Raw genomic sequence first — 113,879 nt, 5'->3', positions numbered from 1 at the left:
GCATCGACGGCGCATGCGCCGCGAGCCGACGAGCGGTGTCGGCGTCGATCGGCCCGTAGCCCTCGAATTCGGCGGGCTCGTCGTCGAGGCCGAGCAGGGTCAGCACCGGCACGGTCACGTTGATGCGCGGCTGCACCGCGCCGGTGGCGGCGGCAGCGTGGCGCGTGCGGTCGTCGTCGACGAGGACGCCGCCGAGCAGCAGGTCGGCCGCGAGATCGGCGGCGCGTTGCGCGGCAGTGCGGGAATCGTCGGATGCCTCGCGCGCGGCCAGCACGTCGAGCCGGTGATCGATGGCGCGGGCCCGCTCAGCCTCGATGAACTGGCTCAGCCGCGCCATGCCGTCGGGTGGGGGATCGACGCAGACCCGCCGATCGGCCGAGGCCGAGCGCGCCGGTCGGCGAGGGGTTCGGGGTGCATGCGGTCGCGCACGCGCCGCATGCGTCGGCGCACCTCGGCGTTCGTCGGCACGCAGCCGCGAGCCACCGCATCAGCTGCGGCATCGATCGCGACTTGCTCGACCGCGTCGGCGACCTCGGCCGGCGCGTCGCGCGTGAGCTCGAGCACCGACCGCGCCTGCGTGAGCGCGAGATCGCCTGCCTCGAGGGCGCCGAGCGTTGCGCTGCGCGGCCCGGTCAGGCGGTGCGCCTCGGCGACCAGCCGTGACACTGATGCCTCGTGCTGGCCGAGCGTCGTCGCGAGTTCGGCGACGAACGAGCGAGTCGCCATGTCGCGCTGACTCGCCGTGCTCGAATCGGTGATGCCCTCGACCTCGGCCGCGAGATCGCGCGCTCGCTGGATGCGACGGTACTGGTCGGCCTGGAGTCGGCGCATCATGCTCTCGAACACGGCGATCGCCTCGAGCTCGAACGCGAGCGCAGCATGCGGCGGGAGCTCGAGGACGGCTGGCATAGGCCCATCCAACCAGCACCCACCGACACTCGCAGCGCGCATTCGCAGCGCACGAAACCGCCGGTCACACGGCATTACCGCACGGTGTGACCCGATACTCCCGCGGCGCTACTTCAGCTGCCCGCGGATCTCACCCGGCTGGTTGTTCGCGTTGTGCACGTTGACGTAGTACGCCTTCGGATCCGCCTCGATGGCAGCGAGCACCATCGGGTTGGCCGTCGTGCACGTGTCGACTTCGAAGCTCGTCGCGTTGACCACGGTGAGCGGCACCACCACGGGTCCCGCGACATTGCGCGGCGCCACGTGGATGTGCGCGGCCGTCGCCGGCGACGACAAGCCGTCGACCTCGAGCGTGTAGCAGAGCTCGTTGCCGTCGATCTCGTAACTGAACGAGCCGTGCGCGCCGAAGTTGTTCGGCGCGGGTGCCTCCTGTCCGCCGTTCAGCGGGATTGCGCCGGCGGCGTTCGCGGCGCCGGTGCCCGCGAAGGTGAACGCGGCGGCCGCGGCGATGGCGATGGCGGCGGTGCGGGTGCGGTGGGTCGTGTTCATGAGTTGTGCTCACTTCCTCGATTCACCCCGCACGCTATCGCGACCCTGCGCAGACCTCAAGAGTGTCTCAGCCGGGATCAGGACTCGACGGATGCCCCGTGCTCGCGCAGCCACTCGAGCAGCACGGTCGCGTGGTTGACCTGTTCGTCGCGCGCACCGAAGAGCAGGGTCACCCGTTCGTGCTCGGTGCCGAGGTCGAGCAGCGAGCGCGCGGCCTCGCCCGCATCGAGTTCGTCGCGGTAGCGCGACGCGAACTCGTCGAACCGCTCGCGATGGTGGTGCCATTCGGTGCGCAGTTCGGGGGAGGGGGCGACGTCTTTCGCCCACAGGTCGAGCTCGGCGCGTTGTTTGCTGACGCCGCGCGGCCAGAGCCGGTCGACGAGCACGCGGAAGCCGTCAGTCGCCTCGGCCGCGTCGTACACCCGCTTCAGCGTGAACCCCATGCCGCCGGCCTCAGCTCCTGCGCCCGCGACGGAGGCCGACCACGACGAGCACGATCCCCGCGAGCGCGATGATCGGCCCGAGGATCGCCCACAGCGCGGACCCCGTCATCGCGCTGCCGCCGATGACCCCGAGGCCCTGGAACATGAAGATCACGCCCATCAGGGTGACGATGGCGCCGATCGTGATGAGGACGGGCTTGCTCATGCGGGCAGCATTGCGCACCCGCAGCCTCACCGCAAGGCACCTTCGATTCCGTTCCGGCGAAGTGCACCGTGACCACTGCACAGCACCTCATGCGTGCGATCGTGCTCGACCGCTATGGCAGGCCCGAGCGGGTCTTCGTACCCTGACGGCGATGCCGACGCTACGCGGCCTCGCCCAGGGCGGCCGCCCGCTCGGCGACGATCCGGTGCACGGCCGCCCGGCCCGCGCGGTTGGCGCCGACGGTCGACTGCGACGGCCCGTATCCGATGAGGAACAGCCGCGGTTCGTCGAGCGAGCGCGAGTCGGCGACACGGAACCCGCCGGCGGGCGTCCGCAGCTTCAACGGGGCGAGGTGGTCGACCGCCGGCCGGAACCCGGTCGCCCAGAGGATGACGTCGGCCGCGAGGAGTGTTCCGTCGGGCATGCGCACGCCGTCCTCCTCGATCGACGTGAACATCGGATGTCGCACCAGCACGCCGCGCGCGTGCGCCGCGCGGGCCCAGGGTGTCCAGTGCATGCCGGTCACCGAGATCACGCTGCCCGGAGGGAGGCCCCGACGCACGCGCGCCTCGACACCGGCGATCGCCGCGCTGCGCGCCGCGAGGTCGAAGTCCGCCTCATCGATCCACTGCGGTTCGCGTCGCGTCATCCAGAACGTCTCGGCGACGTGCGAGATCTCGTCGAGCAGTTGCACGGCGGAGACGCCGGCGCCGACGATGACGACCCGCTTTCCAGCGAATTCGTCGACCGTCGCGTAGTCGGCGACGTGCAGCTGACGACCGCGGAAGCGATCGATGCCGGGGTAGTAGGGGCGGAACGGGCGGGTCCAGGTGCCGGTCGCGTTGATCACGTAACGGGCTGCCCATGTTCCGCGGTCGGTCTCGATGAGCAGGCGCCCGTCCGACGCGTCGTCGGCGCGCCGCACCGCGCGCACGTCGACCGGGCGTTGCACGTCGAGCGAGAAGCGCTCCTCATGCTCGGCGAAGTAGGGCGGCAGGATGTCGCGGCTCGCCGCTCCGGGATCGGCAGGCGGCACGGGGAGGCCCGGCAGGTCGTGGATGCCGTTCACGGTCGCCATGCGCAGCGACGCCCAACGGTGCTGCCAGGCGCCGCCCGCCGCAGCATTGGCGTCGAGCACGACGAAGGTGTCGTGGCCGTTCGCCTCACGCGTGACCGGCACGAAGCCGCGCCGCTGCAGGTGGTACCCGGCAGACAACCCCGCCTGCCCTGCGCCGATCACGGCGACATCGACGAGGATCGCATTCATATGCATGAAAACGATTCGACGCGAACGGGTATTCCGACGGGGCCGTCAGCCACGCGACATCCGCTCTGGTAGAGTATTGAGGTTGCCGTCACGACGGCCGCGCATAAAGAGAGCCCAGGCAGAAGGCCTCGGGCAGCGCGCAACGAGAGAAAGGGGATCCCATCTATGGCACTCGAAGCAGACGTCAAGAAGGCGATCATCGAAGAGTACGCGACGCACCCCGGTGACACTGGATCCCCCGAGGTCCAGATCGCGCTGCTCACCAAGCGCATCAAGGACCTCACCGAGCACCTGAAGGAGCACAAGCACGACCACCACTCGCGTCGTGGCCTGCTGCTCCTCGTCGGTCAGCGTCGTCGTCTGCTCGGCTACCTCGCCGACGTCGACATCACGCGCTACCGCTCGCTCATCGAGCGTCTCGGGCTGCGCCGCTAAGCGTCGCCTGTGCCGCATTCGAGCGGCGACGCGGCTCTCGAAGACACCGCGAACTTCTTGCGAAGGCCCCCACCGCGTGCACTGCACGCGGGCGGGGGCCTTCGTCATTCTCAGGCGGTGCGCGCCCGATAGGCCCGCACGGCCATGCGGTTGCCGCAGCGCGTGCTGCAGAACCGGCGTGAGGCGTTCTTCGACATGTCGACGTAGAGGCTCTCGCAGTCGTCGGCATCGCACACGCGCAAGCGCTCCATCTCGTCGGCGCGGATGACGTCGACGAACGCCATCGCCGCCTCGACGAGCAGGCGTCGGGCGAGTGGCGCGTCCTGTGCTGTCGCGTGGATGTGCCAGTCGAGGTCGTCGTGGCGAACGAGGCGGGGGAGCGCCCTCGCGTCCTCGAGCAGCTCGTTCACGACATCGACGGCGTCGTCACGGTCGAGCAGCCAGAGGGCGCGCAGCCGGGTGCGCGCGCTGCGCACCTCGGCGAGCTCGCGGTCGTCGCCGTCGCGTCTGCCCGAGAACCTCCATGCGTCGAGCAGGGCGGTCAGCTGGGCGGGCGTCGACAGTTCGTCATCGCCCGAATCGGATGCCTCGGGCACCGTGTCGGCGAGTGCCGCGGCGAACCCGAGCGAGGCTTCGGTGTCATTGGTGAAAATCATTTGACTCCTGACAGGCGTGCGGAGTAATGTAACCAGCATAACGCGATTCGGTCATGACATGGGCTGAGCATCGCGGCACACCCTCACAGAACACCCGCCTCATCAAGGAGCGCCCGATGCGTGGATCGCGTGGCATCGTCGGAATCGTGCTCGGGCTCGCGTCGGGCCTGGCGTTCGGTGCTGGCGGCGCGGTCGTCAAGCCGTTGCTCGAGGCCGGCTGGTCACCGGGGGCGGCGGTGTTCCTGCGAGTCTCGGTCGCCGCGCTGGTCCTGCTCGTACCGGGTCTCATGGCGCTGCGGTTCGACCTGCGCCCGCTCTGGCGCGCGAAGTGGACGGTGCTCGTCTACTCGGTCATCGCCGTCGCGGGCGTGCAGCTCGCGTTCTACGCCTCGATCGCGCGCATCCCGGTCAGCACCGCGCTGCTCATCGAGTACCTCGCGCCGGTGGCCCTCGTCGCGTTCGCCTGGGCGCGCACCCGCCGGGCACCCCAGCTGGTCGTGCTCGCCGGCTCCGTCGTCGCGATCGCCGGCCTCGTGCTCGTCATCGGTCCCGCAGGGGGCGCCATCGATCCGCTCGGCATCGTGCTCGCGGGCGTCGCCATGCTCGGCGTCGCGGTCTATTACGTGCTCGGCGCGCGCGACGACCAGGGAGTACCGCCCATCGCGCTGGCGGCCTCGGGCGTCTTCATCGGGGCCATCGTGCTCGGCCTCACCGGGCTCACCGGGCTCGTGCCCTTCGAGTTCGTGCTCACCGATATGCCGTACCTCGGCGGCACGGCCCCGTGGTGGGTGCTCGTGCTCACGGTCGGCGCCGTCTCGACGGCGTTCGCGTACGTCGCGGGCATCCAGGCGATCCGCTTGCTCGGCACCCGGCTCGCCTCGTTCCTCGGCCTCTCGGAGGTCGTCTTCGCGGGAGTCGTCGCGTGGGTGCTGCTCGGCGAGGCGATCGGTCCGATGCAGCTGCTCGGCGGTGTGCTCATCCTCGGCGGCATCGTGCTCGTGCGCTTCGAGCGTCCCGCCGCAGAACCCGTGCCCCTCGAGATCGACCTCGTTCCCGTGACCGCGGGCCACGGGACATCCGCTCGCCCTTCCGACGCATCGTAGACTCGCGCCATGCGATTCGGCGTCGTCATCCTGCCCCAGTACGACTGGCCCGAAGCGGCCGCTCGGTGGCGACGTGCCGAAGAGCTCGGCTTCGACCATGCCTGGACGTACGATCACCTCTCGTGGCGCGGACTCGCGGGTGAGCGCTGGCACGCGACCGTGCCGACGCTCACGGCCGCGGCCACGGTGACGAGTCGCATCGGGCTCGGCACGTTCGTCGCGTCGCCGAACTATCGGCACCCGGTGCCGTTCGCGAAGGACATCGCGACCGTCGACCAGATCTCGGGCGGGCGCGTGCTCCTCGGCCTCGGGTCAGGTGGCACGGGATTCGACGCGTACGTGCTCGGCCAGCCCCAGCTGACGCCGCGCGAGCGTTTCGCTCGCTTCGCCGAGTTCGCCGAGGGGCTCGACGTGCTGTTGCGATTCGAAGGGGCTGCCGTGGGGGAGGCATCCGGTCTCTCGTTCGAAGGCGAGTGGTACACGGCGACCGGCGCGCGCATGGTCGGCGAGCCCGCGCAGCGCCCGCGCATGCCGCTGCACCTCGCCGCGAACGGGCCGAAGGCGCTCGAGCTCGCGGTGCGCATCGGCGACGGTTGGGTGACGACGGGCGGCGAACACGACGACGATGCGGCGTGGTGGCGCAGCGCCGCCGACCTCATCCACCGGCTCGACGATGCCTGCATGGCGGCCGGCCGCGAGCCGTCGACGATCGCCCGCACACTCTCGCTCGACGCCGAGGCGCGCTACAGCCTCGCCGATGTCGGGGCGTTCGAAGATGCGGTCGGTCGTGCCGCAGAGCTCGGCTACACCGACGTCGTCTCGCACTGGCCCCGCGAGCACGGGCTCTACGCCGGCGACGAGTCCGTGCTCGACGAGGTGGCCGCACGACTGCCCGCGCTGCGCGCGATAGCCTGATCCTCGTGCCCGCGCCCCGATCGAAGTCGTTGTTCGCCTGGGAGCCGTCCCCGTTCATCGTCGTCGGGGTGCTGCTGCTGGTGACGTCGATCGTGCGCCCCGACGCACCCCCGTGGGTGTTGTGGCCGTTCGTCGCGGTGCTCGTGGCCGCCGTCGTGTGGCTCGTCGTCTCGCTCATGCGCGGCCGCGGGACGAATCCCGACCAGTGGGGCGACCTGGCGACGCTCGAGGGCCTCGAACTCGTCGATGCGCTGCGCGTCGAGCGCGGTGTGCGCGCCGTGGCACCCGTGGCCGACGTGCATCGACATCAACCCGCGATCGAGCTCGCACTGCTGCACGGCGGCACCGAGCAGCCCGCCGTGCTCGTGCCCCGCGCCCGTCGCTGGCTGTCGCGAAGGTACCGTGTCGGCGTACAGCTCGTCGGCGACTCGCACCCCCGGCACGCGGGCTTCCTCGAGGAGGCGGCTGAAGGGCCGTGGCGCGACGCACTCGACGCGATGCGCCAGCGGGATCGATACGTGAGGGTTCCCGCGCTCATCGTGGGAACGGCGCGCCCGTACAAGGTCGAGCTCGACCTCAGCGGACTCGAGCACGCGCTGGGGGAGAAGCCCCGGCGCTGAGGGCAGCGTGTGCCGCCTGAGGGGGTCAGGCGGTGGGCTCGGCAGCTTCGGCGGCCTCGGCCTCGCGGCGCGCGAGATCGGCGCGCACCTGGTTCATGTCGAGCGCGCGCACCTGCGAGATGAGGTCGTCGAGCACCGGGCGCGGGAGCGCACCGGCCTGGGCGAACACGCCGATGCCGTCCTTGAACGCCATGATCGTGGGGATCGATGTGATGTTCATCGCCGCCGCGAGCTGCTGCTGCGCCTCGGTGTCGACCTTCGCGAACGTCAGGTCGGGGTTCGCCTCGGACGCGGCCTCGTAATTCGGCGCGAACTGCAGGCAGGGTCCGCACCAGCTCGCCCAGAAATCGACGAAGACGGTGCCCCCTTCGAGGATGGTCTTCTCGAAATCTTCAAGGGTGAGCGCGACGGTTGCCATGCGTCCAGCCTAAGCGCAGCCGCTGGGCGCCCGCCCGGTGTTCGCTGGGAGCGACCCCGGCGGCGGTATGGTGAGGTCGTGGCGGCATTCGACGGGGTGCTCGGCGCATTCCGGCGTCGACCCGAGACCTCCGATTCGGCCGGCTCGGTCGAATCGATCGATCAGGCCGCGCTCGACGACGCCCGCGCGCTCGACGAGGCCATTCCCGATCTCGATTGGCGGCGACTGCCGCCGGGCACCGAGCGCAGCTGGTTCGATGCGCCGAGCGGGCGCCTCGCGCGCATCGCGTTGGGTCCGGTCGACGGGCAACGCATCGTCCTGATCCCGGGCGCGACCGGCTCGAAGGAGGACTTCGTGCTCATGCTCCCGCTGTTCGCCTCAGCGGGATACCGAGTCGAATCGTACGACCTCGCCGGCCAGTACGAGTCGGCCGACGCCGGTCCGTGGAACCTCGACCCGCCGCGCACCCAGTACGACGAACGGCTCTTCCTCGACGACCTGCTCGCCGTGCTCGACGACGGCGCCGGCCGCGCCCATGTGCTGGGCTACAGCTTCGCGGGCACGCTGGCCGAGCTCGCCCTGCTCGAACGACCCGACCGCTTCGCGACCCTGACCCTGTTGAGCGCCCCGCCCGAGCCCGGGCAGGCCTTCCGCGGCATCAAGCGCATCGGCCCGCTGAGTTCGGTCACGACCCCCCGGGTCGGCGCCGGACTCATGCTCTGGGGCATCCGGAACAACCTGAACAAGGTGCCGCCCGGACGCATCGCGTTCGTGCGCGAGCGCTTCGCGCTCACCCGGCGTGAAAGCGTCGACGACATCATCGGTCTCATGATGCGCACCCCCGACGTGCGCGCCGACCTCGAGGCCTCACCCGTGCCGAAGCTCGTCGCGGTCGGCGAACACGACCTGTGGCCGAGCGACCTGCACGAGCGTTTCGCGCGCGAGATCGGCGCTCGCTACGCCAGGTATCGCACGGGGCACAGCCCGTGCGAGACCGCACCGCACCAGCTCGTGCGCGACATGATGGCGCTCTTCGACGAGGCCGAGGGTCGGCAGTAGCGCGAGCGGCCGAGTCGTGCCGCGCAAGCAGCGCCCGGTCAGGCGGGCAGCGGATCCTCGCCGTCGACCTCGACGGCGGCGTCGAGTTCGTCTGCCCCGACCCAGCGCTCACTCGCACGCTTCGCATGCCGGTGCGCCGCGCGGCGCTCGAGCGGAGGCCACGCCCGGAACTCGATCGCGAGCGTGTGGAACGCGATGCGCACGCGACGCCAGAGCCCCTCGAGGCTGTCGAAGGGGCGTGCAGAGACACCGACGAGCAGTCGCTCGTCACGGACGACGGTCATGCCGGGCTGGATCCACCACGACAGGTCGAGGTCGTCGTGTACGTCGCCGCGATCGCGACGCACGACGTCGCGGAGCTCGAGCCACGCGTCGCGTCGCATCGCGTAGTTCGACCCGAACACCGGCGGGTGCCCGAGCAGGGCACCGATCACGGTGAAGTAGCCGCCGATGTAGACGGTGCGGGCGATCCAGCGAATGAGGCCGTTGGCCCCGTAGAAGGCGCCCGAACCCGTGACGATCGTCGGTCGGTCGGGTCGCGACATCCGATGCTCGACCTCGGCGAGCCACCCCGGACTCGGCACCGAATCGGCGTCGAGGCGGGCGAGCAGGTCGCCGGATGCCGCGTCGAAGCCGGCTGCGGTCGCGGGCCAGATGCCACGCAGGGGCTCGGTGACGAGTCGCACGCCGGCGGCGCGCGCCACGTCGGCAGTGGCATCGGTCGACCCGTTGTCGACGATGATGATCTCGTCGGCCGGGCGGGTCTGCGCAGCGAGCGCCTCGAGGCAGGCCGCGACATAACCCGCATCGTTGTAGCTCGGCACGACGACCGAAATGGTGACCATCAGCGCGAGTCTAGCCATCGCCACCCGGCATCGCGCACGATTGCTGCGCATGCCGTGGAGTTTCACGCAAGGGCTTCTCTTGCGCGATCGATGCACCTATGCTCTCCCTCAATGTGGCGCCCGAAGGTGGGCGCCGAGTGAAAGGAAGACGATGAAGTCATCTGCCACACTTACCAAGCGCGCCAAGGCGGTGGGAGTCGCTACCGCGACGATCGCGGCCCTGGCGCTGGTGCCGACCGGGACGGCGATCGCCGCACCGTCGGCGCAGGGTTGCGAGAACCGCAACAACACCACGATCGCGAGTCTTCTCGAGTGCGTCGACGCCGACGGTGCGATGGAGCACCTCGAGGCGTTCCAGGAGATCGCCGACGAGAACGGCGGCAGTCGCGCCGCGGGCCTTCCCGGCTACGAGGCCAGTGTCGACTACGTCGTCGACACGCTCGAGGCAGCGGGTTGGAACGTCTCGATCGACGAGTTCGACTTCACCTTCGTCGGTGCGTCGACTCTGCAGCAGCTGACCCCGGTGAACGCGTCGTACCCGACCGGGCCGTTCACCGGCAGCGGGCCGGGCGACGTGACGGCGAGCGTCACACCCATCGACGTGCAGCTCACCACGCCGAACGCGAACACCAGCGGCTGCGATGCGGCGGACTTCGCCGGATTCCCCGCCGGCAACATCGCACTCATCCAGCGTGGATCCTGCACGTTCGCGCAGAAGGCGTTGAACGCTGAGGCGGCAGGCGCTGCCGGCGTGATCATCTTCAACGCGGGTGACGACACCACCGCCGCCCGCAACGATCTCATCGTCGGCACGCTCGGCGGTTCGAACGTCGTCGGCATTCCGGTGGTCGGTGCGAGCTTCCAGCAGGGCGTCGCGCTCGCGGCTGCCGGCTCGACGGCTCGCGTCTTCGTTCCGGCGCCCGAACAGCGCCCGCAGAAGAACGTCATCGCGGAGCTGCCCGGCAAGAACACCGACAACGTCGTGATGGCGGGCGCGCACCTCGACTCGGTGCAGGCAGGCCCGGGCATCAACGACAACGGCAGCGGATCCGCTTCCCTGCTCGAGCTCGCCCAGAACCTGTCGAAGCTCAAGCCGGAGAACACCGTGCGTCTCGCATGGTGGGGCGCCGAGGAAGCCGGCCTGCTCGGATCGCAGGCATACGTCGACGGCCTGTCGCAGGCTGAGAAGGACCGCATCGCGCTGTACCTGAACTTCGACATGGTCGCCTCGCCGAACTACATGTTCATGATCTACGACGGTGATGAGTCGGGCTTCCCGGCCCCGGTCACGGTCCCCGACGGTTCGGTCGAGATCGAGAAGCTCTTCGAGAGCTACTTCACGAGCGTGGGCGAGCCCTACGACGACGCCGAGTTCAGCGGTCGCAGCGACTACGAGGCCTTCATCCTCGAGGGCATTCCGGCCGGTGGCCTGTTCACGGGCGCCGAGGTCATCAAGAGCGCCGAGCAGCAGGCGATCTGGGGTGGTGTCGCGGGTGAATCCTTCGACCAGTGCTACCACCAGGCGTGCGATGACATCGACAACGTCGACGAGCACGCGCTCGACGTGAACATCGACGCGATCGCGCTCACGGTGCTCGCCTACTCCTACTCCACGGAGTCGGTGAACGGCGTGGTCGGCAAGAACGTGCCGGGCGGCCTGAAGCTGCCGGCGCCGGCCGGCCCCGAGGGCACCGTCGGCAGCGGCGGCGGCCACTCGCACGGCGACGAGGACTGAGTCCGAGTCGACGCGCGGTAACGCGGGCGGGGGTGCCGGGAACGGCACCCCCGCCTTCGTGTGAGCCCACCGCACTCGTGGGAATAGTCTGGGCGGGTCATCCGTTCTCCAAATTTGCATGCAAACGCATGGAGCGAGTTCACGGGCCCAGGAGGGCGAAATGCAGTTCGGAATCTTCACCGTCACCGACATCACCCAAGACCCGACGACCGGTCGCACCCCTAGCGAGCACGAGCGCATCAAGGGCACCCTGGCCGTCGCGAAGCACGCCGAGGAGGTGGGGCTCGACGTCTTCGCCCTCGGTGAGCACCACAACCCGCCGTTCTGGTCGTCGTCGCCCACGACGACGCTCGCGTACATCGCCGCGCAGACCTCGACCCTCCAGCTCTCCACGGCGACCACGCTCATCACCACGAACGACCCCGTGAAGCTCGCCGAGGACTACGCGATGCTGCAGCACGTGTCCGACGGCCGTGTCGACCTCATGCTCGGCCGCGGCAACACCGGCCCGGTCTACCCCTGGTTCGGCCAGGACATCCGACAGGGCCTGCCCCTCGCCCTCGAGAACTACGAGCTGCTGCACCGCCTGTGGCGTGAAGACGTCGTGGACTGGTCGGGCAAGTTCCGCACCCCCCTGCAGGGGTTCACGGCCACCCCGCGTCCCCTCGATGACGTGCCGCCGTTCGTCTGGCACGGCTCGATCCGCACGCCCGAGGTCGCCGACCAGGCCGCCTTCTACGGCGACGGGTTCTTCGCGAACCACATCTTCTGGCCCGCGTCGCACACCCAGCGCATGATCGCTCTCTACCGGCAGCGCTTCGAGCACCACGGCCACGGCACCGCCGCGCAGGCGATCGTCGGACTGGGCGGCCAGGTCTTCATGCGCAAGAACTCGCAGGACGCCGTCAACGAGTTCCGCCCGTACTTCGACAACGCCCCGGTGTACGGCCACGGCCCGAGCCTCGAGGACTTCACGCAGCAGACGCCCCTCACCGTCGGCAGCCCGCAGGAGGTCATCGACAAGACCCTCGGATTCCGCGACTACGTCGGCGACTACCAGCGCCAGCTCTGGCTCATCGACCACGCCGGCCTGCCGCTGAAGACGGTGCTCGAGCAGCTCGACCTGCTGGGTGAAGAGGTCGTTCCGGTGCTTCGCAAGGAGTTCGCGAAGGACCGTCCGGTCGAGGTCCCGGATGCCCCGACCCACGCGTCGCTCGTCACTGCGAAGTACGGCGACCAGGCGCCGCGCCAGGCCACGCCGAACGCGAACCGAGGCGACAACCTGACCCTCGGGTCGCCCTACCAGGACACGGCAGCGGTCGAGGCCTCACAGCGCTCGTCGAACCGTCAGGCGGGCTCCGCCTTCGGCGCCGCGGCCACCCGCAAGGAGTTCGTGCGATGACCGCCAAGCGCATCGTCATCATCTCGGCCGGCCTCAGCACGCCGAGTTCCACTCGCCAGCTCGCCGACCGGCTGACGGCCGACGCGGCGTCGATCCTGCGCGAGCGCGGCGTCGATGTCGAGGCCCAGGTCTTCGAACTGCGCGACCTCGCGCACGACATCACCAACCACCTCCTCATGGGCTTCGCACCCCCGAAGCTGCAGGAGGTGCTCGATGCGGTGTCGACGGCAGACGGACTCATCGCGGTGACGCCGATCTTCTCGACGAGCTACGCCGGCCTGTTCAAGTCGTTCATCGACGTCGTCGACCCCCAGGCGCTGACCGACCTGCCGGTGCTCATCGGGGCGACGGGCGGCACCCCACGCCACTCGCTCGCGATCGACTACGCGATCCGGCCGCTCTTCACGTACCTGCATGCGATCCCGGTCACGACCGGCGTGTTCGCCGCGACGAGCGACTGGGGCGATGGCGGCGACGGCGTGCGCTCGCTGCCCGACCGCATCTTCCGCGGAGCGAAGGAGTTCGCCGAACTCGTCGAGCGCACCGACCGTTCCGACCTCGTCTCGGATCCGTTCGCGCTCGACCGCCCGATCGGTCACCTCGTCGGCGGTCTCACGGGGGAGTAGGCGCAGACGGTGGATGTCGCGGCGATCCGATCGCCGCGACATCAGTCGTCTTCGCCGGAATGTCTCCACGGACGACCTGCTCCGTGACGACGCGACACGGGTGAGTGATCGGTCGGCGTCAATCCCTGCCCCGCCCGTGCTCGCCACTGCCCTGGAGCACGTCATCGAACGTGGCGTGGTGGGAAGGGGGTACCTGCTCCGGGGCTGCACCGTGCTGATTCGACGTGTCGGCTCCGCGGCGCTGCTTCGGGGCCGCCGTACGGCGCTCGAAGCGCTGCTGCCGGGCAGCCGTGTTCCCCTCGCGGCGCTGCTGCCGGGCAGCCGTGTTCCGCTCGCGGCGCTGCTGACGGGCAGCCGTGTTGCGCTTGCGGCGGTCATGCCGGGCTCCGCCTCGGCGTGCGCGGCGATTCTTGCGGGCACTCGCACGCACGGTGCGCCGGTGAGAGCGCGTCGGAACGGGTCGGCGGGTATCGGGCCAGTCCTGATCGAGGACCGAGTCATTCGGCCCGTCGTGCTCACCCGTCTGGCGGCCGCGCCACCACGGCGCCCACCAGAGGGCCGTGCCGCCCGCCCATCCGACGAGGAGCAGGTCGGCGACCTGAGCGGTCACCGGCGCCGACGTCATGAATGCGAATGCGACGATCGCCGACGCCAGCCCCGTGGCTGCGCCAGTCCAGGCGATCGGCGCAGCGCTCCGCAGGGGGTCGCGAGTGAGTCCTCCGACCAACGTGGCGGCGATCGCAGCGCCGATCAGGGTGGCGCCGAGCACGTGGCCGACAAAGGCCGACCAGCCCAGCGTGCTCGTCAAACTGAGCTGCTCGTGGTCGAGCGAGGCGATCGGCATGGTCAGGAGCAACGTGATCAAGATCGCGCCGACCGCGCCGGCACCAGCGAGCGCGATCGGCCGCCCGGATCGCGCCGCGAGCGAGATCGGAACGGTCTGGAGGGCGTGTGCGGCAGCCTCGCCGACGGTGAGGAACGCGATGAGGGCGACCCAGTAGAGCACCTCATCCATGCCGTACGACACCACGATCGCGACGAGTGCCGCCAGGATGAGTGCGGTGGCGGCGATCAGTGCCACCCGGCCCTTCCGTGCTCGCCACTCGGCCCATGCGATCACGTCTCGAGCCCACGGCCGAGTGGTGGTGTGCGCAAGGACTTGGTAGTCGTGACGACGCTTGGACCGCGCCGCAGCCGCGATGCGCACGACGATGAATGCCACGGCGGCGGCCGTCACGACATAGGCGATGACGGTCGTGTCATCGGTCTTCTGCAACTCCGGCAACAGCGAACTCCTAGGCCACACGGTCAACGCGGTGGCCGCCAGGAGGCCGGCGAGCAGGATCAGGCGCGGCATCGAGATGAACGCCGGCAGCAGCACGGCGATCGGGCGAAGCAGCCAGTGCAGGAACCGCTTCGGGGACGTCATTCGCTCACCGTGGGTGAGGGCACTCGAGGCTGCGCGCAGCGTGCGTGAGAAGATCGCGACGCGATACGAGTCCGACAGTGCATCGAATCCCTGGGTGCCGCGCACGAATCGCTCGCGCGTCGCCTGCGGCGGTGCGGCGCCGCGTCGGGCCGGAAGGCTGAGCAGGGTGAGCCGTCGTTCGGTCGTGTCGCCGGCCTCGAGCTCGGCCGCGGCGGCCGTGGGGGCCTCGGCCAGTTGCGCGAGGAGTTCGTCATGGACTCGCTCGAGCATGCGGGCTGCTCCCGATCCGGCGTCGGGCACCGCACGGCGGTTGCGGGCATCGGACGATGACGTTGCTTCGGGTGCAGCAGGGAGGGAGGAGAAGAACTCGACGATTCCCGAACCGGCGTCGAGTCGGCCCCACCACCAATCATTGAGGCGCCAGTCGCGGCTCAGGAATCCGGCAATGTTCGCCGCTCTCAGGCCGGCGAGCTTCGCGGTGGAGCGCAGGTTCTGCTCGTCGAGCAGGTTGCCGACGGTGACGGCGTCGAGTTCCCGTGCCCGACGGGCGAGCGCTGAACGATAGCCTCGCAGCAACTGATCCTCCATGAGGCGCCGGTACTCCAGCGGGTGCGCCGGCTGCACGTCGGAACCGATGCGGTGGAAGCGCACCGACGAGATCGGTTGGGGGATGCCGCTGCCGCCGAACAGCAGCGGCAGCTGGCGTGCCGTGAGCGGATGTCCAGCGGTGCTTGTGAGTCGCGACCACGGAGTGCGCAACCAGCGCTTCGCCGCGTCGGTGTCGCGGATGGCGTCCGACGCCCGCAGCAGCCAGTCGACGATGTCGTCGAGCTCGCCCCACGCGCGGTCGTGGTTGTCGCCACCGCGTGCGTCGGCGGCCATCCAGAACGCGACGACCGCGTCGGCGTCGCCGGGCCTCAGGGTCCCGCCGGCGGCCGGTGCGTTCATGCGCTCCTTCGCGATCTCGAGCGTCGCGAGTATCGCGGCATCGCGAGAGAGGGTCGCATCACGGATGACCCGGCTGAGCTTGCGCCGAACGCGCGCGCGGGGCGAGCGCTTCGGCAGCGGGCGGGTCGTCGGGTCGTCGCGGTGCACCGGATTCCGTCGGTCGTCATCGCCGATCGGCGCGGGCGCGAGCCACGCGTCGAAGTTCGCATCGAACTCTTTCAGCACGTGCTCCTGGAAGGCGGTCTGCTCGATCGCCCGGATCCAGCTGAGTACCGCCATGCTCGCGTCGACCATCGCCTGGCGCCCACTCGCCGTCGCTCGGCGATCGGTGCGGGGTCCGCTCCGGCCCGATGAGCCCTTCGATGCCGGATCATGCAATCGATCTGCTGCATCACGGAACGCGGTTTCGACGTGCACGATGCTGAGCCGGTCAAGCGCGACCAGCTCGGGTCGCTGCTCGAGATCGGTGCCGAGCATCCACTCACCGGGGTGCAGGAGCGGCGGGGCGAGCAGTTCGAAGTCGCTCGCGGCTCGGTAGCCGGCGTACGCGAGAGCCGCGTTCGCCTCCGCATCGGAGTCGAGCGAGTCGCCGTTGATGCGGTCGGCGAGGAGCTCGTTCCGCGCCTTCGCGACGCTGGTCGTCGCGCGCACCAGGTCGACCTCCTCGATCTCTTCGTCCCGGGACTCCCTGGCGCTTCGCTTGCGAAGGGCGGCGACGATCGTGCTCATCACACGCGAGCCGACGTCGTCGCGCACCGTGGCCGAGTCGGGACGGAATGCGGGCTCGGCGCCGGCGTTCGGTGTACGCAGCAGCGTCGGACGGCTGGATGCGTAGGCCGTCGGACGCCGGAAGAGCGCCGCGGTTTCCTTCGGCGACGGGTCGAGGTAGAGGATGGCCCGGTTGCTGTGCTCGTCGGCGGGCATGTTCCGGACCGCATTCAGGGCGCGATCGATCGGGATGTTGTCGAGGAGGCCGCCGTCGGCGACCCGGAACGGGTGCGTTGCGGCATCCTCTCGATGCGCGTTGAACACCATGCGCATGTCGGGGGCGTCGAGCGCCTCGGAGGCGTCTCGAGGCTGAGCCCACCCGTGCGCACTCGCGAGGGCCTCGCGGCCCGAGTAGATCAACGCCGGCTCGAATATGAACGGGAAGGACGACGTCGAGCGCGCCGCGTACGCGATGCGTGCGATGTCGGCGAGATCGTGGGCATCGAGGGGATCCGTGAAACGGGGCGGCACGCCGCGGTCGGGGAGCGGATCGCGTCCGCCGACGAACCGGAACTGTGCCCGCCCTTCGGCCGTGGTGCGGTCGCTCGAATCGACCGCGTCGAGCAGCGTGGCCGAGAGATCGACGACGACCTGGTCGCACCGCAGCGGGCTCACCGGGTCACGGCCCTCGATGATCCTGAGGATCTCGTGCGAGAGCTGTGGCCAGAAGTATCCGTCGCCGCGCATCACCGCATCGAACCGGCTCGGCTCTCCCGTCTGCAGCAGCCCCCAGGCGGAGCCCGCCCGCAGCCAGGTGTCGAGCATCGTGTCGAAGCCGACTCCCGCGCGCTGCGCGACGGCGTACAGCACCCCGTTGAGGCCGCCCGCGCTCGCGCCGGCGAGCACGTCGAATTCAACGCGATCGTACCCGCGCGATCTGAGCAGTTGGGCATACACCGCTGCCCGGCGTGCGAGGTTTGGGTCCGCGCCGCCTTTGAGGCGCTCCTCGTCGTCGGTCTTGTGGAGCAGGATGGCACGGCAACGGCCGTCGTCGTCGAAAAGGCGGATGCGTCGGAGGATGTCGAGTTCGGCGACCGCTCCGCCGATCCATACCGCGAGGCTCAGGCCGCCCTTCATCGCGAGCGCGATGCGGAGTGTGCGCCGATGCCACGGTTGCAACTTCGCGACGCGGGTGGGCAGGAGCCCGGATTTCGTCGCGCTGCCGTCGGGGCGGAGGTCGTGGAACTGCGCGCGGGGTGGCGTACGACCCCCGCCGATCGGTGCTGATTCCTCAGCTGATCGACCTTCGAGATCAAGTTCGACGAATCCGACATCCGAGCGCTGCCCGCTCATATCTGCTCCCCGCACGTTGAACATGAGAGATCATCAGCAAGAATCTACGCCAAACCGTCGCTGCAGCGTCAGTGGTGGCCCCGAATCTGCTCAGGGGGACCGACCCGCGATGAGCCGATCGACGAGCAGCCCGAGCCCGAGGGCGACCGGGATCGAGACGGCGATGCCGTCGACCCACGATCCTTCCACGCGACCGTTCTAGCCCGTCCACGTGAACGGATGGGGTCGCGCGAGTGTCGCGCGCTGCGGTCACATGCCGGGAATCGCCGCCATCTCGTGGATCGCAATCGTGCCGATCTTGAGGTGCGGGTGTCCGGTCATGATCGCGGCGGCGGCGTCGGCGTCGGCGGCCTCCACGATCGAGTACCCGGCGACCGTCGTCGACGAGGTCGAGGCGCCGCCGCTCGTCACCATTCGGACTTCGCCCAAGGGCGTCCCGAGGTCGACCACGGCATCGCCCGCTGCGCCGGCCCAGTCCATCCAGGCCTGCATCTCCGCCTGACCGTCGGCCTCGGATTGCTGCATCTGCTGCTCCGCGCTCACATCGGCGTGGTAGAGCACGAGGTACTTCGCCATCTGCGCATTCCCTTCGTCGCGCGAACGCGGACTCGGAACGCCGGTCGCATCGAGCACGTCCGCGTGCGCCTCACGGTACGCGCGCTCGAGTGAGATGGGAAGATGCGGGTGCGTCGACCCGAGGGGGTGCCGCGAGCGCAACTGAGAAAAACTCACCAACGGCGGCGGATCGCGGGCAACGAGAGTAGCCTCGAGACAGCGGCCGAACCGGCATCGATCGCACTCTCGAGCGGCGGCCGCGCGTCTTCACCGGCCCTCGAGCGAACCCGAGCACACGACGACGGTGGGGAGGTCTGGGAGGCCCTCCCCACCGCCTCCGATGAGCGAGGTCAGTCGAGCACGAAGCTGACCTCGAGCACCACGGACCAGGCCGTGATCTTCCCCTCGGTCGCCTCGACCTTCTGCTCCTTGACCCACGCGCCGCTCACGTGGCGCAGTGTCTGTGCGGCACGCTCGATGCCGATCGCGACGGCGTCCTCGAAGCTCTTCTCCGACCGGACGGTGATGGTGGTGACCCGGGCGACGGATGACATGGTGTTCCTCCTCGAACTGGCGGATCTGCTGGCGGACGTGCGTCCACGCCCCATCATGCGCCCTTCTGGACGCGAGCGCGAGGGTTGACGGGTGGAAGCCGCAGGCTGTCCCTTCGGGGCGACTCGGCGAACGGCTTCCGACGACTCGGTGAACCCTCGGCGCATCGGGGCCGTTTCTGCGGGATCGGCGGATCGCGCACCCCACCCTTGAAGCGTGAAGGTCGTCCTCCTCGCAGAATCGTTCCTCCCGCACATGAACGGCGTGACGCACTCACTGCTGCAGGTGGTGCGCCACCTCGAACGGCGCGGCCACGACGCGCTCGTGGTCGCACCGCGATCCGGCCCGATCGACCAGACCCTCTACGGCGCCGAGCCCGTGCTCCTCCCGTCGGTGCCGTTGCCGAGCTATCCCGATGTGCGGGTGACGTTGGCGAGCACGCACCGGCTCGCCACGATCCTGCGCGCACACGACGCCGACGTCGTGCATCTCGCATCGCCCTTCGTGCTCGGCTGGCGCGGCGTGCTGGCCGCCGACGCGGTCGGCATCCCGTCTGTCGCGGTCTACCAGACCGACATCCCCTCCTATGCCGAGCGCTACGGCATCCCCGGTGCCGCACCAGCGCTGACCCGTCACCTCGGAAAGCTGCACCGCCGCGCCGACCTCACCCTCGCGCCATCGACCTCGGCGCTGGAGCGCCTCGAATCGCTCGGCGTCGACCGTCTGGCCCTGTGGCGTCGCGGCGTCGACACCGAACGGTTCGCGCCGACGCGGCGCAGCGAGCAGTGGCGCCGCGAGGTCGCGCCGAACGGCGAGATCGTGGTCGGCTACGTCGGTCGGCTCGCCCCCGAGAAGCAGGTCGAGGACCTGCGGGCGATCGCGGACCTCCCCGGTGTTCGCCTCGTCATCGTCGGCGACGGACCCGACCGACCGGCGCTCGAACGACTCCTGCCCCGTGCGCACTTCGCCGGATTCCTCGGCGGCGACGACCTCGCGCGTGCGATGGCGAGCTTCGACGTGTTCGTGCACCCCGGTGAGAGCGAGACGTTCTGCCAGACCATCCAGGAGGCGATGGCGAGCGGGGTTCCCGTGGTCGCCACGGGTGCGGGCGGCCCCCTCGACCTCGTGCGCTCGAGCCGCGACGGCTGGCTCTACCGCCCGGGCGACCTCGCTGAGCTGCGGAGTCGCGTGCTCGATCTCACGGGAGACGACGCGAAGCGACGTGCCTTCTCGGAGCGTGCCCGCGAGGCGGTCGCAGGCCGCGGATGGGACCGCCTCGGCGACGAGCTCATCGAGCACTACGAAGCGGTCGCCGGGCTGCGTCGCGAGACCCGCGTAGAGCGGGTCGGCCGGGTGCGCCGCGGCCGCGACGCCGTCTCACGACCGACGACGAACGAACGAGCGCCGGATGTCCCGACATCCGCCCCCATCGCAGCGCCGCGCTGGCGGCGCTACGTCGCCGTCGGCGACTCGCTCACCGAGGGGCTGTGCGACACGTCGCGCGTCCCCGCGGGGGAGTACCGTGGCTGGGCCGACCGGCTGGCCATGCTGCTCGCGCTCACGAGTCCCGCGGCCGAGCAGGTCGGCTACGCCAACCTCGCCGTGCGCAGTCGCAGGGTGGACGACGCCGTCACGGTGCAGGTGCCCCGGGCGGTCGAGCTCGGGGCCGACCTCGTGACGGTGCTGATCGGCGCGAACGATCTCGTGGGTCGTCGTGACGATCCCGAAACGCTCGCCGACCGGCTCGACGCCGCGGTGCGGCAGCTGCGGGCGACCGGCTGCGACGTGCTGCTCGTGACGCCGTTCGTGCCGCGTCGGCCGGCCACCCGGCTCTTCGCCGCGCGTTTCGCCCGCTTCAACACGCGGCTGCGCGTGCTCGCCGCCGAGACCGGCTCGATGTTGCTCGACGTCGGTGCGATGCCGGAGCTCGTCGCACACGACCGATGGGCCGAGGATCGCGTGCACCTGAACTCAGCCGGTCACCGTGGTCTCGCGTATGCGGCGGCGCGGGTGCTCGGCGTGCCCGACGCGCAGGAGCTCGGGGCGCTCGAGCGTGCGGTGCACTCCGTGGAACAGGTCGACGACGTCACCGAGGATCGCGCGGTCGGCGACCTCGTGTGGCTGCGTCGCCACGCGGCGCCGTGGATCGTGCGCCGCCTGCAGGGTCGGACCGCCGGTGACGGCCGCGTCGCGAAGCGCCCCGAACTGCTTCCGATCGCCGTGGCGGCACCGTCGCCGCATCCGACGCCGGTCGGGCGTGCACGGCGGCTCGGTCCGACGCGCCGCTGAGCGACTCAGCCGCTCTTGCGGCGGAACTCGCGCTTGTGGTCGACCGGTCCGTGCGTGCCCTGGGCGCCGGAGCTCCCGTCGAGATGCGACTCGCCCTCACGCTGCTTCGAGGCCTTGTTCTTGCGCTCGAGTGCCTCGCGGAACTTCCGCTTCGTCTCGTCGGACGGGCCGGTCGTCTGGTCTTCGTCGGACGTCATGGGGTCGAGTCTTGCACGGATGCCGCTGCCGCGTCGTGCGGCGCGGTGCGCAGGGGTGCGTCGCTGATGGGACATCCGCTGTTCACGGCCGGAAAACAGGCCCTCTGCTAGCATTGTGGAGGTTGCCCGATGGGCAGTCACTGGAGCCCGCCTGAAAACCGGGCCCACATGGAGCAGGCCGGCAGGAAGCTGGTCCCCTGTGGTGGATCACCGACTCGATCGGTGGACTTCTACTGGTGGCCAGCGTGAACGCAAGCTCTTGCGGTTCGTAATGCCTGTTCCTGCTCCTCTGTATGAGTCGTGCCCACACGGGGTGCGACGGTAAACAAAGGAGACGACCTCTTGGAAGGTCCTGAAATCACGTTCGCCGAAACCGTCATCGACAACGGCAAGTTCGGCACGCGAACCATCCGCTTCGAGACCGGACGCCTCGCCCAGCAGGCGCAGGGTTCGGCCGCCGCATACATCGACGACGAGACGATGCTGCTCTCGGCGACGTCGGTGTCGAAGCAGCCGAAGGAGCACTTCGACTTCTTCCCGCTCACGATCGACGTCGAAGAGCGCATGTACGCCGCGGGCCGCATCCCCGGCTCGTTCTTCCGTCGCGAGGGCCGCCCCTCGACCGAGGCGATCCTCACCTGCCGCCTGATCGACCGCCCCCTGCGCCCCTCGTTCGTCGAGGGCCTCCGCAACGAGGTGCAGGTCGTCGTCACGGTGCTCGCCATCGAGCCCGACGAGCTCTACGACGTGCTCGCGATCAACGCGGCATCGCTCTCGACCCAGCTCTCGGGCCTGCCGTTCTCGGGCCCCGTCGCCGGCGTGCGCGTCGCGCTCATCGAGGGTCAGTGGGTCGCCTTCCCGAAGCACACCCAGCTCGAGGACGCCGTGTTCAGCATGGTCGTCGCCGGCCGCGTCGTGACCGAGGCCGACGGCTCGCAGGACGTCGCGATCATGATGATCGAGGCCGAGGCCACCGACAACGCGTGGAACCTCATCCAGGCGGGCGCCGTCAAGCCCGATGAGACCGTCATCGCGCAGGGCATCGAGGCCTCGAAGCCGTTCATCAAGCAGCTCGTCGAGGCGCAGGAGCAGGTCGCGAAGACCGCTGCGAAGCCGACCGCCGAGTACCCGACGTTCCCCCCGTACCAGGCAGAGACCTACGATGTCGTCGCAGGCCTCGCCTACGACGAGCTCAAGGGCATCTACCAGATCGCCGAGAAGGTCGCCCGCCAGGACGCCGACGACGCGCTCAAGTCGCGGGTCAAGGAGCAGGTCGCCGCCAAGGTCGAGGCGGGCGAGCTGCCCGAGTCGGCGAACGCCGAGGTGTCGGCCGCCTACAAGTCGGTCACGAAGCTCGTCGTGCGCTCTCGCGTGCTCGAAGAGGGTGTGCGCATCGACGGCCGCGGCCTCGCCGACATCCGTCCGCTCGACGCCGAGGTGCAGGTCGTGCCCCGCGTGCACGGCTCGGCCATCTTCCAGCGCGGCGAGACCCAGATCCTGGGTGTCACCACGCTGAACATGCTGAAGCTCGAGCAGCAGATCGACTCGCTGAGCCCGGTCACCAAGAAGCGCTACATGCACAACTACAACTTCCCGCCCTACTCGACCGGTGAGACCGGCCGCGTCGGGTCGCCGAAGCGTCGCGAGATCGGGCACGGCGCGCTCGCCGAGCGCGCGCTCGTGCCGGTGCTGCCCACGCGCGAGGAGTTCCCCTACGCGATCCGCCAGGTGTCCGAGGCGCTCGGCTCGAACGGCTCGACGTCGATGGGCTCCGTCTGCGCGTCGACCCTGTCGCTGCTCAACGCGGGTGTGCCGCTGCGCGCACCCGTCGCGGGCATCGCGATGGGCCTCATCTCCGACACGGTGAACGGTGAGACCCGCTACGCGGCGCTCACCGACATCCTCGGTGCCGAAGACGCCCTCGGCGACATGGACTTCAAGGTCGCCGGCACGAGCGAGTTCGTCACCGCGATCCAGCTCGACACCAAGCTCGACGGCATCCCCGCCTCGGTGCTGGCCGGTGCGCTGACCCAGGCGAAGGACGCCCGCACGACGATCCTCGCGGTGCTCAACGCCGCGATCGACGGCCCCGACGAGATGGCGCCGACCGCGCCCCGCGTCATCAGCGTGCAGATCCCCGTCGACAAGATCGGCGAGCTGATCGGCCCGAAGGGCAAGACGATCAACGCCATCCAAGACGAGACCGGCGCCGACATCTCGATCGAGGAGGACGGCACCGTCTACATCGGCGCGACCGACGGCCCCTCGGCCGAGGCCGCTCGTGCCCAGGTGAACGCGATCGCCAACCCGACCAACCCCGAAGTCGGCGAGCAGTTCCTCGGCACGGTCGTGAAGATCGCCGCCTTCGGCGCGTTCATCTCGCTGCTGCCCGGCAAGGACGGCCTGCTGCACATCAGCGAGGTGCGCAAGCTCGCCGGCGGCAAGCGCGTCGAGAACGTCGAAGACGTGCTCGGCGTCGGCCAGAAGATCCTCGTCGAGATCACGAAGATCGACGACCGCGGCAAGCTCTCGCTCGCCCCGGTGCTGGCCGAGGAGGCCGACACCAACGGCCGCGAGACCACGGCCACGCACGCCGAGGCTCCTGCCGAAGGCGCTGACGTCGAGGTCTGAACCGAAATAGCGTGACCAGCGGATGCCCCGCCCGAGCTTCGGGCGGGGCATCCGTCGTTCTGCTCGCGACCTTCGACTACCGCTCGAGCAGCGGCAGCAGCCGATAGGGGATGAGCTCGCCCATGGCGAGCGACGTCTCGGTGCGTTCGACGCCCTCGATCGCGAGGATCTCGCGGTCGATGCGGAACAGGTCGTGCGCGTCGCGGCACACGAGCCGCACGAGCAGGTCGATCGAGCCCGTGATGCCGTGCGCCTGGATGACCTCGGGGATGCGGGCGATCTCGTCGACCACCTCGGCGAGCACCCGCTGGCGCACGTGCACCGACACGTAGGCCTCGAGCGGGTAGCCGAGCGGCGCCGGGTCGATGCTGCGTTCGAACGAGAGGAACGCACCGGATGTCTCGAGCCGGGCCAATCGCGCCTGCACGGTGTTGCGCGACAGCCCAAGACGTTCGGCGAGCGCGACCACGGTCGCCCGCGGGTCGCGGGCGAGGGCTGCGAGCAGGGCTCGGTCGACGGTGTCGTAACCGCTCATAACGCCACACGATAGCACGACGATGGGTCCCAAAACTGGGCAACATGCTCAACGCACACGAGCCTGCTTGAGCTGTGTGACACATCGACGTACCCTCGAAGTATCCGGCAGAGTCGCCGGGCGCGGGCAGCCCACAAGGCACACCGCCGAAAGCGAGGATCGACGATGACCCCATCCGACCGAGACGCCACCGGGCTCCTGACCCGGCCCGAGCCCTTCGTGCAGCTCGTCACCCCCACGGGAGAGCGCCGCGCGAACGCCGAGTTCGATCCGTGGATCGCCGACATCGACCTGGCCGCCATCGGCCGCCTCTACCGCGACATGTCGATCGTGCGCCGCATCGACTCCGAGGCCACCGCGCTGCAGCGCCAGGGCGAGCTCGGCCTGTGGCCGCCGCTCGCCGGTCAAGAGGCCGCGCAGATCGGATCGGCTCGCGCCCTGCGCGACGACGACTTCGTCTTCTCGAGCTACCGCGAGCACGCCGTCGCGTGGTGCCGCGGCGTGCAGCCCGCCGAGATGCTGAGCGTGTGGCGCGGCACCGCGGCCTCCGGATGGAACCCGTTCGAGCACAACATGGCAGTGCCGCAGATCATCATCGGCGCGCAGTCCCTGCACGCCACCGGGTACGCCATGGGCCTCGCCTGGGAGGGCTCCGACGCCGCATCGATCTCGTACTTCGGCGACGGTGCCACGAGCGAGGGCGACGTGAACGAGGCGCTCGTCTTCGCGGCGAGCTTCGACGCGCCCGTCGTGTTCTTCTGCCAGAACAACCAGTGGGCGATCTCCGAGCCGGTCGGCCTCCAGTCCAAGCAGCCGCTCGCCCGCCGTGCCGACGGCTTCGGCATGCCGGGTATCCGCGTCGACGGCAACGACGTGCTCGCGGTGCTCGCGGCGACCCGCATCGCGCTCGACCGTGCGCGTCGCGGCGACGGCCCGACGTTCATCGAGGCCGTGACCTATCGCCTCGGCCCCCACACGACGGCTGACGACCCCAAGCGCTACCGCACCGACGACGAGATCGCCGAGTGGCGCGAGCGCGACCCGCTCACACGCGTGCTCGCCCTGCTCGAGGCCTCGGGCGTCGACTCCGCCGGCCTCGAACGCGAGGTCACCGCGGACGCCGACCTCGCGGCCGCAGAGCTGCGCGCATCGATCACGACGCTCGCCGACCCCGAGCCGCTCACGGTCTTCGACCACGTGTACGCCGAGCCGAACACCCACCTCGCGCGACAGCGCGACCACTACACGCGCTATCTCGCGATGTTCGACGAGCCGGGTGCCGGGGCATCCGACCGCACCGAAGGAACCACCCGATGACGACCCTGACTCTCGCGAAAGCACTCAACGCCGGCCTTCGACGCGCCCTCGCCGACGACGACAGGGTCGTGCTCATGGGCGAGGACATCGGCACGCTCGGCGGCGTGTTCCGCGTCACCGACGGGCTGAAGGCCGAGTTCGGCGCGCATCGCGTCGTCGACACGCCGCTGTCCGAGGCCGGCATCGTCGGCACCGCCGTCGGGCTCGCCTACCGCGGGTTCCGACCGGTCATCGAGATCCAGTTCGACGGCTTCATCTACCCGGGCTTCGACCAGATCGTCGCCCAGGTCGCCAAGCTGCACTACCGCTCGCGCGGCAACGTGCGCATGCCGATCACGATCCGCGTGCCGTTCGGCGGCGGCATCGGTGCGGCCGAGCACCACTCCGAGTCGCCCGAGGCGTACTTCGCGCACACCGCCGGCCTGCGCGTCGTGGCGTGCTCGAACCCCGCCGACGCCTACATGATGGTGCGCCAGGCGATCGCGAGCGACGACCCCGTGCTCTTCTTCGAGCCCAAGCGCCGCTACCACGTCAAAGGCGAGGTCGACGAGTCCGCGAGCCTCGCCGACGCACCGCCGATGGGCGTCGCGACGACGGTGGCGACCGGCCGCGACGTCACCCTCGTCACGTATGGTGCGCTCGTGCAGACCGCGCGCGACGCGGCGCTCGCCGCGGCCGAAGACGGCATCTCGATCGAGGTCATCGACCTGCGCTCGCTCGCACCGGTCGACTACGCGACGGTCGCGGCTTCGGTGCGCCGTACCGGACGCCTCGTCATCACGCACGAGGCGGGCCAGCAGGGCGGTGTCGGCGCCGAGCTCGCCGCGTCGATCACCGAACGCTGCTTCGAGTACCTCGAGGCCGCACCCGTGCGCGTCACCGGACACGACATCCCCTACCCGCCCGCGAAGCTCGAACGCCATCACCTGCCCGACCTCGACCGCATCCTCGACGGGGTCGACCGCGTGATGGGTCGCCCGAACTCGCTGAGCGGGGTGGAGGCATGAGCACGATGATCCGCGAGTTCCCCCTGCCCGACCTCGGTGAGGGCCTCACCGAGAGCGAGATCGTCGCCTGGCGCGTGGCCGTCGGCGACCGCGTCGAGCTCAACCAGATCATCGCCGACGTCGAGACCGCGAAAGCCGTCGTCGAGTTGCCGTCGCCCTACGCCGGCGTCATCACGGCACTCCACGCCGCCGAGGGCGAGACCATCGACGTCGGCGCGCCGCTGTTCTCCTGCGACACGGGCGAGCCGGTGGCCGAATCGGATGCCCCTGCCGCGCCCGCCGCGTCGGCCGGGCCCGCGACGTCATCCACGACACCAGCCGCCGCACCGACCGAACCTGATGAGCCGGCAGCCGCCGCGAGCGCCGCGACTGCGGAGTCCCTCGCGCCGGAAGACGACGCGGCCGATGCGGCACCGGGGCCGAACCTCGTCGGCTACGGCGCCGCCGCGGAGAGCGGGCCGAAGCGGCGTGCTCGCGGCGGGCTGCGCTCGGCGCCGGTGGCCACGGTGTCCGCCGAGACCGCCCCGTCGCCGGTCGCGGCCCACGACGCGACCGTCACCGAGGTCGAACCGCTCGCCGAACGACCGCGTTCGACTCCGCCGGTGCGCAAGCTCGCCCGTGACCTCGGCGTCGACCTCGAGGCCGTCACCGGCACGGGGGAGCGGGGGCTGATCACCCGCGAGGACGTCGAGGCCGCGGCATCCGCTTCGACGTCGCCCGCGCGCGTCTCGCCGCCCTCGGAGTCCGTCGACGAGTTCCTGCCCGACTCGATGCGCACGGCCGATCTCGCTGGCCGGCAGCAGGCGCCTGCAGAGACGCGCATCCCGATCCGCGGCGTGCGCAAGCACACCGCGGCGGCGATGGTGCGCAGCGCCTTCACCGCGCCGCACGTCACCGAGTTCCTGACGGTCGACGTCACGGCGACGATGCAGCTGCTGCGCAGCATCCGCGACGACCGCGCCTTCGCGGGACACAAGGTCACGCCGCTCGCCGTCGTCGCGAAGGCGCTGTGCATCGCCGCACGCCGTACGCCCGACGTGAACGCCCGATGGGATGAGGACGCACAGGAGATCATCCAGTTCGCCGGCGTGAACCTCGGCATCGCCGCGGCGACCGAACGCGGCCTCGTCGTGCCGAACATCAAGGGCGCCGAGACGATGACCCTCGTCGAGCTCGCCGACGCGATCACCGCGCTCGCCGACACGGCGCGGGCAGGCCGCACGCAACCCGCCGACCTCACCGGCGGCACGATCTCGATCACGAACATCGGCGTCTTCGGCATCGACGCGGGCACCCCGATCCTGAACCCGGGCGAGGCGGCGATCCTCGCCATGGGCGCCGTGCGACGTCAGCCGTGGGAGCACCAGGGCGAGATCGCGCTGCGCGAGCTCATGACGCTGAGCCTGTCGTTCGACCACCGCCTGGTCGACGGTGCGCAGGGTTCGCGGTTCCTCGCCGACATCGGCTCGATCCTCCGCGAGCCCGGCATCGCCCTCACCATGGCGTGACGCGGCACGCCTCGAGTCGCCCGGCCGTTGGCGGATCGGCGCGACTCGAGGGTGTGGCGAGGGTCGATCGGCGAGAGGATGTGTCCATGGACGGACGCAGCATCCTCTTGCCCGCCGACACCGCCGACGACCTCGCCGGTACGGCCTTCATCCACGTCGACGACCAGCTGGTCGGCACCTATACGACCGACGACTTCGCGAGCGCCGTGCGGTTGCTCGATGCGGTCGCGGTCGCCGCCGACGAGCTCGACCACCATCCCGAGGTGCACCTCGGCTGGGGGCACATCGAGTTCGAACTCTGGTCGCACGACGTCGGCGGCGTGACCAGGCGAGACCTCGCGCTCGCGCGGCGCATCGGCGAGCTCGCGACCGAGCAGGCCGCGCGCCCGGGCAACTGACTCCGCGGCGCAACGCCGCGCACGCGGCATCCGCCGTCGTCACGCGAGCGTGTAGATGCGCTCCTCGATCTCGGTGCCCCGCGCATTGGCGAAGCTCACCTCGGTGCCGACGAGCGTGAAGCCGAGCTTCTCGAGCACGGCGATGGAGCCGGCGTTGTCGGCCGCCACTCGCGCACGCACCGGCCGCTCGTCGCGTGCATCGAGGAAGAGCCTCATGGCGCGGGTCGCGATGCCCTCGCCCCAGTGTGCCCGATCGACCCAGTACGTGATCTCGGGGGTGCCCTCGTCGACCCAGCGGGCGACGCTGCCCACGATGTCGCCGTCGGCCCTGATGGTGCGGGCGTCGACGCCCGCGTCGGCGAGCAGGCGATGCCAGTGGGCGTCGAACATCGCCCGGTCGGTGGGATCGGGCGGCGTGAACGCGGCCATGTGCACGGCCACGTCGTCCTGTTCGATCAGGAACAGTGCGTCGAGATCGCCCGCGCGGATCGCGCGCAGGGTCACGACATGAGGCTTGCCCATGCCATCTCCTCCAGGATGCCGCGGACGACGCCGTCGGCGGGTCTGCGCCCAGGGATGCGGGCGCTGTGCGGAGTGGAGTTCAAGAGTCCGAAGGCCGCGTGTGCCCGGACCCTGAGCTCCTGCTCGGCCCGATCGGGCCGGAGTCGCGAGAGGGTGTCGACCCAGTGTTCGACGTACTGGCGCTGCATGAGCCGCACGTCGTGCCTCGTGCCGGCGTCGAGCTGTTCGAGCTCGCGATCCTGCACGAGGATGACGTCGGCTTCGGCGAGGGCGAAGTCGACGTGGAAGGCGATGAGCGAGCGAAGGGCGGATGTCGCGTCGGGGGTCGTGCCGATGACGCGCTCGGCGCCGCTGAGCAGGGTCGAGCTGGCGTCGGAGAGGATGGCGGCGAGCACCGCGGACTTGCCGGGGAAGTGCCGGTAGACCGCGGGACCCGACACGCCTGCCGCGGCGCCCAGGTCTTCGATCGTGACGCCCGCGTAGCCCCGCTCGGCGAACATGGTCGCCGCGGACTCGAGAATCGCGGCGCGGCGATCGGCCTTCTGGCGCCCGCGCTCGGTGAGCGTGGGAACGCCGTCGGCGTCATGGGCGTTGAGTGCGCTTGCCATGTCGGTGCTTGCTCGCTAACATCGTGAATCGAGTTAGTGAACACTAACCGAAATCACGCGCCGACCACAAGTGGGAGCGCGCCGTCGACGCAGACAGGCGGGGCAGATGTCCATCCTCCACTCGAACCTCGATCCCGCGAGCGACGCGGCGCAGGCGAATGTCGCCGGTCACGCCGAACTCGTCACCGAGCTGCGCACGAGGCTCGCCGCCGCGGCGCTCGGCGGGCCCGAGGCATCCCGCGACCGCCACGTCGCACGCGGCAAGCTGCTGCCGCGCGACCGGGTCGCGCGCCTGCTCGACGAGGGCAGTCCGTTCCTCGAGGTCGCCCCGCTCGCCGCCGAAGGTCTCTACGGGGGAGATTCCCCGGGCGCCGGCATCATCACGGGCATCGGACTCGTGCACGGGCGCGCCGTCATGGTCGTCTGCAACGACGCGACCGTCAAGGGCGGCACGTACTACCCGATGACCGTCAAGAAGCACCTGCGCGCGCAGGAGGTCGCGAAGGAGCAGCGTCTGCCCTGCGTGTACCTGGTCGACTCGGGCGGCGCGTTCCTGCCGCTGCAAGACGAGGTGTTCCCCGACCGCGAGCACTTCGGCCGCATCTTCTTCAACCAGGCGCAGCTCTCGTCGATGCGCATCCCGCAGCTCGCGGCCGTGCTCGGCTCGTGCACCGCGGGCGGCGCCTACGTCCCAGCGATGAGCGATGAATCCGTCATCGTGCGCAACCAGGGCACGATCTTCCTCGGCGGCCCGCCCCTCGTGAAAGCGGCGATCGGCGAGGTCGTCACCCCCGAGGAGCTCGGCGGCGGCGAGCTGCACTCACGGGTGTCGGGGGTCACCGACCACCTCGCCGACGACGACGAGCACGCCCTCGAGCTCGTGCGCGACATGGTCGCGACCCTGCCCGAGCCCGCGCCGCGCGCGTGGACCGTGCGCGAACCCCGTCCGCCGGCCGTCGACCCCGCAGACCTCACGGCCGCCGTGCCCGTCGACGTGCAGCAGCCCTACGACGTGCGCGAGGTCATCGCTCGGCTCGTCGACGGCAGCGAGTTCGGCGAGTTCAAGCCCGACTACGGCGACACGCTCGTCACCGGCTTCGCCCACATCGACGGGCACCCCGTCGGCATCGTCGCGAACAACGGCGTGCTGTTCAGCGAGTCCGCCATGAAGGGCGCGCACTTCATCGAGCTGTGCGACCAGCGGGGCATCCCGCTCGTGTTCCTGCAGAACATCTCGGGCTTCATGGTCGGCCGCGACGCCGAGGCGGGCGGCATCGCCAAGCACGGCGCGAAGATGGTCACCGCCGTCGCCACGACGCGCGTGCCAAAGCTCACCGTCGTCATCGGCGGATCGTTCGGCGCCGGCAACTACTCGATGTGCGGCCGGGCGTACTCGCCGCGGTTCCTCTGGATGTGGCCGAACGCGCGCATCTCGGTGATGGGCGGCGAGCAGGCGGCGTCGGTGCTCGCGACGGTCAAGCGCGACCAGCTCGCGGTCAAGGGCGAGGAGTGGTCGGCCGAGGCCGAGCAGGCGTTCAAGCAGCCGATCCGCGCCCAGTACGACGATCAGGGCAGCCCGTACCATTCGACCGCGCGGCTCTGGGACGACGGGATCATCGACCCCGCCGACACGCGCACGGTGCTCGCCCTCGCGCTCGAGCTCGCGAGCCGCACGCCGCTGCCCGAGCCCGCGTTCGGCCTCTTCCGCATGTAGGCGACCGCCTCACCCACTCGACCGAGAGTGCAGTCGACGCCGCGAAAGGGGCGCCGACTGCACTCTCGGCGCGGCCTTGCCGCGCGAGTTCACGAGTCGGATGCCGCAGCCGCGCGGGTGACTTCGCGCACGGCCTCGGCGACCCCGCGGTTCCACGGTGTGCCGTGACCGGGCAGCACCCACGCGGCCTCAAGCCCCTCGAGCCGGCCGAGCGAAGCGAGCGCCCCGGCGGGGTCGTCGGTGAACGGTGCCGGCTGCGGGCCCGCTGCGCCCGTGAGCACGTGGCGCGTCGTGAGCGCGTCGCCGACGAACACCGCGTCGGCGGCGGGCACGTGGATGGCGATGCTGCCGGGGGAGTGGCCGGGCATTCCGATGATGCGCGGCGCCCCCGGCAGGTCGAGCACGTCGCCGTCGCGCACGGTGACGACATCGCCGAGGTGCGTCGTGCGCACGCCGCCGTGCGTGAGCGCGTACCAGAGGAACCTCGCGGTCGCGCCGAGCTTCATGCGGCCCCATTCGGGCTTGGTCGACTCCTCACCGCGAGCGCGTGCCGCGTCGGCCTCGTGCACGTACACGGGAACGCCGTGGTCGCGGCGCAGGCGCTCGGCGAACCCGATGTGGTCGGTGTCGCCGTGGGTGAGCACCACGCCTCGGACGTCGTCGATCGAGCGGCCCATCGCGGTCAGCTCGGCGGTGAGCTCGCGCCACTGCCCGGCGAGGCCCGCGTCGATGAGCGTGATGCCGTCGGGGGTGTCGACCAGGTACACGGCGACGAGGTCGTTGCCGATTCGGTGCAGGGATGGGCCGAGTCGCATGGATGTTCCGCCTTCGTCGATCTGGGTGGGTATGATGGCTAATATACATAGCCATCATGGCTACGGTCAATAGCCAGCACGAGATCGAACCGGGGGACCCATGCCGACACCTGACCGCACCTCACTCGACGAGATCGTCGCCGCGGGCCGTGCACTGCTCGAGTCCGAGGGTCTGGCGGGCCTCACGATGCAGGCCGTCGCCACGCGCGTGGGCGTGAGGGCGCCCTCGCTCTACAAGCGCGTGCGCAACCGGGCCGAGCTCGTCACGCGGGTCGCCGAGGCGACCGCCCGTGAACTCGGGGAGCGCCTCGACGCCGCGGCGACCGGTGCGCCCGATGGGCCCGCGCGACTCATGGTGCTCGCGCGCACGTTCCGTGGGTTCGCGCACGAGCGTCCCGCGGCATTCGGCCTGTTGTTCACGCCGGGCAGCGACCTCGCGATCGACCCCGACGTGCTCAGGGGGGCGAGCGCGTCGATGCTCGCGGTCGCGGCCGAGTTGTCCGGCCCCGATCACGCGCTCGACGCCGCCCGCACACTGACGGCCTGGGCGAACGGGTTCGTCAGCATGGAGCTGGCAGGCGCGTTCCGCCTCGGCGGCGATGTCGAGCGCGCATTCGAGTACGGCGTCCATCGGCTCGCCGATGCGCTCGCCACAGGTTCGCCCTGAGCTTCCTCAGCCGACCGCTTGTGGTTTCAGTTAATCGCCACTAACATGATTTCCAGTTAGTGCGCGCTAACTGTGTGGGCGCGCGAGCGGCAGAGAGGCGCGAATGGTCACGCTCACGAGCACATCCGATCCCGCGTCCACGACCGGCAGCGTCGACCAGCCCGAGCGCCCGTTCTCGAGGGTGCTCGTCGCCAACCGCGGCGAGATCGCGGTGCGGGTCATCCGCACGCTGCGCCGCCTCGGCATCCACTCGATCGCCGTGTACTCCGACGCCGACGCCGACGCCCCGCACGTGCTCCTCGCCGACGAGGCCGTGCGCATCGGCCCGGCGCCCGCGACCGAGAGTTATCTCGATCCCGCGCGCATCGTCGAGGCGGCACGCGCCACCGGCGCACAGGCGGTGCATCCCGGGTACGGGTTCCTCTCCGAGCACGCGGGCTTCGCCCGCGCCTGCCGTCAGGCGGGCATCGTCTTCGTCGGTCCCGGCGACGAGGCCCTCGACGTGATGGGCGACAAGATCCGGGCCAAACTCCATGTCGCGGCATCCGGCGTGCCGATCGTGCCCGGAATCGCCGACCCCACGCTCGACGACGCCGCGCTCATCGCCGCCGCCGACTCGGTCGGGTTCCCGTTGCTCGTCAAGCCCTCTGCGGGCGGCGGCGGCAAGGGCATGCAGGTCGTGCGCGAAGCCGGCGAACTCGCCGCGGCGCTCGCCACCGCACGTCGCGTGGCCAGTGCCGCGTTCGGCGACGACACGCTGCTGCTCGAACGCCTCATCGAACGCCCCCGCCACATCGAGGTGCAGGTCCTCGCCGACGCGGCGGGCACCGTCGTCCACCTCGGCGAACGCGAGTGCTCGTTGCAGCGGCGTCACCAGAAGGTCATCGAAGAGGCGCCCTCGCCGCTGCTCGACGCGTCGACGCGCGAGCGCATCGGCATCGCGGCCTGCGACGCGGCCCGCAGCGTCGGCTACCTCGGTGCCGGCACGGTCGAGTTCCTCGTGTCGGATGTCGCCCCCGACGAGTTCTTCTTCATCGAGATGAACACCAGGCTCCAGGTCGAGCACCCCGTGACCGAGCTCGTGACGGGCGTCGACCTCGTCGAGCAGCAGCTCCGCATCGCCGCGGGCGAACCGCTCGCGTTCGCGCAGGACGAGGTGCGGCTCGAGGGTCACGCCGTCGAGGCGCGGGTGTATGCCGAGACGCCGCATCGCGGCTTCCTCCCGTCGACGGGCCCGGTGCTCGCCTGGCGGGCGCCCGAGGGCGAGGGCGTGCGGGTCGACGCCGGGATCCGCGAGGGCCAGCAGATCACCGCCTACTACGACCCGATGATCGCCAAGGTGATCTCGTACGGCTCCGATCGTGCACAGGCGCTCGAGCGGCTCGACGCGGCCCTCGCCGAAACGGTCGTGCTCGGGGTCGACACCAACATCGCCTTCCTGCGCCGGCTGCTCGCCGAACCGGGGGTGCAATCGGGTGACCTCGACACCGGCCTCATCGACCGCATGCCCGAGGGTCACGTCGCCGAGCCGGTGCCCGCGCTCATCGATGCGGCGGCACGCCGGTTCGCGCGCGATGACGCCGACGAGCGGCTCGCGGTTCTTGCCGGCGGACCCGCGGCCTGGCAGTCGGCGACGGGTTGGCGCCCGGGAGGCGTGCACGCGACCGAGGTGCTGCTCGCCCCACGCGACCACCCGCACGAGGTGCGCACGGTCGCCGCAGCTCCCGACGGATCGGCACCCGACGACCTCGCCGATGCGGTGATCCGCGTCGACGACGACGGCGCCGTGTGGGTGCACCAGGGCGGCGCCGCGGCCGCCTTCGTGCGCATCGACCGTCGAACCCACGCCGAGCGCCGACGCGCCGCGACCGAACGCGGCGGGCTCGCCGCCGACCCCGACCTGCGCGCGCCGATGCCCGGAACCGTCACCGCCGTGTTCGCCGAGAACGGCGACACCGTCGAGGCGGGCGACGCCATCGTCGCGATCGAGGCGATGAAGATGGAGCACCGCGTCATCGCAGCACTCGACGGCACGGTTCGGCTCGCCGTCGCCGTGGGCGACCTCGTCGGTCGCGACCAGGCGGTCGCGCGCATCGAGCCCCACCCCGCGGCATCCGACCCCTCCGACGGCCCTCACGAGGGCGCCGTCGCGAACGCATCCGACCAGGAATGAGGAGCACCATGCACGACCTGAGCACCGAGGAACAGCAGCTGTACGACATGGTGTGCGAGTTCGCCGACACCGTCGTCGCCCCGCAATCGTACGAGGCCGACCGCACCCACACGCTCTCGATGGACGTCGTCGCGCAGATGGGCGAGCTCGGGCTCTTCGGCCTGCCGTTCCCCGAAGAGCACGGCGGCCAGGGCGGCGACTACATGGCCCTGTGCCTCGCGATCGAGGCCCTCGCCCGTGTCGACCAGTCGATCGCGATCACCCTCGAGGCGGCCGTCGGCCTGGGCGCGATGCCGATCTACCGGCACGGCACCGACGAGCAGAAGGCCGAGCACCTGCCCGACCTGGTCGCCGGGCGCGCGCTCGCCGGGTTCGGCCTCACGGAGTCCGAGGCCGGATCCGATGCCGGCGCGACCCGCACGACCGCAGTGCTCGACGGCGACGAGTGGGTCATCAACGGCTCGAAGCAGTTCATCACCAACTCAGGCACGCCGATCACGAAGTTCGTCACGGTCACGGCGGTCACCGGTGAGCGTGAACGCCCCGACGGCTCGGTCTCGAAGGAGCTCTCGACGATCATCGTGCCGAACGCCACTCCCGGCTTCACGGTGGCGCCGGGCTACGACAAGTCGGGCTGGCGCGCCTCCGACACCCACCCGCTCACCTTCGACGACGTCCGCGTGCCGGCCGCGAACCTGCTCGGCGAACGAGGCCGCGGCTTCGCCAACTTCCTGCGCACGCTCGACGAGGGCCGCATCGCGATCGCCGCACTTGCGACGGGTGTCGCGCAGGGCTGCCTCGACGAGGCGCTCAGCTACGCCAAGACGCGCAATGTCTTCGGCGTGCCGATCGCGTCGCACCAGTACGTCGCCTTCACCATCGCCCAGATGCAGGCGCGCGTCTACACCGCGCGCCTCGCCTGGCACGACGCGGCCCGCCGGGTCGATGCGGGCCTCCCGTTCAAGAAGGAGGCCGCGATGGCGAAGCTCGTCTCGAGCGACGCCGCCATGCTCAACTCCCGCGACGCCACCCAGATCTTCGGCGGCATGGGCTTCATGAACGAGAGTCTCGTCGCGAGGCACTACCGTGACTCGAAGATCCTCGAGATCGGCGAGGGCACGAACGAGGTGCAGCTCATGGTCATCGCACGCGAGCTGGGCATCGGCTAGGAGGTTCACCATGACGGATGCGCCGAGTGAACAGACGCCGATGCGCGAGATCGTGGAGCGCGGGCTCTGGTACGAGGAGTTCGAGCAGGGTGTGCGCTATCTGCACCGGCCGGGCCGCACCGTCACCGAGGCCGACAACGTGCTCTTCACGACGCTCACCATGAACCCGCAGCCGCTTCACCTCGACGCGGCATGGTCGGCCGGGCAGCCGTTCGGAGAGCCGCTCGTGAATTCCCTCTTCACCCTGTCGACCCTCGTCGGCCAGTCGGTGAGCCAGCTCACGCGGGGCACCCTCGTGGCGAACCTCGGGTTCGGTGCCGTGGCGTTCCCGCACCCGGTGTTCGTCGGCGACACGCTGTACGGGGAGAGCGTCGTCGAGTCGAAGCGCGAGTCCGCATCGCGTCCGGGTCAGGGCGTCGTGGTGCTCGCGCACACGGCGCGCAACCAGGACGGCGTCGTCGTCGCGACCGCGTCGCGAACGATGCTCGTCTGGCTGCGCGAGGCGGGCGAGCGGCAGGCGGCAGCCGGCGAGGAGACGAGCGGATGACCCACCCCGCGTTCCGCTTCGGCCCCGCGTTGCTCTTCTGCCCCGCGGATCGGCCCGACCGGTTCGCGAAGGCCGCCGGCCGCGCCGATGCCGTGATCCTCGACCTCGAAGACGCGGTCGCCGAGGACGCGAAGCACGCCGCGCGCATCGCGCTGCTCACCACGACGATCGACCCCGAGCGGGTGATCGTGCGCGTCAACCCGGCCGACAGCCCGCACCACGAGGCCGATCTCGCGGCGCTCGCCGAGACGCCGTACCGCACGGTGATGCTCGCGAAGTGCGAGGGCACGGCCGATCTCGTCGGGCTCGTCGACTACGAGGTGATCGCCCTCTGCGAGACCGCGCGCGGCGTGCTCGCCGCGGCCGAGGTCGCCGACCTCCCGAACGTCTCGGCGCTCATGTGGGGTGCCGAGGATCTCGTCGCGTCGCTCGGCGGTTCATCGAGCCGGTTCGGCGACGGGCGGTATCGCGACGTCGCGAGGCACGCCCGGTCCCAGGTGCGCCTCGCGACGGCCGCGAACGGCATCGCGGCGATCGACGCGGTGCACCTCGACATCGGCGACCTCGACGGTCTGCGTGCCGAGGTCGACGACGCCGCGGCGCTCGGGTTCGCCGCGACCGCGTGCATACACCCGTCGCAGGTCGCGGTCGTGCGCGAGGGGTACCGTCCCGATCCCGAACGCCTCGCGTGGGCCCTCGCTGTGCTCGAGGCGGCGGCGACCGAGGCCGGCGTGTTCACGTTCCGCGGTGAGATGGTCGACGCCCCGGTGCTGCGCCAGGCAGAGGCGCTCGTGCGCCGCGCGGGGTGACGCAGGTCGCGACATCCGCTCGCCTCACCGCGCGATTCGGCGCGTGAACCCGCCTGCCGAAACGATTCGGTAACAGTTCACCCGAAGTTCGGGGGTTCGGCGCAGCACGGCGTCGAACCGCGCATATCCTCGATATCCAAATCCTGGGGAGGAGGAGCAGAGTGGCTCGACGACACAGCATGCAGGGGCATGCGGCGAGCGTTGCGGGGGCGACGTACACGCAACGAGGGCGCGCGACGACGCCGGGCCCACTCGACGACGAAGTCGAGATCGACGCGGCCGACACCGCCGAACACCGCATCGAGACGATCACGTCGAACCCGCTTTCCGGTCCGATCACGGTGCCGCAGCGCGTCACGATCGGCGACACCGGCCTCTCAGGGCACCCTCTCGCGCTCGGCGGCTCGACCTTCGGCTGGACCGTCGACGCCGAAGCGGCGTTCGCCGTGCTCGACCGGTACGCCGGCACCGGCGGTGCGATCCTCGACACCGCAGACAGCTTCGCCGCGGGGCGCAGCGAGTCCATCATCGGGCAGTGGATGGCTTCGCGCGGCACTCGCGACCGCATGGTCGTCTCGACGAGGGTCGGCCGCCACCCCGAGCACCGCGCGCTCGGCGCCGTCGACCTGGTCTCCGCCGTGGACGACTCGCTGCGCCGTCTCGGCATCGATCGCATCGACCTGTTGTGCTTCCACGACGACGACGTCGAGGTTCCCCTCGAAGAACGCCTCGGCGCGGTCGACGCGCTCATCGCCGCCGGCAAGGTGCGCGCCATCGGCGCCTCCGACTTCTCACCCGAACGGCTCATCGAGGCACGCGTGCTCGCCGCGAACGGACTGCCTCGCTTCGAAGCGCTCACGACGAGGTACAACCTCCTCGATCGGCGACCGTTCGAGGGTGCCCCCGAACTCGTCGCGCACGCGCAAGGGCTCTCGGTACTGCCGTACTTCGCGCTCGCGAACGGGTTCCTCGCCGGCGGCGTGCGCCGCCGCTCCGACGCCAGGCACGACGCCCGCGGGGCCCGGCAGGCCGCACACCTCGGTCGACGCGGTCACCGCGTGCTCGCCGCGCTCGACGCCGTCGCATTCGCCCACGGCGTGCAGCCCGCCACGATCGCCCTCGCCTGGCTGCTCGCGAAGCCCACGGTGGCGGCACCCGTCGTGAGCGCGACGCGGCCCGAGCAGGTCGAGGCGCTCATGGCCGCTGCCGATGTCGAGCTGCAGCGCTCCGAACTCGTCGAGCTCGACCGCGCCTCCGCCTGACGCCCCGATGAACGACTCGCCGTGCGGCGGGGCGCCGCGCCGATCGGGGGCGAACCTCGCCCGCACCGGGCGGGTGGCATAGGCTGGGCGGGATGAACGGCGCCGTCGACCTCCCACTCGGCCTGTCCGAGCTCTCGTTCGAGGCCACCGGCGGAGCCCGGGTACGGCGAAGCATCCTCCCCTCGGGCGTGCGCGTGCTGAGCGAGCAGGTGCCGGGCAGCCGGAGCGCCACGATCGGGTTCTGGGTCGCGGTCGGCTCGAGAGACGAGCAGGGGGCCGACGCCGCCCACCCCGCGAGCTACGGGTCCACGCACTTCCTCGAGCACCTGCTGTTCAAGGGCACCACGAGCCGGACGGCCCTCGACATCGCGATCTCGTTCGACTCCGTCGGCGGCGAGCACAACGCGCTCACCGCCAAGGAGTACACCTGCTACTACGCCAAGGTGCAGGATCGCGACCTGCCGATGGCCGTGGCCGTGCTCGCCGACATGTTCACCTCGTCGCTCCTCGACCCCGACGAGTTCGAGAACGAGCGCGGGGTCATCCTCGAAGAGCTCTCGATGGCCGGCGACGACCCCGCCGATGTCGCGAACGAACGGTTCTTCGAGGCCGTTCTCGGCGAGCACCCCCTCGGCCGGCCCATCGGCGGCAACCCCGACACCATCCGCGCGGCGACCCGTTCCGCTGTGGCCGAGCACTACCGCGCCAACTACCGCCCGCAAGACCTCGTCGTGAGCATCGCCGGTGCGGTCGACCACGACGCGCTCATCGTCGAGCTCGAGCGCGCGCTCGGCACGGCCGGGTGGGACCTCTCGGTCGGCGCGGCCCCCGTCGAGCGCCGGTCGGCGCTCGCGGCGAACCTCGCGGCGGGGCATCCGCTCACCGTCGTCGAACGGCCCACCGAGCAGGTGAACCTGCTGCTCGGCGTGCCGGGTCTCGTGGCGACCGACGACCGCCGCTCGACGATGAGCATGCTCAACGCGATCTTCGGCTCGGGCATGTCGTCACGGCTGTTCCAGCAGGTCCGCGAGCGCCGCGGCCTCGCCTACGCCGTGTACTCGTTCGCGCCCGCCTACTCCGATGCGGGACTCTTCGGCATGTACGCGGGATGCGCGCCGGCGAAGGCGGGCACGGTCGCCGAGCTCATGCGCGACGAACTCGAGCGGCTCGCGAGCGACGGCGTCACCGCCGACGAACTGCGCCGCGCGGCAGGTCAGCTCGCGGGCGCGTCGGCGCTCGCCCTCGAAGACTCCGACACCCGCATGTCACGGCTCGGCCGTGCCGAACTGACCCTCGGCGAATTCGCCGATCTCGATGAGGCCCTGCGGCGCATCGCACTCGTCACGGTCGACGACGTGCAGGCGCTCGCGGCCGACCTCGTCGCCCGTCCGTTCTCGCTCGTCGCCGTCGGGGCGACCGACGAGGCGGCCCTCACCCGCGCGGTCGACCGCATCGCGCCGAGCATCGACGTCGCGTGAGCGACCCGACACGAGTACAGGAATCGAATCCCAGTGGCCCACCATCTCTACCTCGTCCGACACGGCGAGCAGATCGACGCCGAGCACGGCATGCCCGACGGGCCGCTCTCGCCGCGCGGCCGCCGGCAGGCCGAGCTCCTCGCGGAGCGGCTCGGCGGCATCCCGTTCGACCACGCCTGGCACTCGCCGTTGCAGCGCGCCGCCGAGACGGCCGAGATCATCGCCGCGAAGATGCCGGCACTGAACCCCGAGCCGTCGGCGCTGTTGTTCGACTGCATCCCGTCGGGTCCGGCACCCGAGACGCCGAAGGTGTACGACCCGTTCTTCGGCTCCGTCACCGATGAGGAGATCGAGGCCGGCAGCGCGCAGATGGCCGATGCCGTCGACGAGTTCCTGCGCTCGCACCGCGAAGACCGGCACGAGCTGCTCATCACCCACAACTTCGTGATCGCGTGGTTCGTGCGCGAGGTGCTCGGCGCGCCCGACTGGCGTTGGGTCTCGATCAACCAGGCCAACTGCGGCCTCACCGTGCTCACGCAGAAACCGGGGCGACCCTGGAGCCTCGTCGTGCACAACGACCTCGCGCACCTGCCGCCCGAGCTGCGCACCGGCCTGCCCGAGCCCTTCGCGATCTGACGGCGCTACACGCGCTTGCCGTACCAGTTCGTCGCGTTCGGGTTGTCGTTGTAAGGCTCGATCGGCGCATACCCCGCCGACCGGTAGAGCCCGCCGGCGGCCTCGAGGCTCGCGTTCGTGTCGAGCACGAGTTCCTGCGCGCCCAACCCGACCGCACGACGCTCGAGCTCGTCGAGCAGGCGACGCCCGCCGCCCTGCCCCCGGGCCTCGGGGGCGAGCCACAGGTGCTTCACCTCGAACCGCGCTTCGAGCGCCTCGGGGCGCTGCGGGATGCGCCGCACACCGCCGCACCCGACCGGCTCGCCGTCATCGTTCTCGACCACGAGGAACACGCCTGCAGGGGGAGTGAACTGCTCGGCTCTCGGCGACGTCGGGCGGTAACGACCCTGTTCGACCGGAAAGCCGGCTGCGCGCTCGGCGAAGTACGCGTCGAGCAGCGCGTGGGCATCGGGATCGGTCACGTCGGCCGGGCGGAAACGCAGCATGCGATCAGACTACGACGGCGTCGCGAGCCCGCTCGGCGACATCCGAACGGTCGGATGCCCCTTGCTAGGGTGAAGGCGTGACGAAACGGGTCGCCGTGGCCGGGGCCACCGGCAAGATGGGGCAGTTGGCACTTCGACTCATCGACGAGTCCGACGACCTCGAACTGCACGCCGCGCTCGACTCGCGGTCGAGTCTCGACGAGATGCTCGGTGCCGATGTCGCCTTCGACGTCACCCACCCCGGCGCGAGTGCGGCCATCGTCGAGTTCGCCGCCGGTGCGGGCATCCCCATCGTGGTCGGCACGTCGGGCTGGTCGAGCGATCGCATCGCCGAGATCGTGCAGTTCGTGCGCGGTCACGACGACGCCGGCGCGGTGGTCTTCGTGCCGAACTTCTCGATCGGCAGCGTGCTCGCGTCGTCGTTCGCCGCGCTCGCCGCCCCGTACTTCGACTCGATCGAGATCGTCGAGGCCCACCACGCCGGCAAGGTCGACTCGCCGTCGGGCACCGCCGTGCGCACCGCCGAGCTCATCGGCGAAGGTCGCGGCGCCGCCGGGCCGGTCGCCGCGCCGCACGCCGACCAGCGCGCACGCGGGCAGCTCGTGTCGGGCATCCCCGTGCACAGCCTGCGTATGTCGGGAGTGCTCGCCGAGCAGCGCGTCATCCTCGGCGGCGACGGCGAGACACTCACCTTCACGCACTCGACACTGTCGCCGAGTTCGTACGAGGCCGGCATCCTGCTCGCCCTGCGACGCGCGACCGAGGTATCGGGCGTCACCGTCGGCCTCGACGCGCTGCTCGATCTCGGGCTGCCGGGCACCGCTCGATGAGCACGAAGACCGGCGCGCTCATCATGGCGGCGCTGCTCGTCGTCTACGTGGTGCTCGTGGGCTGGCGTGCGGTGCAGTTCATGGGCACGGGGGAGCCGATCGCGATCGCGATCGGCATCGCACTCATCGTGCTGCCGATCGTCGCAGGGTGGGCGCTCTGGCGGGAGCTCGCATTCGGTATCCGCTCGCAGGCGCTCGTGAAACGGCTCGAGCAAGAGGGCGGGCTCGACCTCGGGTTGCCGTTGCGGCCCAGCGGCCGACCTGAGCGGGCCGCGGCCGACGCCGCCTTCGACGGGTTCCGGGCCGAGACCGAGGCCGCACCCGACTCGTGGCGGGCATGGCTGCGGCTCGGCCTGGCATACGACGCGGCCGGTGATCGTCGACGCGCACGGCAGGCTGTGAGACGCGCCATCGAACTCGATCGCGCGCAGCGCTGAGTCGTCTCGCGCCGGGGCGGCGGCGCCGATCGCAGCGCTATCGACCGAGCATCGCGTCGAGCGCCGTCTCGACGGTCGCATGCTCGAAGCGATAGCCGTCGTCGATGAGGCGCTGGGGCCGCACCTTCTGACTCGAGAGCAGCAGCTCCTCGGCAGCCTGACCGAGCACGAGCCCGAGCAGCTTCTCTGAAACGCTGAAGACGTGGGGCCGGCGCATGCGCTCGGCCATCGCCGTCATGACACGGTCGGCGGTCGCGGGTGTGGGGCCCGCGAGATTGACCGGTCCCGACACGTCGGAGTCGAGCAGGTGAGCGATCGCACCGACCTCGTCGGCGAGGGCGATCCACGGCCAGTGCTGCCCGCCCGTGCCCAGCCGAGCCGACACACCGAGCCTCGTGAACGCGGCAACTCGCTTCAGGCTCCCGCCGTGGCTGTGGCCATGGCCGTGGCCGACGACGATGCCGCTGCGCACAGTCACCGTGCGGGTCTCGTCGGGCGCGAGACGTGCGGCCGCCTCCCACTTCTCGACGACCCCCGCGAGGAACCCGGTGCCGGCGCTGGAGTACTCGGTGATCAGCTCGCCCGGACGGTCGCCGTAGTACCCGACCGCCGACGCGCTGATGAAGGTCGAGGGAGGCCGCCGCGCCTTGCGCATCGCGTCGGCGAGCGTGCGCGTCGTGCTGACGCGCGAGTCGAGGATCTCGCGGCGGTAACCCTTGGTCCAGGGAATGCGCGCGAGTGATGCGCCGGCGAGATTCACGACCGCGTCGACTCGGTCCATCAGGGTGAAGTCGATGATGCCCGCGGCCGGCGACCACGACGCCTCATCGGGCGACAGCGCGCGTCGCCGCACGAGTCGCACGACATCGTGTCCGCCGGCGGTGAGGTGGTCGACCAGCTCGGCGCCGATGAATCCGGATGCCCCGGCGACGAGCACTCTCATCGGTCAGGCGAGTTCGGCTTCGATCGTGATCGGGATCGCGAGGGCCTTCGAGATGGGGCAGTTGTCCTTCGCGTCGTCGGCGAACGCCTCGAACTCCGCTTCGGTGATTCCGGGGACGCGCGCGCTCACGAGCAGGTGGCTGCCGAGCACGCCCTTGCCCGCCTCGAACGTCACCGCGGCAGTGGTCTGGATGCTCTCGGCCGGATTGCCCGCCTGTGCGAGCGCGAGTGAGAGCGCCATCGAGAAGCACGACGAGTGCGCCGCGGCGAGCAGCTCCTCGGGGTTCGTCATGTTCGCAACGCCCTCGGAGCGACCCTCCCAGGTCACCTGGAAGGTGGCGAGCCCCGACGAGTCGAGGTTGACATCGCCGGACCCTTCGAAGAGCGTGCCCCTCCAGATGGTGGTCGATTCACTCGTGAGCGCCATGGGATCCTCCACTTCGAGACGGGCTCCCAGCCTAGCCGGGGGCGGATGTCCCGGGCGTCAGGTGGCGGAGATGACTCGCGCACGCACCAGCAGCAGGTACATCCAGCAGCCGAGGCAGAAGCCGAAGGCCGCATTGAGGAACGCGGCGAAGAACGCGATGCCCGCGGCGATCGGCACGGCCGACGGCACGCCGAGCACGCCGAGCAGGACGCCAGCGAGGCCCACTGCGAAGCCGACGCCCTGGGCGAAGGTCGGCGGGCGCGGGTCCTCGAGTTCGGCCGGCGGCGCGAGCCGTGGACGCACGAGCTTCGCGAAGAGGAGGCCGTAGGGGTGCCGTCGGATGCCCGCGAACGCGCCCCACGCGAAGAGCGCGGTGGCGGCGACGAGCAGCCAGAACGCCGCGGCCCACGCGCCGGCGACGCCGAGTACGACGGTGACGAGCAGGAGGACGGCGGTGATGCCCGCGCCGAAGCGGGGACCGCGCGGGTCGATCCCGGGCGCTCCCGTGCCGGCGCCGACCTGCTGCTCAGTGCTGGGTTCCGACATGATGCCTCCCGAGGATCTCATCGAGTTCGGCGCGCACCGCGTGCGCGTGCGGAGCTCCGCTGAACCGGGCTCGCACGATGCCGTCGGCGTCGAGGAGCAGGGTCGTCGGCGTCTGCGTGACATCGAACCTGCGTGCGAGGTCGGCGCGCCGGGTCAGGTCGATCTCGACGTGCCGGGTCCCGTGCGCGTCGCCCGCGATCGAGTGGAGCAGCCGCGCCGTCGCGGGGCACTTGGCGCAGAACTCCGTCGAGAACTGCACGATGGTCGCCGCGTCGCCGAAGGTGACGGGACCGAGCTCGGCGGAGCGCACGCGTTCACCCGATCCGGCATGCGCGCGGCCCTGGCGCGACTGCCAGAGCAACCCCGTCGCCGTCGCCGCCGCGACGAGCACGGCGCCGACCGCGAGCGCTGCCAGCCAGTCCATGGATCAGAGCGTAGGCTCGCCGACGGCGGGCGTCGCGAGTGTGACGGACGATGACGGGCGTGGGACATCCGCAGCCCCCCTCGACGGCGTTAGCCTTGATTCGATGTCCGAGACGATTCCCACCCCGTACGAAGACCTGCTGCGCGACGTGCTCGAGCACGGGGCCGTCAAGGGCGATCGCACCGGCACGGGCACGCGCAGCGTGTTCGGGCGGCAGCTGCGGTTCGACCTGTCCGAGGGCTTCCCGCTCATCACGACGAAGCGCGTGCACTTCAGGTCGATCGCCTACGAGTTGCTGTGGTTCCTGCAGGGCTCGTCGAATGTGGGCTGGCTGCGCCAGCACGGCGTCACGATCTGGGACGAGTGGGCCGACGCCTCGGGCGAACTCGGCCCCGTCTACGGCGTGCAGTGGCGTTCCTGGCCGACGCCGTCGGGCGAGGTCATCGACCAGATCGCCGATGTGGTCGAGCAGATCCGCGTGAACCCCGACTCGCGTCGGCTCATCGTCTCGGCGTGGAACCCCGCCGACATCCCCGACATGGCGCTCGCGCCATGCCACGCGCTCTTCCAGTTCTACGTCGCCGACGGCAGGCTCTCGTGCCAGCTGTACCAGCGCAGCGCCGACCTGTTCCTCGGCGTCCCGTTCAACATCGCCTCCTACGCACTGCTCACGCACATGGTCGCGGCGCAGACCGGGCTCGAGGTCGGCGACTTCGTGTGGACGGGCGGCGACTGCCACATCTACGACAACCACGTCGATCAGGTGCGCGAGCAGCTCTCACGCGACCCCTACCCGGCGCCGACCCTGCGGTTCGCCCGCACGCCCGAGTCGATCTTCGACTACGAGTACGACGACTTCGTCGTCGAGGGGTACCAGCACCACCCGGCGATCCGCGCCGCCGTCGCGGTGTGAGCCACGTGAACACCGATGCCTCGCCGCAGTCCGAAGGCGCCGCCGCGCCCCGCATCGGCCTGATCTGGGCCGAAGCGCACGGCGGCGTGATCGGTGCTGGCGGCGCGATGCCCTGGCACGTCCCAGAAGACCTCGCGCATTTCAAGCAGGCGACGCTCGGCAGTCCCGTGGTGATGGGCCGCAAGACCTGGGAGTCGCTGCCGCCGCGGTTCCGCCCGCTGCCCGGGCGTACGAACGTCGTCGTCAGCCGCAACCCCGAGTGGGCGGCCGAGGGCGCCGTGCGCGTGGGCTCGATCGACGACGCACTGGCGCTGGCAGGGTCATCCGACCCCGAATGGATCTGGGTGATCGGCGGGGCCGAGCTCTTCACTCGCGTCATCGACCGAGCTGATCGAATCGAGGTCACCGAACTCGATCTCGCGGTCGACGGCGACACCTTCGCTCCTTCGATCGACCTCAGCTGGCGACTCGCCGGTTCCGATCCCGAGGTCGGGGCGCATGCCTCTCGCAGCGGCATCGGATACCGCTTCCGCACCTACACCCGCGACTGACGCCTCGGACGGAGGCGCCCACTTCGGGCCGCACCTCCTCGCACGCATCCGAAATGTCGGACGAGGTGCGCGACACGCTGTGCACCAGGGCGTCTCGTCGGCGTGTCCTGCGAAGCCTCCGACATTTCGGAGGAATGACCCCGCGATTCCGTCCGCGAACCCAGTGGGCGACTCCTCCTCCCCATCGGAACAACCACGATCGAACGTCCACCGTTGCCGCGGTGCGCGGTCACGACGGGGCGCCGGGTGGCACGGTTGGCGGGTGCATGCCGCCATCCGCAATGCGTTCAACGGGCGATCGATTGCGCGCACGAGCGACCTGCTCGGCGCTGGGGTGGGCCAGCACGACATTCGCATCGCGTCGCGTGGGGCGGCGATCGTGCGCGTGCGGCAGGGCGTGTGGGCGTTGCCGGGTGCACCATCGCCCGTGGTCGTTGCGGCCGCGCACGGCGGCATGCCGGCGTGCGTGTCGGCCGCGCGGATGCTGGGACTCTGGGTGCTCGACGAGAGCGATGCGGTGCATGTGGCGGTCGGCGCGAAGGATCGCGTGCACGTCCATCCGGGCTGCCGATGCCGCACGCATCGCGTCGCGCGATGCGAGCTCGGCCGGCGCACGGGCATCGTGACGATGCTCGTGCAGGTGTATCGCTGCGGCGGGGCCGAGAGCTTCTTCGTGACGCTCGAGTCCGCGCTTCGCCAGCGGCGGCTCACCCCGATCATGCTTGAACGGCTCAGCGCCCGCCTTCCGGCATCGGCACGGTGGATGCTCGGGTTCGCGCGCGAGGACGCTGACAGCGGTCTCGAGTCGCTCTTGCGATTCCGTTTGCGCGAGCACGGCATCGACCTCGTCTCGCAGGTCGTGATCGGTGGGGTCGGCCGGGTCGACTTCGTGCTCGGCGACCGGCTGATCCTCGAGGTCGACGGCAAGCCGAACCACGATGCGCCGCCCAAGCGACACAGGGATCTCGTGCGGGACGCGATCGCCGCCGGCCTCGGGTACTCGACGCTCAGGTTCGATTACGCCCTGATCGTGCACGATTGGCCGACCGTCCTGGCGGCTGTTCTGACGACGATCGACCGAGGCGTGCACCTGAATCGCTGAACCTGCGTGGGCGGCCTCCGGAATGTCGGATGTCCCGTCGGCCACGCCGGAGCGCCTGGCACACCGCGCGGCGTGTCGCCGAGGCATCCGACATTCCGGAGCAGCGCGGTCTGCGCGGTTGACGCGGCCCGCGCGGTCGCCGACGGTGTGGGCCACGCGGAGCGGGAGGCAACCGATACGCTGGTGGGCGTGACTCAAGAGAACCCCTTCGGACAAGTGCTCGTCGCGCTCGTCACGCCGATGACGGCTGACGGCGAGGTCGATTGGCCGGGGGTCGAGAAGCACATCGACGACGTCATCACGGCGGGTGCCGACGGCATCGTCGTCACCGGCACCACGGGTGAGACCTCGACCCTGACCGACCCCGAGAAGATCCGACTGGTCGAGGTCGGCAAAGACGTCGCCGCAGGCCGCGCGAAGATCATCACCGGTGGCGGCTCGAACGAGACGGCACACGCGATCGAGCTCTACAAGCACTCCGAACAGGTCGGTGCCGACGGCATCATGATCGTGACGCCGTATTACAACAAGCCGACGCAGGCGGGCATCCTCACGCATTTCCGGCTCGTCGCCGACGCGACCGACCTGCCCGTCATCCTCTACGACATCCCGGGTCGCACGGGCGTGCCGATCAAGTACGAGACGATCCTGCGCCTCGCGAAGCACCCGAACATCCTGGCGATCAAGGACGCGAAGGGCGACTTCTCCGAGGTCAGCCGGGTGCTCAACCAGACCGACCTCATGTACTTCTCGGGCGACGACGCGAACGTGCTCCCGCACCTGTCGATCGGGGCCACGGGCCTCATCGGCGTCACGGCGAACATCGCCCCGGCCCCGTACCGCACGATCGTCGACGCCGTGAACCGCGGCGACCTCGCGACCGCGACCGCCGAGCACCAGCGGCTCGAACCGCTCGTGCGCGCCGTGATGACGCATGTCCCGGGCACGGTCGCGGCGAAGTACATCCTTCACGGCCTCGGCCGCATCTCCAGCCCGCGCGTGCGACTGCCGCTCGTCGGCCCCGAGGAGTGGGAGGCGGCGCTCATCGAAGACGAGATCGACCTCGTGCAGGGCATCCCCGGGGTCGACTTCCATCGGTTCCGCCCGGACCGCAACGCCGCCGCCGGCGGCGCCCTGCCGAAGGTCGCCGGCACCACACGCTGAGCTCGAGCGGCCGACGGCCTGGCGGCCGCCCGCGACAGCGAAGACCACGAGACATCCGCGACGCCCGGTCGTCGCACCGAACTGAACACCGCGAACAGAAGGAGGACTTCATGTCCGACGTCGTCATCGACCCTGCCCCGATCGAGGCCGGAACCCTGCGCATCATCCCCATCGGCGGCCTTGGCGAAGTGGGCCGCAACATGACGAGCTTCGAGATCGACGGCAAGATCCTCATCGTCGACTGCGGCGTGCTGTTCCCCGAGGAGCACCAGCCCGGCGTCGACCTGATCCTGCCCGACTTCGGATTCTTGCGCGACCGGCTCGACGACATCGTCGGAGTGGTCCTGACACACGGGCACGAGGACCACATCGGCTCGGTGCCGTACCTCCTGAAGCTTCGCGGCGACATCCCGCTGATCGGTTCGCAGCTCACGCTCGCTCTCGTCGAGGCGAAGCTGAAGGAGCACCGCATCCAGCCCTACAGCCTCACGGTGAAAGAGGGCCAGCATGAGCGGCTCGGCCCCTTCGGCCTGGAGTTCGTGGCCGTCAACCACTCGATCCCCGACGCACTCGCCGTGGCCATCAAGACCGACGCGGGCACGGTGCTCGCCACCGGCGACTTCAAGATGGACCAACTGCCCCTCGACGGACGGCTCACCGACCTGCGCGAGTTCGCGCGTCTCGGCGAGGCGGGCGTCGACCTGTTCATGGTCGATTCGACGAACGCGGATGTCCCGGGCTTCACCCCGCTCGAGAAGGACATCGGCCCCGTGCTCGACCAGGTGATCTCGCGGGCCACGAACAAGGTCGTCGTGGCCAGCTTCTCGAGCCACGTGCATCGCGTGCAGCAGGTGCTCCACGCCGCCCACGCGAACGGGCGGCGAGTCGCCCTGCTCGGCCGCTCGATGGTGCGCAACATGACCATCGCGGCCGATCTCGGCTACCTCCAGGTGCCCGAGGGCGTGCTCGTCGACTACAAGAAGGCGGGCGACATCCCCGACGATCGCATCGTCTACATGTCGACCGGTTCGCAGGGCGAGCCCATGGCGGTGCTGAGCCGCATGGCGAACCGCGACCACCAGATCGAGATCGGCGAGGGCGACACGGTCATCCTCGCGTCGAGCCTGATCCCGGGCAACGAGAACGCCGTGTACCGCGTCATCGACGGGCTCACGAAGCTCGGCGCGAACGTGGTGCACAAGGGCAATGCGAAGGTGCATGTGTCAGGCCACGCGGCGGCAGGTGAGCTGCTCTACTGCTACAACATCCTGAAACCGAAGAACGTGCTGCCGATCCACGGCGAATACCGTCATCTCTTCGCCAACGCGAAGCTCGCCCAGGAAACGGGCATCCCCGAGCGCAACACGTTCATCGGCGAGAACGGCACGGTGTACGACCTCCGCGACGGCGAGGTGCGCGTGGTCGGCCAGCTCGACCTCGGATTCGTCTACGTCGACGGCTCCACGGTCGGCGAGATCACCGATGCCGACCTGAAGGATCGCCGCATCCTGGGCGAGGAGGGCTTCATCTCGGTCATCGTCGTGGTCGACGCCTCGACCGGCCGCGTCATCTCCGGCCCCGAGATCCACGCGCGCGGCTTCGCCGAAGACGACGCCGTGTTCGAGGACGTGAAGCCGAAGATCATCGCAGCGCTGGCCGATGCCGCGCACAACGGCGTTCGCGACTCGCACGCGCTCTCGCAACTCGTGCGGCGCACGCTCGGCACGTGGGTGAACCGTCGCCTGCGTCGTCGCCCGATGCTCGTTCCGCTCGTCATCGAGGCGTGAGGCCGAGCCGGGCGCGGGCTACCCCGCGCTCGCTCCGGCGGATGGATCAGGGAAGCCCCCGATTCGTCCCCGATGAGGCTTCCGGAGACTGGTCTCCGGTCTCTATGGTTGAGCGAGCCCGACACCCTTCCCTCCGTCGGGCGACCCGAACGAAGGAGCGCAGTGGGCGTCTGGCGGAAATGGATCTTCCCGAGCATCCGGATCGTGCTGGCGGCGGTGATCGCCGTCGCGCTTGCGAAGCTGGCGTTCTTCCCCGACCGCGCTGAGGATCCGCAGACGGCATACCCGACGGGAACGGTCGAGGAGGCGACGACACCCGTCGCGCGAGGCTCGATCGCGAACGACGTCGTGCTCACGGGCACCGTCAATGCCGATACCGCGGTGTCGGTCAAGGCGACGGGCAACGGCACGGTCGACGAGGTGTTCGCGAAGGTCGGCCAACAGGTGCAGGCCGGCGACAAGCTGTTCGACATCAAGGTCGTCGACCAGCCCGAGCCGATCACCACGACCGGTCCCGAAGGTGCGCCCGTCATTACCCCGCCCGAGCCCGGCCACCACTTCGAGAAGGTGTTCGCACCCGCCTCGGGTGTGCTCTCGTCGCTCGATGTGCTCCCCGGGCAGCCGATCACCGTCGGCCAGGTCTCGGGTAAGGTCGCGCCGCCGACCTTCAACGTCACGGCCTCGATCGCGCCCGCACTCCAGTACCGGTTGAAGCAGCAGCCGAGTGAGGCGCAGGTCGAGATCAGCGGCGGACCCGCGCCGTTCGCATGCACCGGTCTCGCGATCACGACGCCGCTGAACGGCGCGGGCGAGGGCGACGGCAACGGCGACGGCGCCGCAGGGGCCGGTGCGGGTACCGGCGGTGCGGCGACGGTGACCTGCCGTGTTCCCGCCGAGGTCCGCGTCTTCGCGGGTCTCGCGGCTCAGGTGACGATCGCAGCGGGCGCCGCGGAGAACGTGCTCATCGTTCCCACGACGGCAGTGGAGGGCGGAGCCGAGACGGGTCTCGTGTGGCTCGTCGATGCCGACGGTGCACACCGTGAACAGCCCGTGAAGCTGGGGCTCACCGACGGCTCGCAGGTCGAGATCGTGGAGGGCCTCGCCGAGGGCGACACCGTGCTGCAGTTCGTGCCCGGCGCGCCGGCGGTTCCCGAGGCCGCCTGCACGACCGGGCCCGACGGCGCGACCGTCTGCATGGAGGGCAAGTGAGCGTTCTCCTCGAGGCGCGCGACGTGACGCGCACGGTCGACGTGATCGATGGTGAGCCCCTCACGATCCTGGCGGGGGTCGACCTCGCGGTCGCGGAAGGCGACCGCGTCTCGATCGTCGGCCGCTCGGGTTCGGGCAAGTCGACGCTGCTCAACGTGCTGGGGCTGCTCGATGCGCCGACGTCGGGCGAGCTCACGTTCCTCGGGCGCGATGCGCGCAGGCTCCGCGGTGCCGCACGCGACCGTCTTCGCGGCGGCGAGATCGGCTTCGTCTTCCAGCAGTTCAACCTGCTCCCGGGGCGCACTGCGCTCGAGAACGTCGCCACCCCGTTGTACTACGACGCCGGTCGCGCATTCTGGCAGCGGGAGAAGATCGCGCGGGAGATGCTCGAGCGCGTCGGGCTGGGCGAGCGCGTCGCACAGCTGCCCTCGCGGCTGTCGGGCGGTGAGCAGCAGCGTGTGGCGATCGCGCGCGCCCTCGTGCGCCGGCCCCGGCTGATCCTCGCCGACGAACCGACCGGCGCGCTCGACCTCGCGACGGGGCAGACCGTGATGGAGCTGATGGAGGAGGTCGCCGGCGAGACGGGCGCCGCGCTCGTGACCATCACGCACGACCCCGCGATCGCGCAGCGAGCGTCGCGTCACCTGCGGCTCGAGGCCGGGCGCCTCATCGCCGACGAGCCGCGCGAGTACGGCGGCGCCGACGCGGCCGACGCGGCCGACGACCCGGCGCACGCTGAGCTCGTCGACGGGGCCGCGGCGTGAGGGGGCTCGGCAAGTTCCTCACCGGGATCGCCTCGTCGCTCGCCGAGGCCTGGGAGGAGCTGCGGATCCACAAGGGTCGAGTGCTGCTCTCACTCGTCGGTGTGGCCGTCGCCGTCTGCGCCCTCACCACGGTCGTCGGCGCGGGGGCGATGGCAGAGCAACTCTCTCGGGAGGTGAGCGAGCGCCAGAGCGGCCGACCGGCGTCGATCACGTTCTCGGCCTACATGCAGAGCCCGACCGGGCAGATCGACGCCGCCGCGGTCGACGCGGCATGGACTGAATCGCTCGCCCGTCACGAGGTCGCCTTCGCGAGCCGCGTGACCTGGGCGAGCGCGAACGTGCAGTACGCCGACGGGGTTTCGCCCGCCAACCTGCAGCTCATCGACGTGCCGTACGGCGAGATGCACCGCGTGCAGATCGTCGACGGTGCGTGGTTCACCGACCGTGACGCCCGGCGTCTCGCTCCCGCCGTGATCGTGAACGAGGTGGTCTGGGATCGGCTCGGGCGCCCGCCGATGGCGACGCATCCGACGCTCGAGCTCGCCGATTCGGGTGTGAGCGCGGTGATCATCGGGGTCTCGCGTGCGATGAGCGAGTACGACGGCGAGAGTGCCTATGTGCTGAACGATGCGTTCCCAGCGCTCGGCGTCGTCGTCGATCCGATGATGATGAGTTCGCCGAGCTACGAGATGTGGGTGCCCGAGGAGCACGCCGACGGACTCATGCAGGCGATCTCCGAGGAGGTGCGTGCCGCGCTCGGCGAGGGCTCGGGGTTCGACGGCTGGCGGGGCGACTACGGCGCCTGGCCCGAGGATCCCTTTCTGGCGACGAAGCTCGTCGTGGCGGGGGTGGCCGTCGTGATCCTCGTGCTCGGCGCGCTCAGCCTCGTGAACATCACGCTCGTCACGGTGCGAACCCGCATCCGCGAGATCGGCATCCGACGCACCTTCGGCGCGACCGGCGGGCGCGTGTTCTTCGCGGTGATGCTCGAGAGCGTCGTGGGCACGTTCGTCGCCGGCATCGTCGGCGTCGGCGTGTCGATCGCACTCGTGCGCAGCCCCCTCCCGGCGATGCTCATCGGCTCCTCGCCCGATGACATGCCCGGCTTCCCGGTCGAGGCGGCCGTCGTCGGCATCCTGGCCGCGACGGTCGTCGGCGCACTCGCGGGGCTCCTGCCCGCGCTGACGGCGGTGCGGGTGAAGGTGATCGATGCGATCCGATTCTGATTGCGCGACGATCCGCTTCCGAGCGGGAAACACGGACGTAACACCTCGGTCGTAGCATCCGCGCATGGCGGCGTTCGGCATCCGATCCGCCGTCCCCGACGACGGCGCGTTCCTCGCGGACATGGTCGTGGAGGCGGCGAACTGGCGGGCGGGTGCGACCCGTCCCCGGCCGGTCGTGCTCGCCGACCCCGTGTACCGCGGCTACATCGCCGGATGGCAGCGCCCCGCCGACCGCGGCGTCGTCGCGGTCGACGGCGATGGCCGCCCGGTGGCTGCGGCGTGGTACCGACTGTTCGGCGCCGATGCCGCAGCACACGGATTCGTCGCCGCGGGTGTACCCGAGCTCATCATCGGCGTGCGGCCGCTCTGGCGTGCGCAGGGCGTCGGTCGCGCGCTGCTGCGGTCGCTCGTGGAGGGGGCGCGGAGCGCGGGCTTCGCCCGGCTGACGCTGAGCGTCGAGCACGGCAACTTCGCCGAGGCGCTCTACCGCTCCGAGTCCTTCGTGGTCGTCGAGTCCCGAGGGGGCCGGGACACGATGGTCCGTACCCTGCGCTGACCCTGCGTCCGACCGATCGGATGACCCTCCGCCGGGTCATCCGATCCGCAGACACTCGCCCGTTGATACGGGGCGGAGTCGGGGGTCGGCCGTAACGTGGGGAGCATGGCTACGAGCACCAGGTCGAACGGGCGCGCCTCGGGCACCCCGTCGCGCAGCTCGAGCTCGCGTACGGCACCCACCAAGAAGCTGCCGGCGACGGCCAAGGCGTCCGCGGCGTCGAAGAAGGCGGCGTCCGCGCCGGCCGGGCCGAACCTCTTCGTCCGCGCCTGGATGGGCCTCGCGCACCTGACGGGGGGTGCGGCGCGCGCACTCGGTCCCGAGACGCTCGCGAAGGAGGAACGTCGCGACGGACTGCCCTTCTTCATCGTGCTGCTCGCGATCGCGGGTGCCGTCGTCGAGTGGTTCTTCATCAACGATCCGATCGCGCAGACGCTCGACGCGTGGACGTTCGGCATGCTCTTCGGCCGGGTCGCGTTCGCACTTCCCGTGGTCATGCTCGTCTTCGCCGTCTGGCTGTTCCGGCACCCGAGTTCGGTGCACGACAACACTCGCATCGGCATCGGACTCGGCCTGCTCCTGCTCACCGTGTCGGCGCTCTGCCACCTCTTCGGCGGTCAGCCCGAGCCGCGCGAGGGCATGGCGGTGCTCGCTCGCGCCGGCGGCATCCTGGGCTGGATGCTCGCGCAGCCGCTCATCCTGCTCATCACGTCGGTCGGGGCGACGATCGTCGTCATCCTGCTCGCGGCGCTCTCGCTGCTCATCATGACGAAGACGCCGCCGAACCGCATTCCGTCACGGTTCCGCGAGCTCTACGCCTGGCTGTTCGGAGCTCCCGACGAGGCCGAAGCACCCGCCGACACCCCGGCGAAGCCCTCGCGCCGCGAGCGCAAGAAGGCCGTGCAGGCAGAGCTCGACGGCATCGACGACCTCGGCGACGAGCCCGAGCACACCGGCCTGCTGCCGTGGTGGCGACGCAACGACTCCAACCGCGAAGAAGACCCGGCATTCGAGGCCCCGGGCGCCGACGGCATCACCGAGGTGTTCGGTCCCGGATCGGCCGCGGGGAGCTTCGAGTCCCCGCTCGAAGGAGTGGGCGGCCCCGCCTCCTATGGCACCGAGGTGCTCGGCGATCTCGAGCGAGCCGAGTCGGCGCTGGCGCACTTCACCGGCGACGTCCCACGCGGCGGCACGGGCCTTCGCGGCGACGAAGGCGGCCAGACCACGGCCCTGCCGATGTTCGACGGGCTCGATGACGGCGCATCTGCCGCGTCGACCACGGGCGACGGCGGGCTCGGCGGCATCGACGGCGGCGAGGCATCCCTTCGACAGGCTCAGGACGGCGCCGAACCCGAACGCCCGTACTCGCTGCCGGCGGCATCGACGCTCGCCGCCGGCGCGCCCGCGAAGTCGCGTTCGCAGGCGAACGACGACGTGGTGCGCCAGATCACCGGGGTGCTCGACCAGTTCGGCGTCGACGCGAAGGTCACGGGGTTCTCGCGCGGGCCGACGGTCACGCAGTACGAGATCGAGCTCGGCCCCGGGGTGAAGGTCGAGCGGGTCACGGCGCTCTCGAAGAACCTCGCCTACGCCGTCGCGTCGAACGAGGTGCGCATCCTCTCGCCGATCCCGGGCAAGAGCGCCATCGGCGTGGAGATCCCGAACGCCGACCGCGAGACGGTGACCCTCGGCGACGTGCTGCGCTCGGGTGCGGCGGTCAACGCGTCGCATCCCATGACGATCGGCGTCGGAAAAGACGTCGGCGGGGGGCACGTCGTGGCCAACCTCGCGAAGATGCCCCACCTGCTGGTGGCGGGCTCGACCGGCTCGGGCAAGTCGAGCTTCGTGAACTCGATGATCACGTCGCTGCTCATGCGAGCGAAGCCCGCCGACGTGCGCATGGTGCTCATCGACCCGAAGCGCGTCGAACTCGCACCCTACGCCGGAGTACCGCACCTCATCACGCCCATCATCACGAACCCCAAGAAAGCGGCCGAGGCGCTGCAGTGGGTCGTGAAGGAGATGGACATGCGCTACGACGACCTCGCGTCGTTCGGCTTCCGTCACATCGACGATTTCAACAAGGCCGTCGTGGGCGACGAGATCGTGCTGCCGGCCGGTTCCGAGCGCAAGCTCAAGCCGTACCCGTACCTGCTCGTCGTCGTCGACGAGCTCGCCGACCTCATGATGGTGGCTCCGCGCGACGTCGAGGACTCGATCGTGCGCATCACGCAGCTCGCTCGCGCGTCGGGCATCCACCTCGTGCTCGCCACCCAGCGGCCGAGCGTCGACGTCGTCACGGGCCTCATCAAGGCCAACGTGCCCTCGCGTCTCGCCTTCGCGGTGACGAGCGTCACCGACTCCCGCGTCATCCTCGACCAGCCCGGGGCCGACAAGCTCATCGGCCAGGGCGATGGGCTGTTCCTGCCCATGGGTGCGTCCAAGCCCATCCGCGTACAGGGCGCGTGGGTCACCGAAGCCGAGATCGAACGCGTCGTGAAGCACGTCACCCGGCAGGCGCGGCCCGAGTACCGGCAGGATGTCGCGGCCGCCGTCGAGCGGAAGGAGATCGATGCCGACATCGGCGACGACCTCGAGCTTCTGCTCGCCGCGGCCGAGCTCGTCGTGTCGACGCAGTTCGGCTCGACGTCGATGCTGCAGCGCAAGCTGCGGGTGGGCTTCGCCAAGGCCGGACGCCTCATGGACCTCCTCGAGTCGCGCGAGATCGTCGGCCCGAGCGAGGGCTCGAAGGCGCGCGATGTTCTCGCCACCGCCGAGCAGTTGCCCGAGGTGCTCGCACGACTGCGCGGCGAGCCGTCGGGGCCGCCGCCTGCTGCCCCTGCCCCGTCCGGCGCGGCCCCGACCGGCTCACCCGCTCCGGCCGACCGAACCACCGCGCCCGCCGATACCTGGGGCGAGCCCGACGATCGCTACGACGACGACCCCGTCGATCGGCGCAGTCATGGCCTGCCCGAGGTCGAGGCCGACTCCGACGAAGATGCCTGGGGGCTGACCGGTCGCGACTGACGGGTCGTCCGCGCGACGCCGTGCTGCGGCATCCGTCTCCCGGTACAGTTGGCCGTATGACCAATCCCGCCGGCAGCCCCGCGCGATCGGCGAACTGGAACCTTCCCAACGCGATCACGGTTGTTCGGATCCTGCTCGCGCCCGTGTTCTTCTGGCTGCTGCTCGCCGACGACGGCGAGGGCGGCGCCCTCCGGTGGATCGCGACCGCGCTGTTCGTGGTCGCGATCTCCACCGACTGGGTCGATGGGTACCTCGCCCGCAGTCGCGGGCTCGTCACCGACCTGGGCAAGATCCTCGACCCGATCGCCGACAAGCTCCTGACGAGCGGTGCGCTGGTGTGCCTCTCGATCCTCGGCGAGGTGCCGTGGTGGGTCACCGCGCTCATTGTCGTGCGCGAAGTGGGCATCACCGTGTGGAGATTCGTGGAGCTCGGTCGGGGCAACGTCGTGCCGGCCTCGTCGGGCGGCAAGTTGAAGACCGTCGCCCAGTCGGTCGCGATCTCGTTCGCGCTGGCGCCACTGCCTGCGCTCCTCGGCGAGTGGATGGCGTGGGTCAACGCGGTGCTCATCGCGATCGCACTCGTGCTCACCGTGTGGTCGGGCCTGCTGTACGTGCGCGACGCCGTGCGCCTCGCGCGCTCGGGCGGCACCGGCGCCTGAGATGGGCGAACGGATGTCCCTGCCCCGAGATGCTCGTGACGGTGAAGCTGCAGGCGCCGGCTCAGACCCGGCCGCTCGGCTCATCGCAGCCCTCACGCGTCGTGGCCTTCGCATCGGCGTCGCCGAGTCGCTCACCGGCGGGCTGCTCGTCGCCGAACTCATCCGCATCCCGGGCGCTTCGGCCGTGGTGAGCGGGGGAGTCGTCGCATACGACACCGCGGTGAAGCGCACGCTCCTCGGCGTCGACGCGGCGTTGCTCGCGCGCGAGGGGGCGGTGCATCCTGAGGTCGCCCGCCAGATGGCCACAGGTGTTCGCGCGGCCCTCGCCGTCGACGGGCGGCCCGCTGACCTCGGCATGGCGACGACCGGTGTCGCGGGCCCCGACTGGCAGGACGGGCGTGCACCCGGCACGGTCTACCTCGGGATCGCCGACGCCGAGGGGGCCGAGGCGATCGAGCTCGAGTTCGACGGCGACCGAGCGGCGATCCGTGCCGCGACCGTCCACGCGGCACTCGAGGTGCTCCTGGCGCGTCTCGAGCCGGGCCGCGAGCCGGAGTAGCGGCTCACGCCTTCCCGGCCGGCCGCCGATAGCGGTGCTCGGGCCGACCCGCCGACCCATACCGCGGCGCGACTTCAGCGACGCCCGTTGCGACGAGGTGCTCGAGGTAGCGTCGCGCGCTCACCCGGGACATCCCGAGCGATTCGGCGATCTCCGCCGCCGAGGCGTCGGTCGCGCACTCCGAGAGCCCCTCCGACACGCGTTGCAGGCTGACGGCCGAGAGGCCCTTCGGGAGACTCGCTCTGTGCACGGGCGACACGCCGATCACCTGGTCGACGGCGCGCTGGTCGAGCGTCGTGCGCGGCGCAGCGCGGTCGGCGGCGATGCCGCGTCGCACCTCGTCGAGTCGTTCGCCGAGGCTCGCGCCCGAGAACGGCTTGACGAGGTAGTGGCGAACGCCGAGCAGGCGCGCCTGGCGCACGGTGTCAAGATCCCGCGCCGCGGTGACCGCGATCACCTCGACGTCGTCCCCTGCGGCCCGGAGCCGTCGCAGCACGTCCAATCCGCCGAGGTCGGGCAGGTAGACATCGAGCAGCACGAGGCCGGGCCGGTGGGCGGCGATCGCGGCAAGGGCATCGCTGCCGGTGTGCGCCTCGGCGACGACGGTGTACCCGGGCCGAGCATCGACGAACGCGCGGTTGACGTGGGCGACGGCGAAGTCGTCGTCGACGATGACGACGCGGATGTCGGGGCTCACGCCGTCGCTCCCGCTTGTGCTGCACTCACCGGGGCAGCGGGCGTCGCGGCGATGTCCCAAGGCAGGCGTACCGTGAATCGGGCGCCGCCTTCGGGGGCCGTGCTCACGGTCGCGTCGCCGCCGAGCCGGGCCGAGACGCGCTTGACGATCGTCAGCCCGATGCCGCGCCGCGCCTTGCCGGGAGACGGCGCCTTGCCGCTGACATCGGGATCGAAGATCGCGTCGCGAAGCTCTTCGGGAACGCCGGGGCCGTCATCGTCGACGCGCACGATCACGGCCTGCGGCTCGAGGTCGTCGCGCACCGAGAGCCTGATTCGACCGCCCAGCGCGCAGGCCTCGATCGCGTTGTCGAGCAGGTTCGCGACGACGGTCACGAGATCGGTACGAGCCCGCTGGCCGGATGGGGCGTCGAGATGCGACTCGGCGTCGACCTCGAGCTCGATGCCGAGTTCCTGCGCGCGGGAGCGTTTCGCGAGCACGAGCGCGGCGATCTCGACGTCGGCGATGCCGTCGTGCTCGTCGACCGCTGAGAGCGCGCCGCCGCTGCCGACACGCTCGATGAAGGCGATGGCGGCGTCGACGTGACCGAGTTCGAGCAGCCCGCTCACGACGTGCAGCTTGTTCGAGAACTCGTGCGACTGCGCCCGCAGCCCCTCGGCGAGCCCCTGTGCGCCCTGCAGTTCGCGCAGCATGGCCTCGAGTTCGGTGCGATCGCGCAGGATCGCGATCGCACCGATGTCGCGGCCGTCGACCCGCACCCGGTCGCCGTGCACGAGCAGGATGCGTTCACCCGAGAGCACGGGCGTCTCACGCTCCTCACCCGAGGCGATGAACCGGGCGAGTTCCGCGTCGAGCACCGCCTCGATGCGCGCCCCGAGCACGGCGTCGGCGTCGGGCACGTCGAGCAGTCGCGCCGCGGCGTCGTTCATGAGGAGGATCCGTCCGTCGTCGTCGACGGCGACGAGCCCCTCGCGGATGCCGTGGAGCATCGCCTCGCGAGTCTCGAGCATGGCGCGGATCTCGTCGGGCTCGAGCCCGTAGATGCGGCGTCGGATGACCCTGCCGATCCATGCGGAGCCGACGACGCCGATCACGGCCGCGGCGACGAGCGCCACCAGCAGCACCGCGAGTCCGTCGAGGAAGTCGGCGCGGAGATCGGACTCGAGGATGCCGACCGAGACCTGCCCCATCACCTCGCCGTCGGCGTCGAAGATCGGCACCTTGACCCGCCAGGACTCGCCGAGCGTGCCGGTCTGGGTTCCGACGTAGACCTGGCCCGAGAGTGGGATGGCGGGGTCGGTGGACACCTTCTCGCCGATGCGGTCGGGGTTCGGGTGCGAGTAGCGGATGCCCGTTTCGTTCGCGACGACGACGTAGGTCACGTCGGAGGATTCCCGCACGACCTCGGCGACGGGCTGGATCGTCGCCGACGGGTCGGCGTCGTCGAAAGCGCCGATGATCACGGGCAGCCCGGCGACCGATTGCGCCACGGCGATCATGCGGTCCTGGTAGGCGTCGCGCAGTTGCTGCTCCTGCAGCCACATCGCGGTGACACCGGTGCCGACGACGGTCGTGAGCACGATGGCGACCTGCAGCAGCAGCAGCTGCATGCCAAGCGTCATCGACCGGCTCACCAGTCCAGTGTGCGGCATCCATGGCCCGTCGACGTCACCCGCAGCCGTGACCAATACGACCGAATCGACCGATACGACCAGTACGACCGTTACGACCGCAGCATTCCCGCGACGGATGCCCGCACCTAGCGTCGTGTCCACATCGATCGTCGCCCGCGGATGAACCCGGGCGCTCAAGGAGGAGAATTGCGATCTCACAGCGGGCCGCGCACGTCGGCCACCATCCGCCCCTCACGCGGGGCGGCACGAACCGCGATCGCGGGCCTCGGCATCGCCTCGGTGCTCGGGCTCGCCGCCTGCAGTGCGCCGACGGCCGAAGCCGGCGGCTCAGGGGCGGACGAGGCGGTCTCGCTCGAGTCCGTGAACCTCATCGCGCCCGCCGACCCCGGCGGCGGCTGGGACCAGACCGCCAGGGCGATGTCGCAGGTGCTGACCGATGAGGAGCTCGTCGGATCCGCCCCGGTCGAGAACATCGGAGGGGCGGGCGGCACCGTCGGTCTCGCCGCGCTCGCCAACGAGAAGGACCCGGCGACCCTCATGGTCACCGGCCTCGTGATGGTCGGCGCGGTCGAGACGAACGCCTCGGCGGTGCGCATCGAGGACATGACCCCGATCGCGAAGCTCACCGAGGAAGCGCTCGTGCTCGTGGTCCCCGCATCGTCGCCCTACAAGACCGCCGAGGACCTCGTCGACGCGATCGTCGAACAGGGCGCCGCGATCTCGGTCACGGGCGGCTCGGCCGGCGGCGCAGACCACATCCTCGCGGGCATGCTGCTCACCGAGGCCGGCGTCGACCCGGCCGACATCCCGTCGACGCTCAACTACATCCCGAACTCGGGCGGCGGCGAAGCCGTCACGATGCTGCTCGGCAACACCGTGCAGGCGGGCATCTCCGGCGTGGGCGAGTTCGTCGAGCAGATCGAGGCCGGCGAACTGCGGGCCCTTGCGGTCTCGTCGCCCGAACCCGTCGACCTGCTGCCCGACACCCCGACCCTGGTCGAGGAGGGTTACGACGTCGAGCTCACGAACTGGCGCGGCATCCTCGCGCCCGCGGGCATCTCCGACGCCGACGCCGAGGCACTGCGCACCCTCGTCACCGACCTGCACGACTCGACGGGATGGGGCGCCACGCTCGAGGAGAAGGGCTGGGCCGATGCATTCCTCGTCGGCGACGACTTCGCGTCATTCCTCGAGGGCGACATCGCCGAGGTCACCGAGACGCTCCAGACGATCGGCCTGGTCGCGCCATGACCTCGCCGGCACCGGCTCCCCGCGACGCCACGGCGTCGGGGGGAGCCCCCGCGTCGGCGCCTGTCCGTGCGCCGATCGGCGAGTTCGTCTTCGCGGGCGTCTGCGCCGCACTCGGCGTGTACGCGATCGTCGGCGCCGGCTTCATCCGGGTGCCGCCCGGCTCGGCCAGCGTGCTCGGACCCCGCGTATTCCCCTACGCAGTCGGGCTACTGCTCGTCGCGGCATCCGTCGCCGTCATCGTGCAGGTCGCGCGCGGGCATCGCGGCGTCCCCGACGACGGCGAGGACATCGACCCCGACGCCCCGACCGACTGGCTCACCGTCGCCAAGCTCGTCGCATGCTTCCTCACCCAGCTCCTGCTCATCGAGTGGGCCGGGTGGCCCTTCGCGGTGATGGTGCTCTTCGGGGGCGCCGCGTGGTCGCTCGGCGCGAAGCGCTGGTGGGCGGCACTGCTCATCGGCCTCGGCCTCGGCCTCACCACCCAACTCGTCTTCGGCGCCTGGCTCGGCCTGTCCCTGCCCGCCGGCCCGCTCCTCGACTGGATCCCGATCTTCCATGGATAGCCTCAACGCCCTCCTCGAGGGGTTCGCCACCGCGCTGCAGCCCCAGTACCTCCTCTACGCCCTCTTCGGCGTGTTCATCGGCACCGCCGTCGGCGTGCTGCCCGGCATCGGGCCGGCGATGACCGTCGCGCTGCTGCTGCCGCTCACCTACTCGCTCGATCCCACCGGTGCGCTCATCGTGTTCGCCGGCATCTACTACGGCGGCATGTACGGCGGGTCGACGACCTCGATCCTGCTCAACACACCGGGGGAGTCGTCGTCGATCGTGACGGCCCTCGAGGGCAACCGGATGGCCAAGGCGGGCCGCGGAGCGGCAGCGCTCGCGACCGCGGCGATCGGTTCGTTCGTCGCGGGCACGGCGGCGACGCTCGCGCTCACGTTCCTCGCACCGGGCATCGCGAAGCTCGCCGTGCAGCTCGGTCCCGCCGACTACTTCGCCCTCATCGTCGTCGCGTTCCTGACCGTGGGCGCGCTGCTCGGTTCCAGCGTCCCGCGCGGGCTCGTCTCGCTCGGTCTCGGACTGCTGCTCGGCCTCGTCGGCACCGAGGTGCTGTCGGGCCAGCAGCGGTACACGTTCGGCATCGCGAGTCTCGCCGACGGCATCGACGTCGTGCTCATCGCCGTCGGCCTCTTCGCGCTCGGCGAGACGCTCTACGTGGCGTCACGGCTTCGGCACGGGGCGGTGCGGGTCATCCCGGTCACCCGCGGATGGCGCAACTGGATGACGCGTCGCGACTGGCGCCGCTCCTGGCGGCCGTGGCTGCGCGGTACCGCGATCGGGTTCCCGATCGGCACGATCCCGGCGGGAGGGGCGGATGTCGCGACGTTCCTCTCGTACGCGACCGAGCGCAAGCTCGCGAGAGGCAACGCGCGTGCCGAGTTCGGCCGCGGCGCGATCGAGGGGGTCGCCGGGCCCGAGGCGGCCAACAACGCCGCTGCGGCCGGCGTGCTCGTTCCGCTGCTCACGCTCGGCCTGCCGACCACGGCGACCGCGGCGATCATCATCTCGGCATTCCAGTCGTACGGCATCAGGCCCGGCCCGATGCTCTTCGAGAACCAATCGGGTCTCGTGTGGGCGCTCATCGCGAGCCTCTACATCGGGAACGTCATGCTGCTCGTGCTCAACCTGCCGCTCGTGGGCATGTGGGTGAAGGTGCTCCGCATTCCGCGGCCGTACCTGTATGCGGGCATCCTGGCGTTCGCGGGGCTCGGGGCGTACGCCCTCCACTTCAACGTGTTCGACACGCTGATCCTGCTCGCCATCGGCCTCGTCGGGTTCCTGATGCGTCGGTACGGCTATCCGGTGGCGCCGATGGTGGTCGGCGGCATCCTCGGTCCGATGGCCGAGGAGCAGCTCCGCAAGGCGATGGCGATCAGCCAGGGTGATCTCTCGTACCTCGTGCACAGCCCATTCGCGATCATCGCCTACTCGACGCTCGCGGTGATCATCGTGCTCGGGGTCTGGCTGAAGCGGCGCCAGGCCCGCCTCGAGGCGACCGCCCCGGAGCCGATCACCGCCTCACTGCCGGCGTGGGAAGAGGCGGACCGGTAGCGGAATTTTCTTCGTGAACACCCTGTTACATGTGGCGAGGTTCACACGAAAGCTCCAGTGTGCCACGCTAGATTGGAAGCCACGAGGGTCGGGTAGACTGGCTCTCCCGTTTCCGGTCTCGGCGAGGCCGCAGGCACAGTAGAGGAGGTTCCCCGATGGTTCTGGTTCGACAGGAGATCGGCGATGTGTTGAGGGACTTCCGGCTGCAGAAGGGGCGCACGCTCCGGCAGGTGGCGTCCAAGGCGAGCGTCGCGCTCGGCTACCTGAGCGAGGTCGAGCGGGGTCAGAAAGAGGCCTCGAGCGAGATCCTCGCGTCGGTCGCCGATGCGCTCGACACGCCGATCTCGGTGATCATGCACGAGGTCGGCGACCGCATCGCAGTGCTCGAGGGCCTGAGCGTGGTGCCCGACAGCCTTCCCGACGAGCTCGTCGCCGAGTTCGACGCCGACATGATGGTGCGCTGACCGCGTCCGTCACCACAGACAATCGAATGCTTCGGCCGGTCCGCGGACCGGCCGAAGTCGTGTCCGGGAGAGAGGCCGATGAAGCTCAGCGAGTTCCAGATCGCCGTCGACGCCGAGTTCGGGGTGGGCTACGGCGGGGTCGTCGTGAACGACCTCGTGCTCGCGAAGCTCGGCGGGCGCACGGCCCGCGAGGCGCTCGCGGCGGGCGTGCGACCGCGTGAGGTCTGGCTCGCGTTGTGCGATGCGACGGATGTCCCGGAGGAGCGCCGCCACGGAGCCGGCAGGCCGGTGCCGGGCGACAGTCGCCACGGCGGACGCTGAGCGCTGCCCGATCCCCGAAGACGTCCTCGACACGCGGGGTATCTTCGAACATCTGTTCGGTCGCTGGGGTAGTCTCCTCAACAGCAGGAGTTCCAGCGCATCCATCCACATCTCCGCCGGTGACGGCGTCCGATGTCGGTGGCCGGCCATACGGTCGATGCGTCGGAACACACCGCAACCGCCTTGTCGCGAGACGCCGCGGGTCAGCACCGGTCAGCCGGGGCCCGCAACGTGGAACGACAGCCTAGAGGCAGCAGCAACCGAGCATCGAAGGAGCCCACACCATGGCATCACCAGCAGACCGCGAGAAGGCACTCGAAACCGCCCTCGCGCAGATCGACCGTCAGTTCGGCAAGGGCTCGGTCATGCGCCTCGGCAGCGAAGAGCGCGCGCCGGTCGAGGTCATCCCCACCGGTTCGATCGCCCTCGACGTCGCCCTCGGCATCGGCGGCCTTCCGCGCGGCCGCATCGTCGAGATCTACGGCCCCGAGTCCTCGGGCAAGACCACGCTCACGCTGCACGCCATCGCCAACGCCCAGCGCGCAGGGGGCATCGCCGCCTTCGTCGACGCCGAGCACGCGCTCGACCCCGAGTACGCCAAGAAGCTCGGCGTCGACATCGACGCTCTGCTCGTGTCGCAGCCCGACACCGGCGAGCAGGCGCTCGAGATCGCCGACATGCTCGTGCGGTCGGGATCGATCGACCTCATCGTCATCGACTCGGTCGCGGCCCTCGTGCCGCGCGCCGAGATCGAGGGCGAGATGGGCGACTCGCACGTCGGCCTGCAGGCCCGCCTCATGTCGCAGGCGCTCCGCAAGCTCACCGGTGGGCTCAACCAGACCAACACGACGATGATCTTCATCAACCAGCTCCGCGAGAAGATCGGCGTGTTCTTCGGCAGCCCCGAGACCACTGCGGGCGGCAAGGCGCTCAAGTTCTACGCCTCGGTGCGGCTCGACATCCGCCGCATCGAGACCCTGAAAGACGGCACCGATGCGGTCGGAAACCGCACCCGGGTGAAGATCGTCAAGAACAAGATGGCGCCGCCGTTCAAGCAGGCCGAGTTCGACATCCTCTACGGTGTCGGCATCTCGCGCGAGGGCAGCCTCATCGACTACGGCGTCGACCAGGGCATCGTCAAGAAGTCGGGTGCCTGGTACACGTACGACGGCGATCAGCTCGGGCAGGGCAAAGAGAACGCCCGCAACTTCCTGCTGCAGAACCCCGACATCGCGGCCGACATCGAGCAGAAGATCCTCGTGAAGCTCGGTATCGGCCAGCCCGCCGCCGTCTCGGGGGCTCCGTCGAACGTCGAGTCGATCACGTCGAAGCGCAAGGGCGCCTGACGCAGCGGTGCGATGACTGGGAGGGCCCGATGACCGGGGAGAGCATGATGAGCGACGCGGCCTCAGAACGGCTCGCCCCGGTCACGTACCTGCCGTGGGTGCGCGCCGATGCAGAGGTCATCGACTCGCCGACCGCCGCCCCGCCCGAGACCGGGGTCGAGCGTGACGAGCGCATCGACCGTCTGGTCGTCTCCCGCCTGCGGCGATCTGCGCTCTCGGTGATCGAGGTTCGCTCGGTACTCGCAGAGCACGGGCTCGACGAGCACGAGATCGACGAGTGGATCGGGCGCTACGAACGCCTCGGTTACCTCGACGACGCGCGGCTCGCCGAACAGCTCGTGCACAGCCACGGCGCGCGCCGCGGGCGCGGGAGCGGCGCGATCATGAACGAGCTGAACCGCCGAGGCATCGACGGGGCCATCGCACAGGCTGCCGTCGAAGACCTCGACCCCGAGACCGAGCGTGCGAACGCGCTGGCCGTCGCCGAACGTCGGGCTCGCCAGCTCACCGGCCTCGACCGACAGACCGCCGAGCGCCGCCTCGCGGCGTTCCTGCAGCGGCGGGGCTACTCGAGCGACATCGTGCGCGAGGCGGTGACGGCGGCGATCGCCGCGCCGGGCTCGTAAACTGGTGCGATCATGAGCACCATTCACGAGGTCGTATCGGGCGCGGTGACGCAGTCGTCACCCGCTCCGCGCACGTACGAGGTCCGCACCTTCGGGTGCCAGATGAACGTCCACGACTCCGAGCGGCTGAGCGGCTCGCTCGAGGCGGCCGGGTACGTTCCCGCCGACGGCGCCGAGCCCGACGTCGTCGTCATCAATACGTGCGCGGTGCGCGAGAACGCCGACAACAAGCTCTATGGCAACCTCGGGCACCTCGCCGGCGTCAAGCGTCGCCACACCGGCATGCAGATCGCGGTCGGCGGTTGCCTCGCCCAGAAAGACAAGAACGTCATCCTCGAGAAGGCGCCCTGGGTCGACGTCGTGTTCGGCACGCACAACATGGGGTCGCTGCCGAGCCTGCTCGAACGTGCACGACACAACGACGAGGCGCAGCTCGAGATCCTCGACGCCCTCGAGGTCTTCCCGTCGACCCTGCCGACCAAGCGCGACTCCACCTACAGCGGGTGGGTCTCGATTTCGGTCGGGTGCAACAACACGTGCACCTTCTGCATCGTGCCGGCACTGCGCGGCAAAGAGAAGGACCGCAGGCCGGGCGAGATCCTGGCCGAGATCCAAGCGCTCGTCGACGACGGCGCCGTCGAGGTCACCCTGCTCGGGCAGAACGTGAACTCCTACGGCGTCGAGTTCGGCGACCGGCAGGCGTTCGGCAAGTTGCTGCGTGCCGCGGGGCAGATCGAGGGTCTCGAACGCATCCGGTTCACGAGCCCGCACCCGGCGGCATTCACTGACGACGTGATCGATGCGATGGCCGAGACGCCCAATGTCATGCCCCAGCTGCACATGCCGCTGCAATCGGGCTCCGACCGCATCCTCAAGGCGATGCGCCGGTCGTACCGCTCCGAGAAGTTCCTCGGCATCCTCGACAGGGTGCGGGCGAAGATCCCGAACGCGGCGATCTCGACCGACATCATCGTGGGCTTCCCGGGTGAGACCGAAGAGGACTTCCAAGAGACCCTCCGCGTCGTCGAGGCCGCACGGTTCGCATCGGCGTTCACGTTCCAGTACTCGATCCGCCCGGGAACACCGGCGGCGACCATGGACGACCAGGTGCCGAAGGCCGTCGTGCAGGAGCGTTACGAGCGCCTCACCGCGCTGCAGGAGCGCATCTCATGGGAGGAGAACGAGAGGCTCGTCGGCCGTGCAGTCGAGGTGCTCGTCTCTTCGGGCGAGGGCAAGAAGGACGCCGAGACCCACCGGCTCAGCGGTCGCGCCGAAGACAGCCGCCTCGTGCACTTCGAGGTGCCCGCCGGTTCCGACGTGCCTCGACCGGGTGACGTCGTGTCGGTGACGATCACCCGCGCCGCGCCGTTCCACCTGCTGGCCGACTCGGTCGACGAGAACCCGTTGGCCATCCGCCGAACACGGGCGGGCGACGCGTGGGATCGTGCCGAAGCCGAGAGCTGTGCAGTGCCGGTCGCGGGTGGGTCATCCGACGCACGCCGGGTCTCGCTCGGACTGCCGACGCTTCGCGCTCGCACCGCCGAACCCCTCGTCGCACCCGGCGTCGGCACCATGCCGATCTACGATCCCACCGACGGCCAGCGCTGACGTGTCGCTCATCGCGATCGTCGGCGCGACGGGCACCGGCAAGTCCGACTTCGCGCTCGACCTCGCGGCGGCACTCGAACGGGCCGGCCGAGCCGCAGAGGTCGTGAACGCCGACGCCATGCAGCTCTACCGCGGCATGGACATCGGTACGGCGAAACTCTCGCCCGCCGAGCGCCGCGGTGTGCCGCACCACCTGCTCGACGTGCTCGATGTCACCGAAGACGCCTCGGTGGCGGCCTACCAGTCGGCGGCCCGAGGCGTGGTCGACGAGATCGTCGCGAGGGGCGCGGTCGCCCTCCTCGTCGGCGGTTCGGGCCTCTACGTGTCGAGCGTGATCCACGACTTCAGGTTCCCGGGCACCGATCCCGAGCTGCGGGCGAGGCTCGAGGCCGAGCTGGCCGAGCTCGGTCCCGGGCTCCTGCATGCGAGGCTGCGCGGCATCGACGCGGTGACTGCGGCGAGCGTCGACGCCCAGAACGGCCGCCGCATCGTTCGCGCGCTCGAGGTCATCGAGCTGACCGGCGAGCCCAAGGCGGCGCGGTTGCCCGATGAGCCGGTGCCGTGGCGCGAGCATCGCATCGTGCACCTGCGCAGCGAGCGTGGGCGCCTCGTCGAGCGCCTCGACGCACGCGCGCTCGACATGTGGCGGCGCGGGCTCGTCGACGAGGTGCGCGGCCTTCTGCCGCTCGGCATCGAGCGCGGGGTGACCGCACGAAAGGCGATCGGCTACGCGCAGGCGCTCGGTGAACTCAACGGTCGCATGACCCGCGCCGACGCGGTCGCAGAGACGCAGCAACTCACCCGCACCTATGCACGGCGCCAGGTCGGCTGGTTCAAGCGCTATGGCGATGCCGTCACGATCGACGCCGACGACGCGTCGGCCCGCGCCGCCGAACTCGGCCGTCTGGCGACCCTAGACTGAGGTGATGTCGTTCGATCTGCGATTCACCAAGGGCCAGGGCACCGGCAACGATTTCGTGCTCTTCAGCGATCCCGAGGGTGAATCCGAGTTGACGCCCTCGCAGATCGCCGCCATCTGCGACCGCCGGTTCGGCGTGGGCGCCGACGGCGTCATCCGCGCAGTGCGATCGGCGAACCTCGACGCGGGCGCCGCGGCGCTCGCCGAGAACCCGCATGCCGCGTGGTTCATGGACTACTGGAACTCCGACGGCTCGGTCTCCGAGATGTGCGGCAACGGCATCCGCGTCTACACGAAGTACCTGCTCGACCAGGGACTTGCCGACCTGCACCCCGGTGACGAGATCGCCATCGGCACGCGTGCCGGCGTGCGCACCGTGAGCCGCACCGCCAACGGGTTCCAGGCAGACCTCGGTTTCTGGCGGCTCGACGGCGGCGAGCCCCTCGTGCGGGCGAAGCAGCTTCCAGTTCCGCGACCGGGCCTCGGCATCGACGTCGGGAATCCGCACATCGTGGTCGCCCTCGCCGACGACGACGAGCTCGAGGGCCTCGACCTCGGCTATCAGCCCATCCTCGACCCCGAACCCGCCCATGGGGCCAACATCGAGTTCGTGGTCCCCGCCGAGCCGCTCGTCGAAGACGGCGTCGGTCGCATCCGCATGCGCGTGCACGAGCGGGGGTCGGGCGAGACGCTCTCGTGCGGTACCGGAGCCGTCGCCTCCGCGCTCGCAGTGCGGCACTGGGCGGGCGCGGGCGCACCGAACGACTGGCGCGTGAAGGTTCCGGGCGGCGTGCTCGGTGTGCGCATGTTCCAGGCCGACGACGGCGAGCATGTGGCTCTGTCGGGTCCTGCCGAGCTGGTGTTCGACGGGGTGCTGACGCTGGCCTGAGCTCGGCTCAGCGCCGCGCTTCGAGCACCCTGAAGCCCTTCGAGGTCTCGGCACGCTCGACGTCGAAGCCGAGTTCGTCGGCGATCCAGCGCTGCAGCGAGTCGGCTCCGAGCTGCTTGGCGACGACGAGCCATGCGCTCGCATCGTCGTCGAGGCGGGGGAGCCAGGACTCGAGCAGTGCGTGCAGCTCGGCCTTGCCGATGCGGATCGGGGGGTTCGACCAGATCGCGGCGAGCCGAACGTCGGCCGGAACCTCGTCGGGCAGTACGGCCCTGACGTTGGCGAGCCCGAGGCTCGCGGCGTTGCGGCGCATGAGGTCGAGCGCACGTTCGTTGACATCGACGGCCCACACCGTGGCGTCGGGTGCCTGCAACGCGAGACTGATCGCGATCGGCCCCCACCCGCAACCGAGGTCGAGAAGGTCGCCGCGCGCGGGCGGGGCGGGCACACGCTCGAGCAGCACGCGCGTGCCGGTATCGAGATGCTCGGGGCTGAACACGCCACCGGCAGTCGTGACCGTCAGCTCGCGTCCGGCAAGCGTGACGGTGATCGTGCGGAGCGCAGCCTCACCGGCGGGTCGAGCGGTGAAGTAGTGGTCCGAAGGCATACAGGGGAACCTATCGCACGCGAACCGAAGGACTGGTCCGAAGCCATGCTAAGGACTGGTCCGAAGCCATGCAGTGCTCACCGGGGAACCTATCGCACGCGAACCGAAGTAGTGTTGACAGGATGAACGATGCCGAACAGTCCGCCGCAGACGACGCCGTCGAGCGGGTGCTGCGCGGCGCAGAGACCAAGGCCGGCGTGACGCGCTTCGGCACGGGCGCCGCCGACGCGCTCATGGCCGACGGCTCGCATGACCTGTCGGGCGAGAACGACGGTGAGCAGTTCGACCGCGAAGAGCGGGCCGCGCTTCGTCGTGTCGCCGGCCTCTCGACCGAACTCGAAGACGTCACCGAGGTCGAGTACCGGCAGTTGCGACTCGAGAACGTCGTGCTCATCGGCGTGTACTCGCAGGGCTCGCTCGACGACGCCGAGAACTCGTTGCGCGAGCTCTCGGCCCTTGCCGAGACGGCCGGTGCGCGCGTGCTCGACGGGGTGCTGCAGCGCCGGCCGAACCCCGACCCGAGCACGTATCTCGGCCGCGGCAAGGTCGAAGAGCTGCGCCACGTCGTGGCGTCGCTCGGCGCCGACACGGTGGTGGCCGACACCGAGCTCGCCCCGAGTCAGCGGCGCGCGCTCGAAGACGCTGTCAAGGTCAAGGTCATCGACCGCACGGCGGTCATCCTCGACATCTTCAGCCAGCATGCCAAGAGCCGTGAGGGCAAGGCGCAGGTCGAACTCGCGCAGCTCGAGTACCTGCTTCCCCGCCTGCGTGGTTGGGGTGAGTCGATGTCGCGCCAGGCCGGTGGCCAGGTCGGCGGCGCAGGGGCGGGCATGGGCTCGCGCGGACCGGGTGAGACGAAGATCGAGCTGGATCGCCGCCGCATCCACTCCCGTATGGCGAAGCTGCGCAAGCAGATCGCGGGCATGAAGCCCGCGCGCGAGGCCAAGCGCGCGAATCGCAAGCGCAACGCCGTGCCGTCGGTCGCGATCGCGGGCTACACGAACGCCGGCAAGTCGAGCCTGCTGAACCGCATCACCGGTGCCGGCGTGCTCGTCGAGAACGCCCTGTTCGCGACGCTCGACGCGACCGTGCGCCGCAACACCACGGCCGACGGTCGCGTGTACACGATCGCCGACACCGTCGGCTTCGTGCGCAACCTTCCGCACCAGCTCGTCGAGGCGTTCCGGTCGACCCTCGAAGAGGTCGGCGACTCCGACCTGATCGTGCATGTCGTCGATGCCGCCCACCCCGATCCCGCGGGCCAGATCGCCACGGTGCGCGACGTCATCGGCGAGGTCGGCGCCCGCGACATCCCCGAGCTGATCGTGTTCAACAAGGCCGATCTCGTGACACCCGAAGAGCGGCTCGTGCTGCGAGGCCTCGAACCGAACGCGATCTTCGCGTCGGCACGCACCGGCGAGGGTATCGCCGACGTGCTCGCGGCGATCTCGCGCATGCTGCCCGACCCTGCGATCGAGGTCGACCTGCTCGTGCCGTACGACCGCGGCGAGGTCGTGTCGACCCTGCACGAGGCTGGCCGGGTGCTGTCGATCGACTACGTCGAAGACGGCACCCGCATCCGTGCGCTCGCGTCACCCGAGCTCGCCGCGCAGTTCGCGCGGTTCACGGCGACCGTCGAGGCCTGACGGCGCCGCCGCCGAGTTCAGCAGCGGCGCTCGACGGGCGGATGTCCCTTCGCGCGCAGGGAATCACCCCGGGGCGATCGTCACCTTCCGTCACATGTGTTCCGACGGTCGATCCTCAGGCGTATCGTCGCTCCTGATCGTCGGTGAGCGGCCGGATGCCCCTCACCTGGAGCGACCGCCGAGCCCGGCACCCGCCCGCGACACCCGCCCGCCGTTCCGGCAGGGGGACGCGGCCCGCCGTGCCTCCGCCGACCGGCTCGCACCGCAGGAGACGACTCATGGCAGCCACCGGTGAAGACGCATCGGACGCGGACTGTCGGCCGCGCCCTCCGATCTCGTTCGAGCTCTTCCCGCCGCGCAGCGACGCCGCGGCACTCGCCCTCGGTCGCACGATCGACCGGCTCGCCGAGGTCGACCCCGCCTTCATCTCGGTGACGTTCGGCGCGGGCGGCTCGTCGCGCGACCGTTCGCTCACGGTGCTGCGGTACATGCTCGAGAACACCGACGTCGAGCCCATGGCGCACCTCACGTGCGTCGGCTCATCGCACGCCGAGGCGAATCGCCTCGTGCGCGAGTTCCTCGACGCGGGCATCACGAGCTTCCTCGCGCTTCGCGGTGACCCCCCCGCGGGTGCCGACCCCGATGCCGGCATCGGCGACCTCGGCAGCGCGGCCGAGCTCGTGCAGCTCATCCACCGGGTGCAGGAGGAGCGCGAGCCGTTCGCCCAGGAGGGCATTCCCGGCGTGCCGGGTGCCTCGCGCATCGGCGAGCGGCGACGGCCCGAGCGGGTCGCGGTCGCGGCCTTCCCCACGGGACATCCGCGCTCCCTCGGTCTGAACCAGGACGTCGATGCCCTGCTCGCGAAGGAGGTCGCCGGCGCGAACCTCGCGATCACCCAGCTGTTCTGGCACGCCGACGACTACCTCGGGTTCGTCGAGCGCGCCCGTGCGGCCGGGGTGACGATCCCCATCGTTCCCGGCATCATGCCGGTCACCACTCCGGCCAGGCTCGCGAGGCTCACCGAGCTCACAGGAGTCGAACCGCCGTCGGAGCTCGCGATCGACCTCGAGATCGAGCCCGACGCCGAATCGTGCGCCGAGCTCGGCATCGCCTATGCCGCCCGACTCGCGCAGGACGTGCTCGACGGCGGCGCCCCCGGATTGCACCTGTACACCTTCAACCGGCATGACGCCGTGCTCGCCGTGCTCGGTCGTCTCGACCTCCACACCACCCCGCAGCTCGCCAATGAGAGGAACACATCACGATGACCGCACATGCATTCCCCGAGGGGACGATCCTCGGCTACCCGCGCATCGGCCGCCGCCGCGAACTGAAGCGGGCGGTCGAGGCGTTCTGGGCCGGCTCGATCGACGCCGCCGAGCTCGAGGCCCGAGCCGCAGAACTGCGCGCCGCGACCCGCGAGCGACTCGCCGGGCTGGGCCTCGAACGCACCGGATCGGCGATCCCCGAGTCGTTCTCGTACTACGACCAGGTGCTCGACGCAGCGGTCGCCGTGGGTGCCGTGCCGCCCCGGTTCGCCCGGTTCCTGGCGGCCGACGGCGGCGTCGACCTCGCGGCGTACTTCACGATCGCCCGCGGCGTCGGCGACGACGCCCCGCTCGAGATGACGAAGTGGTTCGACTCGAACTACCACTACCTGGTGCCCGAGATCGGCCCCGACACCGCGTTCGAGTTGCACCCCGAACGCATCCTCGCGGAGTTCGCCGAGGCGAAGGCGCAGGGGTTCCTCACGCGCCCCGTCATCGTCGGGCCCGTGACCCTCCTCCTGCTCGCCAAGCCGGCAGATGGTGCGCCGGCCGGCTTCCGCCCGCTCGACCGCCTCGCCGACCTCGTGCCCGTGTACGCGCAACTGCTCGAGCGGCTCGCTGCGGCGGGCGCCGAGTGGGTGCAGCTCGACGAGCCCGCGCTCGTGAGCGAGAGCTTCGACGAGCGGCGTGAGCGCGTGCTCGAGGCCGCCGCGGCCGCCTACGACGCACTCGGCGCAGCTGACGCGCGACCCTCGATCTTCGTGGCCGCACCCTACGGGTCGCTCGACGCCGCGCTGCCGGTGCTGGCGGCGACGCCGATCGAGGCGATCGGGCTCGACCTCGTGCGCGGCACCGCGCCCGCACACCTCGACCCCGTGACCGAGGAGTCGCTCGCGGCGAAGACGCTCGTCGCGGGTGTCGTCGACGGTCACAACATCTGGCGCGGCGACCTTGCGGCGGCGTTCGCACGGGCCGAGGCGGTGCAGCACCTGTCGGACTCGGTCGCGGTGTCGACCTCGACGTCGCTGCTGCACGTGCCGCACGACGTCGAGGACGAGACCCTGCTCGACCCGCGCCTCGTGAGCTGGCTCGCGTTCGCCGACCAGAAGGTCGCGCAGGTCGCCACGCTCGCTCGCGGACTGACCGAGGGCAGTGAGGCGATCGAGACCGACCTCGCCGGGGCATCCGCAGCCCTTGCAGATCGCGCCGCCGCGGCGGGCGTACGCGTTCCCGCAGTGCGAGAGCGGCTCGCGGCGCTCGCCGCAGGCGACTTCACTCGCGCTTCGTACGACGAGCGGGTCGCCGCGCAGGCGAGCCTCGAGCTGCCCGAGCTGCCGACCACGACGATCGGCTCGTTCCCGCAGACCGGCGACATCCGGCGGGCGCGCGCGCGACTCGTCAGGGGCGAACTCGACGAGAGCGGCTACCGGCAGCTCATGCGCGACGAGATCGACCGGGTCGTCCGGCTGCAGGAGGAGCTCGGCCTCGACGTGCTCGTGCACGGCGAGCCCGAGCGCAACGACATGGTGCAGTACTTCGCCGAGCTGCTCGACGGTTTCGCCGTCACGCAGCACGGCTGGGTGCAGTCGTACGGGTCGCGCTGCACGCGGCCGTCGATCCTCTGGGGTGACGTCTCGCGTCCGGCTCCGATGACCGTCGAGTGGTCGACGTACGCGCAGTCGCTCACGGAGAAGCCGGTCAAGGGCATGCTTACCGGTCCGGTGACGATCCTCGCATGGTCGTTCGTGCGCGACGACCAGCCGCTCGGCGATACGGCACGACAGGTCGCGCTCGCCCTCCGCGACGAGATCGACGACCTCGAGCAGGCCGGCATCCGGGTCATCCAGGTCGACGAGCCGGCGCTGCGCGAACTGCTGCCCCTCAAGCGCGCCGACCAGCCCGCGTACCTCGACTGGTCGGTCGGCTCGTTCCGGCTCGCCACCGGCGGTGCCGCGCCGGCCACGCAGGTGCACACCCACCTCTGCTACTCGGAGTTCGGCGTCGTGATCGACGCCATCAGGAACCTCGACGCCGACGTCACCTCGATCGAGGCGGCACGCAGCCGCATGGAAGTCGTCGACGATCTCGGCGAGAGCGGGTTCGACCATGGGATCGGGCCGGGCGTGTACGACATCCACTCGCCGCGCGTGCCGAGCGCAGCCGAGGTGCAGGCACTGCTCGAGCGCGCGGTCGCCGAGATCCCGGCGGCGCGACTGTGGGTGAACCCCGACTGTGGGCTCAAGACCCGCGGCTACGACGAGACCGTCGCGTCGCTCGAGCACATCATCCAGGCGACTCGCGCGGTGCGCGCCGAACTGTCGGAGCCCGTGCTCGCCGAGTAGTCCGGGTTCGCCGGGGAGTCCGCGTTCGAACGGTCCTGTCGGATGTCGCGTGCCCCGCGGCATCCGGCCGGATCGGTCCCGCATCCGCAACGAGCGCGATCGCGGCCCGGCGTTGTCGCGCGGTGCGCGCGGACGTACCATGCGGCATGCGCACGTCCGTGGTCGCGTCGTTGGCGATCGTCGCGGTCCTCCTGTCCGGGTGCACGGCGGGGGAGCCGCCGGCACCGGTCCCGGGTGCGACCGGGGACGGGGTCGACGCGGTGCAGGCCGCGGAGCGCGCCGCCCACACGGCGACCTCGCTCGCCGACGGCCGGATCCTGGTGGCAGGCGGATGCGTCGTCGACGGTTGCGGTACGGCGAGCGCCGATGCGATGGTCATCGGCGCCGACGGGGTGACCGTGACGTCCGTTGCACCCATGAGCGTGCCGCGCACCAACCACACGGCCAACCTGCTGCCCGACGGGCGCGTGGTCGTCGCGGGCGGATTCCTCGGCGAGGGCGAGGGCGTCACCGGATCGATCGATGTCCTCGACCCGGTCGGGGCGACCACGGTTCCCGCACCGCCGGGAACGCCGCGCGGCGGCCACGCGGCAAGCCTCCTACCCGACGGTCGCGTGCTCGTCGTCGGGGGCGACACGGGTACAGGCGGATTCACCGCGGATGCGGAGATCTTCGATCCCGGCACCGGTGCGGTAGCGACGGCGAGCCCCTTGCCGTGGGCGGCGGACGCCCTCGAGGCGACCCCGCTCGACGACGGTCGCGTGCTCGTCACGGGTGGACGGGTCGACGGAGGCGCAGGCACCACCGCGGCCGCTCTCTTCGACCCTGATCTCGACGAATGGGTCGCAGTGGGACCGCTCGCGGTTCCCCGGTTCAAGCACTTCCAAGTGACGCTCGCCGACGGGAGGGTGCTCGTGGGCGGAGGCACGGCAGACGACCGCGTGCTCCATGCCTCGACCGAGGTCTTCGACCCCGACGACGGCGGCTTCTCGCCCGGGCCCGACCTCACGCAACCGCGGTACAAGCTCTCGGGCGGTGCGCTCGCCCTCGCCGACGGTCGGGTGCTCATCGGCGCGGGCGCCGACACGGTGGAGCTCATCGACGTCGCGGCGGGCACGTCGACGGTGGTCGAGGAACTCGGCACGACGGCCTCCTTCGCGACCGTGAGCCGACTCGAGGACGAGTCGGCGCTCCTGCTCGGGGGCTACGACGGCCGGATCTCGTTGACGGGTCTCATGCGAGTGGTGCCGATCCCGGATCGCCGCTGAGTCGGCGGCTCGCAGCGTCCACCCAGTTCTGTCGGGGGCGATGCCCAGCGGGGGCGGCTAGGTTCACGTCACATGCGCCTCGCAGTTCACGAATCCGGCAGCGGCTCCAAGACCGCCATCCTCATCCACGGCATCATGTCCGATTCGCGGGCGTGGCACCGGGTTAGCGCCGAGCTCGAGGCCACGGGATTCCGGGTGCTCGCGGTCGACCTCAGCGGTCACGGCCGGAGCCCTCGAGCGCGGCGATACTCGCCCGCCGCGTGGGCCGACGACGTCGTCGAGACGGTCTCGCCGATGCTCGACGTCGCACCCGACGTGGTCATGGGGCATTCGCTCGGCGGGCTCGTCGCAAGCCTCGTGGCCGATCGGCTCGCGCCGGGCGCGGCGATCTACATCGACCCGGCGTTCGCCTTCCCGGAGGGGCTCAAGGGCTGGGCCTTCAAGCTGTTCTTCGCGATCGCACCGCGGCCGAGGCGGTCGGCGCTCGTGCGCATGAACCCCAAGTGGAGTGCGGTCGACGTCGACATCGAGCTCGCGACGCTCCGCGATTGGGACAAGCGCACGATCCTCGGGTTCAGCGACACGCGGCCGCTCGTACCGCCGGCGCGGCTCGTCGCGCCGAGCCTCGTGCTGCTCGCCGAGAAGAGCCTGCTCATCACCGATCGGGTCGCCGCCCAGATGCGCCGCCAGGGCATGACGGTGGCGACCGTGCCCGGCACCGGTCACACGATCTTCCGTGACGACCACGCCGGATTCATGAACGCGGTGCTCGAGTGGCTGCGTGGCGTGGCTCCCGCTGCCGTTCGCGCGGAGGCGTGAGGCGGGTCGCGTCAGACGGTTCGCAGCACCGCCACGACTTTGCCGAGCACCTCGGCGTGATCGCCGACGATCGGCTCGAACGCGGTGTTGCGGGGGAGCAGCCATGTGTGGCCGTCGCGCTGTCGGAACACCTTGACCGTGGCTTCCCCGTCGAGCATCGCGGCGACGATCTCGCCGTTCTCTGCCGTGCGCTGTGAGCGCACCACGACCCAGTCGCCGTCGCAGATCGCGGCATCGATCATCGAGTCGCCGACGACCTTGAGGATGAACAGCTCTCCCTTTCCGACGAGCTGGCGGGGGAGCGGGAAGACCTCATCGATCTGCTGCTCGGCGGTGATCGGAACGCCCGCCGCGATGCGGCCGACGAGCGGGACCATGGCTGCGTCGCCGACCGGCGCGGGGTCGCCCGCGGCCGGGCTGCGCTCCTCGAGGCCCGGCAGCTCGATCAGCACCTCGAGCGCACGCGGCCGGTTGGGGTCGCGCCGCAGGTAGCCCGCGAGCTCGAGTTGATTGAGCTGGTGCGTGACACTCGACAGTGAGGCGAGCCCCACGGCGTCGCCGATCTCGCGCATGCTCGGCGGATAGCCGCGGCTCGCGACCGATCGCTGCACGACCTCGAGGATGGCGATCTGCTTCGCACTCAGGCTCTTACGGCGTCGTGCCCGGCTCGTCCCACGCACGTCGTTGTCGGTGCTCACGGTCTCGCCCCTTCGTCGAGGTCGCCTCGCGACCCAATGTCAGTGGTGTCTGGTCGACTGTCTTCCGGACATTCGAAACTGTATCCGCCCGGGGTGGCTTCGGCAAACATCCGTTCGAGTGTGTCGCCGAATCCAACCGCAAATTCATCACGGCGGGGTGCTTGCGGGTTCGAATATTCGAAGATATATTCGGAACAGAGATTCGCATCCGGCCCTCCCGGCCGAGGGCCGGATGCGACTTCCGTCAGGAGGTGTGACATGAGCGCAGTGATCGTGATTCCCGGCTACCGCTCTCAGGCGAGCCTACGAGCGCCCGATTCCACCGGCGACCGGGACGCTCGGCCAGGCCGACTCCGTCTCACTCGCCGTGGCAGGGTCGTGTTCACCTCGCTCGCCGCGATCCCGCTCGTGGTGTGGGCGCTCGTGGCCGTGCTCTCCGCAGGTGGTGCTGCCGCCGACGCCGAAGGCGCCGGAGTCGGCGCGGGGCTCGCGTACGTCACCGTCGACGCGGGCGCCTCACTCTGGGAGATCGCCATGGCGGTCGACCCGTCGGCCGACCCGCGGGTCGTCATCGACGAGATCGTGCGTCTCAACGGCCTCGACGACGCGGTGATCGAGCCCGGGCAGCGGCTCGCGGTCCCGAACGCCGGGTGAGGCCCTGTCGAACGGCACTGTCGAACGGCACCGCCGAACGGCGGCCCGAGTCGGCGTCGGTAGCATGGATCGGTGACGAGTCTCGACGACCTCCCCATCCGCGACGACCTGCGGGGGCGCACGCCCTACGGTGCTCCGCAAGAGCATGTTCCGGTCGCACTCAACGTCAACGAGAACACGCATCCGATCCCCGAAGACGTGGCGCACGACATCGTGGCCCGCATCGCGGCGGCCATCCTGCGACTCAACCGGTACCCTGACCGCGAGTTCAGCGAGCTTCGCACGGCCTTGGCGGCGTACCTCGGCCACGGGCTCACCACCGAGCAGATCTGGGCGGCCAACGGCTCCAACGAGGTGCTGCAACACATCATGCAGGCCTACGGCGGACCCGGCCGCTCGGCGCTCGGCTTCGCACCGACCTATTCGATGTACAGCCTCCTCGCGGCTGGCACGGGCACCCGGTGGATCGCGGCATCCCGCGACGCCGACTTCGAACTGAGCCCCGAAGCCGCCGTCGCGGCGGTGCGCGAGCACGATCCCGACATCGTGCTGCTCTGCGCCCCGAACAACCCCACGGGCACGCCGCTCTCACTCGAGACGATCCGGGCCGTCGCCGACGCCGCACGCGGTGTCGTCGTGGTCGATGAGGCGTACTTCGAGTTCGCCGATCCGGGCACGCCGAGTGCATTGACCCTGCTCGACGGGCGACCGCGCCTGCTGATCTCTCGCACCATGAGCAAGGCATTCGCATTCGCGGGTGCCCGGGTCGGCTACCTGGCGGGCGATCCCGCGGCGATCGACGCACTGCGACTCGTGCGCCTGCCGTACCACCTCTCCGCGCTCACGCAGGCTGCGGCGCTCGGCGCGCTCGCGCACGCCGACGAGATGCTCGCCATGGTCGACGAGATCCGCGGGCAACGCGAGCGCATCTCGCGCACGCTCGCCGAACTCGGGTTCGCGCCGGCACGCAGCGGCTCGAACTTCGTGCTCTTCGGCGGCGTCGACGACCCGCACGCGGTCTTCGAGGCACTGCTCGCACGAGGCATCCTGATTCGCGACATCGGCATCCCCGGCCACCTCCGCGTGACCGCCGGAACCGAGGCCGAGACGACCGCGTTCCTCGAGGCGGTCGCCGTCTTCGCGCCGGCGGGCCGCAATAGGATTGACGCATGAGCGCAGTGACGTCCCCGCGCACGGCTCGCGTGCAGCGCGAGACGAGCGAGTCGAGCATCGACCTCTCGATCGACCTCGACGGCACCGGCACGAGCGACATCGAGACGGGTGTTCCGTTCTACGACCACATGCTCACGGCCTTCGCGAAGCACTCGCTCACCGATCTCACGGTGCGTGCGAGCGGCGACGTCGACATCGACGTGCACCACACCGTCGAGGACACCGGCATCGTGCTCGGCCAGGCGATCCGGCAGGCGCTCGGCGACAAGCGGGGCATCTCTCGGTACGGCGACGCGCTCGTGCCGCTCGACGAGGCGCTCGCCCAGGCGGTCGTCGACATCTCGGGCCGGCCCTTCCTCGTGCACTCGGGCGAGCCCGCCGGGTTCGAGTTCCACCTCATCGGCGGTCACTTCACCGGGTCGATGGTGCGCCACGTCTTCGAGGCCATCACGTTCAACGCGGGGCTCACCGTGCATGTCACCGTGCTGGGCGGGCGCGACCCGCACCACATCGCCGAGGCCGAGTTCAAGGCGTTCGCGCGCGCGTTCCGCCAGGCGAAGGCGCTCGACCCCCTCGTCTCGGGCATCCCGTCCACGAAGGGCGCCCTGTGAGCCGCACCCCGCGCGTCGCGCTGCTCGACTACGGTTCGGGCAACGTGCACTCCGCCGCGAAGGCGCTCGAGGCGGCCGGGGCTGACGTCGAGATCACGGCCGACCGCACCGCGGCACTCGAGGCCGACGGGCTCGTGGTGCCGGGCGTCGGCGCGTTCAAGGCCGTCGTCGACCAGTTGCATGCGGTGCGGGGCGACGAGGTCATCGACCGGCGCCTCGCTGGCGGTCGCCCGGTGCTCGGCATCTGCGTCGGCATGCAGATCATGTTCGAGCACGGCGTCGAGCGCGGGGTCGACACCGAGGGGCTCGGCGAGTGGCCGGGCGTCGTCACCGAGCTTCCGGCCGCCGTACTGCCCCACATGGGTTGGAACACCGTCACGCCCGACGAGGGCTCGGTGCTGTTCGACGGCATCGAAGACGAGCGTTTCTACTTCGTGCACAGCTTCGCCGCCCAGCAGTGGAAGCTCGAGGTGATGCCGCCGTTCCCCGCCCCGAAGCTCACGTGGGCCGAGCACGGCGGACGCTTCCTCGCCGCCGTCGAGAACGGGCCGCTGTCGGCCACGCAGTTCCATCCCGAGAAGTCCGCGGCGGCAGGCATCCGCCTGCTCGCGAACTGGATCGGCACGCTCCACTGAGTGCGCTGATGTCCGGGCAGGTCACGCTCACGCGCCACCGTCGGTGAAGGCGTAAGATCCTGTGACTGTGCCCACGTCGATTCCGACGAAGATTCCTGAGGACAGTGATGAGTGAGTTCAACAAGACCCCCGGCCTGGTGCTCCTCCCGGCCGTCGATGTCGCCGGCGGCAAGGCCGTGCGTCTGACGCAGGGCGAGGCCGGCACCGAGACGAACTACGGCGACCCCGTCGACGCGGCGATGGACTGGGCCGACCAGGGCGCCGAGTGGATCCACCTGGTCGACCTCGACGCGGCGTTCGGCCGCGGCTCGAACGCTGCGATCCTGAAGAAGACGATCCGCCAGGTGCGCGGCGTCAACGTCGAACTCTCGGGCGGCATCCGCGACGACGAGTCCCTCGAGCACGCGCTCGAGATCGGCGCGAAGCGCATCAACCTCGGCACCGCCGCGCTCGAGAACCCCGAGTGGGCTGCTTCGGTCATCGCCCAGTACGGCGAGGCGATCGCCGTCGGACTCGACGTGCGCGGCACCACGCTCGCGGCGCGCGGGTGGACGAAGGACGGCGGCGACCTGTGGCAGGTCCTCGAACGTCTCGAAGAAGCGGGCACCGCACGCTACGTCGTGACCGACGTCACGAAAGACGGCACGCTGCAGGGCCCGAACCTCGACCTGCTGCGCCAGATCATGGACCGCACCGAACGGCCCATCGTCGCGTCGGGCGGCGTCTCGAGCCTCGACGACCTCGTGGCCCTTCGCGAGCTCGTGCCGCTCGGCCTCGAGGGCGCGATCGTGGGCAAGGCACTCTATGCGGGCGCGTTCACGCTCGCCGAGGCACTGGATGTCGCGTCGCGCTGACGACCCGGACGTGCCGCCGACGGATGACGCGACCGCGGTCGACCCGAAGCACACCGACTCCGCAGGCGTGCCATGGGCGGGTCGCTCGTTCGAACCCAACCCGCACGCCGCCGACGACGGGCTCGCGCCGCCGAGGCTTGCCGCTGCGATCGCCCGGTTCCGCGACGGCACGGCCGGACAGGCCGAGGTGGTCGCCGCATTCGCCGAGTCGCGACTGCTGATCCCCCTGCTTGCGCAACTCGGCGACGGCGGCGCAGAGGTCGGCGCGCACGGACTCGCCGTCGACAAGAGCCAGGAACTCTCGATCGTGACGGTCGCGGGCCCCGACGGTCGCCGAGTGCTGCCCGTCTTCGCGTCGGTCGAGGCGATGTCGACGTGGAACCCGGTCGCGAGGCCGGTTCCCGCCGACGGAGTGCGCGTCGCCTTGGCCGCGGCCGACGATGACACCGAGCTCGTGGTGCTCGACCCGGGCTCGCCCACCGAGTTCGTGCTGCGTCGACCTGCGGTGTGGGCGGTCGCGCAGTCGCACGAGTGGGCTCCGCCGTTCGAGTCCGAAGCCGTGCGCGACGCCTTCGAGCGCTCGATCCGCTCGGAGCTCGCCGTGCTCGCCGTCACCTTGCTGCCCGGAGACCCGGGAGCTCGCCTTGCGGGTCCCGAGCTCGTCGTGCGGCTCGAGCTCGTGCAGGGCCTCACCCGTGACGAGCTCGACGCGACGACCGCGCGCCTCGCGCGACGGTGGGCGGCCGACGAGGTCATCGCCACGACGGTCGACTCGCTCGCGGTGAAGCTCGTCGGCGGGACATCCGTCGCATGACGATCACCGACCACGACATCGCGCGCTGGCGCCTGAGGAGCCAGCATGCCATCGGGCCGTTCATCGACGGCGCCGAAACAGTCGTCGATTCCCTGCTGGCCGTGCAGGCCGAGAACCCGGCGCAGTCGGCGTGGGCGGTGGTGTCGCGCACGAGCGCACCCGACTTGGGCGAGCTGGCCGAGCTGCTCGGCTCGGGGCAGGTGCTGCGGACCCATGTGCTTCGACCGACGTGGCACTACGTGCGCGCCGACGATGCCGCGTGGCTGCTCGAGCTGACCGCTCCCCGCGTGCGTCGGGTGACGGCGCAAGGGCTGCGCGAGGTCTTCGGCATGGGGGCGCCCTCGGTCGACACGGCCTCCGAACTCGTGCTCGCCGCGGTCGCCGATGGGCGGCATCGCACCAGGCCCGAGCTCGCCGACGAGCTGTCGCAGCACGGGTTCGAACTGAGCGGTCAGCAGCTGATGATCCTGCTCGCGCACCTCGAGCTCGACCTGCTCGTCTGCAGCGGCATCCCGCGCGACGGCGAGCACACCTACGCTCGGTTCGACGAGCGGGTTCCGAGCCCCCGCAGGCCCGACCGCGACGACGCGCTCGGCGAGATCGCGCGGCGGTACTTCAGCGGGCACGGCCCTGCGACCGAGCGCGACCTCGCGTACTGGGCGACCCTCACGCTCGGCGACGTGCGGCGCGGGCTCGAGTCGGCTCGTGATCACCTCGACTCGTTCCAGCACGACGGGCGCACGTTCTGGCACGCGCCGGGCGATCCGCCCGACGGCCCTGGCCAACCCGGGGCGCACCTGCTGCAGATCCTCGACGAGCTCTACCGCGGGTACCAGGACAGCCGGATGGTGCTCGACGTCGCGGGGCTGCTGCAACGCGGCCGCGAGCCCACGGCGGGAATGGCGCTCGTCGACGCCCAGATCGTCGCGACGATGCGCCGGCGGCTCACGTCCGATCGGGTGATCTTCTCGCTCGGACCGTACCGCGACCTTCGCCGTCGAGAGCTCGACGAGCTTCGGCGCGCGGCGGCTCGGTACGGCGACGTGCTCGGGCTCGAGGGAGTTCTCGAGGTGTCCTGACGCGGGATGCGCGCCGCTGCGGCGGGCGGCACGCGGGCGCGGCGCGCGGACGCGGCATCCACCACCGTGCCGAGACGTTGACCGCCGGCGATCGGCTGTCGCAGAATCGTCAGTGCGCTCCAGATGCGCGGAATCCAGGTACGTCATGGCCGACCGATCCGGTGACCGGGAGGGCTGGGGAGCCCGCTACGAAGCGGTGCTCGACGCCGCGGACGCGCACGCCAGGGCGTGGTTGTCGGGGGTGGGCGAGCGCGCGATCCCGCCGGGCATCCGACCCGACGAGGTGGCCGATCGACTCGGCCGCGCCCTCTCCGACGACGGCGAGCCGCCCGTCGAGGTCATCGATCACCTCGTGATGGCGGCCGAACCGGGACTCATCGCCACCGGCTCCCCACGGTTCTTCGGCTGGGTGATCGGCGGCACGCAGCCGGTCGCGCTCGCCGCCGACTGGCTCGTCTCCGCGTGGGACCAGAATTCCGGCCTGAGCGTGATCTCGCCCGCCGCTGCCGCCGTCGAGGATCTCGCGGGGGAGTGGCTCGTCGACCTGCTCGGCCTGCCCGCCGGCAGCGAGGTCGGGTTCACGACCGGCGCGACGATGGCGCAGTTCACGAGCATGGCCGCGGCACGCGACGAAGTGCTGCGCCGCGTCGGCTGGGATGTCGAGACGGGCGGGATGTCGGAAGCTCCGCGCATCCGGTTCATCGTCGGTGAGGAGCGGCACGGCACGGTCGACCTCGCCGGGCGCTACCTCGGACTCGGATCGCCGACGATCGTCGCGGCAGACGAGCAGGGACGCATCCGCGTCGACGCGCTGCGCGCGACCCTCGCGGCCGGCGACGGACCCGCGATCGTGCTGCTGCAGGCCGGCAACATCCATTCCGGCGCCTTCGACGACTTCACCGCGGCGATCGCCGTCGCCCACGAGGCGGGGGCGTGGGTGCACGTCGACGGTGCGTTCGGCCTGTGGGCAGCGGCGTCGCCCGCGCTGCGTCACCTGACGGCCGGAATGGCCGGTGCCGACTCGTGGTCGACCGATGCGCACAAGACGCTCAGCGTGCCCTACGACTGCGGCATCGCGATCGTGCGCGACAGCGAGGCGATGCACCGCGCGCTCAGCATGCACGCGAGCTACCTGCAGGCGACCGAGGTCGGCGCCGACCCGCACGAGCGGGTTCCCGAGCTCTCGCGGCGTGCGCGCGGCATCCCGACCTGGGCGGTGCTGCGCTCACTCGGGCGCAACGGGGTCGCCCGATTGGTCGATGGGCTCGCCGAAGCCGCGCGAGGGATCGCCGACGGCGTCGGCGCGCTGCCGGGGGTCGAGGTGCTGAACGAGGTCGTGTTCACACAGGTCTGCATCGCACTGGCCGACGACGCGCAGACCGAGGCGCTCAGCGAGCGCCTCTGGAGCGACGGCGAGGTCCTCGCCATGACGTCACGCTGGCACGATCGCGCGGTGGTGCGGTTCTCGGTCAGCAACTGGGGTACGGATGTCGCGCAGGTACGCCGCACGATCGACGCGGTGGCCCGGGCCCGGGCGTCGGTGGCATCCGCTTGAATGGGGAGTATGACTGAGGCGCTCGAAGCGTTCTCGCCCGCGACCCGGGCGTGGTTCACCGAGTCCTTCAGCGCGCCGACGGTCGTGCAGCAGGGCGCGTGGCAGGCGATCGCGCGCGGCGATCACTCCCTCGTGGTCGCCCCCACGGGCTCGGGCAAGACACTCGCGGCGTTCCTCTGGGCGATCGATCGGCTGCACCACGCGGGCGCCGATGCGCTGACCGCCGGAACGAAGGTCGTCTACCTGTCGCCACTCAAGGCGCTCGGGGTCGACGTCGAGCGCAACCTTCGCGCACCGCTCGTGGGCATCGCGCGCACCGCGGCCGCTCACGGTCTCGAAGTGCCCGACGTGTCGGTCGGGGTCCGGTCGGGCGACACGCCGCCCGCCGAGCGCCGCGCGCTCGTCGCGCATCCGCCCGAGATCCTCATCACGACGCCCGAGTCCTTCTTCCTGATGCTCACGTCGGCGGCGCGCGAGACCCTGCGCGGCGTCGAGACCGTCATCGTCGATGAGATCCACGCCCTGGCGGGCACCAAGCGGGGCTCGCACCTCGCGCTGTCGCTCGAGCGGCTCGACGAGCTGACCGTGCGCCCGGTGCAGCGCATCGGGCTGTCGGCGACCGTGCGTCCGCACGACGAGGTCGCCCGCTTCCTCTGCGGCGTGCGCCCGGTGTCGATCGTTGCGCCGCCGTCGGGCAAGAAGTTCGACCTCCGGGTCAGGGTGCCCGTCGACGACCTGTCCGATCTCGCCGGCGAGACCGGTTCCGGATCAGTGTGGCCGCATGTCGAAGAGGCGATCCTCGACGAGGTGCTCGAGCACCGGTCGACCATCGTGTTCGCGAACTCCCGCAGGCTCGCCGAGCGGCTCACGGCACGACTCAACGAGCTCTGGGCCGAGCGGCAGGCCGAGCCGGTCGACGAGCCCGTGGCGGTTCCCGCAGGTGACGGCTTCGTGCCTCCGACCGACGCGATGGGCGGGCTGCTGCCCACTCGACGCCCGCCGGCCGAGCTGCCCGGAGCGTCGGGCATCACGGGCGGCGCACCACCGGTGCTGGCTCGGTCGCACCACGGATCGGTCAGCAAAGAGGAGCGCGCGCTCGTCGAGGCCGACCTGAAATCCGGGCGGCTTCGCTGTGTGGTCGCGACGTCGAGTCTCGAACTCGGCATCGACATGGGCGCCGTCGACCTCGTCATGCAGGTCGAGGCGCCGCCTTCGGTCGCGAGCGGGCTGCAGCGCATCGGCCGTGCCGGGCACCAGGTCGGCGAGGTGTCGAAGGGCGTGATCTTCCCCAAGCACCGAGCCGACGTGCTGCACTCGGCCGTGGTCGCCGAGCGGATGCTCGGCGGCGCGATCGAGGCGCTGCGCATTCCCAAGAACCCGCTCGACGTGCTCGCGCAGCAGACCATCGCCGCGGCAGCCCTCGACGAGTGGGACGTCGAAGCGTGGTTCGAGCTCGTGCGCCGCGCGGCGCCGTTCGCGACCCTGCCGCGTTCGGCGTTCGATGCGACGCTCGACCTTCTCGCGGGCCGCTATCCGTCCGACCGGTTCGGGGAACTGCGCGCCCGGCTCGTGTGGGACCGCGACGCGGGCACGATCGTCGGGCGGCGGGGCGCGCAACGACTCGCGGTGACGAGCGGCGGAACGATTCCCGATCGGGGCCTGTTCGGCGTGTTCATGGTCGGCGAGGCGGGCCCCGGCCGCCGGGTCGGCGAACTCGACGAGGAGATGGTCTACGAGTCGCGGGTCGGCGATGTGTTCGCCCTCGGGGCGACGAGTTGGCGCATCCACGAGATCACGCACGACCGGGTGCTCGTCGCACCCGCATTCGGCGAGCCGGGTCGGCTTCCGTTCTGGAAGGGCGACGGCATCGGCCGCCCGGCCGAGCTGGGCGCCGCGATCGGCGGGTTCATCGCCGAGCTCGCGAGCGCGACCCCGGCCGACGCCCTCGCGCGAGGCCGCGCGTCCGGCCTCGACGAGAAGGCCGCCGCCAACCTCGTCGCATTCATCGACGACCAGCGCACGGCGACCCGTGTCGTCCCCGACGCGACGAACCTCGTCGTCGAGCGCTTCCGCGACGAGCTCGGCGATTGGCGCATCGTGCTGCACTCGCCCTACGGCATGCGCGTGCACGCGCCGTGGGCGCTCGCCGCGGGTGCTCGCGTGCGCGAGCAGTCGGGCGTCGATGCCAACGCCGTCGCGAGCGACGACGGCATCGTCCTGCGCATGCCCGACACCGGCGACGATCCTCCGGGCGCAGAGCTCTTCGCGTTCGAGCCGGCAGAGCTCGCGCAGCTCGTCACCGAGCACGTCGGGGGCTCGGCCCTCTTCGCGGCGCGGTTCCGTGAGTGCGCCGCCCGAGCGCTCATCCTGCCGCGCGCGAACCCGGGCAAGCGGTCGCCGCTCTGGCAGCAGCGCCAGCGTGCCTCGCAGCTGCTCGAGGTCGCACGCGACTTCCCCGAGTTCCCGATCGTGCTCGAGGCGGTGCGCGAGTGCCTGCAAGACGTCTATGATCTGCCCGCGCTCACACACCTCGCCGAGCGCATCGAACGACGCGAGCTGCGCTTCGTCGAGGTGACGACCGAGTCGCCGAGCCCGTTCGCGTCGAGCCTGCTCTTCGGGTACGTCGGTGCCTTCATGTACGAAGGAGACGCGCCGCTCGCCGAGCGCCGAGCCGCCGCCCTGTCGCTCGATCCGGCGCTGCTCGCCGAGCTCCTCGGCACGGTCGAGCTGCGTGAGCTGCTCGATCCCGAGGTGGTCACCGAGATCGAGCGGATGCTCCAGCGCCTCGATCCCGAACGGGCCGCCCGCGGCGTCGAGGGCGTCGCCGACCTGCTCAGCGACCTCGGCCCGCTCACGAGCGACGAGGTGGCGGCGCGCGTCGACACCGAGACCGACGCACAAGGTGCGCTCGCCGAACTCGTGCACGCTCGCCGCGCAGCCGAGGTGCGATTCGCGGGAGAGCAGTGGTTCACGGCGGTCGAAGACCTCAGCCGCCTGCGGGACGCGCTCGGCGTGCCGATTCCGCCGGGGCTGCCCGAGGTGTTCGGTGAATCCGTACGCGATCCCCTCGGCGATCTCGTCGCGCGCTTCGCGCGCACCCACGGGCCGTTCACCGTGCACGACGTGGCCCGGCGGTTCGGCATCGGCCAAGTCGTGGCATCCGCCGCGCTCGGTCGGCTCGGGGCTGAACGACGCGTGGTCGAGGGTGAGTTCCTCCCGCACGGCGCCGGCCTCGAGTGGTGCGACAGCGGAGTGCTCCGGCGCATCCGACGTCGGTCGCTCGCGGCGCTCCGCGACGAGATCGAGCCGGTCGAGCCGCGTGAGTTCGCCCGCTTCCTGCCCGACTGGCAGGCGGTGGGCGGGCGCCTCAGCGGCGTCGACGGCGTCGCGGCGGTCATCGAGCAGCTCGAGGGCGCGCGCATCCCCGCCTCCGCGTGGGAGGCCTATGTGCTGCCGGCGCGCGTCGGCGACTATCGGCCGGCGATGCTCGACGAGCTCACCGCCTCGGGCGAGGTGCTGTGGTCCGGCTCCGGTTCGCTCGCCGGCGACGACGGCTGGATCAGCCTGCACCTGGCTGAGAGCGCCGAGCTGACGCTGCCGCCGCCGTCCGAGACGCCGCTCGATGCCCTCGAGTCAGAGCTCATCGCGGTGCTGGGCAGCGGTGGCGGGTTCTTCTTCCGGCAACTGGCCGACGCGGTCGGGGCCGACGACGATCGGGCACTCGCCGACGCACTCTGGCGTCTGGTCTGGGCCGGACTCGTGACCAACGACACGTTCGCCCCGGTGCGCGGGCTGCTCACAGGCGGCGGTGCGCACCGCACGTCCGCGCCGACCCCTCGGGCACGGCTGCGCTCGGGGTCGCTCACGCGCCGATCGATCGCCGCGAGCGTGCAAGCCGACCGCACCGCACGGGCACGCGCGAACCCGCCGCGCGCCGCCGGGAGGTGGTCGGTGCTTCCACTCGCGAGCACCTCCCCGACGCCGCGGGCGCATGCGCTCGGCGAGACCCTGCTCGAGCGCTACGGCGTCGTCACACGCGGGTCCGTCGTCGCCGAGGGCGTGGTCGGCGGGTTCGCGCTGGCCTACCGCACGCTGTCGGGCTTCGAGGACTCGGGCCGGGTGCGACGCGGCTACTTCATCGACGGCCAGGGCGGTGCGCAGTTCGCGACGACTGCGGCCGTCGACCGCCTGCGCGCCGCCCCGAAAGGCCAGGCGATCGCGCTGGCTGCGACCGACCCCGCGAACCCGTTCGGCGCCGCGCTCGAGTGGCCCGACCCGAGCTCCGACGTCGGCCACCGGCCGGCGCGCAAATCGGGGGCGTTCGTCGCGATCGTCGACGGAGAGGCAGCGCTCTACCTCGAGCGGGGCGGTCGCACGGCGCTCGTCTTCACCGACGACGCCGAAGCGCTCGCGACCGCGGCTGTCGCGCTCGCCGCGACGCTCACCCGTGGACGCACCGAGCGCATGCGCGTCGAGTCGGTCAACGGCGCACCGGTCTTCGGCTCCGTGCTCGACCGAGCGCTGCGCGACGCCGGGTTCCGTGAAACGCCGAGGGGGCTCCGCTTCGATGCCCGAGGGTGACACCGTCTTTCGCGTAGCGCGCGAGCTCGACGCGGCGCTGGCGGGGCGTGTCGTCACCCGCACGGACTTCCGCGTTCCCGCGATCGCGACCGTCGACCTCGCCGGCGAGCGGTTCCATTCCGTCGCGAGCCGCGGCAAGCACCTGCTCATGCGTATCGGCGATCGGGTGGTGCATTCGCACCTCAAGATGGAGGGGGAGTGGCGGCTGTTCGCCGCGGGCGAGCGCTGGCGGCGGCCCGAGTGGCAGGCGCGCGCGATCATCGAGGTGCCGGGCGTCACCGCCGTCGGGTTCGACCTCGGCCAGCTCGACGAGTTCCCCGCCGACGAAGAGCGTGCTCGGCTCGACCACCTCGGCCCAGACCTCCTCGGCCCCGATTGGGACGCCGACGAGGCGGTCCGCCGCATCACGACGACCCCCGACGTCTCGATCGCGGTCGCCCTCGGCGATCAGCGCAACCTCGCCGGGCTCGGGAACGTCTACGTCAACGAGCTCTGCTTTCTCAGGGGCATCCTGCCGACACGGCCGGTCGCCGAGCTCGAACTCGAGCCACTCGTGCGACTCGCGGCCCGGGTCATCCGCGCCAATCGAGATCGAGCCGTGCGCACCACCACCGGCGACCTGCATCGCGGGCGCCAGCTCTGGGTCTATCGGCGCGGCGGCGAGCCGTGCCGCCGTTGCGGCACGTCGATCGAACACGCGCGATTGGGCCGCAACGACGTCGAGCAGCGCGAGACCTGGTGGTGCCCGAACTGCCAGGCGTGAGGCGGCACCGGGCTCAGCTGACCGGTCCGGTCCACTTCTCGCCGGGACCCTGACCGATCGCGTCGGGAATGACCGACGCCTCGCGGAACGCGAGCTGCAGCGACCGCAGCCCGTCGCGCAACGATCGCGCATGCATGTCGCTGATCTCGGGTGCGCCCGCCGTGATGAGGCCGGCGAGGGCGTTGATGAGCTTGCGCGCCTCGTCGAGGTCGATCTGCTCGTCGGGGTCGTCGGCGAGGCCGACCTTGACGGCGGCGGCGCTCATGAGGTGTACGGCCGCGGTCGTGATGATCTCGACCGCGGGAACCTCGGCGATGTCGCGAGTGGCGCCTTCGACCACGCCTTCGGGTGCCTCGACGGCGGGTTCGACCCTGCCGTCTTCGACCGTGCCTTCGACGGGGGACTCGACTGGAGTATTGCGCACAGACTTCCTCTGTTAGACTACTTCGGGCTCCGGGGCTTCTCCCCGGTACGAAAGTGGAGATTCTCCCACCCGCGCATACCGCTTCATCAAGGTTACCGGGTCGATTGCACTCCGCTTCCACGCCACCGGGCAACCGGACTGGGTGACCAGGCCGAAGAACCAGGCGGTGCGGAAGTAGACAGGGTGCCGTATGAGCCGCGGTGGGATTCCGTGTGCGAGTGCGTGGATTTCTCCTTTCGTCGCCGGGCGGCGACCGCCTCCCGGCAGAGCGAAACAGCTGAGTAGAGGAGAACACGCATCAGCGATCCCCGTACCAACGACCGTATCCGCGTTCCCGAGGTCCGCCTCGTGGGGCCTGGCGGAGAGCAGGTCGGCGTCGTGAAGATCGAGGTGGCCCTGCGGCTCGCGCAGGAGGCCGATCTCGATCTCGTCGAGGTCGCACCGAACTCCAAGCCGCCGGTCGCCAAGATCATGGACTACGGCAAGTACAAGTACGAGGCTGCGCAGAAGGCGAAAGAGGCCCGGCGCAACCAGGCGAACACGATCCTCAAAGAGGTCCGGTTCCGCCTCAAGATCGACAAGCACGACTACGAGACCAAGATGAAGCGCGCCGTCGGCTTCCTGAAGTCCGGCGACAAGGTCAAGGCGATGATCCTCTTCCGCGGGCGCGAGCAGTCGCGCCCCGAGATGGGTGTTCGCCTCCTGCAGCGTTTCGCCGAAGACGTGGCGGAGTTCGGCACGGTCGAGCACAACCCCACCATCGACGGCCGCAACATGGTCATGGTCATCGCGCCCCTCAAGAACAAGTCCGAGGCCAAGGCCGAGGCGAATGCACAGCGTGCTGCGGCGAAGGCACGACCGGCGGCGGATGCCCCGGCAGCGCCCGAGTCGCAGACGGTCGAGCCCACCGAGGGCTAGACCAGTCACCCACGTCCGTCACCCGCGTGACGGCAGAACCAAGGAGAAACACGAGATGCCGAAGCAGAAGACCCACTCCGGGTCCAAGAAGCGCTTCAAGGTCACCGGCAGCGGCAAGATCAAGAAGCAGCAGGCCGGTATGCGCCACAACCTCGAGGTCAAGGCCTCGAAGCGCAAGGCCCGTCTGAACCAGGACAAGGTCGTGTCGGCCCCCGACGCCAAGGTCATCAAGAAGCTTCTCGGCCGCTGAGCCGACAGCGTACATAGGCAATCAGGCCCGTTAAGGAAGAAACAGAGTCATGGCAAGAGTGAAGCGCGCAGTCAATGCGCACAAGAAGCGTCGGGTCATCCTCGAGCGCGCCGAGGGATACCGCGGTCAGCGTTCGCGCCTCTACCGCAAGGCGAAGGAGCAGGTCACCCACTCGCTCGTCTACTCGTACAACGACCGTCGCAAGAAGAAGGGCGACTTCCGTCGTCTCTGGATCCAGCGCATCAACGCCGCGTCGCGCGCGAACGGCCTCACCTACAACCGCCTCATCCAGGGCCTCGGCCTCGCGGGCGTCGAGGTCGACCGCCGCATCCTCGCGGAGCTCGCGGTGAACGAGCCCGCCACGTTCGCGGCGCTCGTCGAGACCGCCAAGCAGGCCCTCCCGGCCGACACCTCGGCCCCGAAGACCGCCGCGTAAGCAGGCGGCTGCGTCCACAGGGCCAGACACCTCGGCCCCGAAGACCGCCGCGTTGGCAGCACTTCGCATTCGACGGCCCGGCACCCTCAGGGTGCCGGGCCGTTGGTCGTCCCGGCACCCGCCACCCGCCCATGCACCGAAAACAGGAAGACGCGCCGATCGCGCAATGAGAACAGGCGCCACGCGTCGCCGAGCAGGGCCTTTTTCCTGTTCTCGGAACGCCGGATGACGCATCGGAGGCGGAATCCGCCCGGCAATAGACTGGCGACATGCTCGAGAACCCCCGCTCGCCGCGTGTCCGCGCGGTCGCCAGACTCGCGAACAAGTCCGAGCGGGTCGACACGGGGCTCTTCCTCCTCGAGGGGCCGCAGGCGGTCTCCGAGGCGCTCAGATTCCGACCCGAGCTGATCGTCGATCTGTTCGCCACGCCCACCGCGCTCGAGCGGCACGCCGAGATCGCGGCCGCGGCGGCCGACGCCGGCCTCGAGGTCGAGTTCGTCACCGAGCCCGTGCTCGATGCGATGGCCGACACGGTCACCCCGCAGGGGTTCGTCGCGGTGTGCCGCCAGTTCCCGACCGCGGTGAAAGACGTCTTCGCGGCATCCCCGAAGCTCGTCGCGATCCTCGAAGAGGTGCGCGATCCCGGCAACGCGGGCACGATCGTGCGCGCCGCCGATGCCGCCGGCGCCGACGCGGTGATCTTCACCGGGCGCGCGGTCGACCTCTACAACCCGAAGGTCGTGCGCTCGTCGACCGGGTCGATCTTCCACCTGCCCGTGGCGGTCGGCGCCGAGCTCGCCGACGTGCTCGATCGAGCCCGCACCGCCGGCCTCACGGTGCTCGCCGCCGACGTCAAGGGCGATGACCTGCTCGCCGTTCGCGACGACGGCGTGCTCACCGCGCCCACCGCCTGGCTCTTCGGCAACGAGGCTCGTGGGCTGCCCGACGAGCAGCTCGCGCTCGCCGATCGCGCCGTCACCGTGCCCATCTACGGGCACGCGGAATCGATGAACCTCGCCACCGCCGCGTCCGTCTGCCTGTATGAGAGCGCGTTCGCGCATCGAAGTGCGCATCACAGTTAGGTAACCACCGCGCCGCGGGTTGTCCGATGGTTCCGGTTGGCCCTATTTTGAGGGATATGGAGCCTGCCCAGCCCGCACCCGCAACGTCGAACATCAGCGTGCGCCGAGGGGAACCGCTCGTCGTCGTCGAGCGCGTCGAGAAGCACTTCGGCGACCTGCACGTGCTCAACGACATCAACACCGTCGTCAATCGCGGCGAGGTCGTCGTGGTCATCGGGCCCTCGGGCTCCGGAAAGTCCACCCTCTGTCGCGCCATCAACCGACTCGAGACGATCGACTCGGGCACCATCTCGATCGACGGCCAGGTGCTGCCGGCCGAGGGCGCCGAGCTCGCCCGGTTGCGTGCCGACGTCGGCATGGTGTTCCAGTCGTTCAACCTGTTCGCACACAAGACGGTGCTCGAGAACGTGACCCTCGCACCGATCCGCGTGAAGAAGAAGTCCCGCAAAGAGGCCGAAGCCAAGGCGATGGAGCTGCTCGACCGGGTCGGCGTCGCCAATCAGGCGAAGAAGATGCCCGCACAGCTCTCGGGCGGCCAGCAGCAGCGCGTCGCGATCGCCCGCTCGCTCGCGATGAATCCGAAGCTCATCCTGCTCGACGAGCCCACGAGCGCGCTCGACCCCGAGATGATCAACGAAGTGCTCGACGTCATGGTCGGCCTCGCCCAAGAGGGCATGACCATGATCGTGGTCACCCACGAGATGGGATTCGCCCGCAAGGCGGCCGACCGCGTGCTGTTCATGGCCGACGGCAAGATCGTCGAAGAGGCCACGCCAGCCGAGTTCTTCGACAACCCCCAATCCGATCGCGCGAAGGACTTCCTCTCGAAGATCCTCGAGCACTAGGCCTTCGCCATCACGACCTTCGCCGTCACGAGCGGCGGGGAACACCACACAGGAGAAGAGGCAGGGACATGAAACGCATGAGAATCGCGCTCGTCGCAGCAGCGGCGGCTTCGGCACTCGCGCTCGCCGGCTGCGCCGGCGGCGGCGGTGGTGGCGAAGAGCCGACGGAAGAGGCGGCGCCCACGTTCGAGGCGGGGACGACCATGGCGGCGCTCGCCGAGGCGGGCGAGATCACGGTCGGCACCAAGTTCGACCAGCCGCTCTTCGGCCTCGTCGGTCCCGACGGCGTGCCCGTCGGATTCGACGTCGAGATCGCGAAGATCATCGCGAGCGAACTCGGCATCTCCGAAGAGAACATCACCTGGACCGAGACGGTGTCCGCGAACCGCGAGCCGTTCATCGAGAACGGCCAGGTCGACATCGTGGTCGCGACGTACACGATCAACGACAAGCGCAAGGAGGTCGTCTCGTTCGCGGGGCCGTACTACCTGGCGGGCCAGTCGATCCTGGTGCTCGCCGACAACGAGGACATCGCCAGTGAAGAAGACCTCGTCGGCCAGCCCGTCTGCTCAGTGACCGGTTCGACGCCGGCTGCGAACCTCAAGGAGCTCGGCGCCGAGGTGCTCGAGACCGACACGTACTCGAACTGCCTCGAGCCGCTGCGCAACGGGCAGGTCGTTGCGGTGTCGACCGACAACGTGATCCTCGCGGGCCTGGCCGACCAGAACCCGGGCGAGTTCAAGATCGTGGGCGAGCCCTTCACCGAAGAGCCCTACGGCATCGGCCTCGCGCTGGAAGACACCGAATTCCGCACGTGGATCAACGACACGCTCGAGGCCGCCTACGCAGACGGCCGCTACGAGGAGGCGTGGAACGCGACGGCCGGAGAGATCCTGCCGTTCGTCGAGCCGCCGGCTGTCGACCGCTACTGATCCGAACCGGCCCGGGCCTCGTCCCTGAGGCCCGGGCCGGCCTTCCCGTTCCACTGAGAGGACCCGCGTGGACGTCGTCATCGCGAATCTCCCGCTCTACCTCGAGGGCTTCAGCGTGACGCTGCTGCTGCTCGCCGTCGGCGGCCTCGGGGCGCTCGTGCTCGGCACGATCGTCGCGGCGATGCGGATCTCGCCGATCGCGACGCTGCGCGTCATCGCGACCGTGTACACCGAGGTCGTGCGCAACACGCCGCTGACCCTGGTGGTGCTCTTCGCGGTGGTGATCGTTCCCCTGCTCGGACCGCGAGTGCCGTTCATCCTCTCCGGATTCGTCGCGCTTGCGGTCTACACTTCACCGTTCGTGGCGGAGGCGCTGCGCTCGGGCATCAACGGCGTGCCGATCGGCCAGGCCGAGGCCGCGAGGAGCGTCGGGCTCGGGTTCGGCCAGACGGTCTCGCTGATCGTCTTCCCGCAGGCGTTCCGCATGACGATCCCGCCCCTGATCAACGTGTTCATCGCCCTGACGAAGAACACCTCCGTCGTCGGCGGTGTCGGATTCGTGGCCGAGTTGTTCGGGGTGGGCCGCACACTCGCGAACGCGAACGGCGATGCCGTGATCCCGATCCTCATCGGGGTCGCGATCTTCTACCTCATCGTGACGGTGCCGCTCGGCCTGCTCGCGACCCAGCTCGAGCGGAAATGGGTGGTGCAGCGATGAGCAACTCAGGCGTCCTCTTCGACGCGCCCGGCCCCCGCGCACGTCGGCTGTCGGTGATCCTCTCGTGGATCAGCGGCGTGGTTCTCGTCGGTCTCGTCAGCTGGGGGATCGTCATCCTCAACACGCCGCGCGAGTCCGGCGGCATCACCCTCCCCGGGATGTTCGACCCGAGCCGGTGGGACATCCTCGCCGACCCCGTGCTCTGGAACTTCGTGATCTTCACGGGCGTCTGGAACACGCTTCGCGCGGCGATCGTCGCGGCGGTGCTCGCCGTCGCCCTCGGTGTGGTCCTCTCACTGATGCGGAGTTCGCCGATCGGATGGGTCCGCATCCCGACGATGATCCTGATCGAGTTCTTCCGCGGCATGCCGGTCCTGCTGATGATGCTGTTCATCCTTCTCGTCGCGGGCACCGGGCAGTACTGGGCAGTGGTCTTGGCGCTCGCCGTCTACAACGGCGCGCTCATCGGCGAGGCGCTGCGGGCGGGCCTCGTCTCGCTGCCACGCGGCCAACGCGAGGCTGCGCTCAGCCTCGGCATGCGTCCGCTGCAGTCGAAGATGCTCGTCGAGTTCCCGCAGGCGTTCCGTCAGATGCTGCCGATCATCGTGGCGCAACTGGTCGTGCTGCTGAAGGACACCTCGCTCGGCTACATCGTCGGCTATCAGGAGTTGCTGCGGGTCACGCTCAACAACCTCGGCAGTTTCTACGGCAACCGCTACCTGTTCACGCTCTGGTGCGTGGCGTTCGTGCTCTACCTGATCATGAACCTCTCGCTGTCGTGGTTCGCGCGCTGGCTGTCGAAGCGCACGGCGTCGAAGTCGAGCGGCAAGCGACTCGACCCCGCTGATGCCGCACAGGCGATGCTCAAGGCAGACGCGATGGCGGAATCGCGGCAGACGCCTCAGGGCGGCTGAGCGCCCCATCCGGTGACGTCGCGGCAACGTGAGCCGGGTACGAGGCGACTAGACTCGTTCTTCGTGTCCGAGCCCCGTGAAATCACCGAGAGCGCCGTGCAATCGGCGGTCGACGCAGCCCTCGCGGCGATCGCCTCGGCCGGCGACTCCGCCGCGCTGAAGCAGGTCCGCACCGAGCACACCGGCGACAAGTCGGCGCTGGCGCTCCTGAACGCCGAGCTGCGCAACGTACCCAACGACCGGAAAGCCGCCCTCGGCAAGCTCGTCGGTGGTGCCCGCGGTCGGGTCAACCAGGCGTTCGCCGCGCGCGAGGCCGAGATCGTCGAGGCCGAGGCCGCCGCGCAACTCGAGGCCGAGGCCGTCGATGTCACGGCGCTTCCGTCGCGGTACACGGCCGGCGCGAGGCATCCGCTCTCCCTCCTGCAGGACCGCGTGTGCGACGTCTTCACCGGAATGGGCTGGGAGATCGCCGAGGGGCCCGAGGTCGAGAGCGAGTGGTTCAACTTCGACGCGCTGAACTTCGATGCCGATCACCCCGCGCGAGCGATGCAGGACACGTTCTTCGTCGACCCGCCCGAGGCGCACCTCGTGATGCGCACCCACACGAGCCCGGTGCAGATCCGCTCGATGCTCGATCGTGAGGTGCCGCTCTACGTGCTCGCGCCGGGCCGCGTGTACCGCACCGACGAGTTCGACGCCACGCACCTGCCGGTCTTCATGCAGTTCGAAGGCGTCGCCGTCGACAAGGGACTCACGATGGCGCACCTGAAGGGCACGCTCGACCACTTCGTGAAGGCGATCTTCGGTGACGAGGCGAAGATCCGTCTGCGCCCGAGCTTCTTCCCGTTCACCGAGCCGAGCGCCGAACTCGACTTCTGGCACCCCACCTTCAAGGGCGGCGCCCGCTGGATCGAGTGGGGCGGCTGCGGAATGATGCACCCGAACGTGCTGAAGGCCGCGGGCATCGATCCCGAGGTGTACACCGGGTTCGCGTTCGGCATGGGCGTCGAGCGCGGCCTCATGCTTCGCAACGATGTGCAGGACATGCGCGAGATGGTCGAGGGCGACGTTCGCTTCTCACAGCAGTTCGGAATGGTGGTCTGAGATGCGGGTTCCATTGAGCTGGCTCGCCGAGTACGTCGAACTCATTCCCGGCACGACGCCCGAAGACGTGCACGCCGCTCTCGTCAAGGTCGGTCTCGAAGAAGAAGACGTGCACACCTTCGAGCTCGAGGGTCCGGTCGTCGTGGGCGAGGTGCTCGAGTTCGTCGAGGAGCCGCAGTCCAACGGCAAGACCATCCGCTGGTGCCAGGTGCGGGTTGCGCCCGACGGCGAGACCGCGGCCGACGGGGGAGACCCGGTGCACGGCATCGTGTGCGGGGCTCGCAACTTCTTCGTCGGCGACAAGGTCGTCGTGACCCTGCCCGGCGCGGTGCTGCCGGGGCCCTTCCCGATCGCCGCGCGCAAGACCTACGGCCACGTCTCCGACGGCATGATCGCCTCGGCGCGAGAGCTCGGGCTCGGCGACGATCACGAGGGCATCCTGCGACTCTCCACGCTCGGCATCGATGCGCCCGTCGGCACCGACGCGATCACGCTGCTCGGACTCGATGACGCCGCGATCGAGATCAACGTCACACCCGACCGCGGCTATGCCTTCTCGATCCGCGGTGTCGCCCGCGAGTACGCGCACGCCACGGGTGCGCGGTTCCGCGACCCGGTCGAGCAGGCTGCACCTGCGGATGCCTCGGGCGACGTGTTCCCCGTCGAGATCCGTGACGAGGACCCGATCCGCGGCCGCGTCGGTTCGGCGGTCTTCGCGACGCGCATCGTGCGCGGGGTCGATCCGGCGCGTCCGACGCCGGCGTGGATGATCGCTCGGCTGAAGCTCGCCGGTATCCGCTCGATCTCGGTGCTCGTCGACATCACGAACTACGTCATGCTCGAGCTCGGCCAGCCGATCCACGGCTACGATCTCGACGCGCTGCGCGGCGGGATCGTCGTGCGGCGGGCGACGCCGGGCGAGACGATCGTCACGCTCGACGGCAAGGAGCGTGCGCTCCACCCCGAAGACCTGCTCATCACCGACGACCGTGGTGCGATCGGCATCGCGGGCGTCATGGGCGGCGCCGACACCGAGATGGGCGAGACGACCCGCAACGTGCTCATCGAAGCCGCGAACTTCGACCCGGTGTCGATCGCGCGTTCCGCTCGTCGGCACAAGCTGCCGAGCGAGGCGTCGCGCCGCTTCGAGCGCGGGGTGGACCCGCAGATCGCCGGTGCCGCCGCATCACGCGTGGCCCAGCTGATGGTCGATCTCGCCGGCGGGGTCGCCGACGAGGGCGGGTCGCTCATCCACGAGGCAGGGGCACGGGAGGCCATCGTGCTGCCGCACGGGTTCGTGTCGAGCCTCATCGGCGTCGAGTACACCGAGGCCGAGGTGCACGACGCCCTCGCCGAGATCGGCGGCGTGGTCACCGCCGTCGACGGTGGGTTCTCGGTGGTGCCGCCGTCATGGCGCCCCGATCTCACGGGCAAGGCCGAGCTCGCCGAAGAGGTGGCGCGGCTCGTCGGCTACCACCGCATCCCCTCGGTGCTTCCGGTCGCTCCTCCGGGGCGCGGGCTCACCCGGTCGCAGCGACTTCGCCGCCAGACGGCCGACGTGCTCGCCGGTGCCGGTTCGACCGAGGTACTGAGCTTCCCCTTCGCCACGGCCGATGAGAATGCGCTCTACGGCAGCGCCGACGGCTCGGCCGTGGCATCCGTGCGCCTCGTGAACGCGCTCGACCAGTCGACCCCGTTCCTGCGCCGCTCGCTGCTGCCGGGGCTCATCGGTGCTGCGCGTCGCAACCGCTCGCGCGGCCTCAACGACCTCGACCTGTTCGAGATCGGCCTCGTGTTCCTGCCCGAGACCGGCCGCACGTATGGCTCCGACGAGCTCCCGGTCGGCGATGCGAAGCCGACCGACGAGACCCTTGCCGCGCTCAATGCCGGCATCCCGCGGCAGCCGCGGCACCTCGGTGTGCTGCTCGTCGGCGACGCCGTCACCAAGCAGCCCGGTCAGGCCGCCGTGCCGGTCGGCATCGTCGACGCGCTCGATGCCGTGCGGCGAGTGGTGCTCGCGACGGGTGCCGAGCTCGAGGTCGTGCAGGGCGCGCACCAGGCGCTGCACCCGGGCCGCACTGCAGAGCTCCGAGTCGGCGGGCGGGCGGTCGGGTTCGCGGGCGAACTGCTGCCCGCGGTCGCCATCGAGCTCGACCTGCCGCGCGTGGTCGCGGTCGCCGAACTCGACCTCGACGCGGTGATCGCGGCGACCGAGCCGGCGGTCGAGGCGCAGCCGATCGGCACACTGCCGGCGGCGACGCAAGACCTGTCGCTCCTCGTCGGCGACGACGTCGCAGCGGCTGAGGTCGCCGAGGCGGTGCGCGCGGGCGCGGGCGACTTGCTCGAGCACCTGCACCTCGTCGACGACTACCGCGGCTCGGGGGTGCCCGAAGACTCGAAGAGCCTCACCTTCGCGCTGCGGTTCCGTGCGCCCGACCGCACGCTCACGGCGGCCGAGGCGAGCGATGCCAAGAACGCCGGCGCAGCGCTCGCCGGTGAGCGCTTCGGCGCGGTGATCCGCGCGTAGTCTCCCTCACGGGAGTCCGAGCGGCGGTGCACGAGAGCGCCGCCGCCCGAGAGCGCCGGCGCCCGCACCCGGGTGCGCTACGCGTACCGCTCGACGAGTCGGTCGAAGTCGGCATCGAGCGCAGTGTCGACGACCCGTCGTGACGGATCGGCGTCATGCCACGCGATCATCTCGCGAGCACCGCGCCAGTAGGGGATCGCGGGGCGGAACTCGGGCACGAGTGACTTCACCTTGCTGTTGTCGAAGATCACCGAGTGGGCCTTGTCGCCCAGGAGGCCGGGCCCCAGGTCGGGCAGCTCGCGCGCGATCGCGTCGCTCGCGATGTGCGCCGGCCGGAACTCGGCGCCCGCGGCCGTGGCGATCGTCTCAGCGATCTGGTTCCAGGTCAGCACCTCGTCGGACGTGATCTGGAACACCTCGCCGACCGCGCGGTCGTTGCCGAGCAGACCCACGAACGCGACCGCGAAGTCTCGGGTGTGGGTCACCGTCCACAGGCTCGTGCCGTCGCCGTGCACGACGACCGGCTTTCCCCGGCGCATGCGGTCGACGGCTGTCCACCCGCCGAGCAGCGGCACCCGCTCGCGGTCGTAGGTGTGCGAGGGACGTACGATCGTCATCGGGAATCCGCGCTCGCGGTAGGCCGCCACGAGCAGTTCCTCGCCGGCGATCTTGTCGCGGGAGTACTGCCAGAACGGGTTGCGCAACGGAGTCGACTCGGTGATGGGCAGGTGCCCGATCGGCTTCTGGTAGGCCGACGCCGACGAGATGTACACGTATTGGCGGGTTCGCCCCTCGAACAGCGCGATGTCGCGTTCGACCTGCTCAGACGAGAACGAGCGGAAGTTCGCGACGACGTCGAACGTCTCGTCACCGATGGCCGCAGCGATGGATGCCGCATCCTCGGCGTCGCCCGTGAGATGCCGCGTCCCGGCGATCGGCGCACGTCGCGAACTGCGCCCGCGATTGAGAAGGGTCAGGTCGTAGCCGCGCTGCACGGCGAGCTCGCTCGATGCTCCGCTGATGGTGCCGTTGCCGCCGATGAAGAGGATGCGCAGGTTCATGCACCGAGCCTAGGCTTCGGATGGCGGTCGACGCGGGGGTCGCGTGTCATCGTTTTGCGGATGCCGCGACACAGTCGGTAGGGTCGACGCATGTCCACCGATCGGTTCGCCGCCTCTGCACGCCACTCGCGTGTCGTCGTGCTGCGCAACCGACGTCGTGGTGCGCGCCGAATCTCGGCGACCCCTGCTGCGGCCTAGACGGGCCTGTCTGCGGGCGTCGCCGGAACATCGCCCCGACCGCACAGACCCTAAGGTGGATTCCATGACGTACTCCGTCGCCGTTTCCGGCGCGTCCGGCTATGCCGGGGGAGAGATCCTGCGCCTGCTGGCCGATCATCCCGAATTCGAGGTGCGCACCGTCACGGCGCACGCCAACGCCGGGCAGCCGCTCGTCGCAGTACAGCCCCATCTGCGCACCTACACGCATCTGACCCTGAAAGCGACGACGGCCGAGACGCTCGCCGGTCACGACGTCGTGTTCCTCGCCCTCCCGCACGGAACGTCGGGCGCCGTCGCCGCGCAACTGCCCGAGGACACGCTCGTGATCGACTGCGGCGCAGACCACCGGCTCGAGAGCGCGGGCGACTGGGAGGAGTTCTACGGCGGCGACTTCCACCCCGCGTGGACCTACGGCGTCCCCGAACTGCCGCGCCTCTCGGGCACCCAGCGCGACCGGCTCGCCAAGACGCGGCGCATCGCGGCTCCCGGCTGCAACGCCTCCACGGTCGCGCTCTCGCTCGCTCCCGGCATCCGCGCCGGCGTCATCGAGGATCGCGACCTCGTGTCGGTGCTGGCCGTCGGCCCGTCGGGCGCAGGCAAGAGCCTCAAGGCCCACCTGCTCGGCTCCGAGATCCTCGGTTCGGCGAACCCCTACTCGGTCGGCGGCGTGCACCGCCACATCCCCGAGGTCATCCAGGCACTGCGGTGGGCCGGTGCGGCGAACCCGACCGTGTCGTTCACGCCGATGATCGTGCCGATGTCGCGCGGAATCCTCGCGACCTCGACGGCGCGCATCATGCCCGGCACGGATGCCGCTACCGTGCGTGCGGCGTGGGAGGACGCCTATGCCGGCGAGCGCTTCGTGCAGTTGCTTCCGCAGGGCCAATTCCCCCGCACGGCCGACGTGCTCGGCGCGAACACGGCGCTCATGGGACTCGCCGTCGACGAACGGGCGGGGCGCGTCGTCGTGATCACCGCCGTCGACAACCTCGTCAAGGGCACCGCGGGTGCCGCCATCCAGTCGGCCAACCTCGCGCTCGGACTCACCGAGTCGACCGGCCTTCCCGTGAACGGAGTCGCACCGTGACCGTCACCGCAGCCGACGGGTTCGAGGCCGCGGGCATCGCGGCCGGCATCAAGCGCAGCGGGGCGCTCGACCTCGCGGTCGTCGTGAACCGGGGTCCGTCGCAGGCGGCGGCCGCCGTGTTCACATCGAACCGGGCGAAGGCGAACCCGATCCTCTGGTCGGAGCAGGTCATCCTCGACGGCACCGTCGCAGCGATCGTGCTGAACTCGGGCGGGGCCAACTGCTTCACTGGTCCCGAGGGCTTCCAGGTCACGCACCGCACCGCCGAGGCGACCGCGTCGGCGCTCGCCGTCTCCGCCGGTGACGTGCTCGTGTGCTCGACGGGGCTCATCGGCGACCAGCTCGACGGCGAGGTGCTCGAAGAGGGCGTGCTCTCCGCGGTCAACCGGCTCGCACCAGGCGGCACCGCCGGCGACGACGCGGCACGCGCCATCATGACGACCGACACGAAGCCCAAGACCGTCGTGATCGAGCGCGACGGCTGGCGCATCGGCGGCATGGCCAAGGGAGCCGGCATGCTCGCGCCGGGGCTGGCGACCATGCTCGTCGTGCTCACGACCGATGCCGACCTTCCCGCGGCAGATCTCGACACGGCGCTGCGGGCTGCGACTCGCGTCACGTTCGACCGGCTCGACTCCGACGGCTGCATGTCGACGAACGACCAGGTCACCCTCCTGGCGAGCGGTGCTTCGGGAATCGTCCCCGCGCCCGAGGCCTTCACCGAGGCGCTCACTGCGGCGTGCCGTGACCTCGCGACGCAACTGCAAGGCGACGCCGAGGGCGCGAGCCATGACATCACGATCGAGGTCCGCGGGGCCGTCACCGAAGACGACGCGGTCGAGGTCGGTCGCTCCGTCGCCCGGAACAACCTGTTCAAGGCTGCGATCTTCGGCAACGACCCGAACTGGGGCCGGGTGCTCGCCGCCATCGGCACGACGCAGGCACCGTTCGACCCCTACCTCGTCGACGTCTCGATGAACGGGGTTCGCGTCTGCCATGCGGGTCGGCCCGACGCTCCGCGCGACGACGTCGACCTCGAGCCACGGGCGACGCATGTGCTGATCGAACTGCACGCGGGCGAGGCATCCGCATCGATCTTGACGAACGATCTCACGCACGACTACGTGCACGAGAACAGCGCCTACGCGAGCTGAACATGGGTGCACTCGAAGCAGATTCCACGACCGGCATGCAATCGGCGACCGCGGCCGACAAGGCCCAGGTGCTCATCGACTCACTGCCGTGGCTGAAGCGATTCCACGGCGAGACCATCGTCGTGAAGTTCGGCGGCAACGCGATGGTCAGTCCCGACCTGCAGCGTGCATTCGCGGAAGACATGGTGTACCTGCGCTACGCGGGCATCAAGCCGGTCGTCGTCCATGGCGGCGGTCCCCAGATCTCGGCCATGCTCGAGCGCCTCGGCATCGAGAGCGAGTTCCGCGGCGGATACCGTGTGACGACCCCGGAGGCGATGGACGTCGTCCGCATGGTGCTGTCGGGGCAGGTCAATCGCGAGCTGGTGTCGCTCATCAACGAGCACGGACCGCTCGCCTCGGGGCTCTCGGGTGAGGACGCGGGGCTGTTCAGCGGCCGGCGGCGTGGTGCCGTCGTCGACGGCGTCGAGGTCGACCTCGGCCTCGTGGGCGATGTGGTCGCGGTCGATCCTGCGGCGGTGCATGCGCAGCTCGACGCCGGACGCATCCCGGTGATCTCCTCGATCGCTCCCGACGGCGACGCTCCGGGCCAGTCGCTCAACGTCAACGCCGACTCGGCGGCCGCGTCGCTCGCGGTCGCGCTCGGTGCGGCGAAACTCGTGATCCTCACCGATGTCGCGGGGCTCTACCGCGACTGGCCGAACCGCGATTCGCTCGTGTCGGTCATCGATGTGCCAGACCTCATCTCGCTGCTGCCGTCGCTCGAGTCGGGCATGATCCCGAAGATGCGCGCGTGCCTCGAGGCGGTCGAGGGCGGGGTCGCCAAGGCAGCGATCATCGACGGCCGGGTGCCCCACTCGATCCTCCTCGAGGTCTTCACCCAGTCCGGCATCGGCACCGAGGTCGTGCCGGGCGGCGCCGGCATCGCCACTGAGGGAAACGTCGCATGACCGCGTGGCAGCAGCGCTTCGACGAGCGCATCATGCGTTCGATCGGCATGCCGCTCGCGAAGCTCGTCCGCGGCGACGGGGTTCGGGTGTGGGATGACGCGGGCAACGCGTACCTCGACTTCCTGGCGGGCATCGCGGTGAACTCGCTGGGCCACGCGCACCCCGTGTTCGTCGACGCGGTCGCTTCGCAGGCGGCGACGCTCGCGCACGTCTCGAACTACTTCGCGACCGAACCCGCGCTCGAGCTCGCCGAGCGGCTCACGCGGCTCGCCGGAGCGGGGGAGCACGGGCGGGCCTGGTTCGGCAACTCCGGAGCCGAGGCCAACGAGGCCGCATTCAAGCTCGCGCGCCTCAACAACTCGGGCGGGGCGCGCACGCGAGTGCTCGCACTCGTCGACGCGTTCCACGGCCGCACCATGGGATCGCTCGCCCTGACGGGCAAACCGCACATGCGCGACCCGTTCGAGCCGCTGCCCGGGGGCGTCGAGCACATCCCCGCGACGATCGCGGCGCTCGAAGCGGCGCTCGACGATGCGGTCGCGGCGCTGATCGTCGAACCGATCCAGGGCGAGGCCGGTGTCGTCGAGCTTCCCGAAGGATTCCTCGAGGCGGCACGCGAACTCACCAGGCGGCACGGCGCATTGCTCATCGTCGACGAGATCCAGACCGGGGCCGGACGCACGGGTGCGTGGTTCGGGTTCCAGCATGCCGGCATCACACCCGATGCCATCACCCTCGCGAAGGGCATCGGCGGGGGGTTCCCCATCGGCGCGCTGGTCACGTTCGGCGAGGCGTCCTCGCTCTTCACCAAGGGCCAGCACGGCTCGACCTTCGGCGGGAACCCGCTCGCGACGGCCGTGGCGAACGCGGTGCTCGACGAGATCGAGCGAGCCGGGCTCGTCGACAACGCCGCGCGGCGCGGTGACGAGCTGGCGCAGCGCATCCTCGGCATCGGATCCCCGCTCGTCCACGGAGTGCGCGGCAAGGGCCTGCTCATCGGGGTCGGCCTTTCCGAACCGGTCGCGGGCCGTGTGGTCGCCGAAGCCATGAGCGGCGGCCTCATCGTGAATGCAGCCAACGACTCCACCATTCGCCTCGCGCCCCCGCTGATCATCGGCGACGCCGAGGTCGACGAGTTCATCACCCGGTTCGCGGTCGCGCTCGACGCCGCAGCCACCCACTGACCGCACGACCGACCCCATCGAACGGAGTCCCATGACCCGCCACTTCCTTCGCGACGACGACATCACGCCCGCCGAACAGGCCGAGATCCTCGACCTCGCCGAGGCCCTGAAGGCCGACCGCTGGAGCCGCACGCCGCTCGCGGGGCCGCAGACGGTCGCCGTCATCTTCGACAAGTCCTCGACGCGCACGCGCGTCTCGTTCGCGGTCGGCATCGCCGACCTCGGCGGGACGCCGCTGATCATTTCCACGGCGTCGAGCCAGCTCGGCGGCAAGGAGACCCCATCAGACACGGCCCGCGTGCTCGAGCGCATGGTCTCGGCGATCGTGTGGCGCACGTACGGCCAGGCCGGCCTCGAAGAGATGGCCGCGGGAACGGCCGTGCCCGTCATCAACGCGCTCTCCGACGACTTCCACCCGTGCCAGCTCCTCGCCGACCTGCTCACCATACGCGAGCACAAGGGCGACCTCGCGGGGCTGACCGTCACCTTCCTGGGCGACGGGGCATCGAACATGGCCCAGTCGTACCTGCTGGCCGGCGCGACGGCGGGCATGCACGTGCGCATCGCGTCGCCCGACGAGTTCGCCCCCTCAGACGCGGTCGTGGCCGACGGCGACCGCATCGCCGCCGCGACGGGCGGCTCGATCACGCTGTACACCGACGCGGCCGAGGCCGTCGCCGGCGCCGACGTCGTGGTGACCGACACCTGGGTCTCGATGGGCAAGGAGTCCGAGAAGGCGCACCGCGTCGCCACGTTCGGCGGCTACCGGGTCGATCGCGAGCTCATGTCGCTCGCGGCATCCGACGCGGTCTTCATGCACTGCCTGCCGGCAGACCGCGGGTACGAGGTCACGGCCGACGTCATCGACGGCGCGCAGTCGATCATCTGGGACGAGGCGGAGAACCGCCTGCACGCCCAGAAGGCGCTGCTCGTGTGGCTGCTCGAACGGAAGGACGCCTGATGACCGAGCACGGCACCAACGAAGGGTCGCTGTGGGGCGCGAGGTTCGCCACCGGCCCGTCGCCCGAGCTGGCGCGGCTGTCGAAGTCGACGCACTTCGACTGGCAGCTCGCGAGCTACGACCTCGCGGGTTCGCGAGCGCACGCGCGCGCGCTCGGCGCCGCCGGGTATCTCGACGCCGACGAGCTCGCGGCGATGCTCGCTGGGCTCGACACCCTCGAAGCGCGGGTGGTCTCCGGCGAGATCGTGGCCGCCGACGCCGATGAAGACGTCCACGGTGCGCTCGAAGCCGCACTCATCGGCATCGTGGGCGCAGAGCTCGGTGGCAAGCTGCGCGCCGGGCGCAGCCGCAACGACCAGATCGCCACGCTCGTGCGCCTGTACCTCAAAGACCACGCCGCGATTCTCGGCCAGCAGCTGGTGCACCTCATCGATGCGCTCGCCGCCCAGGCCGATGCCCACCGTTCGGCGATCATGCCGGGCCGCACCCACCTGCAGCATGCGCAGCCGGTGCTGCTGGCACACCACCTGCTCGCGTACGGCTGGGCGTTCTCGCGCGACCTCGAGCGCATCGTCGACTGGACGAAGCGAGCGGATGTCTCGCCGTACGGCGGCGGCGCCCTCGCCGGGTCGACGCTCGGGCTCGACGCGGCATCCGTCGCCCGTGATCTCGGACTCGCCCGACCGGCCGACAACTCGCTCGACGGCACCGCGAGCCGCGACGTCGTCGCGGAGTTCGCGTTCATCGCCGCGATGATCGGCATCGACCTGTCGCGTCTCGCAGAAGACGTCATCCTCTGGAACACGCGCGAGTTCGGCTTCGTCACGCTCGATGACGGCTACTCGACGGGCTCGTCGATCATGCCGCAGAAGAAGAACCCCGACATCGCAGAGCTCGCTCGTGGCAAGTCCGGCCGCCTCATCGGCAATCTCAGCGGCCTGCTCGCGACGCTGAAGGCCCTCCCGCTCGCCTACAACCGCGACCTCCAGGAAGACAAGGAGCCGGTCTTCGATTCGGTCGAGACACTTGAGGTGCTGCTGCCCGCGTTCACCGGCATGATCGCCACGCTGAGGTTCCACACCGACCGCATGGCCGAGCTCGCGCCGGCCGGCTTCTCGCTCGCGACCGATGTCGCCGAGTGGCTCGTGAAGCGGCACGTGCCGTTCCGCGACGCGCACGAGATCACGGGCGCGCTCGTGCGGTTCGCCGAGCAGCACGGGCTCGAGCTCGACGCCGTCGACGACGCCGCGCTCGCCGAGATCTCGCCGCACCTCACCCCCGATGTGCGCGAGGTGCTCACCGTCGAGGGATCGGTCGCGAGCCGCGACGGCGTCGGCGGCACGTCGCCGGTGCGTGTCGACGAGCAGTTCGCCCGACTGGCCGACCGAGTCCGCCACCTCGTCGCCGGGCTCCCCGAGGCAGTGCGCTGAGTCGACTCGTCGCACCCGACCGGGCATTCTTCGAGCAGGATCCGGTGCAACTCGCACCGCTCCTGCTCGGGGCCGTGCTCGGCTACGACGCCCCTGACGGACTGGTGGCCATTCGGCTCTCCGAGGTCGAGGCGTATCGCGGGGTCGGCGAGGATCCCGGATCGCATGCGTTCCGGGGCCGCACCGCCCGCAACGCCGTCATGTTCGGGGAGCCGGGGCACCTGTACGCGTACTTCAGCTACGGCATGCACGTGTGCCTGAACATCGTGGCGAGGCCCGCCGGCCTCTCGTCGGCGGTGCTGATGCGCGGCGCGACCGTCGTGGGGGGCATCGATCTCGCGCGGCGGCGCAGGCCGGGCGTCAACGATCGCGATCTCGCTCGCGGGCCGGGGCGGCTCTCGCGGGCGCTCGGCGTGCCGCTCGGCGCGGGTGGGAGCGACCTGCTCGAGTCGCCCTTCGACCTGCGGGTGCCCGAGTCGCCGCTGCACTCCGCGAGCGGTCCGCGCACGGGCGTCAGCGGCGACGGTGGCGGCAACGCCTATCCGTGGCGGTTCTGGCTTCCGGGCGACGAGGGCGTCTCGCCGTACCGGCGCCATAAGCTCGCCGCCGAGTGACCGCGTTTCCCCGGTGCCGGCGCGGCCGGCGCGGCCGGCGTGGCGTCAGCGGATGGCGAGGTGCACGACGAGCGCGGCCGCGCACGCCCAGATGAGGCTCGCGAACGTGCCGATGATGAAACGCTCGCGGGCTTCGGGCGCCTCGAGCTCGGTGAACCGGCCGACGCCCTTGACGGCCACGACGATGGCGAGGCCCTCGGGGAACCCGGCGATGATCGTGCCCGCCGTCGCCACGCGCTCGAGCACGCCGATGGTGAGGCCGCCGCGGAGCACCTCGCGACGAGCGCCGGCCACGATGCCCTGCCGCTTCTCGTCGGCCGTCAGCCGCTCGGTGACGATGATGCCGCCGTGCAGGCCGGGGGCGACCGTGCCGCCCATCGCGAGGTTGAGCGCCATCGCCGCTGCGGCGCTGCCGCCGAACACCGCCGTGGTGAGGCCGAGCAGCACGACGAGCGGCGCGAGCCCGAACTGGGCGGGTGCACTCGCGGAGGCGGCGGCGAGTGTGGCGATGCCGAGCGTGCCCGCCGCGAACCAGACGTAGGCGCGCCGTGGGCGCACGTAGGCGAGCACCGAGAGCACGGCTGCGGCGACGAGTGCGAGCACGAGGGCCGACCATGTGATGGCATCGGCGATGAAGAAGAGGCTCACCGGGTTCCTTCCCGTCAGGCGCTCGGGGCCTGGTCTCCGAGCAGCATAGCGACCGCGGGCGTCACTCGGACGCGACGTGCGTGGCTTCGGCGTCGAGTTCGCGCAGCAGCCGGACGAGCGCAGGCCGGGCCTCCTCTTCAGCCCGCCAGAGGGCCGCTCGAAGGCGCGCGCTCACGGCGGCGGCGCTCACGTCGAGGATCGCCGCCGCCTCCTTCTGCAGGCGCCCCTCGTGCATGAGATCGACGACCTCCCAGCCGGGATCGGTGCGTCGCTCGCGCAGCAGCACGAGCATGCGGACGAGCGGTTCGACGTCGGCGACGGTGATGCCGCTCGCGACGGGCGCTGCTCGCAGCGCGAAGCGACCGTCGGCGCGCTTCGCCGCGCCGACGGCTTCACGCGCGGCGATGAACGCGGTGCCGGTCGCCTTGCGGGTGGCATCGGGGAGGGGCGTACGGATGTCGCCGATGCCGAGCCCGACGCTCCAACGGCCGGTCCGGGTGGCATCGAGCACGATGGCCAGCGCCGTCTCGGCCGAGGCCGTGACGAGTTGCACCTCGTCGCCGGCGGTCTGGTCTGCAGGTAGCAGGAGCTGATCGCCATGACGCTCGGCGAGGCGCGCCATGAGCGCAGCAGCCCGGTCGGCCTCGCGTCGACTGGCGACCTGATCGGCGGTGATGACGAACATTGCTCCCCTTGAAGGCTGGATCATTGATCGGTCGAGGTGAATGCTGTGGCTGTGACATCCGAACAAATCAAAGATACAGGATTGATTTCTTGGAATCAATCGTCGAACCTTGAATTCAGGTCTCAGTCCCGCTGATACTCTGACGGGGTGTCAGACCCAGTGATCCTCTCCACCCAGCAGAACGACGCCTCATTCGACGACGTCTGGGAGGAGCTCGTCTGGCGCGGCCTCGTGCATGTGTCGACCGACCAGGCCGCGCTGAAAGAGCTGCTCGCGGGCGAGCCGATCACGTATTACTGCGGATTCGACCCGACAGCGCCGAGTCTGCACCTCGGCAACCTCGTGCAGTTGCTCACCCTGCGCCGCATCCAGCTCGCCGGCCATCACCCGCTCGCCCTCGTCGGGGGATCGACCGGGCTCATCGGCGACCCGCGGCCGACGGCCGAGCGCACGCTCAACACGAAGGAGACCGTCGCCGAGTGGGTGGGCTACCTCGGTGCGCAGATGTCGCGCTTCCTCTCCGGCGAGGGTGAGAACGCCGTCCGCCTCGTGAACAACCTCGACTGGACGGCCGGCCTCAGTGCGATCGACTTCCTGCGGGAGGTCGGCAAGCACTACCGCGTCGGCACGATGCTGAAGAAGGACGCGGTCGCCTCGCGGCTGAACTCCGACGCCGGCATCAGCTACACCGAGTTCAGCTACCAGATCCTGCAGGGCTTCGACTACCTCGAGCTCCACCGCCAGTACGACTGCGTCCTGCAGACCGGTGGCAGCGACCAGTGGGGCAACCTGACGAGCGGAACCGACCTCATCCACCGGGTCGAGGGCGTGCACGTGCACGCGATCGGCACGCCGCTCATCACGAACTCCGACGGCACGAAGTTCGGCAAGAGCGAGGGCAATGCCATCTGGCTCGACGCCGCGATGTGCAGCCCCTACCGCTTCTACCAGTTCTGGCTCAACACCGACGATGCCGACGTGGTGTCTCGGCTCAAGGTCTTCACCTTCCTCGGTCGTGAGCGCATCGAAGAGCTCGAGGCGCTGGTCGCGAGCGAGCCGTTCCGGCGCGAGGCGCAGCGAGTGCTCGCATTCGAGGTGACGAGCCTCGTCCACGGTGCCGATGCCACCGGCGCGGTCATCGCCGCGTCGCAGGCGCTGTTCGGGCAGGGCGACCTGACCGCACTCGATGACGACACGCTCGAGTCGGCGTTGCGCGAGCTGCCGAATACGACGACGTCGCCGGATGCCCCGATCGCGCAGTTGCTCGTCGACACCGGCCTCGTGGCGAGCCAGAGCGAGGGGCGCCGTGCCATCAAGCAGGGCGGCGTCGCGCTCAACAACGTGCGCATCGACGACGAGGCGGCGACCCTCGCCGACCACGTCGCACCCGGCAGCATGGCGGTGCTCCGCCGCGGCAAGAAGACCCTCGCCGGCGTCTTCGTCGAGTAGGCCCGCGATCCCGTCGACGGACCCCGGTCTCCCACCTTCGTGGGGGACCGGGGTCCTCATATTTCCGGGGGATCCGGCGCGACACGCCCGGGATGCAAGGCAGAGTTGCACGACCGCCGGAATCGACGTAATGTAATCACTCGTTGCCCCACAGGAGCGAAAGAGCAGAGAGTTCATCTGAACCGGCTCATCGGCCTCAAGCGGCACGAAGATCCCAAGCCTCGAAGAGATTCATCCTTCGCTGCGCTTGAAGCATTCGGATCCGTCCTCATGGGATGCCCGGGTGAGAACGAAACAGCTCCGCTGATCGGTCCAGATGGTCCGTGAACCGGGTGCGTCCGTTCCTTGAGAACTCAACAGCGTGCACTATGTTCAATGCCAATTTTTTGAACCCCGACCTGCTTTTCGGAGTGGGTGGGATTCCTTTG

At 70.3% G+C, this 113,879-nt stretch carries 109 protein-coding genes (1 of these 109 running past the window's edge); 80 read left to right on the top strand and 29 right to left on the bottom strand.

All coding sequences use genetic code 11. The features are described from left to right. The 5 genes from LQ757_RS16175 to LQ757_RS16155 all read right to left on the bottom strand — a co-directional run. Window positions 1–472: the 5' portion of a DUF222 domain-containing protein gene (locus LQ757_RS16175; RefSeq protein WP_231048701.1), read on the bottom strand. 212 nt of this gene lie to the left of the window's left edge; only the first 472 of its 684 coding nucleotides appear in the window; its start codon is at window positions 470–472; its stop codon lies beyond the left edge, outside the window. Between the two features lie 545 nt (window positions 473–1,017). Then, a complete protein-coding gene (locus tag LQ757_RS16170; RefSeq protein WP_231048300.1) occupies window positions 1,018–1,458 on the bottom strand; it encodes a CHRD domain-containing protein in 441 nt (146 codons plus the stop codon). A gap of 77 nt (window positions 1,459–1,535) precedes the next feature. Beyond that, a complete protein-coding gene (locus LQ757_RS16165; protein ID WP_231048299.1) occupies window positions 1,536–1,901 on the bottom strand; it encodes a DUF488 domain-containing protein in 366 nt (121 codons plus the stop codon). A gap of 10 nt (window positions 1,902–1,911) precedes the next feature. Further along, entirely contained in the window at window positions 1,912–2,106 is a 195-nt protein-coding gene (locus LQ757_RS16160) for a hypothetical protein (protein WP_231048298.1), read from the bottom strand. A 160-nt stretch (window positions 2,107–2,266) separates the two neighbouring features. Then, a complete protein-coding gene (locus tag LQ757_RS16155) occupies window positions 2,267–3,373 on the bottom strand; it encodes an NAD(P)-binding domain-containing protein (RefSeq protein WP_231048700.1) in 1,107 nt (368 codons plus the stop codon). 165 nt (window positions 3,374–3,538) lie between these two features. Here LQ757_RS16155 and rpsO point away from each other — a divergent pair, with 165 nt between their 5' ends. Next, entirely contained in the window at window positions 3,539–3,808 is a 270-nt protein-coding gene (gene rpsO / locus LQ757_RS16150; RefSeq protein ID WP_231048297.1) for a 30S ribosomal protein S15, read from the top strand. 110 nt (window positions 3,809–3,918) lie between these two features. On the opposite strand, the gene LQ757_RS16145 is transcribed toward rpsO, so the two are convergent. Next, window positions 3,919–4,464, bottom strand: coding sequence for a CGNR zinc finger domain-containing protein (locus LQ757_RS16145; RefSeq protein ID WP_231048296.1), 546 nt, complete (start codon window positions 4,462–4,464; stop codon window positions 3,919–3,921). Window positions 4,465–4,580: 116 nt separating this feature from the next. On the opposite strand from LQ757_RS16145, the gene LQ757_RS16140 reads away from it, so the two are divergent. The 3 genes from LQ757_RS16140 to LQ757_RS16130 are packed head-to-tail and all read left to right on the top strand — an operon-like array spanning window position 4,581 to window position 7,102. Next, on the top strand, window positions 4,581–5,567 hold the full coding sequence (locus LQ757_RS16140; RefSeq protein ID WP_231048295.1) for an EamA family transporter: 987 nt from the start codon (window positions 4,581–4,583) through the stop codon (window positions 5,565–5,567). A gap of 9 nt (window positions 5,568–5,576) precedes the next feature. After that, window positions 5,577–6,482 (top strand): LLM class flavin-dependent oxidoreductase, encoded by a 906-nt coding sequence (locus LQ757_RS16135; protein WP_231048294.1) that lies wholly within the window; start codon window positions 5,577–5,579, stop codon window positions 6,480–6,482. Window positions 6,483–6,487: 5 nt separating this feature from the next. Then, window positions 6,488–7,102 (top strand): hypothetical protein, encoded by a 615-nt coding sequence (locus LQ757_RS16130; RefSeq protein ID WP_231048293.1) that lies wholly within the window; start codon window positions 6,488–6,490, stop codon window positions 7,100–7,102. A gap of 25 nt (window positions 7,103–7,127) precedes the next feature. Here LQ757_RS16130 and LQ757_RS16125 read toward each other — a convergent pair whose 3' ends face one another. Next, complete coding sequence (locus LQ757_RS16125; protein ID WP_231048292.1) at window positions 7,128–7,520, bottom strand: thioredoxin family protein; 393 nt, start codon at window positions 7,518–7,520, stop codon at window positions 7,128–7,130. A 156-nt stretch (window positions 7,521–7,676) separates the two neighbouring features. On the opposite strand from LQ757_RS16125, the gene LQ757_RS16120 reads away from it, so the two are divergent. Then, window positions 7,677–8,579, top strand: a complete 903-nt coding sequence (locus LQ757_RS16120; protein WP_231048699.1) for an alpha/beta fold hydrolase — start codon at window positions 7,677–7,679, stop codon at window positions 8,577–8,579. Between the two features lie 38 nt (window positions 8,580–8,617). On the opposite strand, the gene LQ757_RS16115 is transcribed toward LQ757_RS16120, so the two are convergent. Beyond that, window positions 8,618–9,424 carry a glycosyltransferase family 2 protein gene (locus tag LQ757_RS16115; protein WP_231048291.1) on the bottom strand — a complete coding sequence of 269 codons (807 nt, stop codon included), beginning with the start codon at window positions 9,422–9,424 and terminating at the stop codon, window positions 8,618–8,620. A 151-nt stretch (window positions 9,425–9,575) separates the two neighbouring features. On the opposite strand from LQ757_RS16115, the gene LQ757_RS16110 reads away from it, so the two are divergent. The 3 genes from LQ757_RS16110 to LQ757_RS16100 all read left to right on the top strand — a co-directional run bounded on the left by LQ757_RS16110 (window position 9,576) and on the right by LQ757_RS16100 (window position 13,187). Further along, window positions 9,576–11,159, top strand: coding sequence for a M28 family metallopeptidase (locus tag LQ757_RS16110; RefSeq protein WP_231048290.1), 1,584 nt, complete (start codon window positions 9,576–9,578; stop codon window positions 11,157–11,159). 160 nt (window positions 11,160–11,319) lie between these two features. After that, on the top strand, window positions 11,320–12,561 hold the full coding sequence (locus tag LQ757_RS16105; RefSeq protein ID WP_231048289.1) for an LLM class flavin-dependent oxidoreductase: 1,242 nt from the start codon (window positions 11,320–11,322) through the stop codon (window positions 12,559–12,561). Next, entirely contained in the window at window positions 12,558–13,187 is a 630-nt protein-coding gene (locus LQ757_RS16100) for an FMN reductase (RefSeq protein ID WP_231048288.1), read from the top strand. Before LQ757_RS16105 ends, LQ757_RS16100 begins: the two co-directional genes overlap by 4 nt. 118 nt (window positions 13,188–13,305) lie before the next feature. Here LQ757_RS16100 and LQ757_RS16095 read toward each other — a convergent pair whose 3' ends face one another. The 3 genes from LQ757_RS16095 to LQ757_RS16085 form a co-directional block, all read right to left on the bottom strand. Continuing rightward, window positions 13,306–17,625, bottom strand: a complete 4,320-nt coding sequence (locus LQ757_RS16095; RefSeq protein WP_231048287.1) for a patatin-like phospholipase family protein — start codon at window positions 17,623–17,625, stop codon at window positions 13,306–13,308. 249 nt (window positions 17,626–17,874) lie between these two features. Beyond that, entirely contained in the window at window positions 17,875–18,201 is a 327-nt protein-coding gene (locus tag LQ757_RS16090) for a YciI family protein (RefSeq protein ID WP_231048286.1), read from the bottom strand. A gap of 329 nt (window positions 18,202–18,530) precedes the next feature. Further along, the gene (locus LQ757_RS16085) at window positions 18,531–18,734 is read right to left on the bottom strand and encodes a dodecin family protein (protein ID WP_231048285.1); all 204 of its coding nucleotides are present in this window, start codon (window positions 18,732–18,734) and stop codon (window positions 18,531–18,533) included. A gap of 214 nt (window positions 18,735–18,948) precedes the next feature. Here LQ757_RS16085 and LQ757_RS19255 point away from each other — a divergent pair, with 214 nt between their 5' ends. Beyond that, window positions 18,949–21,021, top strand: a complete 2,073-nt coding sequence (locus LQ757_RS19255) for a glycosyltransferase (RefSeq protein ID WP_308195649.1) — start codon at window positions 18,949–18,951, stop codon at window positions 21,019–21,021. Window positions 21,022–21,026: 5 nt separating this feature from the next. Here LQ757_RS19255 and LQ757_RS16070 read toward each other — a convergent pair whose 3' ends face one another. Beyond that, window positions 21,027–21,218: a DUF5302 domain-containing protein gene (locus LQ757_RS16070; RefSeq protein ID WP_231048284.1), complete on the bottom strand. Its 192-nt coding sequence runs from the start codon at window positions 21,216–21,218 to the stop codon at window positions 21,027–21,029. A gap of 342 nt (window positions 21,219–21,560) precedes the next feature. On the opposite strand from LQ757_RS16070, the gene LQ757_RS16065 reads away from it, so the two are divergent. Beyond that, complete coding sequence (locus tag LQ757_RS16065; RefSeq protein WP_231048283.1) at window positions 21,561–23,849, top strand: polyribonucleotide nucleotidyltransferase; 2,289 nt, start codon at window positions 21,561–21,563, stop codon at window positions 23,847–23,849. Between the two features lie 76 nt (window positions 23,850–23,925). Here LQ757_RS16065 and LQ757_RS16060 read toward each other — a convergent pair whose 3' ends face one another. After that, entirely contained in the window at window positions 23,926–24,384 is a 459-nt protein-coding gene (locus tag LQ757_RS16060) for an Lrp/AsnC family transcriptional regulator (protein ID WP_231048282.1), read from the bottom strand. Window positions 24,385–24,549: 165 nt separating this feature from the next. Here LQ757_RS16060 and pdhA point away from each other — a divergent pair, with 165 nt between their 5' ends. The 4 genes from pdhA (at window position 24,550) to LQ757_RS16040 (ending at window position 28,614) form a co-directional block, all read left to right on the top strand. Continuing rightward, a complete protein-coding gene (pdhA, locus tag LQ757_RS16055; RefSeq protein ID WP_231048281.1) occupies window positions 24,550–25,701 on the top strand; it encodes a pyruvate dehydrogenase (acetyl-transferring) E1 component subunit alpha in 1,152 nt (383 codons plus the stop codon). Further along, window positions 25,698–26,708: an alpha-ketoacid dehydrogenase subunit beta gene (locus LQ757_RS16050; RefSeq protein ID WP_231048280.1), complete on the top strand. Its 1,011-nt coding sequence runs from the start codon at window positions 25,698–25,700 to the stop codon at window positions 26,706–26,708. The genes pdhA and LQ757_RS16050 overlap by 4 nt, the downstream gene beginning before the upstream one ends. 5 nt (window positions 26,709–26,713) lie before the next feature. Continuing rightward, a complete protein-coding gene (locus tag LQ757_RS16045) occupies window positions 26,714–28,216 on the top strand; it encodes a dihydrolipoamide acetyltransferase family protein (RefSeq protein WP_372459677.1) in 1,503 nt (500 codons plus the stop codon). An 86-nt stretch (window positions 28,217–28,302) separates the two neighbouring features. Beyond that, window positions 28,303–28,614, top strand: a complete 312-nt coding sequence (locus tag LQ757_RS16040; protein WP_231048278.1) for a 4a-hydroxytetrahydrobiopterin dehydratase — start codon at window positions 28,303–28,305, stop codon at window positions 28,612–28,614. Window positions 28,615–28,653: 39 nt separating this feature from the next. On the opposite strand, the gene LQ757_RS16035 is transcribed toward LQ757_RS16040, so the two are convergent. Together LQ757_RS16035 and LQ757_RS16030 are read right to left on the bottom strand one after the other, a co-directional pair. Then, window positions 28,654–29,136, bottom strand: coding sequence for a GNAT family N-acetyltransferase (locus tag LQ757_RS16035; RefSeq protein ID WP_231048277.1), 483 nt, complete (start codon window positions 29,134–29,136; stop codon window positions 28,654–28,656). Then, window positions 29,115–29,744, bottom strand: a complete 630-nt coding sequence (locus tag LQ757_RS16030) for a TetR/AcrR family transcriptional regulator (protein ID WP_231048276.1) — start codon at window positions 29,742–29,744, stop codon at window positions 29,115–29,117. Before LQ757_RS16030 ends, LQ757_RS16035 begins: the two co-directional genes overlap by 22 nt. 106 nt (window positions 29,745–29,850) lie before the next feature. On the opposite strand from LQ757_RS16030, the gene LQ757_RS16025 reads away from it, so the two are divergent. Further along, window positions 29,851–31,458 carry a carboxyl transferase domain-containing protein gene (locus tag LQ757_RS16025; protein ID WP_231048275.1) on the top strand — a complete coding sequence of 536 codons (1,608 nt, stop codon included), beginning with the start codon at window positions 29,851–29,853 and terminating at the stop codon, window positions 31,456–31,458. Window positions 31,459–31,547: 89 nt separating this feature from the next. Here LQ757_RS16025 and LQ757_RS16020 read toward each other — a convergent pair whose 3' ends face one another. Next, entirely contained in the window at window positions 31,548–32,273 is a 726-nt protein-coding gene (locus LQ757_RS16020) for an MBL fold metallo-hydrolase (RefSeq protein WP_231048274.1), read from the bottom strand. 100 nt (window positions 32,274–32,373) lie between these two features. Between LQ757_RS16020 and LQ757_RS16015 the strand changes: the two genes are divergently transcribed. The 8 genes from LQ757_RS16015 (at window position 32,374) to LQ757_RS15980 (ending at window position 41,014) form a co-directional block, all read left to right on the top strand. Continuing rightward, a complete protein-coding gene (locus LQ757_RS16015) occupies window positions 32,374–32,940 on the top strand; it encodes a TetR/AcrR family transcriptional regulator (protein WP_231048273.1) in 567 nt (188 codons plus the stop codon). A gap of 103 nt (window positions 32,941–33,043) precedes the next feature. Further along, window positions 33,044–35,113, top strand: coding sequence for an acetyl/propionyl/methylcrotonyl-CoA carboxylase subunit alpha (locus tag LQ757_RS16010; RefSeq protein ID WP_231048272.1), 2,070 nt, complete (start codon window positions 33,044–33,046; stop codon window positions 35,111–35,113). An 8-nt stretch (window positions 35,114–35,121) separates the two neighbouring features. Then, entirely contained in the window at window positions 35,122–36,282 is a 1,161-nt protein-coding gene (locus tag LQ757_RS16005) for an acyl-CoA dehydrogenase family protein (RefSeq protein ID WP_231048271.1), read from the top strand. Between the two features lie 10 nt (window positions 36,283–36,292). Continuing rightward, complete coding sequence (locus LQ757_RS16000) at window positions 36,293–36,829, top strand: MaoC family dehydratase (RefSeq protein WP_231048270.1); 537 nt, start codon at window positions 36,293–36,295, stop codon at window positions 36,827–36,829. Further along, window positions 36,826–37,638 carry an HpcH/HpaI aldolase/citrate lyase family protein gene (locus tag LQ757_RS15995; RefSeq protein ID WP_231048269.1) on the top strand — a complete coding sequence of 271 codons (813 nt, stop codon included), beginning with the start codon at window positions 36,826–36,828 and terminating at the stop codon, window positions 37,636–37,638. The genes LQ757_RS16000 and LQ757_RS15995 overlap by 4 nt, the downstream gene beginning before the upstream one ends. Window positions 37,639–37,799: 161 nt before the next feature. Further along, window positions 37,800–38,900, top strand: a complete 1,101-nt coding sequence (locus LQ757_RS15990) for an aldo/keto reductase (RefSeq protein ID WP_231048268.1) — start codon at window positions 37,800–37,802, stop codon at window positions 38,898–38,900. A gap of 92 nt (window positions 38,901–38,992) precedes the next feature. After that, window positions 38,993–40,378, top strand: a complete 1,386-nt coding sequence (locus LQ757_RS15985) for a M16 family metallopeptidase (RefSeq protein ID WP_231048267.1) — start codon at window positions 38,993–38,995, stop codon at window positions 40,376–40,378. A gap of 33 nt (window positions 40,379–40,411) precedes the next feature. After that, complete coding sequence (locus LQ757_RS15980) at window positions 40,412–41,014, top strand: histidine phosphatase family protein (protein ID WP_231048266.1); 603 nt, start codon at window positions 40,412–40,414, stop codon at window positions 41,012–41,014. A 5-nt stretch (window positions 41,015–41,019) separates the two neighbouring features. On the opposite strand, the gene LQ757_RS15975 is transcribed toward LQ757_RS15980, so the two are convergent. After that, on the bottom strand, window positions 41,020–41,499 hold the full coding sequence (locus LQ757_RS15975; RefSeq protein ID WP_231048265.1) for a GNAT family N-acetyltransferase: 480 nt from the start codon (window positions 41,497–41,499) through the stop codon (window positions 41,020–41,022). Window positions 41,500–41,576: 77 nt separating this feature from the next. Between LQ757_RS15975 and dapB the strand changes: the two genes are divergently transcribed. Then, window positions 41,577–42,329 carry a 4-hydroxy-tetrahydrodipicolinate reductase gene (dapB, locus tag LQ757_RS15970; protein WP_308195648.1) on the top strand — a complete coding sequence of 251 codons (753 nt, stop codon included), beginning with the start codon at window positions 41,577–41,579 and terminating at the stop codon, window positions 42,327–42,329. Continuing rightward, complete coding sequence (locus tag LQ757_RS15965; RefSeq protein WP_231048264.1) at window positions 42,326–42,766, top strand: hypothetical protein; 441 nt, start codon at window positions 42,326–42,328, stop codon at window positions 42,764–42,766. Before dapB ends, LQ757_RS15965 begins: the two co-directional genes overlap by 4 nt. Window positions 42,767–42,803: 37 nt before the next feature. Here the strand turns inward: LQ757_RS15965 and LQ757_RS15960 are convergent, their stop codons facing one another. The 4 genes from LQ757_RS15960 to LQ757_RS15945 are packed head-to-tail and all read right to left on the bottom strand — an operon-like array spanning window position 42,804 to window position 45,105. Next, window positions 42,804–43,709: a TIGR01777 family oxidoreductase gene (locus LQ757_RS15960; RefSeq protein ID WP_231048263.1), complete on the bottom strand. Its 906-nt coding sequence runs from the start codon at window positions 43,707–43,709 to the stop codon at window positions 42,804–42,806. A gap of 3 nt (window positions 43,710–43,712) precedes the next feature. Next, a complete protein-coding gene (locus LQ757_RS15955) occupies window positions 43,713–44,135 on the bottom strand; it encodes an OsmC family peroxiredoxin (protein ID WP_231048262.1) in 423 nt (140 codons plus the stop codon). Window positions 44,136–44,192: 57 nt separating this feature from the next. Next, the gene (locus LQ757_RS15950) at window positions 44,193–44,681 is read right to left on the bottom strand and encodes a DUF4395 domain-containing protein (RefSeq protein WP_231048261.1); all 489 of its coding nucleotides are present in this window, start codon (window positions 44,679–44,681) and stop codon (window positions 44,193–44,195) included. Beyond that, on the bottom strand, window positions 44,662–45,105 hold the full coding sequence (locus LQ757_RS15945) for a TlpA family protein disulfide reductase (protein WP_231048260.1): 444 nt from the start codon (window positions 45,103–45,105) through the stop codon (window positions 44,662–44,664). Before LQ757_RS15945 ends, LQ757_RS15950 begins: the two co-directional genes overlap by 20 nt. Window positions 45,106–45,208: 103 nt before the next feature. Between LQ757_RS15945 and LQ757_RS15940 the strand changes: the two genes are divergently transcribed. From LQ757_RS15940 to LQ757_RS15885, 12 genes are all read left to right on the top strand, one after another. Next, window positions 45,209–46,018, top strand: coding sequence for a thymidylate synthase (locus LQ757_RS15940; protein WP_231048259.1), 810 nt, complete (start codon window positions 45,209–45,211; stop codon window positions 46,016–46,018). After that, the gene (locus LQ757_RS15935) at window positions 46,015–46,569 is read left to right on the top strand and encodes a dihydrofolate reductase (RefSeq protein WP_308195647.1); all 555 of its coding nucleotides are present in this window, start codon (window positions 46,015–46,017) and stop codon (window positions 46,567–46,569) included. Before LQ757_RS15940 ends, LQ757_RS15935 begins: the two co-directional genes overlap by 4 nt. A gap of 262 nt (window positions 46,570–46,831) precedes the next feature. After that, window positions 46,832–47,671 (top strand): endonuclease domain-containing protein, encoded by an 840-nt coding sequence (locus LQ757_RS15930; RefSeq protein ID WP_231048258.1) that lies wholly within the window; start codon window positions 46,832–46,834, stop codon window positions 47,669–47,671. Window positions 47,672–47,860: 189 nt separating this feature from the next. Further along, complete coding sequence (gene dapA / locus LQ757_RS15925; protein WP_308195646.1) at window positions 47,861–48,835, top strand: 4-hydroxy-tetrahydrodipicolinate synthase; 975 nt, start codon at window positions 47,861–47,863, stop codon at window positions 48,833–48,835. Window positions 48,836–48,945: 110 nt separating this feature from the next. Then, on the top strand, window positions 48,946–50,622 hold the full coding sequence (locus tag LQ757_RS15920) for a ribonuclease J (RefSeq protein ID WP_231048257.1): 1,677 nt from the start codon (window positions 48,946–48,948) through the stop codon (window positions 50,620–50,622). A gap of 162 nt (window positions 50,623–50,784) precedes the next feature. Continuing rightward, complete coding sequence (locus tag LQ757_RS15915; RefSeq protein ID WP_231048256.1) at window positions 50,785–51,831, top strand: permuted SH3 domain-containing protein; 1,047 nt, start codon at window positions 50,785–50,787, stop codon at window positions 51,829–51,831. After that, a complete protein-coding gene (locus LQ757_RS15910) occupies window positions 51,828–52,595 on the top strand; it encodes an ABC transporter ATP-binding protein (protein WP_231048255.1) in 768 nt (255 codons plus the stop codon). The genes LQ757_RS15915 and LQ757_RS15910 overlap by 4 nt, the downstream gene beginning before the upstream one ends. Beyond that, the gene (locus LQ757_RS15905; RefSeq protein ID WP_231048254.1) at window positions 52,592–53,821 is read left to right on the top strand and encodes an ABC transporter permease; all 1,230 of its coding nucleotides are present in this window, start codon (window positions 52,592–52,594) and stop codon (window positions 53,819–53,821) included. The genes LQ757_RS15910 and LQ757_RS15905 overlap by 4 nt, the downstream gene beginning before the upstream one ends. 64 nt (window positions 53,822–53,885) lie before the next feature. Next, window positions 53,886–54,377 (top strand): GNAT family N-acetyltransferase, encoded by a 492-nt coding sequence (locus tag LQ757_RS15900; RefSeq protein WP_231048253.1) that lies wholly within the window; start codon window positions 53,886–53,888, stop codon window positions 54,375–54,377. 105 nt (window positions 54,378–54,482) lie between these two features. Next, the gene (locus LQ757_RS15895) at window positions 54,483–57,404 is read left to right on the top strand and encodes an FtsK/SpoIIIE family DNA translocase (RefSeq protein WP_231048252.1); all 2,922 of its coding nucleotides are present in this window, start codon (window positions 54,483–54,485) and stop codon (window positions 57,402–57,404) included. 56 nt (window positions 57,405–57,460) lie between these two features. Further along, the gene (gene pgsA, locus LQ757_RS15890) at window positions 57,461–58,063 is read left to right on the top strand and encodes a CDP-diacylglycerol--glycerol-3-phosphate 3-phosphatidyltransferase (RefSeq protein ID WP_231048251.1); all 603 of its coding nucleotides are present in this window, start codon (window positions 57,461–57,463) and stop codon (window positions 58,061–58,063) included. A gap of 13 nt (window positions 58,064–58,076) precedes the next feature. Further along, a complete protein-coding gene (locus tag LQ757_RS15885) occupies window positions 58,077–58,622 on the top strand; it encodes a CinA family protein (RefSeq protein ID WP_231048250.1) in 546 nt (181 codons plus the stop codon). A gap of 4 nt (window positions 58,623–58,626) precedes the next feature. Here LQ757_RS15885 and LQ757_RS15880 read toward each other — a convergent pair whose 3' ends face one another. Continuing rightward, window positions 58,627–59,319 (bottom strand): response regulator, encoded by a 693-nt coding sequence (locus LQ757_RS15880; RefSeq protein ID WP_231048249.1) that lies wholly within the window; start codon window positions 59,317–59,319, stop codon window positions 58,627–58,629. Further along, complete coding sequence (locus LQ757_RS15875) at window positions 59,316–60,953, bottom strand: ATP-binding protein (RefSeq protein WP_231048248.1); 1,638 nt, start codon at window positions 60,951–60,953, stop codon at window positions 59,316–59,318. Before LQ757_RS15875 ends, LQ757_RS15880 begins: the two co-directional genes overlap by 4 nt. A gap of 186 nt (window positions 60,954–61,139) precedes the next feature. On the opposite strand from LQ757_RS15875, the gene LQ757_RS15870 reads away from it, so the two are divergent. The 10 genes from LQ757_RS15870 to dapF all read left to right on the top strand — a co-directional run bounded on the left by LQ757_RS15870 (window position 61,140) and on the right by dapF (window position 70,492). Next, window positions 61,140–62,204 carry a Bug family tripartite tricarboxylate transporter substrate binding protein gene (locus LQ757_RS15870; RefSeq protein WP_231048247.1) on the top strand — a complete coding sequence of 355 codons (1,065 nt, stop codon included), beginning with the start codon at window positions 61,140–61,142 and terminating at the stop codon, window positions 62,202–62,204. Beyond that, on the top strand, window positions 62,201–62,767 hold the full coding sequence (locus tag LQ757_RS15865) for a tripartite tricarboxylate transporter TctB family protein (protein ID WP_231048246.1): 567 nt from the start codon (window positions 62,201–62,203) through the stop codon (window positions 62,765–62,767). The genes LQ757_RS15870 and LQ757_RS15865 overlap by 4 nt, the downstream gene beginning before the upstream one ends. After that, window positions 62,760–64,319 carry a tripartite tricarboxylate transporter permease gene (locus LQ757_RS15860; RefSeq protein WP_231048245.1) on the top strand — a complete coding sequence of 520 codons (1,560 nt, stop codon included), beginning with the start codon at window positions 62,760–62,762 and terminating at the stop codon, window positions 64,317–64,319. The genes LQ757_RS15865 and LQ757_RS15860 overlap by 8 nt, the downstream gene beginning before the upstream one ends. Window positions 64,320–64,474: 155 nt before the next feature. After that, window positions 64,475–64,783, top strand: coding sequence for a helix-turn-helix domain-containing protein (locus LQ757_RS15855; RefSeq protein ID WP_022893434.1), 309 nt, complete (start codon window positions 64,475–64,477; stop codon window positions 64,781–64,783). Window positions 64,784–64,861: 78 nt separating this feature from the next. Continuing rightward, window positions 64,862–65,104 carry a DUF3046 domain-containing protein gene (locus LQ757_RS15850; protein WP_231048244.1) on the top strand — a complete coding sequence of 81 codons (243 nt, stop codon included), beginning with the start codon at window positions 64,862–64,864 and terminating at the stop codon, window positions 65,102–65,104. Window positions 65,105–65,388: 284 nt separating this feature from the next. Then, window positions 65,389–66,450, top strand: coding sequence for a recombinase RecA (gene recA, locus LQ757_RS15845; RefSeq protein ID WP_231048243.1), 1,062 nt, complete (start codon window positions 65,389–65,391; stop codon window positions 66,448–66,450). A gap of 29 nt (window positions 66,451–66,479) precedes the next feature. Then, window positions 66,480–67,076, top strand: coding sequence for a regulatory protein RecX (locus tag LQ757_RS15840; protein WP_231048242.1), 597 nt, complete (start codon window positions 66,480–66,482; stop codon window positions 67,074–67,076). Between the two features lie 12 nt (window positions 67,077–67,088). Beyond that, the gene (miaB, locus tag LQ757_RS15835; RefSeq protein WP_231048241.1) at window positions 67,089–68,684 is read left to right on the top strand and encodes a tRNA (N6-isopentenyl adenosine(37)-C2)-methylthiotransferase MiaB; all 1,596 of its coding nucleotides are present in this window, start codon (window positions 67,089–67,091) and stop codon (window positions 68,682–68,684) included. Window position 68,685: 1 nt separating this feature from the next. Next, window positions 68,686–69,606, top strand: a complete 921-nt coding sequence (gene miaA, locus LQ757_RS15830) for a tRNA (adenosine(37)-N6)-dimethylallyltransferase MiaA (protein ID WP_231048240.1) — start codon at window positions 68,686–68,688, stop codon at window positions 69,604–69,606. Window positions 69,607–69,610: 4 nt separating this feature from the next. Next, window positions 69,611–70,492 (top strand): diaminopimelate epimerase, encoded by an 882-nt coding sequence (dapF, locus tag LQ757_RS15825; protein ID WP_231048239.1) that lies wholly within the window; start codon window positions 69,611–69,613, stop codon window positions 70,490–70,492. 7 nt (window positions 70,493–70,499) lie between these two features. Here dapF and LQ757_RS15820 read toward each other — a convergent pair whose 3' ends face one another. Beyond that, on the bottom strand, window positions 70,500–71,099 hold the full coding sequence (locus tag LQ757_RS15820; protein WP_231048238.1) for a class I SAM-dependent methyltransferase: 600 nt from the start codon (window positions 71,097–71,099) through the stop codon (window positions 70,500–70,502). A 122-nt stretch (window positions 71,100–71,221) separates the two neighbouring features. Here LQ757_RS15820 and hflX point away from each other — a divergent pair, with 122 nt between their 5' ends. The 5 genes from hflX to LQ757_RS15795 all read left to right on the top strand — a co-directional run bounded on the left by hflX (window position 71,222) and on the right by LQ757_RS15795 (window position 78,442). Further along, complete coding sequence (gene hflX, locus LQ757_RS15815; protein WP_231048237.1) at window positions 71,222–72,745, top strand: GTPase HflX; 1,524 nt, start codon at window positions 71,222–71,224, stop codon at window positions 72,743–72,745. A gap of 278 nt (window positions 72,746–73,023) precedes the next feature. Beyond that, the gene (locus tag LQ757_RS15810) at window positions 73,024–74,013 is read left to right on the top strand and encodes a methylenetetrahydrofolate reductase (RefSeq protein ID WP_231048236.1); all 990 of its coding nucleotides are present in this window, start codon (window positions 73,024–73,026) and stop codon (window positions 74,011–74,013) included. Continuing rightward, a complete protein-coding gene (metE, locus tag LQ757_RS15805) occupies window positions 74,010–76,355 on the top strand; it encodes a 5-methyltetrahydropteroyltriglutamate--homocysteine S-methyltransferase (RefSeq protein ID WP_231048235.1) in 2,346 nt (781 codons plus the stop codon). The genes LQ757_RS15810 and metE overlap by 4 nt, the downstream gene beginning before the upstream one ends. Before the next feature lie 146 nt (window positions 76,356–76,501). Further along, window positions 76,502–77,623 (top strand): Kelch repeat-containing protein, encoded by a 1,122-nt coding sequence (locus tag LQ757_RS15800; protein ID WP_231048234.1) that lies wholly within the window; start codon window positions 76,502–76,504, stop codon window positions 77,621–77,623. Window positions 77,624–77,695: 72 nt separating this feature from the next. Beyond that, window positions 77,696–78,442, top strand: a complete 747-nt coding sequence (locus LQ757_RS15795; RefSeq protein WP_231048233.1) for an alpha/beta fold hydrolase — start codon at window positions 77,696–77,698, stop codon at window positions 78,440–78,442. Between the two features lie 11 nt (window positions 78,443–78,453). On the opposite strand, the gene lexA is transcribed toward LQ757_RS15795, so the two are convergent. Next, window positions 78,454–79,122 carry a transcriptional repressor LexA gene (gene lexA / locus LQ757_RS15790; RefSeq protein ID WP_372459676.1) on the bottom strand — a complete coding sequence of 223 codons (669 nt, stop codon included), beginning with the start codon at window positions 79,120–79,122 and terminating at the stop codon, window positions 78,454–78,456. Between the two features lie 276 nt (window positions 79,123–79,398). On the opposite strand from lexA, the gene LQ757_RS15785 reads away from it, so the two are divergent. From LQ757_RS15785 to LQ757_RS15740, 10 genes are all read left to right on the top strand, one after another. After that, a complete protein-coding gene (locus tag LQ757_RS15785) occupies window positions 79,399–79,794 on the top strand; it encodes a LysM peptidoglycan-binding domain-containing protein (protein WP_231048231.1) in 396 nt (131 codons plus the stop codon). Window positions 79,795–79,866: 72 nt separating this feature from the next. After that, on the top strand, window positions 79,867–80,967 hold the full coding sequence (locus LQ757_RS15780; protein WP_231048230.1) for a histidinol-phosphate transaminase: 1,101 nt from the start codon (window positions 79,867–79,869) through the stop codon (window positions 80,965–80,967). Then, window positions 80,964–81,578 carry an imidazoleglycerol-phosphate dehydratase HisB gene (gene hisB / locus LQ757_RS15775; protein WP_231048229.1) on the top strand — a complete coding sequence of 205 codons (615 nt, stop codon included), beginning with the start codon at window positions 80,964–80,966 and terminating at the stop codon, window positions 81,576–81,578. The genes LQ757_RS15780 and hisB overlap by 4 nt, the downstream gene beginning before the upstream one ends. After that, window positions 81,575–82,213, top strand: coding sequence for an imidazole glycerol phosphate synthase subunit HisH (gene hisH, locus LQ757_RS15770; protein WP_231048228.1), 639 nt, complete (start codon window positions 81,575–81,577; stop codon window positions 82,211–82,213). The genes hisB and hisH overlap by 4 nt, the downstream gene beginning before the upstream one ends. Before the next feature lie 107 nt (window positions 82,214–82,320). Further along, window positions 82,321–83,067, top strand: a complete 747-nt coding sequence (gene priA / locus LQ757_RS15765; protein ID WP_231048227.1) for a bifunctional 1-(5-phosphoribosyl)-5-((5-phosphoribosylamino)methylideneamino)imidazole-4-carboxamide isomerase/phosphoribosylanthranilate isomerase PriA — start codon at window positions 82,321–82,323, stop codon at window positions 83,065–83,067. After that, window positions 83,051–83,881 (top strand): SseB family protein, encoded by an 831-nt coding sequence (locus LQ757_RS15760; RefSeq protein ID WP_231048226.1) that lies wholly within the window; start codon window positions 83,051–83,053, stop codon window positions 83,879–83,881. The genes priA and LQ757_RS15760 overlap by 17 nt, the downstream gene beginning before the upstream one ends. Beyond that, a complete protein-coding gene (locus LQ757_RS15755) occupies window positions 83,878–84,960 on the top strand; it encodes a winged helix DNA-binding domain-containing protein (protein ID WP_231048225.1) in 1,083 nt (360 codons plus the stop codon). The genes LQ757_RS15760 and LQ757_RS15755 overlap by 4 nt, the downstream gene beginning before the upstream one ends. A 145-nt stretch (window positions 84,961–85,105) precedes the next feature. Next, window positions 85,106–86,515, top strand: coding sequence for a pyridoxal phosphate-dependent decarboxylase family protein (locus tag LQ757_RS15750; RefSeq protein WP_231048224.1), 1,410 nt, complete (start codon window positions 85,106–85,108; stop codon window positions 86,513–86,515). A 9-nt stretch (window positions 86,516–86,524) separates the two neighbouring features. Beyond that, window positions 86,525–91,096, top strand: a complete 4,572-nt coding sequence (locus tag LQ757_RS15745) for an ATP-dependent helicase (RefSeq protein WP_231048223.1) — start codon at window positions 86,525–86,527, stop codon at window positions 91,094–91,096. Then, a complete protein-coding gene (locus tag LQ757_RS15740; RefSeq protein WP_231048222.1) occupies window positions 91,083–91,859 on the top strand; it encodes a DNA-formamidopyrimidine glycosylase family protein in 777 nt (258 codons plus the stop codon). The genes LQ757_RS15745 and LQ757_RS15740 overlap by 14 nt, the downstream gene beginning before the upstream one ends. Window positions 91,860–91,872: 13 nt before the next feature. Here the strand turns inward: LQ757_RS15740 and LQ757_RS15735 are convergent, their stop codons facing one another. After that, entirely contained in the window at window positions 91,873–92,199 is a 327-nt protein-coding gene (locus LQ757_RS15735; protein WP_231048695.1) for a DUF1844 domain-containing protein, read from the bottom strand. A 381-nt stretch (window positions 92,200–92,580) separates the two neighbouring features. Here LQ757_RS15735 and infC point away from each other — a divergent pair, with 381 nt between their 5' ends. The 10 genes from infC to pheT all read left to right on the top strand — a co-directional run bounded on the left by infC (window position 92,581) and on the right by pheT (window position 102,009). After that, a complete protein-coding gene (gene infC / locus LQ757_RS15730) occupies window positions 92,581–93,201 on the top strand; it encodes a translation initiation factor IF-3 (RefSeq protein ID WP_308195661.1) in 621 nt (206 codons plus the stop codon). 55 nt (window positions 93,202–93,256) lie between these two features. After that, the gene (gene rpmI, locus LQ757_RS15725) at window positions 93,257–93,451 is read left to right on the top strand and encodes a 50S ribosomal protein L35 (protein ID WP_231048220.1); all 195 of its coding nucleotides are present in this window, start codon (window positions 93,257–93,259) and stop codon (window positions 93,449–93,451) included. A gap of 49 nt (window positions 93,452–93,500) precedes the next feature. Continuing rightward, window positions 93,501–93,887 carry a 50S ribosomal protein L20 gene (rplT, locus tag LQ757_RS15720; RefSeq protein ID WP_231048219.1) on the top strand — a complete coding sequence of 129 codons (387 nt, stop codon included), beginning with the start codon at window positions 93,501–93,503 and terminating at the stop codon, window positions 93,885–93,887. A gap of 269 nt (window positions 93,888–94,156) precedes the next feature. Then, window positions 94,157–94,969, top strand: a complete 813-nt coding sequence (locus LQ757_RS15715) for a TrmH family RNA methyltransferase (RefSeq protein WP_231048218.1) — start codon at window positions 94,157–94,159, stop codon at window positions 94,967–94,969. 56 nt (window positions 94,970–95,025) lie between these two features. Continuing rightward, the gene (locus LQ757_RS15710) at window positions 95,026–95,814 is read left to right on the top strand and encodes an amino acid ABC transporter ATP-binding protein (RefSeq protein ID WP_231048217.1); all 789 of its coding nucleotides are present in this window, start codon (window positions 95,026–95,028) and stop codon (window positions 95,812–95,814) included. 68 nt (window positions 95,815–95,882) lie between these two features. Then, window positions 95,883–96,746 (top strand): glutamate ABC transporter substrate-binding protein, encoded by an 864-nt coding sequence (locus LQ757_RS15705; protein ID WP_231048216.1) that lies wholly within the window; start codon window positions 95,883–95,885, stop codon window positions 96,744–96,746. A 67-nt stretch (window positions 96,747–96,813) separates the two neighbouring features. Further along, window positions 96,814–97,464 (top strand): amino acid ABC transporter permease, encoded by a 651-nt coding sequence (locus tag LQ757_RS15700; protein ID WP_231048215.1) that lies wholly within the window; start codon window positions 96,814–96,816, stop codon window positions 97,462–97,464. Further along, window positions 97,461–98,378, top strand: coding sequence for an amino acid ABC transporter permease (locus LQ757_RS15695; protein WP_231048214.1), 918 nt, complete (start codon window positions 97,461–97,463; stop codon window positions 98,376–98,378). Before LQ757_RS15700 ends, LQ757_RS15695 begins: the two co-directional genes overlap by 4 nt. 63 nt (window positions 98,379–98,441) lie before the next feature. Continuing rightward, window positions 98,442–99,482 carry a phenylalanine--tRNA ligase subunit alpha gene (pheS, locus tag LQ757_RS15690; RefSeq protein ID WP_231048213.1) on the top strand — a complete coding sequence of 347 codons (1,041 nt, stop codon included), beginning with the start codon at window positions 98,442–98,444 and terminating at the stop codon, window positions 99,480–99,482. 1 nt (window position 99,483) lies between these two features. Then, window positions 99,484–102,009 carry a phenylalanine--tRNA ligase subunit beta gene (gene pheT, locus LQ757_RS15685; RefSeq protein ID WP_231048212.1) on the top strand — a complete coding sequence of 842 codons (2,526 nt, stop codon included), beginning with the start codon at window positions 99,484–99,486 and terminating at the stop codon, window positions 102,007–102,009. 77 nt (window positions 102,010–102,086) lie between these two features. On the opposite strand, the gene LQ757_RS15680 is transcribed toward pheT, so the two are convergent. Further along, the gene (locus LQ757_RS15680; protein WP_231048211.1) at window positions 102,087–103,070 is read right to left on the bottom strand and encodes an NAD-dependent epimerase/dehydratase family protein; all 984 of its coding nucleotides are present in this window, start codon (window positions 103,068–103,070) and stop codon (window positions 102,087–102,089) included. A gap of 262 nt (window positions 103,071–103,332) precedes the next feature. Here LQ757_RS15680 and argC point away from each other — a divergent pair, with 262 nt between their 5' ends. Genes argC through LQ757_RS15645 form a run of 7 tightly spaced genes read left to right on the top strand, consistent with a single transcriptional unit; the run spans window position 103,333 to window position 110,669 of the window. Beyond that, window positions 103,333–104,376, top strand: a complete 1,044-nt coding sequence (argC, locus tag LQ757_RS15675; RefSeq protein WP_231048210.1) for an N-acetyl-gamma-glutamyl-phosphate reductase — start codon at window positions 103,333–103,335, stop codon at window positions 104,374–104,376. After that, complete coding sequence (gene argJ, locus LQ757_RS15670) at window positions 104,373–105,530, top strand: bifunctional glutamate N-acetyltransferase/amino-acid acetyltransferase ArgJ (protein WP_231048209.1); 1,158 nt, start codon at window positions 104,373–104,375, stop codon at window positions 105,528–105,530. Before argC ends, argJ begins: the two co-directional genes overlap by 4 nt. 2 nt (window positions 105,531–105,532) lie before the next feature. Continuing rightward, window positions 105,533–106,480, top strand: coding sequence for an acetylglutamate kinase (argB, locus tag LQ757_RS15665; RefSeq protein WP_231048208.1), 948 nt, complete (start codon window positions 105,533–105,535; stop codon window positions 106,478–106,480). Continuing rightward, window positions 106,477–107,664, top strand: a complete 1,188-nt coding sequence (locus LQ757_RS15660) for an acetylornithine transaminase (protein ID WP_231048207.1) — start codon at window positions 106,477–106,479, stop codon at window positions 107,662–107,664. The genes argB and LQ757_RS15660 overlap by 4 nt, the downstream gene beginning before the upstream one ends. Before the next feature lie 31 nt (window positions 107,665–107,695). Beyond that, a complete protein-coding gene (gene argF, locus LQ757_RS15655) occupies window positions 107,696–108,625 on the top strand; it encodes an ornithine carbamoyltransferase (protein ID WP_231048206.1) in 930 nt (309 codons plus the stop codon). Continuing rightward, the gene (argH, locus tag LQ757_RS15650; protein WP_231048205.1) at window positions 108,625–110,055 is read left to right on the top strand and encodes an argininosuccinate lyase; all 1,431 of its coding nucleotides are present in this window, start codon (window positions 108,625–108,627) and stop codon (window positions 110,053–110,055) included. The genes argF and argH overlap by 1 nt, the downstream gene beginning before the upstream one ends. Then, entirely contained in the window at window positions 110,052–110,669 is a 618-nt protein-coding gene (locus tag LQ757_RS15645; protein WP_255681698.1) for a DNA-3-methyladenine glycosylase, read from the top strand. The genes argH and LQ757_RS15645 overlap by 4 nt, the downstream gene beginning before the upstream one ends. Window positions 110,670–110,714: 45 nt before the next feature. On the opposite strand, the gene LQ757_RS15640 is transcribed toward LQ757_RS15645, so the two are convergent. Further along, window positions 110,715–111,317 (bottom strand): hypothetical protein, encoded by a 603-nt coding sequence (locus LQ757_RS15640; protein WP_231048203.1) that lies wholly within the window; start codon window positions 111,315–111,317, stop codon window positions 110,715–110,717. A 61-nt stretch (window positions 111,318–111,378) separates the two neighbouring features. Next, window positions 111,379–112,002: a DNA-binding protein gene (locus tag LQ757_RS15635; protein WP_231048202.1), complete on the bottom strand. Its 624-nt coding sequence runs from the start codon at window positions 112,000–112,002 to the stop codon at window positions 111,379–111,381. Window positions 112,003–112,149: 147 nt separating this feature from the next. On the opposite strand from LQ757_RS15635, the gene tyrS reads away from it, so the two are divergent. After that, window positions 112,150–113,451 carry a tyrosine--tRNA ligase gene (tyrS, locus tag LQ757_RS15630; protein WP_231048201.1) on the top strand — a complete coding sequence of 434 codons (1,302 nt, stop codon included), beginning with the start codon at window positions 112,150–112,152 and terminating at the stop codon, window positions 113,449–113,451. Window positions 113,452–113,879: the final 428 nt, after the last annotated feature.

Source organism: Agromyces cavernae (assembly GCF_021044935.1).
Classification (GTDB): Bacteria; Actinomycetota; Actinomycetes; order Actinomycetales; family Microbacteriaceae; genus Agromyces; species Agromyces cavernae.
This window is presented reverse-complemented; position numbering and strand designations above follow the sequence as displayed.

Coding starts and splice junctions, on each gene's coding strand:
- LQ757_RS16170 (WP_231048300.1), bottom strand. CDS start 1,458: ATGAACACGACCCACCGCACCCGCACCGCCGCCATCGCCATCGCCGCG.
- LQ757_RS16165 (WP_231048299.1), bottom strand. CDS start 1,901: ATGGGGTTCACGCTGAAGCGGGTGTACGACGCGGCCGAGGCGACTGAC.
- LQ757_RS16160 (WP_231048298.1), bottom strand. CDS start 2,106: ATGAGCAAGCCCGTCCTCATCACGATCGGCGCCATCGTCACCCTGATG.
- LQ757_RS16155 (WP_231048700.1), bottom strand. CDS start 3,373: ATGAATGCGATCCTCGTCGATGTCGCCGTGATCGGCGCAGGGCAGGCG.
- rpsO (WP_231048297.1), top strand. CDS start 3,539: ATGGCACTCGAAGCAGACGTCAAGAAGGCGATCATCGAAGAGTACGCG.
- LQ757_RS16145 (WP_231048296.1), bottom strand. CDS start 4,464: ATGATTTTCACCAATGACACCGAAGCCTCGCTCGGGTTCGCCGCGGCA.
- LQ757_RS16140 (WP_231048295.1), top strand. CDS start 4,581: ATGCGTGGATCGCGTGGCATCGTCGGAATCGTGCTCGGGCTCGCGTCG.
- LQ757_RS16135 (WP_231048294.1), top strand. CDS start 5,577: ATGCGATTCGGCGTCGTCATCCTGCCCCAGTACGACTGGCCCGAAGCG.
- LQ757_RS16125 (WP_231048292.1), bottom strand. CDS start 7,520: ATGGCAACCGTCGCGCTCACCCTTGAAGATTTCGAGAAGACCATCCTC.
- LQ757_RS16115 (WP_231048291.1), bottom strand. CDS start 9,424: ATGGTCACCATTTCGGTCGTCGTGCCGAGCTACAACGATGCGGGTTAT.
- LQ757_RS16110 (WP_231048290.1), top strand. CDS start 9,576: ATGAAGTCATCTGCCACACTTACCAAGCGCGCCAAGGCGGTGGGAGTC.
- LQ757_RS16105 (WP_231048289.1), top strand. CDS start 11,320: ATGCAGTTCGGAATCTTCACCGTCACCGACATCACCCAAGACCCGACG.
- LQ757_RS16100 (WP_231048288.1), top strand. CDS start 12,558: ATGACCGCCAAGCGCATCGTCATCATCTCGGCCGGCCTCAGCACGCCG.
- LQ757_RS16095 (WP_231048287.1), bottom strand. CDS start 17,625: ATGAGCGGGCAGCGCTCGGATGTCGGATTCGTCGAACTTGATCTCGAA.
- LQ757_RS16090 (WP_231048286.1), bottom strand. CDS start 18,201: ATGGCGAAGTACCTCGTGCTCTACCACGCCGATGTGAGCGCGGAGCAG.
- LQ757_RS16085 (WP_231048285.1), bottom strand. CDS start 18,734: ATGTCATCCGTCGCCCGGGTCACCACCATCACCGTCCGGTCGGAGAAG.
- LQ757_RS16070 (WP_231048284.1), bottom strand. CDS start 21,218: ATGACGTCCGACGAAGACCAGACGACCGGCCCGTCCGACGAGACGAAG.
- LQ757_RS16060 (WP_231048282.1), bottom strand. CDS start 24,384: ATGAGCGGTTACGACACCGTCGACCGAGCCCTGCTCGCAGCCCTCGCC.
- pdhA (WP_231048281.1), top strand. CDS start 24,550: ATGACCCCATCCGACCGAGACGCCACCGGGCTCCTGACCCGGCCCGAG.
- LQ757_RS16050 (WP_231048280.1), top strand. CDS start 25,698: ATGACGACCCTGACTCTCGCGAAAGCACTCAACGCCGGCCTTCGACGC.
- LQ757_RS16045 (WP_372459677.1), top strand. CDS start 26,714: ATGATCCGCGAGTTCCCCCTGCCCGACCTCGGTGAGGGCCTCACCGAG.
- LQ757_RS16040 (WP_231048278.1), top strand. CDS start 28,303: ATGGACGGACGCAGCATCCTCTTGCCCGCCGACACCGCCGACGACCTC.
- LQ757_RS16035 (WP_231048277.1), bottom strand. CDS start 29,136: ATGGGCAAGCCTCATGTCGTGACCCTGCGCGCGATCCGCGCGGGCGAT.
- LQ757_RS16030 (WP_231048276.1), bottom strand. CDS start 29,744: ATGGCAAGCGCACTCAACGCCCATGACGCCGACGGCGTTCCCACGCTC.
- LQ757_RS16025 (WP_231048275.1), top strand. CDS start 29,851: ATGTCCATCCTCCACTCGAACCTCGATCCCGCGAGCGACGCGGCGCAG.
- LQ757_RS16020 (WP_231048274.1), bottom strand. CDS start 32,273: ATGCGACTCGGCCCATCCCTGCACCGAATCGGCAACGACCTCGTCGCC.
- LQ757_RS16015 (WP_231048273.1), top strand. CDS start 32,374: ATGCCGACACCTGACCGCACCTCACTCGACGAGATCGTCGCCGCGGGC.
- LQ757_RS16010 (WP_231048272.1), top strand. CDS start 33,044: ATGGTCACGCTCACGAGCACATCCGATCCCGCGTCCACGACCGGCAGC.
- LQ757_RS16005 (WP_231048271.1), top strand. CDS start 35,122: ATGCACGACCTGAGCACCGAGGAACAGCAGCTGTACGACATGGTGTGC.
- LQ757_RS16000 (WP_231048270.1), top strand. CDS start 36,293: ATGACGGATGCGCCGAGTGAACAGACGCCGATGCGCGAGATCGTGGAG.
- LQ757_RS15995 (WP_231048269.1), top strand. CDS start 36,826: ATGACCCACCCCGCGTTCCGCTTCGGCCCCGCGTTGCTCTTCTGCCCC.
- LQ757_RS15985 (WP_231048267.1), top strand. CDS start 38,993: ATGAACGGCGCCGTCGACCTCCCACTCGGCCTGTCCGAGCTCTCGTTC.
- LQ757_RS15975 (WP_231048265.1), bottom strand. CDS start 41,499: ATGCTGCGTTTCCGCCCGGCCGACGTGACCGATCCCGATGCCCACGCG.
- LQ757_RS15965 (WP_231048264.1), top strand. CDS start 42,326: ATGAGCACGAAGACCGGCGCGCTCATCATGGCGGCGCTGCTCGTCGTC.
- LQ757_RS15960 (WP_231048263.1), bottom strand. CDS start 43,709: ATGAGAGTGCTCGTCGCCGGGGCATCCGGATTCATCGGCGCCGAGCTG.
- LQ757_RS15955 (WP_231048262.1), bottom strand. CDS start 44,135: ATGGCGCTCACGAGTGAATCGACCACCATCTGGAGGGGCACGCTCTTC.
- LQ757_RS15950 (WP_231048261.1), bottom strand. CDS start 44,681: ATGTCGGAACCCAGCACTGAGCAGCAGGTCGGCGCCGGCACGGGAGCG.
- LQ757_RS15945 (WP_231048260.1), bottom strand. CDS start 45,105: ATGGACTGGCTGGCAGCGCTCGCGGTCGGCGCCGTGCTCGTCGCGGCG.
- LQ757_RS15940 (WP_231048259.1), top strand. CDS start 45,209: ATGTCCGAGACGATTCCCACCCCGTACGAAGACCTGCTGCGCGACGTG.
- LQ757_RS15920 (WP_231048257.1), top strand. CDS start 48,946: ATGTCCGACGTCGTCATCGACCCTGCCCCGATCGAGGCCGGAACCCTG.
- LQ757_RS15900 (WP_231048253.1), top strand. CDS start 53,886: ATGGCGGCGTTCGGCATCCGATCCGCCGTCCCCGACGACGGCGCGTTC.
- LQ757_RS15895 (WP_231048252.1), top strand. CDS start 54,483: ATGGCTACGAGCACCAGGTCGAACGGGCGCGCCTCGGGCACCCCGTCG.
- pgsA (WP_231048251.1), top strand. CDS start 57,461: ATGACCAATCCCGCCGGCAGCCCCGCGCGATCGGCGAACTGGAACCTT.
- LQ757_RS15885 (WP_231048250.1), top strand. CDS start 58,077: ATGTCCCTGCCCCGAGATGCTCGTGACGGTGAAGCTGCAGGCGCCGGC.
- LQ757_RS15865 (WP_231048246.1), top strand. CDS start 62,201: ATGACCTCGCCGGCACCGGCTCCCCGCGACGCCACGGCGTCGGGGGGA.
- LQ757_RS15860 (WP_231048245.1), top strand. CDS start 62,760: ATGGATAGCCTCAACGCCCTCCTCGAGGGGTTCGCCACCGCGCTGCAG.
- LQ757_RS15855 (WP_022893434.1), top strand. CDS start 64,475: ATGGTTCTGGTTCGACAGGAGATCGGCGATGTGTTGAGGGACTTCCGG.
- LQ757_RS15850 (WP_231048244.1), top strand. CDS start 64,862: ATGAAGCTCAGCGAGTTCCAGATCGCCGTCGACGCCGAGTTCGGGGTG.
- recA (WP_231048243.1), top strand. CDS start 65,389: ATGGCATCACCAGCAGACCGCGAGAAGGCACTCGAAACCGCCCTCGCG.
- LQ757_RS15840 (WP_231048242.1), top strand. CDS start 66,480: ATGACCGGGGAGAGCATGATGAGCGACGCGGCCTCAGAACGGCTCGCC.
- miaB (WP_231048241.1), top strand. CDS start 67,089: ATGAGCACCATTCACGAGGTCGTATCGGGCGCGGTGACGCAGTCGTCA.
- dapF (WP_231048239.1), top strand. CDS start 69,611: ATGTCGTTCGATCTGCGATTCACCAAGGGCCAGGGCACCGGCAACGAT.
- LQ757_RS15820 (WP_231048238.1), bottom strand. CDS start 71,099: ATGCCTTCGGACCACTACTTCACCGCTCGACCCGCCGGTGAGGCTGCG.
- hflX (WP_231048237.1), top strand. CDS start 71,222: ATGAACGATGCCGAACAGTCCGCCGCAGACGACGCCGTCGAGCGGGTG.
- LQ757_RS15810 (WP_231048236.1), top strand. CDS start 73,024: ATGGCAGCCACCGGTGAAGACGCATCGGACGCGGACTGTCGGCCGCGC.
- metE (WP_231048235.1), top strand. CDS start 74,010: ATGACCGCACATGCATTCCCCGAGGGGACGATCCTCGGCTACCCGCGC.
- LQ757_RS15800 (WP_231048234.1), top strand. CDS start 76,502: ATGCGCACGTCCGTGGTCGCGTCGTTGGCGATCGTCGCGGTCCTCCTG.
- LQ757_RS15795 (WP_231048233.1), top strand. CDS start 77,696: ATGCGCCTCGCAGTTCACGAATCCGGCAGCGGCTCCAAGACCGCCATC.
- LQ757_RS15785 (WP_231048231.1), top strand. CDS start 79,399: ATGAGCGCAGTGATCGTGATTCCCGGCTACCGCTCTCAGGCGAGCCTA.
- hisB (WP_231048229.1), top strand. CDS start 80,964: ATGAGCGCAGTGACGTCCCCGCGCACGGCTCGCGTGCAGCGCGAGACG.
- priA (WP_231048227.1), top strand. CDS start 82,321: ATGAGTGAGTTCAACAAGACCCCCGGCCTGGTGCTCCTCCCGGCCGTC.
- LQ757_RS15760 (WP_231048226.1), top strand. CDS start 83,051: ATGTCGCGTCGCGCTGACGACCCGGACGTGCCGCCGACGGATGACGCG.
- LQ757_RS15755 (WP_231048225.1), top strand. CDS start 83,878: ATGACGATCACCGACCACGACATCGCGCGCTGGCGCCTGAGGAGCCAG.
- LQ757_RS15750 (WP_231048224.1), top strand. CDS start 85,106: ATGGCCGACCGATCCGGTGACCGGGAGGGCTGGGGAGCCCGCTACGAA.
- LQ757_RS15745 (WP_231048223.1), top strand. CDS start 86,525: ATGACTGAGGCGCTCGAAGCGTTCTCGCCCGCGACCCGGGCGTGGTTC.
- LQ757_RS15740 (WP_231048222.1), top strand. CDS start 91,083: ATGCCCGAGGGTGACACCGTCTTTCGCGTAGCGCGCGAGCTCGACGCG.
- rpmI (WP_231048220.1), top strand. CDS start 93,257: ATGCCGAAGCAGAAGACCCACTCCGGGTCCAAGAAGCGCTTCAAGGTC.
- rplT (WP_231048219.1), top strand. CDS start 93,501: ATGGCAAGAGTGAAGCGCGCAGTCAATGCGCACAAGAAGCGTCGGGTC.
- LQ757_RS15715 (WP_231048218.1), top strand. CDS start 94,157: ATGCTCGAGAACCCCCGCTCGCCGCGTGTCCGCGCGGTCGCCAGACTC.
- LQ757_RS15710 (WP_231048217.1), top strand. CDS start 95,026: ATGGAGCCTGCCCAGCCCGCACCCGCAACGTCGAACATCAGCGTGCGC.
- LQ757_RS15705 (WP_231048216.1), top strand. CDS start 95,883: ATGAAACGCATGAGAATCGCGCTCGTCGCAGCAGCGGCGGCTTCGGCA.
- LQ757_RS15695 (WP_231048214.1), top strand. CDS start 97,461: ATGAGCAACTCAGGCGTCCTCTTCGACGCGCCCGGCCCCCGCGCACGT.
- pheT (WP_231048212.1), top strand. CDS start 99,484: ATGCGGGTTCCATTGAGCTGGCTCGCCGAGTACGTCGAACTCATTCCC.
- LQ757_RS15680 (WP_231048211.1), bottom strand. CDS start 103,070: ATGAACCTGCGCATCCTCTTCATCGGCGGCAACGGCACCATCAGCGGA.
- argC (WP_231048210.1), top strand. CDS start 103,333: ATGACGTACTCCGTCGCCGTTTCCGGCGCGTCCGGCTATGCCGGGGGA.
- argB (WP_231048208.1), top strand. CDS start 105,533: ATGGGTGCACTCGAAGCAGATTCCACGACCGGCATGCAATCGGCGACC.
- LQ757_RS15660 (WP_231048207.1), top strand. CDS start 106,477: ATGACCGCGTGGCAGCAGCGCTTCGACGAGCGCATCATGCGTTCGATC.
- argF (WP_231048206.1), top strand. CDS start 107,696: ATGACCCGCCACTTCCTTCGCGACGACGACATCACGCCCGCCGAACAG.
- argH (WP_231048205.1), top strand. CDS start 108,625: ATGACCGAGCACGGCACCAACGAAGGGTCGCTGTGGGGCGCGAGGTTC.
- LQ757_RS15635 (WP_231048202.1), bottom strand. CDS start 112,002: ATGTTCGTCATCACCGCCGATCAGGTCGCCAGTCGACGCGAGGCCGAC.